The sequence below is a fragment of the Micromonospora chalcea genome, assembly GCF_028768405.1.
Classification (GTDB): Bacteria; Actinomycetota; Actinomycetes; order Mycobacteriales; family Micromonosporaceae; genus Micromonospora; species Micromonospora chalcea.
The window spans coordinates 3,659,544-3,774,886 of the sequence record NZ_CP118233.1 but is presented as its reverse complement, the minus strand read 5'-3'; the positions used below and the strand labels follow the sequence as shown (position 1 = coordinate 3,774,886).

98 protein-coding genes, 1 tRNA gene and 1 pseudogene (2 of these 100 cut by a window edge) are annotated in these 115,343 nt (G+C 73.0%); 62 read left to right on the top strand and 38 right to left on the bottom strand.

Annotation, left to right across the window (positions count from 1 at the left end; translation table 11 throughout):
* Positions 1 to 290, bottom strand: partial view of a superoxide dismutase, Ni gene (gene sodN / locus PVK74_RS16405; protein ID WP_043328527.1) — the 5' portion only. 115 nt of this gene lie to the left of the window's left edge; 290 of the gene's 405 nt are visible here — the first part of the coding sequence; the start codon lies at positions 288 to 290; its stop codon lies off the left edge, out of view.
* Between the two features lie 78 nt (positions 291 to 368).
* Between sodN and PVK74_RS16400 the strand changes: the two genes are divergently transcribed.
* The 3 genes from PVK74_RS16400 to PVK74_RS16390 all read left to right on the top strand — a co-directional run bounded on the left by PVK74_RS16400 (position 369) and on the right by PVK74_RS16390 (position 3,079).
* A complete protein-coding gene (locus tag PVK74_RS16400) occupies positions 369 to 707 on the top strand; it encodes a S24 family peptidase (protein WP_043328529.1) in 339 nt (112 codons plus the stop codon).
* A 157-nt stretch (positions 708 to 864) separates the two neighbouring features.
* Entirely contained in the window at positions 865 to 2,040 is a 1,176-nt protein-coding gene (locus PVK74_RS16395; protein WP_043328531.1) for an NAD(P)-dependent malic enzyme, read from the top strand.
* Between the two features lie 85 nt (positions 2,041 to 2,125).
* Positions 2,126 to 3,079, top strand: coding sequence for a zinc-binding dehydrogenase (locus PVK74_RS16390; protein ID WP_030503225.1), 954 nt, complete (start codon positions 2,126 to 2,128; stop codon positions 3,077 to 3,079).
* 106 nt (positions 3,080 to 3,185) lie between these two features.
* On the opposite strand, the gene PVK74_RS16385 is transcribed toward PVK74_RS16390, so the two are convergent.
* The 3 genes from PVK74_RS16385 to PVK74_RS16375 form a co-directional block, all read right to left on the bottom strand.
* On the bottom strand, positions 3,186 to 4,151 hold the full coding sequence (locus tag PVK74_RS16385; protein WP_064447876.1) for an alpha/beta hydrolase family protein: 966 nt from the start codon (positions 4,149 to 4,151) through the stop codon (positions 3,186 to 3,188).
* Between the two features lie 41 nt (positions 4,152 to 4,192).
* On the bottom strand, positions 4,193 to 4,726 hold the full coding sequence (locus PVK74_RS16380; RefSeq protein WP_064447875.1) for a nucleotidyltransferase domain-containing protein: 534 nt from the start codon (positions 4,724 to 4,726) through the stop codon (positions 4,193 to 4,195).
* 110 nt (positions 4,727 to 4,836) lie between these two features.
* Positions 4,837 to 5,910 carry an alpha/beta hydrolase family protein gene (locus tag PVK74_RS16375; RefSeq protein WP_064447874.1) on the bottom strand — a complete coding sequence of 358 codons (1,074 nt, stop codon included), beginning with the start codon at positions 5,908 to 5,910 and terminating at the stop codon, positions 4,837 to 4,839.
* 181 nt (positions 5,911 to 6,091) lie between these two features.
* On the opposite strand from PVK74_RS16375, the gene PVK74_RS16370 reads away from it, so the two are divergent.
* The gene (locus PVK74_RS16370; RefSeq protein WP_166457193.1) at positions 6,092 to 6,265 is read left to right on the top strand and encodes a hypothetical protein; all 174 of its coding nucleotides are present in this window, start codon (positions 6,092 to 6,094) and stop codon (positions 6,263 to 6,265) included.
* Between the two features lie 103 nt (positions 6,266 to 6,368).
* Here the strand turns inward: PVK74_RS16370 and PVK74_RS16365 are convergent, their stop codons facing one another.
* Together PVK74_RS16365 and pta are read right to left on the bottom strand one after the other, a co-directional pair.
* Positions 6,369 to 7,481: an acetate/propionate family kinase gene (locus PVK74_RS16365; protein WP_064447873.1), complete on the bottom strand. Its 1,113-nt coding sequence runs from the start codon at positions 7,479 to 7,481 to the stop codon at positions 6,369 to 6,371.
* Positions 7,478 to 9,553, bottom strand: coding sequence for a phosphate acetyltransferase (gene pta / locus PVK74_RS16360; RefSeq protein WP_140946433.1), 2,076 nt, complete (start codon positions 9,551 to 9,553; stop codon positions 7,478 to 7,480). Before pta ends, PVK74_RS16365 begins: the two co-directional genes overlap by 4 nt.
* A 94-nt stretch (positions 9,554 to 9,647) precedes the next feature.
* Between pta and PVK74_RS16355 the strand changes: the two genes are divergently transcribed.
* Both PVK74_RS16355 and PVK74_RS16350 read left to right on the top strand, forming a co-directional pair.
* Positions 9,648 to 10,166 carry a hypothetical protein gene (locus PVK74_RS16355; protein ID WP_205798135.1) on the top strand — a complete coding sequence of 173 codons (519 nt, stop codon included), beginning with the start codon at positions 9,648 to 9,650 and terminating at the stop codon, positions 10,164 to 10,166.
* Positions 10,159 to 12,495: a bifunctional polysaccharide deacetylase/glycosyltransferase family 2 protein gene (locus PVK74_RS16350; protein WP_274476732.1), complete on the top strand. Its 2,337-nt coding sequence runs from the start codon at positions 10,159 to 10,161 to the stop codon at positions 12,493 to 12,495. Before PVK74_RS16355 ends, PVK74_RS16350 begins: the two co-directional genes overlap by 8 nt.
* Positions 12,496 to 12,516: 21 nt before the next feature.
* Here PVK74_RS16350 and PVK74_RS16345 read toward each other — a convergent pair whose 3' ends face one another.
* From PVK74_RS16345 to PVK74_RS16325, 5 genes are all read right to left on the bottom strand, one after another.
* Positions 12,517 to 12,696: a DUF6104 family protein gene (locus tag PVK74_RS16345; RefSeq protein ID WP_030503218.1), complete on the bottom strand. Its 180-nt coding sequence runs from the start codon at positions 12,694 to 12,696 to the stop codon at positions 12,517 to 12,519.
* A gap of 63 nt (positions 12,697 to 12,759) precedes the next feature.
* Entirely contained in the window at positions 12,760 to 16,503 is a 3,744-nt protein-coding gene (locus PVK74_RS16340; RefSeq protein ID WP_043328543.1) for a multifunctional oxoglutarate decarboxylase/oxoglutarate dehydrogenase thiamine pyrophosphate-binding subunit/dihydrolipoyllysine-residue succinyltransferase subunit, read from the bottom strand.
* A 258-nt stretch (positions 16,504 to 16,761) separates the two neighbouring features.
* Entirely contained in the window at positions 16,762 to 17,589 is an 828-nt protein-coding gene (locus PVK74_RS16335; protein WP_043328545.1) for an ABC transporter permease, read from the bottom strand.
* Positions 17,586 to 18,527 (bottom strand): ABC transporter ATP-binding protein, encoded by a 942-nt coding sequence (locus PVK74_RS16330; protein ID WP_369799327.1) that lies wholly within the window; start codon positions 18,525 to 18,527, stop codon positions 17,586 to 17,588. The genes PVK74_RS16335 and PVK74_RS16330 overlap by 4 nt, the downstream gene beginning before the upstream one ends.
* A 138-nt stretch (positions 18,528 to 18,665) precedes the next feature.
* The gene (locus tag PVK74_RS16325) at positions 18,666 to 19,322 is read right to left on the bottom strand and encodes a hypothetical protein (RefSeq protein WP_069087399.1); all 657 of its coding nucleotides are present in this window, start codon (positions 19,320 to 19,322) and stop codon (positions 18,666 to 18,668) included.
* Between the two features lie 169 nt (positions 19,323 to 19,491).
* Between PVK74_RS16325 and PVK74_RS16320 the strand changes: the two genes are divergently transcribed.
* The 9 genes from PVK74_RS16320 to PVK74_RS16280 all read left to right on the top strand — a co-directional run bounded on the left by PVK74_RS16320 (position 19,492) and on the right by PVK74_RS16280 (position 28,761).
* A complete protein-coding gene (locus tag PVK74_RS16320) occupies positions 19,492 to 20,265 on the top strand; it encodes a GNAT family N-acetyltransferase (protein WP_064447868.1) in 774 nt (257 codons plus the stop codon).
* Between the two features lie 50 nt (positions 20,266 to 20,315).
* Positions 20,316 to 21,308, top strand: coding sequence for a lysophospholipid acyltransferase family protein (locus PVK74_RS16315; protein ID WP_274476731.1), 993 nt, complete (start codon positions 20,316 to 20,318; stop codon positions 21,306 to 21,308).
* 87 nt (positions 21,309 to 21,395) lie between these two features.
* Positions 21,396 to 22,235, top strand: coding sequence for a DUF4097 family beta strand repeat-containing protein (locus PVK74_RS16310; protein WP_043328551.1), 840 nt, complete (start codon positions 21,396 to 21,398; stop codon positions 22,233 to 22,235).
* A complete protein-coding gene (locus PVK74_RS16305) occupies positions 22,232 to 22,852 on the top strand; it encodes a PadR family transcriptional regulator (protein ID WP_030503210.1) in 621 nt (206 codons plus the stop codon). Before PVK74_RS16310 ends, PVK74_RS16305 begins: the two co-directional genes overlap by 4 nt.
* A gap of 64 nt (positions 22,853 to 22,916) precedes the next feature.
* On the top strand, positions 22,917 to 23,618 hold the full coding sequence (locus tag PVK74_RS16300; protein WP_043328553.1) for a response regulator transcription factor: 702 nt from the start codon (positions 22,917 to 22,919) through the stop codon (positions 23,616 to 23,618).
* Positions 23,615 to 25,162, top strand: coding sequence for a sensor histidine kinase (locus tag PVK74_RS16295; RefSeq protein WP_113974702.1), 1,548 nt, complete (start codon positions 23,615 to 23,617; stop codon positions 25,160 to 25,162). The genes PVK74_RS16300 and PVK74_RS16295 overlap by 4 nt, the downstream gene beginning before the upstream one ends.
* 62 nt (positions 25,163 to 25,224) lie before the next feature.
* Entirely contained in the window at positions 25,225 to 26,754 is a 1,530-nt protein-coding gene (locus PVK74_RS16290) for a S1C family serine protease (protein ID WP_274476730.1), read from the top strand.
* A 134-nt stretch (positions 26,755 to 26,888) separates the two neighbouring features.
* Positions 26,889 to 27,560 (top strand): BON domain-containing protein, encoded by a 672-nt coding sequence (locus tag PVK74_RS16285; protein ID WP_274476729.1) that lies wholly within the window; start codon positions 26,889 to 26,891, stop codon positions 27,558 to 27,560.
* A 139-nt stretch (positions 27,561 to 27,699) separates the two neighbouring features.
* Positions 27,700 to 28,761 (top strand): glycosyltransferase family 4 protein, encoded by a 1,062-nt coding sequence (locus PVK74_RS16280; protein WP_187694160.1) that lies wholly within the window; start codon positions 27,700 to 27,702, stop codon positions 28,759 to 28,761.
* 4 nt (positions 28,762 to 28,765) lie between these two features.
* Here the strand turns inward: PVK74_RS16280 and PVK74_RS16275 are convergent, their stop codons facing one another.
* Complete coding sequence (locus PVK74_RS16275) at positions 28,766 to 30,220, bottom strand: serine/threonine-protein kinase (protein ID WP_274476727.1); 1,455 nt, start codon at positions 30,218 to 30,220, stop codon at positions 28,766 to 28,768.
* Positions 30,221 to 30,398: 178 nt separating this feature from the next.
* On the opposite strand from PVK74_RS16275, the gene PVK74_RS16270 reads away from it, so the two are divergent.
* The 4 genes from PVK74_RS16270 to PVK74_RS16255 are packed head-to-tail and all read left to right on the top strand — an operon-like array spanning position 30,399 to position 36,082.
* Entirely contained in the window at positions 30,399 to 31,232 is an 834-nt protein-coding gene (locus tag PVK74_RS16270) for a patatin-like phospholipase family protein (protein ID WP_043328558.1), read from the top strand.
* On the top strand, positions 31,232 to 32,254 hold the full coding sequence (locus tag PVK74_RS16265; protein ID WP_064447864.1) for a 1-acyl-sn-glycerol-3-phosphate acyltransferase: 1,023 nt from the start codon (positions 31,232 to 31,234) through the stop codon (positions 32,252 to 32,254). The genes PVK74_RS16270 and PVK74_RS16265 overlap by 1 nt, the downstream gene beginning before the upstream one ends.
* Positions 32,255 to 32,309: 55 nt before the next feature.
* A complete protein-coding gene (gene cutA, locus PVK74_RS16260; RefSeq protein ID WP_030503202.1) occupies positions 32,310 to 32,630 on the top strand; it encodes a divalent-cation tolerance protein CutA in 321 nt (106 codons plus the stop codon).
* A 47-nt stretch (positions 32,631 to 32,677) separates the two neighbouring features.
* Positions 32,678 to 36,082 (top strand): SCO7613 C-terminal domain-containing membrane protein, encoded by a 3,405-nt coding sequence (locus tag PVK74_RS16255; RefSeq protein ID WP_069087370.1) that lies wholly within the window; start codon positions 32,678 to 32,680, stop codon positions 36,080 to 36,082.
* Between the two features lie 59 nt (positions 36,083 to 36,141).
* On the opposite strand, the gene PVK74_RS16250 is transcribed toward PVK74_RS16255, so the two are convergent.
* Positions 36,142 to 36,921: an SDR family NAD(P)-dependent oxidoreductase gene (locus PVK74_RS16250; RefSeq protein WP_082931086.1), complete on the bottom strand. Its 780-nt coding sequence runs from the start codon at positions 36,919 to 36,921 to the stop codon at positions 36,142 to 36,144.
* Between the two features lie 287 nt (positions 36,922 to 37,208).
* On the opposite strand from PVK74_RS16250, the gene PVK74_RS16245 reads away from it, so the two are divergent.
* Positions 37,209 to 38,261 carry a fatty acid desaturase family protein gene (locus PVK74_RS16245; protein ID WP_210873059.1) on the top strand — a complete coding sequence of 351 codons (1,053 nt, stop codon included), beginning with the start codon at positions 37,209 to 37,211 and terminating at the stop codon, positions 38,259 to 38,261.
* Positions 38,262 to 38,381: 120 nt separating this feature from the next.
* On the top strand, positions 38,382 to 39,530 hold the full coding sequence (locus tag PVK74_RS16240) for an FHA domain-containing protein (RefSeq protein WP_064447934.1): 1,149 nt from the start codon (positions 38,382 to 38,384) through the stop codon (positions 39,528 to 39,530).
* A 56-nt stretch (positions 39,531 to 39,586) separates the two neighbouring features.
* Here PVK74_RS16240 and rocD read toward each other — a convergent pair whose 3' ends face one another.
* From rocD to PVK74_RS16215, 5 genes are all read right to left on the bottom strand, one after another.
* Complete coding sequence (rocD, locus tag PVK74_RS16235; protein ID WP_176722746.1) at positions 39,587 to 40,801, bottom strand: ornithine--oxo-acid transaminase; 1,215 nt, start codon at positions 40,799 to 40,801, stop codon at positions 39,587 to 39,589.
* Positions 40,801 to 41,616, bottom strand: coding sequence for a dimethylargininase (gene ddaH / locus PVK74_RS16230; protein WP_181373781.1), 816 nt, complete (start codon positions 41,614 to 41,616; stop codon positions 40,801 to 40,803). The genes rocD and ddaH overlap by 1 nt, the downstream gene beginning before the upstream one ends.
* A gap of 289 nt (positions 41,617 to 41,905) precedes the next feature.
* On the bottom strand, positions 41,906 to 42,769 hold the full coding sequence (locus tag PVK74_RS16225) for a DMT family transporter (protein ID WP_210869522.1): 864 nt from the start codon (positions 42,767 to 42,769) through the stop codon (positions 41,906 to 41,908).
* Between the two features lie 113 nt (positions 42,770 to 42,882).
* The gene (locus PVK74_RS16220) at positions 42,883 to 44,322 is read right to left on the bottom strand and encodes an RICIN domain-containing protein (RefSeq protein ID WP_274476725.1); all 1,440 of its coding nucleotides are present in this window, start codon (positions 44,320 to 44,322) and stop codon (positions 42,883 to 42,885) included.
* 5 nt (positions 44,323 to 44,327) lie between these two features.
* Positions 44,328 to 45,077, bottom strand: a complete 750-nt coding sequence (locus PVK74_RS16215) for a cellulose binding domain-containing protein (protein WP_274476723.1) — start codon at positions 45,075 to 45,077, stop codon at positions 44,328 to 44,330.
* A gap of 277 nt (positions 45,078 to 45,354) precedes the next feature.
* On the opposite strand from PVK74_RS16215, the gene PVK74_RS16210 reads away from it, so the two are divergent.
* Positions 45,355 to 46,164, top strand: coding sequence for an Fpg/Nei family DNA glycosylase (locus PVK74_RS16210; RefSeq protein ID WP_166457180.1), 810 nt, complete (start codon positions 45,355 to 45,357; stop codon positions 46,162 to 46,164).
* Position 46,165: 1 nt separating this feature from the next.
* On the opposite strand, the gene PVK74_RS16205 is transcribed toward PVK74_RS16210, so the two are convergent.
* The 5 genes from PVK74_RS16205 to PVK74_RS16185 form a co-directional block, all read right to left on the bottom strand.
* Positions 46,166 to 47,038 (bottom strand): aminoglycoside phosphotransferase family protein, encoded by an 873-nt coding sequence (locus PVK74_RS16205; RefSeq protein WP_274476722.1) that lies wholly within the window; start codon positions 47,036 to 47,038, stop codon positions 46,166 to 46,168.
* A gap of 811 nt (positions 47,039 to 47,849) precedes the next feature.
* Entirely contained in the window at positions 47,850 to 49,142 is a 1,293-nt protein-coding gene (locus PVK74_RS16200; RefSeq protein WP_274476721.1) for a hypothetical protein, read from the bottom strand.
* Between the two features lie 155 nt (positions 49,143 to 49,297).
* On the bottom strand, positions 49,298 to 50,719 hold the full coding sequence (locus PVK74_RS16195; protein ID WP_274476720.1) for a WGR domain-containing protein: 1,422 nt from the start codon (positions 50,717 to 50,719) through the stop codon (positions 49,298 to 49,300).
* 131 nt (positions 50,720 to 50,850) lie between these two features.
* Entirely contained in the window at positions 50,851 to 52,230 is a 1,380-nt protein-coding gene (locus PVK74_RS16190) for an FAD-dependent oxidoreductase (RefSeq protein ID WP_274476718.1), read from the bottom strand.
* Positions 52,231 to 52,271: 41 nt separating this feature from the next.
* Positions 52,272 to 53,420, bottom strand: a complete 1,149-nt coding sequence (locus PVK74_RS16185; protein ID WP_209964428.1) for a carboxylate-amine ligase — start codon at positions 53,418 to 53,420, stop codon at positions 52,272 to 52,274.
* 185 nt (positions 53,421 to 53,605) lie between these two features.
* Between PVK74_RS16185 and PVK74_RS16180 the strand changes: the two genes are divergently transcribed.
* The 4 genes from PVK74_RS16180 (at position 53,606) to PVK74_RS16165 (ending at position 57,970) form a co-directional block, all read left to right on the top strand.
* Positions 53,606 to 53,881: a DUF6412 domain-containing protein gene (locus tag PVK74_RS16180; protein ID WP_043328576.1), complete on the top strand. Its 276-nt coding sequence runs from the start codon at positions 53,606 to 53,608 to the stop codon at positions 53,879 to 53,881.
* 131 nt (positions 53,882 to 54,012) lie between these two features.
* Complete coding sequence (locus PVK74_RS16175) at positions 54,013 to 54,759, top strand: YidC/Oxa1 family membrane protein insertase (protein ID WP_043328577.1); 747 nt, start codon at positions 54,013 to 54,015, stop codon at positions 54,757 to 54,759.
* 78 nt (positions 54,760 to 54,837) lie between these two features.
* On the top strand, positions 54,838 to 56,262 hold the full coding sequence (locus PVK74_RS16170; protein WP_069087378.1) for a carbohydrate-binding protein: 1,425 nt from the start codon (positions 54,838 to 54,840) through the stop codon (positions 56,260 to 56,262).
* Positions 56,263 to 56,404: 142 nt separating this feature from the next.
* The gene (locus tag PVK74_RS16165) at positions 56,405 to 57,970 is read left to right on the top strand and encodes a cellulose binding domain-containing protein (RefSeq protein ID WP_069087379.1); all 1,566 of its coding nucleotides are present in this window, start codon (positions 56,405 to 56,407) and stop codon (positions 57,968 to 57,970) included.
* Positions 57,971 to 57,983: 13 nt separating this feature from the next.
* Here PVK74_RS16165 and PVK74_RS16160 read toward each other — a convergent pair whose 3' ends face one another.
* Both PVK74_RS16160 and PVK74_RS16155 read right to left on the bottom strand, forming a co-directional pair.
* Positions 57,984 to 58,646: a DedA family protein gene (locus PVK74_RS16160; RefSeq protein WP_043328580.1), complete on the bottom strand. Its 663-nt coding sequence runs from the start codon at positions 58,644 to 58,646 to the stop codon at positions 57,984 to 57,986.
* A 70-nt stretch (positions 58,647 to 58,716) separates the two neighbouring features.
* Complete coding sequence (locus PVK74_RS16155; protein ID WP_274476716.1) at positions 58,717 to 59,307, bottom strand: DUF1349 domain-containing protein; 591 nt, start codon at positions 59,305 to 59,307, stop codon at positions 58,717 to 58,719.
* Positions 59,308 to 59,360: 53 nt separating this feature from the next.
* Between PVK74_RS16155 and PVK74_RS16150 the strand changes: the two genes are divergently transcribed.
* Together PVK74_RS16150 and fabG are read left to right on the top strand one after the other, a co-directional pair.
* Positions 59,361 to 61,013 (top strand): alpha-amylase family protein, encoded by a 1,653-nt coding sequence (locus PVK74_RS16150; RefSeq protein ID WP_043328583.1) that lies wholly within the window; start codon positions 59,361 to 59,363, stop codon positions 61,011 to 61,013.
* Positions 61,014 to 61,073: 60 nt separating this feature from the next.
* Positions 61,074 to 61,832, top strand: coding sequence for a 3-oxoacyl-ACP reductase FabG (fabG, locus tag PVK74_RS16145; protein ID WP_043328584.1), 759 nt, complete (start codon positions 61,074 to 61,076; stop codon positions 61,830 to 61,832).
* On the opposite strand, the pseudogene PVK74_RS16140 reads toward fabG, so the two are convergent.
* Together PVK74_RS16140 and PVK74_RS16135 are read right to left on the bottom strand one after the other, a co-directional pair.
* A pseudogene (locus PVK74_RS16140) lies at positions 61,805 to 62,282 on the bottom strand (hypothetical protein). The gene fabG and the pseudogene PVK74_RS16140 sit on opposite strands and share 28 nt — an antisense overlap.
* On the bottom strand, positions 62,275 to 62,688 hold the full coding sequence (locus PVK74_RS16135; RefSeq protein WP_082931094.1) for a hypothetical protein: 414 nt from the start codon (positions 62,686 to 62,688) through the stop codon (positions 62,275 to 62,277). The pseudogene PVK74_RS16140 and the gene PVK74_RS16135 overlap by 8 nt, the downstream one beginning before the upstream one ends.
* Before the next feature lie 131 nt (positions 62,689 to 62,819).
* On the opposite strand from PVK74_RS16135, the gene PVK74_RS16130 reads away from it, so the two are divergent.
* Positions 62,820 to 63,716, top strand: coding sequence for a Gfo/Idh/MocA family protein (locus tag PVK74_RS16130; RefSeq protein WP_043328587.1), 897 nt, complete (start codon positions 62,820 to 62,822; stop codon positions 63,714 to 63,716).
* Positions 63,717 to 63,775: 59 nt separating this feature from the next.
* Here the strand turns inward: PVK74_RS16130 and PVK74_RS16125 are convergent, their stop codons facing one another.
* Positions 63,776 to 63,973 carry a DUF2795 domain-containing protein gene (locus tag PVK74_RS16125; RefSeq protein WP_043328589.1) on the bottom strand — a complete coding sequence of 66 codons (198 nt, stop codon included), beginning with the start codon at positions 63,971 to 63,973 and terminating at the stop codon, positions 63,776 to 63,778.
* 160 nt (positions 63,974 to 64,133) lie between these two features.
* Here PVK74_RS16125 and PVK74_RS16120 point away from each other — a divergent pair, with 160 nt between their 5' ends.
* Positions 64,134 to 65,390, top strand: coding sequence for an erythromycin esterase family protein (locus PVK74_RS16120; RefSeq protein ID WP_064447850.1), 1,257 nt, complete (start codon positions 64,134 to 64,136; stop codon positions 65,388 to 65,390).
* A 35-nt stretch (positions 65,391 to 65,425) separates the two neighbouring features.
* Here PVK74_RS16120 and PVK74_RS16115 read toward each other — a convergent pair whose 3' ends face one another.
* From PVK74_RS16115 to PVK74_RS16105, 3 genes are all read right to left on the bottom strand, one after another.
* Positions 65,426 to 67,606, bottom strand: a complete 2,181-nt coding sequence (locus PVK74_RS16115; protein ID WP_069087382.1) for an MMPL family transporter — start codon at positions 67,604 to 67,606, stop codon at positions 65,426 to 65,428.
* A gap of 28 nt (positions 67,607 to 67,634) precedes the next feature.
* A complete protein-coding gene (locus tag PVK74_RS16110; protein ID WP_043328594.1) occupies positions 67,635 to 68,180 on the bottom strand; it encodes a TetR/AcrR family transcriptional regulator in 546 nt (181 codons plus the stop codon).
* Positions 68,181 to 68,272: 92 nt separating this feature from the next.
* Positions 68,273 to 68,674 carry a winged helix-turn-helix transcriptional regulator gene (locus PVK74_RS16105; RefSeq protein ID WP_043328596.1) on the bottom strand — a complete coding sequence of 134 codons (402 nt, stop codon included), beginning with the start codon at positions 68,672 to 68,674 and terminating at the stop codon, positions 68,273 to 68,275.
* A 91-nt stretch (positions 68,675 to 68,765) separates the two neighbouring features.
* On the opposite strand from PVK74_RS16105, the gene ligD reads away from it, so the two are divergent.
* Entirely contained in the window at positions 68,766 to 69,725 is a 960-nt protein-coding gene (ligD, locus tag PVK74_RS16100) for a non-homologous end-joining DNA ligase (protein WP_064447848.1), read from the top strand.
* A gap of 1,227 nt (positions 69,726 to 70,952) precedes the next feature.
* On the opposite strand, the gene PVK74_RS16095 is transcribed toward ligD, so the two are convergent.
* The 4 genes from PVK74_RS16095 to PVK74_RS16080 all read right to left on the bottom strand — a co-directional run bounded on the left by PVK74_RS16095 (position 70,953) and on the right by PVK74_RS16080 (position 74,180).
* Positions 70,953 to 71,027 (bottom strand) — tRNA-Arg (locus PVK74_RS16095).
* A 75-nt stretch (positions 71,028 to 71,102) separates the two neighbouring features.
* Complete coding sequence (locus tag PVK74_RS16090) at positions 71,103 to 71,798, bottom strand: winged helix-turn-helix domain-containing protein (RefSeq protein WP_064447847.1); 696 nt, start codon at positions 71,796 to 71,798, stop codon at positions 71,103 to 71,105.
* An 857-nt stretch (positions 71,799 to 72,655) separates the two neighbouring features.
* On the bottom strand, positions 72,656 to 73,330 hold the full coding sequence (locus tag PVK74_RS16085) for a DUF305 domain-containing protein (protein ID WP_043328618.1): 675 nt from the start codon (positions 73,328 to 73,330) through the stop codon (positions 72,656 to 72,658).
* Between the two features lie 13 nt (positions 73,331 to 73,343).
* Positions 73,344 to 74,180: a DUF3105 domain-containing protein gene (locus PVK74_RS16080; protein ID WP_043328620.1), complete on the bottom strand. Its 837-nt coding sequence runs from the start codon at positions 74,178 to 74,180 to the stop codon at positions 73,344 to 73,346.
* 99 nt (positions 74,181 to 74,279) lie between these two features.
* Here PVK74_RS16080 and argS point away from each other — a divergent pair, with 99 nt between their 5' ends.
* The 12 genes from argS to prfA all read left to right on the top strand — a co-directional run bounded on the left by argS (position 74,280) and on the right by prfA (position 94,209).
* Complete coding sequence (gene argS / locus PVK74_RS16075) at positions 74,280 to 75,947, top strand: arginine--tRNA ligase (protein WP_064447846.1); 1,668 nt, start codon at positions 74,280 to 74,282, stop codon at positions 75,945 to 75,947.
* A 2-nt stretch (positions 75,948 to 75,949) separates the two neighbouring features.
* Positions 75,950 to 77,335, top strand: coding sequence for a diaminopimelate decarboxylase (lysA, locus tag PVK74_RS16070; RefSeq protein WP_043328622.1), 1,386 nt, complete (start codon positions 75,950 to 75,952; stop codon positions 77,333 to 77,335).
* Entirely contained in the window at positions 77,332 to 78,636 is a 1,305-nt protein-coding gene (locus PVK74_RS16065) for a homoserine dehydrogenase (RefSeq protein ID WP_043328623.1), read from the top strand. The genes lysA and PVK74_RS16065 overlap by 4 nt, the downstream gene beginning before the upstream one ends.
* A gap of 112 nt (positions 78,637 to 78,748) precedes the next feature.
* Positions 78,749 to 79,798, top strand: a complete 1,050-nt coding sequence (gene thrC / locus PVK74_RS16060) for a threonine synthase (RefSeq protein ID WP_043328624.1) — start codon at positions 78,749 to 78,751, stop codon at positions 79,796 to 79,798.
* Between the two features lie 289 nt (positions 79,799 to 80,087).
* Positions 80,088 to 83,333 carry an efflux RND transporter permease subunit gene (locus PVK74_RS16055; protein WP_064447845.1) on the top strand — a complete coding sequence of 1,082 codons (3,246 nt, stop codon included), beginning with the start codon at positions 80,088 to 80,090 and terminating at the stop codon, positions 83,331 to 83,333.
* A gap of 115 nt (positions 83,334 to 83,448) precedes the next feature.
* Positions 83,449 to 84,267, top strand: a complete 819-nt coding sequence (locus tag PVK74_RS16050) for a polysaccharide deacetylase family protein (RefSeq protein ID WP_043328627.1) — start codon at positions 83,449 to 83,451, stop codon at positions 84,265 to 84,267.
* Between the two features lie 9 nt (positions 84,268 to 84,276).
* Positions 84,277 to 85,521 (top strand): MFS transporter, encoded by a 1,245-nt coding sequence (locus PVK74_RS16045; RefSeq protein WP_166457173.1) that lies wholly within the window; start codon positions 84,277 to 84,279, stop codon positions 85,519 to 85,521.
* Positions 85,522 to 85,585: 64 nt separating this feature from the next.
* Positions 85,586 to 86,488 carry a homoserine kinase gene (thrB, locus tag PVK74_RS16040; protein ID WP_043328630.1) on the top strand — a complete coding sequence of 301 codons (903 nt, stop codon included), beginning with the start codon at positions 85,586 to 85,588 and terminating at the stop codon, positions 86,486 to 86,488.
* Between the two features lie 338 nt (positions 86,489 to 86,826).
* The gene (gene rho / locus PVK74_RS16035; protein WP_274476714.1) at positions 86,827 to 88,863 is read left to right on the top strand and encodes a transcription termination factor Rho; all 2,037 of its coding nucleotides are present in this window, start codon (positions 86,827 to 86,829) and stop codon (positions 88,861 to 88,863) included.
* A 144-nt stretch (positions 88,864 to 89,007) separates the two neighbouring features.
* The gene (locus PVK74_RS16030) at positions 89,008 to 92,469 is read left to right on the top strand and encodes a phosphodiester glycosidase family protein (RefSeq protein ID WP_274476713.1); all 3,462 of its coding nucleotides are present in this window, start codon (positions 89,008 to 89,010) and stop codon (positions 92,467 to 92,469) included.
* Positions 92,470 to 92,806: 337 nt separating this feature from the next.
* Positions 92,807 to 93,031, top strand: coding sequence for a 50S ribosomal protein L31 (gene rpmE / locus PVK74_RS16025; protein ID WP_030504744.1), 225 nt, complete (start codon positions 92,807 to 92,809; stop codon positions 93,029 to 93,031).
* Between the two features lie 89 nt (positions 93,032 to 93,120).
* Positions 93,121 to 94,209 (top strand): peptide chain release factor 1, encoded by a 1,089-nt coding sequence (gene prfA, locus PVK74_RS16020; RefSeq protein WP_064447840.1) that lies wholly within the window; start codon positions 93,121 to 93,123, stop codon positions 94,207 to 94,209.
* Between the two features lie 66 nt (positions 94,210 to 94,275).
* On the opposite strand, the gene PVK74_RS16015 is transcribed toward prfA, so the two are convergent.
* On the bottom strand, positions 94,276 to 95,829 hold the full coding sequence (locus PVK74_RS16015; RefSeq protein WP_064447839.1) for a GGDEF domain-containing protein: 1,554 nt from the start codon (positions 95,827 to 95,829) through the stop codon (positions 94,276 to 94,278).
* A 130-nt stretch (positions 95,830 to 95,959) separates the two neighbouring features.
* Between PVK74_RS16015 and prmC the strand changes: the two genes are divergently transcribed.
* The 4 genes from prmC (at position 95,960) to PVK74_RS15995 (ending at position 100,327) form a co-directional block, all read left to right on the top strand.
* Positions 95,960 to 96,850: a peptide chain release factor N(5)-glutamine methyltransferase gene (gene prmC, locus PVK74_RS16010; protein WP_043328636.1), complete on the top strand. Its 891-nt coding sequence runs from the start codon at positions 95,960 to 95,962 to the stop codon at positions 96,848 to 96,850.
* Positions 96,850 to 97,494: an L-threonylcarbamoyladenylate synthase gene (locus PVK74_RS16005; protein ID WP_043330966.1), complete on the top strand. Its 645-nt coding sequence runs from the start codon at positions 96,850 to 96,852 to the stop codon at positions 97,492 to 97,494. The genes prmC and PVK74_RS16005 overlap by 1 nt, the downstream gene beginning before the upstream one ends.
* Positions 97,495 to 98,106: an arsenate reductase/protein-tyrosine-phosphatase family protein gene (locus tag PVK74_RS16000; RefSeq protein WP_043328639.1), complete on the top strand. Its 612-nt coding sequence runs from the start codon at positions 97,495 to 97,497 to the stop codon at positions 98,104 to 98,106. It begins immediately after the preceding gene.
* Positions 98,107 to 98,218: 112 nt separating this feature from the next.
* Positions 98,219 to 100,327: a transglycosylase domain-containing protein gene (locus PVK74_RS15995; protein ID WP_274476711.1), complete on the top strand. Its 2,109-nt coding sequence runs from the start codon at positions 98,219 to 98,221 to the stop codon at positions 100,325 to 100,327.
* A gap of 3 nt (positions 100,328 to 100,330) precedes the next feature.
* On the opposite strand, the gene PVK74_RS15990 is transcribed toward PVK74_RS15995, so the two are convergent.
* The gene (locus PVK74_RS15990; RefSeq protein WP_274476710.1) at positions 100,331 to 100,957 is read right to left on the bottom strand and encodes a TetR/AcrR family transcriptional regulator; all 627 of its coding nucleotides are present in this window, start codon (positions 100,955 to 100,957) and stop codon (positions 100,331 to 100,333) included.
* Between the two features lie 109 nt (positions 100,958 to 101,066).
* On the opposite strand from PVK74_RS15990, the gene PVK74_RS15985 reads away from it, so the two are divergent.
* On the top strand, positions 101,067 to 101,849 hold the full coding sequence (locus PVK74_RS15985; protein ID WP_210869096.1) for an SDR family NAD(P)-dependent oxidoreductase: 783 nt from the start codon (positions 101,067 to 101,069) through the stop codon (positions 101,847 to 101,849).
* Here the strand turns inward: PVK74_RS15985 and PVK74_RS15980 are convergent.
* Positions 101,846 to 103,312, bottom strand: coding sequence for an SDR family oxidoreductase (locus PVK74_RS15980; protein ID WP_274476709.1), 1,467 nt, complete (start codon positions 103,310 to 103,312; stop codon positions 101,846 to 101,848). The genes PVK74_RS15985 and PVK74_RS15980 overlap by 4 nt on opposite strands.
* Positions 103,313 to 103,347: 35 nt before the next feature.
* Here PVK74_RS15980 and PVK74_RS15975 point away from each other — a divergent pair, with 35 nt between their 5' ends.
* The 14 genes from PVK74_RS15975 to PVK74_RS15910 form a co-directional block, all read left to right on the top strand.
* Positions 103,348 to 104,634, top strand: a complete 1,287-nt coding sequence (locus tag PVK74_RS15975) for a serine hydroxymethyltransferase (protein WP_274476708.1) — start codon at positions 103,348 to 103,350, stop codon at positions 104,632 to 104,634.
* Positions 104,631 to 105,068 carry a Cg1360 family ATP-synthase-associated protein gene (locus tag PVK74_RS15970; RefSeq protein ID WP_064447834.1) on the top strand — a complete coding sequence of 146 codons (438 nt, stop codon included), beginning with the start codon at positions 104,631 to 104,633 and terminating at the stop codon, positions 105,066 to 105,068. The genes PVK74_RS15975 and PVK74_RS15970 overlap by 4 nt, the downstream gene beginning before the upstream one ends.
* Before the next feature lie 159 nt (positions 105,069 to 105,227).
* Positions 105,228 to 105,449 (top strand): hypothetical protein, encoded by a 222-nt coding sequence (locus PVK74_RS15965; protein ID WP_030504733.1) that lies wholly within the window; start codon positions 105,228 to 105,230, stop codon positions 105,447 to 105,449.
* Positions 105,450 to 105,491: 42 nt separating this feature from the next.
* Positions 105,492 to 106,271 (top strand): F0F1 ATP synthase subunit A, encoded by a 780-nt coding sequence (atpB, locus tag PVK74_RS15960; RefSeq protein ID WP_043328655.1) that lies wholly within the window; start codon positions 105,492 to 105,494, stop codon positions 106,269 to 106,271.
* 93 nt (positions 106,272 to 106,364) lie between these two features.
* Entirely contained in the window at positions 106,365 to 106,589 is a 225-nt protein-coding gene (gene atpE / locus PVK74_RS15955; protein WP_018789141.1) for an ATP synthase F0 subunit C, read from the top strand.
* 29 nt (positions 106,590 to 106,618) lie between these two features.
* On the top strand, positions 106,619 to 107,146 hold the full coding sequence (locus PVK74_RS15950; RefSeq protein ID WP_030504731.1) for a F0F1 ATP synthase subunit B: 528 nt from the start codon (positions 106,619 to 106,621) through the stop codon (positions 107,144 to 107,146).
* Positions 107,146 to 107,967, top strand: coding sequence for a F0F1 ATP synthase subunit delta (locus tag PVK74_RS15945; RefSeq protein WP_030504730.1), 822 nt, complete (start codon positions 107,146 to 107,148; stop codon positions 107,965 to 107,967). The genes PVK74_RS15950 and PVK74_RS15945 overlap by 1 nt, the downstream gene beginning before the upstream one ends.
* 72 nt (positions 107,968 to 108,039) lie before the next feature.
* Entirely contained in the window at positions 108,040 to 109,689 is a 1,650-nt protein-coding gene (gene atpA, locus PVK74_RS15940) for a F0F1 ATP synthase subunit alpha (protein ID WP_064447833.1), read from the top strand.
* 4 nt (positions 109,690 to 109,693) lie between these two features.
* The gene (locus PVK74_RS15935; protein ID WP_030504728.1) at positions 109,694 to 110,623 is read left to right on the top strand and encodes a F0F1 ATP synthase subunit gamma; all 930 of its coding nucleotides are present in this window, start codon (positions 109,694 to 109,696) and stop codon (positions 110,621 to 110,623) included.
* Entirely contained in the window at positions 110,623 to 112,068 is a 1,446-nt protein-coding gene (gene atpD, locus PVK74_RS15930; protein WP_043328657.1) for a F0F1 ATP synthase subunit beta, read from the top strand. The genes PVK74_RS15935 and atpD overlap by 1 nt, the downstream gene beginning before the upstream one ends.
* 216 nt (positions 112,069 to 112,284) lie before the next feature.
* On the top strand, positions 112,285 to 113,430 hold the full coding sequence (locus PVK74_RS15925) for an LCP family protein (protein ID WP_210869098.1): 1,146 nt from the start codon (positions 112,285 to 112,287) through the stop codon (positions 113,428 to 113,430).
* Between the two features lie 109 nt (positions 113,431 to 113,539).
* On the top strand, positions 113,540 to 113,818 hold the full coding sequence (locus PVK74_RS15920; RefSeq protein WP_043328661.1) for a F0F1 ATP synthase subunit epsilon: 279 nt from the start codon (positions 113,540 to 113,542) through the stop codon (positions 113,816 to 113,818).
* A gap of 12 nt (positions 113,819 to 113,830) precedes the next feature.
* Positions 113,831 to 114,286, top strand: coding sequence for a DUF2550 domain-containing protein (locus PVK74_RS15915; RefSeq protein ID WP_043328663.1), 456 nt, complete (start codon positions 113,831 to 113,833; stop codon positions 114,284 to 114,286).
* Between the two features lie 978 nt (positions 114,287 to 115,264).
* Positions 115,265 to 115,343: the beginning of a hypothetical protein gene (locus PVK74_RS15910; RefSeq protein WP_274476706.1), read on the top strand. Its footprint extends 497 nt past the window's final position; only the first 79 of its 576 coding nucleotides appear in the window; it begins with the start codon at positions 115,265 to 115,267; its stop codon lies beyond the right edge, outside the window.

Genomic DNA, 115,343 nt, shown 5'->3' with positions numbered 1-115,343 from the left:
GTGGCCTCGTTGAACAGCTGGTGCAGGTGCGGGTACTTCTCGAAGTGCGGCGGCTTGAAGTAGTCGGTCCAGAGCACCCACAGGTGGTGCTTGACCAGCTCCGCCCGCTGCTCCTTGATCAGGATGGCGCGGGTGCGGAACTCCGGGTCGGTGTTGGCCTGGTACTTCTCACAGATCATTTTGACCGACTCGGCCTCGATCCGGGCCTGGGCCGGGTCGTATACGCCGCAGGGCAGGTCGCAGTGAGCGCTGGCCGTCACCCGGGGCGTGAGGATGCGGGGAAGGCGCATCAGGGTCCTCCATGGGTTGTTTGCGATGATCCAAGACGACATTACTCCTGGAGACGCCCTCGGGGGCTGGGAGGTGACATGGCGCCCACCGGCGAACCTCCGGCGCTGCGCGGCCCGCTGACGCCGGTGCTGGTGACCGGCCCCTCCATGTCCCCCACGCTGCGGCACGGCGACGCGGTGCTGGTCCGCACCGGCGGCCGGGCGGTGCGCCCCGGTGACGTGGTCGTCGCGGTCTTCCGCAGCCGTCCCGACCTGCTCGTCGTCAAGCGGGCGGTGGAACCGCGCGACGGCGGCTGGTGGTTGCGCGGCGACAACGAGTTCGTCGCCGACGACTCCCGCGCGTACGGGGTGGCCGACGTCCGCGGCCGGGTGGTGGCCCGCTGGTGGCCGCGTCCGGGACTGGTCAGGGGCCGGTAACGACCGGAGCGGATATGACCCCGCTCACATACTGGCTGCCGAAGCGTGACTATGCTCGGAAAGTGCCCGGGTGACCCCCGCACCGCCGCGCCGCCGGTCGCTGACCACCGCTGACCACGCCGGCCGGTCCGTCTGCTCGACAGATCCTGGAGTCACCATGTCTTCGTCCACCCCGGACCCCGCCGATCCCGTCTTCCGCCTGCACGTCGGCGGCAAGATGGCAGTCGCCTCCACCGTCCCGCTGACCAGCCGCGAGGACCTCTCCCTCGCGTACACCCCGGGGGTTGCCCGGGTGTGCGAGGCGATCGCCGCCGACCCCGCGCTCGCCGACACCTACACCTGGGTGTCGCACACCGTCGCGGTCGTCACCGACGGCTCCGCCGTACTCGGTCTGGGCAACATCGGCCCGCGCGCCGCGCTGCCCGTGATGGAGGGCAAGGCGGTGCTGTTCAAGCAGTTCGCCGGCGTCGACGCGGTGCCGGTCTGCCTGGACACGCAGGACGTGGACGAGATCGTCGCGACGGTCAAGGCGCTCGCGCCCTCGTTCGGCGGGATCAACCTGGAGGACATCAGCGCGCCGCGCTGCTTCGAGGTGGAGCGGCGGCTCGACGAGGCGCTGGACATCCCGGTCTTCCACGACGACCAGCACGGCACCGCGATCGTGGTGCTCGCCGCGCTGCGCAACGCCGCCACGCTGCTCAACCGCAAGCTCGGCGACCTGCGGGTGGCCGTCAGCGGCGCGGGCGCGGCCGGTGTCGCGGTGACCAAGATGCTGATCGCCGGCGGCGTCGACCCGGCCGGGGTGGTGGTGTGCGACTCGCGCGGCATCATCGGCCGGCACCGCGAGCTGACCGGCACCAAGGCCGAGCTGGCCGAACTCACAAACGCCGAGGGGCGCCAGGGCGACATCACCGAGGCGCTGCGCGGCGCGGACGTGCTCATCGGCGTCTCCGGCGGCCAGATCCCCGAGGCGGCGGTGGCCGGCATGGCGCCCGGCGGCATCGTGTTCGCGCTGGCCAACCCCACCCCGGAGGTGCACCCCGAGGTGGCCGCCCGGCACGTGGCGGTGGTCGCCACCGGGCGCAGCGACTACCCGAACCAGATCAACAACGTGCTCGCGTTCCCCGGCGTGTTCCGGGGCGCGCTGGACGCCGGCGCCACCCGGATCACCGACTCGATGAAGGTGGCCGCCGCCGACGCCATCGCGAACGTGGTGGCCGAGTCGCTCACCGCCGACGCGATCGTGCCCTCGCCGCTGGACCCCCGGGTCGCGCCGGCGGTGGCCGAGGCGGTCGCCGAAGCCGCCCGCCGCGACGGCGTCGCCCGCCGCTGAGATGTAAGGAAGGGGCCCTTCTTAACGCCTCCGGTAGAGGAAGGGCCCCTTCTTAACTGCTGCTCAGCTTGTTACCGTGCCGATCATGCGTGCTGCCTTCGCCTCGGCCTTCGACACCGACAACCCGCTCGCCGCGCTCGCCGTCGGCGACCGTCCCGAGCCGACCCACCCGCAGGACGACTGGGTCACCGTGCGGGTCCGGGCCAGCTCGCTCAACCACCACGACCTCTGGTCGCTGCGTGGCGTGGGCCTGACCGCCGACCAGCTCCCGATGATCCTCGGCTGCGACGCGGTCGGCACCGACCCGGACGGCAACGAGGTCGTCATCTACCCGGTGGTGCCCACCCCGGGCGACCCGCGCGGGGTCTCCATCCTCTCCGAGCACTACCAGGGCACGTTCGCCGAGCTGGTCGCCGTACCCCGGATGAACCTCCTGCCGCTGCCCGACGGCCTGTCGGCCACCGACGCGGCGTGCCTGCCCACGGCCTGGCTCACCGCCTGGCGGATGCTGACCACCAAGGGCCGGGTCGCCGACGGCGAGTCGGTGCTGGTCCAGGGCGCCGGCGGTGGCGTGGCCACCGCGGCTGTCGCGCTCGGCGTCGCGCTCGGCAAGCGGGTGTACGCGACCAGCCGCGACGCCGCCAAGCGGGAGCGGATCGCCGAGCTGGGCGCGACCGCGCTGGAGCCCGGCGCGCGGCTGCCGGAACGGGTCGACGTGGTGATCGAGACGGTCGGCGCGGCCACGTTCGACCACTCGCTGAAGTCGGCCGCGCCGATGGCCCGGATCGTGGTCTCCGGCGCCACCTCCGGCCACGAGCCGAAGGTCAACCTGCGCCGGGTCTTCGCCATGCAGCTGGAGATCCTCGGCACCTCGATGGGCACCCCCGACGAGCTGACCGAGCTGCTCGCGTTCTGCGCCGAGCACGAGGTGCGGCCGGTGGTCGACCGGGTGGTGCCGTTCAGCGAGATCACCGAGGCGTTCGCCCGGCTGCAGTCCGGCGACGTCTTCGGCAAGGTGGTCGTCGACCACACCGCCTGAGGCGCGCGGCGCGGATGGTGCGCGGCGCTCGGCGCTGGCGGCGCGCGGCGCGGCGTGTTAAGAAGGGGCCCCTTCTCTACCGGAGGCGTTAATAAGGGGCCCTTCCTTACAGCCGGTCGTCGAGCGTGGCCACACCGCCGCGGGCCGCGGCGGCGGGGAGGCGCTCCTTCGCCGCCGGGTCGCCGTAGAGCGTCCAGCGGAGGAACTCGATCGTGGTGTCCGCGACCACGCCGAGCGCCTTGCCGTCGCCGAGCAGCGCCCGGCCGTGGTCGCCCTTCGGCAGGCTGAGCATCGCCTTCGGCCACGGCACCGCGTCGAAGACGGCCTTGCCTGCGGCGTACGACACCACCTCGTCGGCCTCACCGTGCACGTACAACTGCGGCGCGACGGTGCCGGCGAACGCGGTGCCCACGCCGAGCGCGGTGCCGGCGAAGACGATGCCCGCGTCCAGCCGCGCGTCCCGGCCCGCGGTGAACAGGCCGATAGTGGTCACGCCACCGGCGCTGTGCCCGGTCGCGGCCACCCGCTCCGGGTCCAGCCGGCCACGCAGCGGATCGCCCGCCTTCTCGCCGAGCGCGAGCACCCGGGTCAGCACGTACGACACGTCGGCCGGCTGGTTCAGCACGTCCAGCGCGTTGCCGTCGGTGCCCCGAGAGGTGTGCGGGAAACGTGGCGCGGCGACCACGAAACCGGCCGCCGCCCAGCGCGTGAGCAGCACCTGGTAGTCCTCCGGCCGGGCGGTCAGCCCGTGGCTGAACAGCACCACCGGGAACCGTCCGGCCGCCGCCGGGGCGGAGCGCTCGACCGCGCCACCGGCCGCGCCCGCCGCCGGGTACCAGAGCGTCACCGGCAACGGCCGGTTGCCGTCCCGGTTGAGCTTCACCTGGCGTACGCCGACCGCGAAGCTCTCCGTGGGCGCCTTGCCGGCGGGTACGCGCGGGGTCGGTGTGACGCTTGTCGGTGCGGTGTCCGGAGCGGGCCGCCCGGCCGGGGCGGCGGGCTGCTCCGAGCAGCCGGCGAGGGCGGCGCCGAGGACGGCGGCGGTGAGCAGGGCGACGGGACGACGGCGCATGAACTGAATTGTGCCTCGCGATCGCCTGTGACCCCGCCCGGTCAGCCGGTCGGGTGGTCGCACGCCGATGCCCGGAGCCGGGCCAGGTCGGCGGCGTCCTTGGCACGGCGGGGCCGCTCCGGCATCCAGACCGGGAACATCTCCTTGAACTCGATCTGCGTGGCGACGCTGATCACCGGGGCCGCGAGCGGACCGATCCGGCCGGGTGGGGCGCTCAGCATGCCCTCGGGCAGGACGGTGCCCGCCCACGGTCCGGCGCCCACGACGACCCGGCCCGCCGTGTCCCGGTCGAGGTACGCGAAGCTCAGCTCGACGTCGTCCCGGACCAGGTCGAGCTGGAGCGTTGCCGGCATTCGGGGGTCGGGCCGCCAGCTGAGCGCGCCGAGCCGGTCGGCCAGCAGGTCGGCGTCCCGCCGCCAGCAGTACCAGTCGACATCGACGTGGGGGCGGCTCACCGCTCCGAGGTGGAAGTCCATCGCCCAGCCGCCGCGCAGCCAGACGTCGATCCCGGCCGCTCCGGCCACCTCGACGACCTCACGGATGGCGCCCAGTTGCCGCCCTTCCAGCCCGTCCACGCCCGCACCCTACCCACCGCCGTGGGTCGCGTCGATCATGAGGTTGGCGGCATCTGCTGTCCGGTTTGTCGCCGTCAACCTCATGATCAACGGCGCTGGGCCGGGTGCGGTCACGTGGGGAGGGAGTGGGTCGTGAAAGTTGTGCCGGGGGCTGTCGCGTCGGCGGGGAGGCGACGCAGCGCCGCCCGGTCGGCGTAGAGCGTCCAGCGCAGGAAGTCGGTGGTGGTGGCGAGCACCTGGGGGAAACCGGCCCGGCCCGGCGTCAGATACTCGCCGTGGCCCTGACCGCGCAGGCTCAGGAAGGCGGCCGGTCCGAGGCAGCGGGCGTACGCGGCCCGGCCGATCGACTCCGGCACGATCCGGTCGGCGCTCCCGTGCACGAACAGCATCGGCGCGAGCGGACGGGAGAAGCCGGCGACCATCCGGCCACCGGCGATCACGATCCCGGCCCGTAGCGGGGTCGGTTGCCCGGAGGCGAACATTCCGAGGCTGGTGTGACCACCGGCCGAGTGCCCGGCGGCGGCGAACCGGTCCACGGCCAGGTGCGCGCCGAGCGGGTCACCGGGGCGGGTGCCCAGACGGACCAGGTGACGGACCAGCCGCCAGGCGTCGGCCGGCTGGTTGCGTACGTCGTCGCGGGTGTAGCTGCGGGCGCGCAGGCTCGTACGCGGGTAGGTGGGCGCTACCACCACGAACCCGGCGGCCGCCCAGCGGCTGGTCAGGGCGGCGTGCAGCGCGGGCAGGCTGCGCAGCCCGTGGCTGTAGAGGACCACCGGGAACCGGCCCGCAGCGAACGGCGCGCCCGGCCGCACCCGTGGCCCGTCCAGCGTGCCGGTGCCGGACGGCCCGGCGGCGGGGCCGGTCGAGGTGGCGGCGGGGCCCGGCGAGAGGGCGGCGTCACGTGCGGGGGCGGAGCCGGGTAGCGCGGTGGTGTGGGCCGGTGCGGCGGGACCTGCGGAAGTGGACGGGGTCGCCTGCGTGGGCAGGTCGGCCGGGTACCAGACGGTGACCGGCAGCGGCCGCGCGCCCTCCGGATCGAGCGTGAACTGGCGCATCCCCACCGCGTACTGGCGATCGGGCGCGGGCCGGACACCGGCCGGTACGGGATCGGTGGTGGCGACGGCCTGGCCGCAGCCGGCCAGCAGCGCCGTCATCAGCGCGGCCACCAGCCGCTGCCCCCTCACACCTGCACGGTAGGCAGCCGAGTGGTCGGTCCGCGCCCGCCGTCCGGATCGGCTGCCGTCACCACCCGGCCGGGCGACGCCTCCACCGGCCGGGCGGGTTTGCGCGGGCCGGGTGAGCCGGATGTCGAGCTCCGGCCTGGCGGGGCGGCCTGGTCCGGCCGGTTTCGCTAGGGTCACCCGCATGGCTGAGAACTACACCGACCCGAGTGGCAACACAGCGCAGTTCCGCGCGTTCGTCGATTCGCCCGAGCCGGCCGCGTCGGCGTCGGCGCCGTCCCGGGTGCCGCTGATCGCCGGTGTGGCTGTCGCCGTCGTCGTGGTGGTCGCGCTGGTCGCCTGGATCGCCCTGGGCTGACCCGGCCGCCGCGCGCCGGTCGCCGGCAGCGGCAGGGTCGGCACCTGAGACGCTGGGGTCACGCCGCCCCGCCGAGGTAGCGGCACCGTCGCCCCGAACGCGGTCAGACGCCCAGCACCTCGCGGGTCTCGCGGGCGATCTCCCGCTCCTCGTCGGTGCCGACCACGAGCACCGCAACCTCCGCGCCGTCCGGCGAGACGATCCGGTCGCCGTGGCCGTCGTTGCGCGCCGGGTCGACGGCGATGCCGAGCCGCTCCAGCCCGGCCAGCGATGCGGAACGCACCGGCGCGGCGTGCTCGCCCACCCCGGCGGTGAACGCGATCGCGTCGACCCGGCCGAGCAGCGCGTAGTACGCGCCGACGTAGCCGGTGATGCGCCGGCAGTAGACGTCGAAGGCCAGTGTCGCGTCCGGGTCACCGGCGGCACGCCGGGCCAGCACCTCACGCATGTCGTTGGCGCCGGTCAGCCCGAGCAGGCCGCTGCGGTGGTTGAGCAGGTCGTCGATGTCGTCGACGCCCATGCCGCCCTCGCGGCGCAGGTGGAAGATGACTGTCGGGTCGAGGTCGCCGCTGCGGGTGCCCATCACCAGGCCCTCCAGCGGTGACATGCCCATCGAGGTGGCCACGCTGCGGCCACCCTGGACGGCACACGCGCTCGCCCCGTTGCCCAGGTGCAGCGTGATGGTGTTGAGCTGGTCGTACGGGCGGTCGAGCAGGTCCGCCGTGCGCCGCGAGACGTACGCGTGCGAGGTGCCGTGGAAGCCGTAGCGGCGGACGCCGTACCGCTCGGCGGTGGCCTTGTCGATCGCGTACGTGGCGGCGGCCTCGGGCAGCGTGTGGTGGAACGCGGTGTCGAAGACGGCCACCTGCGGGACGTCCGGCAGCGCCTCCCGCGCGACGCGGATGCCGGCCAGGTTGGCCGGGTTGTGCAGCGGGGCGAGCGGCACCAGGTCCTCGATGGCGGCGACCACCGCGTCGTCGATGCGTACCGGCTCGCTGAACTTCCGCCCGCCGTGCACCACCCGGTGGCCGACGCCGGCCAGCCCGGTCAGGTCGAGCCGACCGATGATCTCCCGGACCGCGCTCTCGTGGTCGGCCGGCCCGCCGCCGGGTTCGCCGATCCGTTCGACGGTGCCCTTGTCCAGGACGTCGTCGCCGTCGTACAGCCGGTACTTGACCGACGAGGACCCGCTGTTGAGGACCAGGATGCGGCTCATTCCGACGCCTCCGCGGCGGCCTGGATGGCGGTGATCGCCACCGTGTTGACGATGTCGGGCACGGTGGCGCCGCGGGACAGGTCGTTTACCGGCCGCCGCAGGCCTTGCATGACCGGCCCGACCGCCACCGCCCCGGCCGACCGCTGCACCGCCTTGTACGTGTTGTTGCCGGTGTTCAGGTCCGGGAAGATGAACACCGTGGCGCGCCCGGCGACCGGGCTGTCCGGCAGCTTGGTGGCGGCCACCTGCGGGTCGATCGCCGCGTCGTACTGGATCGGGCCCTCGACCAGCAGGTCGGGCCGGCGTTCCCGGACCAGCTTGGTGGCCGCCGCGACCTTCTCCACGTCGGCGCCCGCGCCGGAGCTGCCGGTGGAGTAGGACAGCATCGCCACCCGCGGCTCGATGCCGAACCGGGCCGCGGTGTCGGCCGACGAGATGGCGATGTCGGCGAGCTGGTCGGCGTCCGGGTCGGGGTTGACGGCGCAGTCGCCGTAGACGAGCACCCGGTCGGCGAGCAGCATGAAGAAGACGCTGGAGGCGACCGAGACGCCCGGTACGGTCCGGATGATCTCGAACGCGGGCCGGATGGTGGCGGCTGTGGTGTGGGTGGCGCCGGACACCATGCCGTCGGCGTGGCCGGTCTGCACCATCATCGTGCCGAAGTAGTTGGGCTGCGCCACGATGTCGTGCGCCAGTTCCACGGTGACGCCGCGGTGGGCGCGCAACTGCGCGTACGCCTGCGCGAACTCGTCCCGCCACGGGCTGGTCGCCGGGTCGACCACCTGCGCGTCGCCGAGGTCCACGCCCAGCTCCCGGGTGCGGCGGGCGATCTCGTCCGGGCGGCCGAGCAGCGTGATCTCGGCAACGCTCCGGCGCAGCAGCACCTCGGTCGCGCGCAGGATCCGTTCGTCGGCGCCCTCGGGGAGCACGAGCCGGCGGCGCTGGGCGCGGGCCCGGTCGATCAGGTCGTTCTCGAACATCAGCGGGGTGACCCGCGCGGACCGGCTGACCCGCAGCCGGCGGGCCAGGTCGTCGGTGTCCACGCAGCGTTCGAACGCGCCGAGCGCTGCTTCGACCTTGCGCGGGTTGGCGGTGCTGGGGCGGCCCTCGATCCGGCTGGACGCGGACACCGTGTCGTAGCTGTCGCTGGGTACCGAGAGCACCGGGAGCCCGGTGTTCATCCGCTCGACCAGGCGCATGGCCCGCGGGTCGGGCTGTTCGCCGAGCGTGAGCACCAGCCCGGCCAGCGACACCTGCCCGGCGACGTGCGCGGCCCCGGCGGCCACCAGCAGGTCGGCGCGGTCGCCCGGGGTGATCACCAGCGCCCCGTCGGTGAGGTGGTCCAGCAGCGTCGGCACGTGCGCCGCGCCGACCACGTAGTCGAGCACGTCACGGTCGAGCGCGGTCTCGTCGCCGGTGAGCACGGTGCCGCGCAGCGCCGCGGCGACCTCCGCCACCGTCGGCGCCGACACGGTCGGCACCTCCGGGATCGCGTACGCGGGCACCGGCAGCTCGGGCAGCGTCATCGGCTCCGGCACTCGGTTGGCCAGCGCCGCGATCACCGTCGCGCCGAGGTCGACCAGATCGTGGTACGCGCCGCGCAGCGCCGCCGCGATCGTCTCGGGCGTCTGCCCGAAACCGTCGACCACCGGGACCACGACGCTGCTGAACTCGGTCGCGAGCCGGGCGTTGAAGGCCAGCTCACGCGGGCCGGTGCCGTCGCCGTAGGCGAAGTCGCTGCCGACCACCACTATCGCCGGGCAGCGGCGCTCGACCTCGCGGTAGCGGGTGACGATCCGGGAGATCAGCTCCTCCCGGCGGCCGTCCGCGACGAGCGCGCTCGCCTCGGCGTACGTGGCGCCGTACAGCTCGTCGACCGGCAGATCCATCCGGTAGCGCTCGGTGAGCAGGGCCAGGATCGGGTCGGTGCCGTCGCCGGTGACGAGCGGCCGGAACGCGCCGATTCGTTCCACCTGGCGGGACAACAGCTCGGCCAGCCCGAGCGCCACTGTCGATTTTCCCCCGCCCGAGCCAACGCCGGTCAGGTACACGCTGCGCGCCACGGCACCCAACCTACAAGATCGAGGTCGGTGCTGTCCGTTCTGCCTGGTCAGCACGGCTAGCCGGGGGAGAAGGCGGAAGTTTCTCGCATCTACACTTGGCCGTGTGGAAGGCCCGACAGCACTGATTCCCGTCGTACCGGAATCGCCCCCCGTCTTCGTCGACCCGAGCGGGCGGCGACGTCGGCGGCTGCGCCGTCTCGCCTACTGCGCCGGCGCGGCCGGCGTGATCTACACGGTCATGGTGGGGGTCAGCTTCGCCGGCGGGCCGATCACCCCGGACACCGTCATCCCGTTCGTCGAGCCGACCAGCGAGCAGCGGCTGCCCTCGCCGAAACCGTCGGACACCCCCGCGCCGACCCGTGCCACGCCGGACACGCCCACCGACATCCGCACCGCGCCGGTGCGGGTGCCGGCAACCTCCGTCGCCCCCGCCACCACGGTCCCGCCGAGCCCTCGGTATCCCCGGCCGACCCGCACCGCACCGACCGCGCCCCGGCCCGTCCAGACGCCGGCCACCACCGCGCCGCCCACCGCCCCCACCGCCGAGGTGCCGCCGCCCGTTGTCGACCCGCCGGCGGTTGTCGACCCGCCCGCCGCGCCGGTCGCGCCCGCCGATGAGTGACCAGGCGCCCGCCCGCCCGAACCCGCAGACAAGTGAGCAGCCCACAGTCACGCTGGACCCCCGCCGTGTGCGGGCCGCCCGCGGGCACCGGGCCGGGCGGCAGCCGGACGACGCGCCCACAGCCGTGCTGGACGTCCGGCAGATCCCCGGCGTGCGGCAGATCCCCGGCGCGCGCCGGTCCCGTGGGCGGCGTCTCCTGCCCCGGCCGAGCTGGGCCCTGGTCGCCATGGTCGTGGTCGTCCTGGGCGGTCTGCTGGTCGTCGAGGCGTACACGAACGCCGCGTTCGTACCGGACAACCGGGTGACGCCCGGCAGCCAGCGGGAGGTCCCCAGCTCGGTGGTCGGCGGCGGCCCGATCGTCAACGTCGGCGCGGAGGGCCGGACCCAGTCGCACCGCCTGCCGCCGCGGACCGTCGCGCTCACCTTCGACGACGGACCCGACCCGCGGTGGACGCCGGAGGTGCTGCGCGTCCTGGACAAGTACCAGGTCAAGGGCACCTTCTTCGTCATCGGTTCGCAGGTCGTCAGAAACCCGGAGGTGACCCGCCGGCTGGTGGCCGAGGGCCACGAGCTGGGCGTGCACACGTTCACCCATCCCGACCTCGCCGCGCTGCCGCAGTGGCGGCGCGAACTGGAGTACGCGCAGACGCAGCTCGCCATCGCCAGCACCACAGGTGTCCGGACGTCGCTGCTGCGCTTCCCGTACTCGTCCCGGGCGGACGCGTACACCGACCGGGACTGGCCGATGCTGCGGCAGGCGGGCGAGCTGAGCTACCTCACGGTCGTCAACGACGTGGACAGCCGGGACTGGGAGCTGCTCCCGGTCGAGGAGATGATCGCGAACGCCACGCCGGACGGGACGGCCGGCACCATCGCGCTGTGGCACGACTCGGGCGGCGACCGGGCCGGCACCGTGGCCGCGCTGGAGCGGTACATCCCGGCGATGCTGGAACGCGGCTACCGCTTCACCACCGTCAGCGAGGGACTCAACCAGACGTTCGCGGCCGCGGGTGTGTCCGGCCCGGTGGGCGGGCACACGGCGGCCCCGCTCGACGAGCGGTTGCGGGGCCACGTCCTGGTCGGCGCGGTACGCGTCGCCGACGGCATGTTCGGGGTGCTCGGCGTCTTCTTCGTTCTCGTCGGGGTGCTCACGATCGGCCGTACCCTGCTGCTGTTCGTCGTGGCCCCGCGGCACGCGCGCCGCCGCCGTCGCCGCGACTGGTCCTGGGGCCCGCCGGTCACCGAACCGGTCTCGGTGATCGTGCCCGCGTACAACGAGCGGGAGGGCATCGCCGCGGCGGTCCGCTCGCTGGCCCTGGGCGACCACCCCGGCGGCATCGAGGTGGTGGTGGTCGACGACGGCTCGACCGACGGCACCGCCGACATCGTCGCGGCGCTGCGCCTGCCGAACGTGCGGGTCGTGCGCAAGCCCAACGGCGGCAAGCCCAGCGCGCTGAACACCGGCGTCGCGCTGGCCCGGCACGACCTGATCGTCATGGTCGACGGCGACACGATCTTCGAGCCGGACTCGGTCCGCCGGCTGGTCCAGCCGTTCGCCGACCCCCGGGTCGGCGTGGTCGCCGGCAACGTCAAGGTCGGCAACCGCCGCGGCCTGATCGCCAAGTGGCAGCACATCGAGTACGTCATCGGCTTCAACCTCGACCGCCGCCTCTACGAGACGCTGCGCTGCATGCCCACCGTCCCCGGCGCGATCGGCGCGTTCCGGCGGCAGGCGCTGGAGCAGGTGGGCGGCCTGACCGACGACACGCTCGCCGAGGACACCGACGTCACCATCGCCGTCGGCCGCGCCGGCTGGCACATCGTGTACGAGGAGAGCGCCCGCGCCTGGACCGAGGCGCCGACCACCATCGGCCAGTTGTGGAAGCAGCGGTACCGGTGGAGCTACGGCACCATGCAGGCGATGTGGAAGCACCGGCGCTCGGTGATCGAGAGCGGTCCGTCGGGCCGGTTCGGCCGCCGGTGCCTGTCGTTCCTGACGCTGTTCGGCGTGCTGCTGCCGCTGGCCGCCCCGGTGATCGACCTGCTCGCCATCTACGGGCTGATCTTCCTGGACCGCAGCGACACGGTGGTGGCCTGGCTGGTGATGCTCGCGCTCCAGTTCCTCACCGCGGTGCTCGCCTTCCGGCTGGACCGGGAGAGGCTCGGCGTGCTCTGGGTGCTGCCGTTGCAGCAGTTCGTCTACCGGCAGGTCATGTACCTGGTACTGCTCCAGGCGGTCGGCACCGCGCTGACCGGCGGCCGGCTGGGCTGGCAGAAGCTGCGGCGTACCGGGGACCTGCGGGTCGCCGGGCGGGGCGCGGCCGGCTGAGGCCGCGCCCGGCCGCGCGCGTCAGTCGTCGTCCGGGTCGTCGAGGCGGGCCAGCCAGGTGGCGAACCGCTCGATCGGGGTCTCGAACTCCGGGTTCAGGTCGACGAAGTCACGCAGCCGCTCGCCCAGCCACTCCAGGCTGACCTGCTCGTCACCCCGGCGCTCGACCAGCTCCTCGATGCCACGGTCGGTGAAGTACACGGTGTTCCTCTCGTCGTACGGCAACGGCCCGCCCCGGGTCGGGACGGGCCGCTGCCGGTGGTGTCACGGGCGGGGGAGAGCCGCCTCGATCAGCGCGTTCTGCTCGACCTCGTGCATCTTCGCCGAGCCCACCGCCGGGGCGGCGGCGGCCGGCCGGGAGATGCGGCGCAGCCGGACCTCGGGCAGGTGCTCCAGCAGGTTGAGCGCGACGAACGACCAGGCGCCCTGGTTGGCCGGCTCCTCCTGGACCCAGGCGAAGTCCTCGGCGTTCGGGTACTGCGCGAGCGCGGCCCGGACCTCCTCGACGGGCAGCGGGTAGAGCTGCTCCATCCGGATGATCGCGGTGTCCGTCACGCCCCGCTCCTGCCGGGCCTGGAACAGGTCGTAGTAGACCTTGCCCGAGCAGAGCAGCACCCGCTTCACCTGCTCCGGCGCCGGAGCCGCGGTGTCGGCCAGCACGGGCTGGAACGTCCCGGTGGTGAAGTCCTCCACCGGCGACACGCAGAGCTTGTGCCGCAGCAGCGACTTCGGCGTGAACACCACCAGCGGCTTGCGCTTGGGCGACATGGCCTGGCGGCGCAGCAGGTGGAAGTAGTTCGCCGGGGTGGTCGGGATGGCCACCCGCATGTTGTCCTCGGCGCAGAGCTGGAGGAACCGCTCCGGGCGGCCGGACGTGTGGTCCGGGCCCTGGCCCTCGTGGCCGTGCGGCAGCAGCAGCGTCACCGCGGAGCGCTGACCCCACTTCACCTCGCCGGACGAGATGAACTCGTCGATCACCGACTGGGCGCCGTTGACGAAGTCACCGAACTGGGCCTCCCAGGCCACCAGCGCGTTGATGTTCTCCACCGAGTAGCCGTACTCGAAGCCCATGGCCGCGTACTCGGAGAGCAGCGAGTCGTGGACGAAGAAGCGCGACCGCTCGCCGTCGGCGGTGAGCGACATCAGCGGCAGGTAGTCCTCGCCGGTCTTGGCGTCGACCACCGAGGCGTGCCGCTGGACGAACGTGCCGCGGCGCGAGTCCTGCCCGGCGAGCCGGACGGTGACGCCGTCGTGCAGCAGCGTGCCGAACGCGATGATCTCGGCGAAGCCCCAGTCGATGCCGCCCTCGACGGACATCTTGCGGCGCCGCTCCAGCAGCTGCTGGATCCGCTTGTGCGGGGTGAAGCCCTCCGGCAGGTTGACGTGCGCCTCGCCGATCGCCTTGACCACCGCGGCGTCGGTGGCGGTGTCGACATGCGGCTCCGGCTCCTCCTCCCGCGGCGGGCGGCTGAGCTGACGCGGTGTGGTCGCGGCGTCCCGGGTGGCCTTGAAGACCCGTTCCAGCTGCCCCTGGTAGTCGCGCAGCAGCTCCTCCGCGTCCTCCACGGTGATGTCGCCGCGCCCGATCAGCTCCTCGGTGTAGAGCTTCCGGACCGACCGCTTGGAGTCGATGATCTTGTACATCTCCGGGTTGGACATCGACGGGTCGTCGCCCTCGTTGTGCCCGCGCCGGCGGTAGCAGACCATGTCGATCACGACGTCCTTGTTGAACGCCTGCCGGTACTCGAACGCGAGGCGGGCCACCCGGACCACTGCCTCCGGGTCGTCGCCGTTCACGTGGAAGATCGGCGCCTGGATCATCCGGGCCACGTCGGTGCTGTAGAGGCTGGACCGGCTGTACTCCGGGGCGGTGGTGAAGCCGACCTGGTTGTTGACGACCACGTGCACGGTGCCGCCGGTGCGGTAGCCGCGCAGCTGGGACAGGTTGAGCGTCTCGGCGACCACACCCTGGCCGGCGAAGGCGGCGTCACCGTGCACCGCCAGCGGCAGCACGGTGTAGCCCTCCAGCTTGAGATCGATCCGGTCCTGCTTGGCCCGGACTATCCCCTCCAGCACCGGGTCGACGGCCTCCAGGTGCGACGGGTTCGCCACCACCGACACCTTGACCGCGTGCTCGCCGTCCGGAGTGGTGAACTTGCCGTTCTGGCCGAGGTGGTACTTCACGTCGCCCGAGCCCTGGGTGGAGCGCGGGTCGAGGTGCCCCTCGAACTCGGAGAAGATCTTCTCGTACGGCTTGCCGACGATGTTCGCCAGCACGTTGAGCCGGCCGCGGTGGGCCATGCCGATGACGACCTCGTCCAGCCCGGCCTCGGCGGAGCACTCCAGCACCTCGCCGAGCAGCGGGATCAGCGACTCGCCGCCCTCCAGCGAGAAGCGCTTCTGGCCGACGTACTTGGTCTGCAGGAACGTCTCGAACGCCTCGGCGGCGTTGAGCCGGTTCAGCACGTGCTTCTGCTCGTCCTGGCTCGGCTTCTCGTACTTGCGCTCGACCCGCTCCTGGATCCAGCGCCGCTCCTCCGGGTCCTGGATGTGCATGTACTCGATGCCGACCCGGCGGCAGTACGAGTCGCGCAGCACGCCGAGGATCGAGCGCAGCTTCATCCGCTGCTGGCCGGCGAAGCCGTTGACCGGGAAGACGCGGTCGAGGTCCCAGAGCGTGAGCCCGTGCTGGAGGACGTCCAGGTCCGGGTGCTTCCGGATCTTGAACTCCAGCGGGTCGGTGTCGGCCATCAGGTGGCCGCGCACCCGGTACGCGTGGATCAGCTCGTGCACCCGCGCGGTCTTGTTGATCTGGCCTTCGCTGTCGACTGCGACGTCGCGCATCCAGCGCACCGGCTCGTACGGGATGCGCAGCGAGGTGAAGATGTCGTCGTAGAAGCCGCGCTCACCGAGCAGCAGCTCGTGCATGACCTTCAGGAACTCGCCGGACTGCGCGCCCTGGATGATCCGGTGGTCGTACGTGCTGGTCAGCGTGATGACCTTGCTGACCGCGAGCTGGGCCAGGGTGGCCTCGCTCATGCCCTGGTAGGGGGCCGGGTACTCCATCGCGCCGACGCCGATGATGGCGCTCTGCCCCTGCATCAGGCGCGGGATCGAGTGCACCGTGCCGATGCCGCCCGGGTTGGTCAGCGAGATCGTGGTGCCGGAGTAGTCCTCCATGGTCAGCTCGTTGCGGCGGGCGCGCCGGACCACGTCCTCGTACGCCTGCCAGAACTGCCGGAAGTCCATCTGCTCGCAGCCCTTGATGGACGGCACCACCAGGTTGCGCGAGCCGTCCGGCTTGACCAGGTCGATCGCGATGCCCAGGTTGACGTGCTCCGGGCGGACCATCGCCGGCTTGCCGTCGACCTCGGCGAAGGAGTTGTTCATCTCCGGGTGCTCGACGACCGCACGGACGAGCGCGTACCCGATCAGGTGGGTGAAGCTGACCTTGCCACCGCGACCCCGGGTCAGGTGGTTGTTGATCACGATGCGGTTGTCGACGAGCAGCTTGGCCGGGACGGCGCGCACGCTGGTGGCGGTCGGGACCGACAGCGACGCGTCCATGTTCTGCACGATCTTGGCGGCGACGCCGCGCAGCGTCGTGGTGCCGGCGGCGCTCGCGGTCGGTGCCTTGGCGGCCGGCTTGGCCGGGGCGGACTTCTTGGCCGGCTCAGGCGCCTTCGCCGCCGGCTTCGCCGCGGGCCTGGCCGGGGCGGCCGCCTTCGGCTCGGCCTTGGCGGGGGCCGCCTTGGCGGGCTGCTCCTTGACCGTGGTCACTGCTTCCTGCTGCTCGGCCGGCTCCGGCTTCGCGGCCGGCTTGGCCTGCCCCTCCGGGCGCGGCGTGGCGGCGCCCGGGGCCGGCCGGTAGTCGGCGAAGAAGTCGTGCCAGGCCGAATCGACGCTCGAGGGGTCGGCGAGGTAGCGCTGGTACATCTCCTCGACGATCCACTCGTTCGGGCCGAAACCCGCCAGTGGGTTCTCCTGCGAAGTCTGCTGGGTCGACACGGCCGCTAATCGCCTCTTTCACGCGGTTGTGAATGTCACGGTGGCCCCCGGTGACCCCCGGTTGCCGACGCTGGGTAAACCGATGCCAAGGCTACGCCGTGCGCTGAGCGCAGGCATTGTCGCCTCCGGCTGGTGGTCCGTTTCACAGAAGATGCCAGAAGTTCGGCAAACGCTGCGTGATCCGGCGACTCCTGCTAGACGGCGAAGGCCCCGGCCGGTGACGGGTGTCACCGGCCGGGGCCCGGCCTGAGCGCGAGGTCAGGAGATGTCGCGCTTGCGGATCGTGGCGACGCCGATCGCGCCGGCCACCACCGCGTACCCGATCAGCACCAGCGCGCCCGCCCACTGCGGCGGGTTGCCCGGGATGTTGGTGTCGCCGCCCACCATGAGCCCGGAGGCCAGCGACGGAACCAGCAGCTGGAGCTTGTTGATCCAGTCGCCGTACCGCGAGGCGAGCAGGCTCAGCACGATCGCCGCGCCGATCGCGCCACCCAGGTAGAACAGGATGCCGGTCACGGTGGCGCCGATCTGGCTGCGGATCAGCACGCCGAGCCCGACGCCGAGCACCGACCAGAGCACGTAGGCCAGGCCGTTGAGCGCGATCGCCCGCCAGATCGCCCCGCTGCCGAGCTGCGAGCCGACGTCCACCGAGCTGAGGATCAGCGGCGCGGTGATCAGGTTCAGCACCGTGGTGACGAGCCAGAACAGCAGCGCCAGCACGCCAGCCGCGGCCAGTTTGGCCAGCATCACCGCGGTGCGGTGCGGCGCGGTGAGGAACGTGGTGGTCACCGTCTGGTGGAAGAACTCGCTGGTCACCACCACGATGCCGAGCAGCAGCACGATGAGCAGGCCGAAGAACTGGCCGTTGGTGTAGAGGTTGGCCGCCAGGTTGTCGGCGGCCGAGATGGCCTGCAACTGGTCGGACTGCTCGGCCGGCACCTCGCCGAAGTCCCCGCCGGCCAGCGCCTCGGTCTGCAGCCAGTTGAAGAACAGCGTGAGCGCCCACAGCGCCAGGCTGATCAGCCCGAAGATCCACCACGTGCTGGTGGTACGGATCTTGAGCAGTTCGGATCGGACAAGCGTCATCGGATCTCCGCCTTTCCGGCCGTCAGCTCCAGGAAGACCCCTTCGAGGTCGGGCCGCTCGGTGGTCAGCTCGTGCAGCTCGACCTTGGCGGCCAGCGCGAGGCGGCCCACGGTCGGGGCGTCCACGCCGCTGACCAGCAGCGCGCCGTGCGGGTCGGCGTCGACGGTGGCGGACTGCTCGCGCAGCACCGTGGCCAGCTCGTCGGCCTGCGGGGTGCGCACCCGCACCCGGACGCCGTGCGTCATCGACGCCATCACCTGGTCGACCGGACCCTGCCGGACCAGCTTGCCGGCCGCGATGATCACCACGTCGTCGGCGAGCAGCTGCATCTCGGAGAGCAGGTGGCTGGAGACCAGCACCGTACGACCCTCGGCGGCGAGACCCTTGAGGAAACCGCGCATCCAGCGGATGCCCTCCGGGTCCAGGCCGTTGGCCGGCTCGTCCAGGATCAGCACCTGCGGGTTGCCGAGCATCGCGGCGGCGATGCCGAGGCGCTGCTTCATGCCCAGCGAGTAGCCCTTGAACTTGCGCTTCGCCGCGGGCGAGAGCCCCACCAGGGCGAGCGCCTCGTCGGCGCGCTCCTTCGGCAGCCCGGCCGCCGCGCAGATCACCCGCAGGTGGTTGATGCCGGTGCGGCCCTTGTGCGCGCTGGACGCCTCCAGCACCGCGCCCACCGTGCGCAGCGGGTCGGGCAGGTCGGCGTACCGGCTGCCGCCGATGGTCGCCGTGCCGGCACTCGGCGTCACCAGGTTCAGCAGCATGCGCAGCGTGGTCGTCTTACCGGCGCCGTTCGGGCCGAGGAAGCCGGTGACCCGGCCCGGCTCGACGGTGAACGACAGGTTGTCCACCGCGCGGACGGTCTTGTATTGCTTGGTCAGGCCGGACACGATGATCTGGCCGGTCCCGGCACTGGGGCGTGGCTGCCCGTCGGACATCATTCTCCTCTCCTGCCCCGGCGGGCATGACGCGCGCCGGTGGGGGCGCTGTTGCGGGGGCGCCCCGCAACAGCCTTCCAACCCGGCGCAAGGGGGTCAATCAGGCGGGACGTGTACGCGCCGTCCTCCTCAGGTAGGACATCAGGCGGTCGCCAGCGCCACCCAGGTGGCCCGGGCGCGGCCGAGCAATGCGCCGTCCGCACCGTACAGGCTGGTGTGCACCTCCGCCTTCCGCCCCTCGCCGCCCACCGCGAGGCCGGTCACCACGCACTCGTCGCCGGGTCGTGGCAGCGCCGTGACCTGCGCGGCGATCCGCCCCAGGACGTACGGGCGGCCGGGCGCGAGCACCGCCCAGCCACCGGGGCAGTCCAGCGCCGCCCACACCGTCGCGGGCGTCACCTCGGCCGGGGCGCGGAACGGCGCGGCGGTCCGCCCGTCCGGCAGCCGCCCCGGGAAGATCCGCAGGCCGTCCGGGTGCGCCGGGCCGCAGACGAAGCAGCGGGGAAACGGGTGGTCCAGCAGACCGGGGTACGCCCGCGCGGCGTCGGCCGCCGTCGCCCGGTCCACCGGCGGCACCACCGCCTCGACCGGCTCCACCCGGCGTACCTGGGCGATCAACTGGCCGTCCGGGTCGCGTACCTCGCCGTCGGCGGCGGTCAGCGGGGTCTCCAGCGGCGGCGGCCGGCGCAACGTGACCTCCACCGGCCCCCGGTCGTCGATCAGCGCGGCGAAGATCCCGGCGCTCCAGCCGCCGTTGCCCGAACCGTCCGGTCCCTGGAACCGGGCCTCGACCAGCATGCGCACCTCCGGGTTCACCTCCGCCGGCGCCCTCGCCGGCGTCCGGCAGCCTCGCACACCCCCGCGCCGCACCGGCCGTCCCGGTGCGCACGACGCCGCCGACCGGCGTTCACCGGATCGACACCCCTCACCCCGCCCGGTGGCAACCCACGGCACCTACACAGGAGCCATGGCCGTTCTGCACGCCGCTGGCGCACCGCTCACGACCAGCGGTTACACCCTGCTGATCGCCGACGACCCGACACTGGTCGCGGCCGCGCAACGCCTGCGCCACGAGGTGTTCGCCGGCGAACTCGGCGCCACAGTGCCGAGCGCCGTCACCGGGCTCGACTCCGACGAGTTCGACGCGCACTGCGACCACCTGGTGGTGCTGCGCGAGGGCACCGGCGAGGTCGTCGGCACGTACCGGCTGCTGCCACCCGGCCGCACCGCACGCCGGTACGCCGACGGCGAGTTCGACCTGCGCCCGCTCGCCCCGCTCCGCGACGACCTGGTCGAGGCGGGCCGCTCGTGCGTGCACCCGGACCACCGGACCGGCGCCGTGATCAACCTGATGTGGGCCGGGATCTGCCGCTACCTGCATCTGCGCGGCTCCCGCTGGCTCGGCGGCTGCGCCTCGGTGCCGGTCACCGACGGCGGGGTCGCCGCCGCTGCGGTGTGGGCCGAGGTCAGCGCCCGGCACCTGGCCCCGCCGGCGCTGCGGGTCACCCCGCGCCGACCCTGGTTCGCCGAGGCGCCCGCCGCCGACCCGGGCGCGCTCACCCCCGCCGGGGGCCGGGCGCTCGTGCCGCCGCTGCTGCGCGGCTACCTGCGGCTCGGCGCCTGGGTGGCCGGTGAGCCGGCGTACGACAGCGACTTCGGCTGCGCCGACTTCTACGTGCTGTTCTCGCTCGACCGGATGAACCCGCGCTACCTGCGGCACTTCCTCGGCGGCGGCTCGTGACCGCCGCTGCTCCTCCGCGTGGCAGGGCCGCGGCCGGTCCCGTCGGGGGCGTGGCCGGTCGTGCCGGGGGCGGGCCGGGGGAGGGCCTGTGGCGGCCCGCGTCGGGCTGCGGGCCGGACTGCCTGCCGCCGCCCACCACCCCGGACGTGTCGCGGCTGCGCCGGGCGGGACGGCTGCTCGGCGTACTCGGAATGATGCTGGCCGGGGCCGGCCTGGCCGCGCTCCTGCCGCTGCTGCCGGCGGCGCGGCGGCGGGCCGCGACGCGCGGCTGGGCGCGGTGGACGCTGCGTACCCTCGGGGTGCGGCTGGTGGCCCGGGGCCGGGCGCCGCGCGGCCGGGCGCTGCTGGTCGCCAACCACGTCTCCTGGCTGGACGTCCTGGCGGTGCTGGCGGTCTCGCCGGCCCGGATGCTGGCCAAACGCGAGGTGCGGCGCTGGCCGGTGGTGGGTGCGCTCGCCGCCGCGGCGGGCACCGTGTTCGTGGACCGGTCCCGCCCGCGCGACCTGCCCGCCACCGTCGCGCGCGTGGCCGAGTCGCTGCGCTCCGGGCGGCCGGTGGCGGTCTTCCCGGAGGGTACGACCTGGTGCGGCGCCGCCACCGACTGTCGCCCGGCCGGTGGCTTCCGCCCGGCGATGTTCCAGGCCGCCGTGGCCACCGGCACGCCGGTGGTGCCGCTGGACCTCGCCTACCGGTACGGCGGTGACCCGGGCACGCTCGCCGCCTTCCTCGGCGAGGAGACGCTGTGGGCCTCGATGCGCCGGGTGCTCGCCGCCCGGGACCTGACCGTGGTCGTGACGGTGCGGGCCGCGCTCTACCCGGCGCCGGGGGCGGATCGTAGGGCGCTGGCCCGGGCCGCCGAGGCCGCGATCCGCCCGGCCCCGCCCGTCCGCAGGGCTGACCGGCGCGCGCGTCGCGCTGGACCATCAGAGATCTTGGAAGCAAACGGCCGTCATGAGGACTGCCGTCATGAGGACCTTTTGCTTCCAAGATCTACCGGCTGCGGGCGGACGAGCGGCGTCGGAGACGCGACACAGTCGCGATAGGCGCTTGTTCAGTCGCGATGTATCGCGTTACGCTCCTCGTGTTACTCGACGTGCCGTCGGTCGGTACGTCGTCGAGGGGAGGACGCCATGACCAACTGGACGGTCGACAGCCCGCAGCGGATCACGGTGGACGAGCCGGTCACCCGGCTCGACGTCCGGCTGGTCAGCGGCCGGCTCAACGTGGTCGCCACGGACGGCCCGGCACGGGTCGACGTCACCCGGATCGGCCGGCGGCCACTCCTGGTCGAGATGCGCGACGGCCGGCTGACCGTCCAGCACGAGCGGCCGACCCGGTGGCCGGGCGTGCTCTGGTCCTTCGGCGGCTTCCACCGCCGGTATCGCGCCGAGGTGTCGGTCGCCGTACCGGCCGAGGTCCTTGCCGACCTGCACCTGGTGGACGGCACGCTCGTCGCCTCCGGCCTGCGCGGGGACACCAGGGTCGACGTCACGTCCGGCGAGGTCACGCTGCGGGGGTTGCGGGGACGCACCAGCGCCAAGGTCATCTCCGGCCCGGTCGAGGCGCTCGGCATCGGCGGCGACCTCGACCTGGAGACGGTCTCCGGTGAGCTGATCCTCGCCGACAGCGCGCCCGAGCGGGTACGCGCCCACGCCGTCTCCGGCTCGATCACCTGCGACCTGGACAACCCGCGGGGCAGCGAGATCCGGCTCAGCGCCATCTCCGGCAGCATCACCGTACGGGTTCGCGAGGACAGCGACCTCACGGTGCACCTGCACACCACCGCCGGCAAGATCACCAGCGGCTTTCCGCAGGTGGACGGCGGGCAGCGCGGCTTCGGTTCGATCAAGGACAGCCACGGAGTGCTCGGCGGCGGTACGGGTAGGCTCTGGGCCTCCGCGACCTCCGGCAGCATCGCGCTGCTCGCCCGCCCGGTCGCGACCGCCGAGGACGTGGAGGAGCTGCCGTGACCGCCGTGTTCAGCCACGGCCGGCTCCGGCTCTACCTGCTGAAGCTGCTCGACGACGGCCCGAAGCACGGATACGAGCTGATCCGCCTGCTGGAGGACCGCTTCCTCGGCCTGTACGCGCCCAGCGCCGGCACCATCTACCCCCGTCTGCAACGGATGGAGGCGGAGGGCCTGGTCACGCACACCGCCGTGGGCGGCCGCAAGGTCTACGAGATCACCGAGGCGGGCCGCGCCGAACTGCGGCAGCGCGCCGACGAGCTGTCGACCCTGGAGGCCGACATCGGCGCCGCGGTCGAGGACCTGTCCGCGCTGGCCGGTGAGATCCACAACGAGGTACGCGGCTCGGTCCGCGACCTGAAGCGCGAACTGCGCGAGGTGGCTCGGCAGACCCGGCAGGGCGCGTGGACGGCCTCCGCCACGGCCCGTCCGGCGGGCGACGGGGGATCGGCCCGTCCGGACGACTCGCCGCTGCTCGCCGAGTTCGACAAGCGGCTGGCCGCGTTCACGGTCGAGGTCGGCGCGCTGGTACGGGCGCGGCGGCTCAGTGACAACCAGCTCCGGACCGCGATCCGGATGCTCGACGGAGCGGCCGAAGGGCTGCGGCGACTGTTCCGCTGATCTCACAGGTTGTTTTCAGGGTCCACCCAGCGTGGCCGCAGCCGGAGCGCGGATGATGGGGCCCATGGCGGCTACCCAGACGGAGGCTCGACTGCTCGTGGTCGAGGACGATCCCAACATCCTCGAACTGCTCTCCGCGAGCCTGCGTTTCGCGGGCTTCGACGTGGCCACCGCGACCAGCGGCAGCGCCGCGCTGAACGCGGCCAAGGACCACCGGCCCGACCTGGTGGTGCTGGACGTGATGCTGCCCGACCTGGATGGCTTCGAGGTCATCCGGATGCTCCGCGAGGGCGGCACCCGTACCCCGGTGGTCTTCCTGACCGCGCGCGACGCCACCGACGACAAGATCCGCGGGCTCACCCTGGGCGGCGACGACTACGTCACCAAGCCGTTCAGCCTGGAGGAGCTGACCGCCCGGATCCGGGCCGTGCTGCGGCGCACCGCGACCGGCGACCAGACCCCGTCCCGGCTCACCTTCGCCGACCTGGAGCTGGACGAGGAGACGCACGAGGTGCACCGCGCCGGTCAGCGGGTGCAGCTCTCGCCGACCGAGTTCAAGCTGCTGCGCTACCTGATGCTCAACGCCAACCGGGTGCTCAGCAAGGCGCAGATCCTCGACCACGTCTGGAACTACGACTTCCGCGGTGACGACAACATCGTCGAGTCGTACATCTCGTATCTGCGCCGCAAGGTCGACAACACCCAGCCGCGGCTGATCCACACGCTCCGGGGAGTGGGTTACGTGCTACGCAAGCCGGCGGCGTGAACGTCGTCCACGACGCGAAGGGCAGGCTGCGCAGCGTCCCGCTCCGGCTGAAGCTCGTCGCCTCCGTCCTCGCGCTCGTGGCTGCGGCCCTGGTGGTGATCAGCGTGTCTACCGCCTATTTCCTGCGCAGCTATCTCGTCGGGCAGATCGATACCGAGCTGAGCGACTCGGTGAACCGGTTCGAGTCGATCCCGCCGACCGGTATCACGTTGCCCAGCGACTACCTCGTGGTGCTGACCAGCCGGGGCAGCGGAGAGGTCGACGGCGGAATCGCCTACGACACGGATCGGTTCCAGGAGCGGGACCTGCCGAGCTGGCCCACGGAGGTGAGCGGGTTCCGGAAACTGGAGGGAGATCCGTTCACCGTCCGGGCGCGCGACAGCTCGGTCCGCTGGCGGGTGCTCTACACCCAGTTGCCGAACGGGCAGATGGCGTTGATCGGGGAACATCTGACCGACGTCGACATGGCCGTTCGACAGCTCGTCTGGATCGACCTTCTGGTCGGGGGCGCGGTGCTGATCTCGCTGGCGTCCGTCGGCGCCGGAATCGTCCGTACCAGCCTGAAGCCGCTGGTGGAGATAGAGCGTACGGCGGCCGCCATCGCCGGCGGCGACCTGACCCGGCGCGTGCCCGACCCGGAGATGGGACGGCCGTGCCCGACGTCCGAGCTGGGTCGCCTGTCCCGGGCGCTGAACGCGATGCTGGCGCAGATCGAGGCCGCGTTCACCGCGCGGGCGGCCTCCGAGGCGGCGGCGCGCAGCGCCGAGATGGGCGCGCGGGACGCGGCCGCGTACGCGCAGGCGTCGGAGGCGCGGGCCCGCCGGTCCGAGGAGCGGATGCGGCAGTTCATCGCCGACGCCTCGCATGAGCTGCGGACGCCGTTGACCACGATCCGGGGCTTCGCCGAGCTGTACCGGCAGGGCGCGGCGCGCGCGCCGGAGCAGACCGCCGACCTGCTGCGCCGCATCGAGGACGAGGCGGCCCGGATGGGGCTGCTGGTGGAGGACCTGCTGCTGCTGGCGCGGATGGACCGGGAACGGCCGATCGCGCTGGCCCCGGTCGAGCTGCCGGTGCTGGCCTCGGACGCGGTGGAGGCGGCCCGGGTGGTCGCCCCGGACCGGCGGATCGAGCTGGAGCGGGACCCGGGCGCGGGCCCGCTGGTGGTGCTCGGCGACGACGCCCGGCTGCGCCAGGTGATCGGCAACCTGATGACGAACGCGCTCACCCACACCCCGCCGGACGCCTCGGTGACGCTGCGGCTGCGGGCGGAGGCGGGCAACCTCGCCGTGGTGGAGGTGGCGGACACCGGTCCCGGCCTCACGCCGGAGCAGGCCGAGCGGGTCTTCGAACGGTTCTACCGGGTGGACGCCGCCCGTACCCGGCGGGCCGGCGGGCCGATCAGCACCGGCCTCGGCCTGGCCATCGTGGCCGCGCTCGTGGCCGCGCACCACGGCACCGTCGAGGTGGACAAGACCCCCGGCGGCGGGGCGACGTTCCGGGTGAAGCTGCCGCTGCTGCCCGAGGCGCCCGAGCCGGGCGAGTGACGTTCAGAAAACTTCCAGGCGGATTCCAGGCTGATGACAGTGCCACAGGGAAAGCTGGGGGCATGACCGACCACGAGACCGATCCGCAGCGGTCGCCGGCCCCCGCCGACGCCGAGCCGTCGCACCACACCGCCGAGCTGCCCCGCGTCGAGGGCGGGACGTCGGACTCCTCGAACACCTCGAACACACCGGCCGCCGCGCCGGTTCCGGCCGACTCCCCGGCCGCCGGAACCACGGCGCAGGCCGGAACCACGAACCCGGCCGCTCCGCCGGCCGGCCCGTACCCGCCGCAGGGCGGGACGCCGTACCAGGCCGCGGCGCAGCAGCAGCACCCCTGGTACGGGCAGCAGCACCAGCAGCACGGCTGGGCCCAGCAGCAGAGCGGCTCGGGCTACCAGTCGGCGCCGCACAGCGGCGGGCCGGTCCCGTCGTACCAGGCGCAGCCGTACCAGGGACAGCACGGACAGCACGGACAGCACGGACAGCACGGCTACCAGCCGTACCAGGCCGGGCAGCCGACCCCGCCGTGGGGCACGCCGCAGCCGGCGCGGCCCAGCCGGGCCGGGAAGATCGTCGGCGTGGGCGCGCTGGCGCTGGCGCTGATGTTCGGCTCGGGCGTGGCCGGTGGCGCGCTGGCGCTCGCGCTCGACGGGGACGGCCCGACCCGCACCTACTCCGCCGCCCCGATCATCAACAGCGCCGACCTGCCCAAGATCGCGGCGTCCGTCCAGGACAGCATCGTCACGATCATGACGGGCAGCGGTGAGGGATCCGGGGTGATCCTCAGCGCCGACGGGTTCGTGCTGACGAACAACCACGTGGTGGCCGGCGCCGGTGGCGACACCGTCCGGGTGGTCTTCGCCAACGGCAAGAGCGCGACCGCCAAGATCGTCGGGACCGACCCGAAGACCGACCTCGCGGTGGTCCAGGCCAGCGGGGTCAGCGACCTGAAGGCGGCGAAGTTCGGCGACAGCGACGCCATGCAGGTCGGTGACCAGGTGCTCGCCCTGGGCAGCCCGCTCGGCCTGCAGGGCTCGGTCACCGCCGGCATCCTCAGCGCCCGCGACCGCACCATCCAGGCGGGCAGCGGCCAGCAGAACCCGCAGCAGGGCGCCAGCTCGATCTCCGGCCTGCTGCAGACCGACGCCCCGATCAACCCGGGCAACTCCGGCGGCGCGCTCGTCAACACCCGGGGCGAGGTGATCGGCATCAACACCGCCATCGCCACCGCCGGGCAGGGCAGCACCGGCAACATCGGCGTGGGCTTCGCCATCCCGAGCAACAAGGCCAAGGACGTGGCCGAGAAGCTCCAGCGCGGCGAGAAGATCAGCCACCCCTCGCTCGGGGTGAGCGTGAACGGCGCCGAGGACGGCGGCGCGCTCGTCGCCGCCGTCACTCCGGGCAGCCCCGCCGAGAAGGCCGGGCTCCAGCGCGGCGACGTGATCACCAAGTTCGGTGACAAGGTGATCAACGACTCGAACGATCTGGTCGGCGCGGTGCAGGCCGGCAAGGTCGGCGACCGGGTCGAGGTCGAGTACAAGCGAAACGGATCCGCTGAGACCGCAACCGTGACGCTCGCCGAGACGTCATAGTCCCCAAGACCTGCCTCCCTCCTGGGCGGCGGGTGACGGAGCCAAGGGGGTTGGCTCCGTCGCCCGCCGCCCGTCCTCTTTCTCACCCGGTGCGGGTGAGACCGGCTCACCCGCAACCGGGCCACGCTGGGGGCATGACCACCACGTCCACCGTGCGTACCGACCAGCAGATCCAGCGCGACGTCCTCGCCGAACTGGACTGGGACGCGCAGACCCGGGCCACCGACGTCGGCGTGACGGTCGCCGACGGCGTCGTCACGCTCACCGGGCGGGTGGACAGCTACGCGCGGCGGTGGGCCGTCGAGCGCTGCGCCCACCGGGTACGCGGGGTGCGCGCGGTCGCCAGCGACCTGGAGGTCGACCTGACCGCCACGGACCGGCGTACCGACGCCGACATCGCGATCGCGGCCGACCGGGCGCTGGAGTGGGACAGCTTCGTGCCGGCCGAACGGCTGGACGTGACGGTCGCCGACGGCTGGGTCATGCTCCGGGGCGAGGTCGAGTTCGGCTTCCAGCGCCGTACCGCCGAGCGTGAGCTGCGCCGGCTGCGCGGCGTACGCGGGGTGACGAACCTGATCGAGGTACGGCCCCCGGCCCCGCCCAGCGACGAGCAGCAGCGCCTCGACCTGCGCCGCCTGCTGCTGCGGCGGACCGGCACCGAGCGCATCGACGCCCGGGTCGACGGCGACACTGTGGTGCTCGACGGCGTCGTGGGCGCCTGGTGGCAGCGCGAGGAGGCGGAACGGGCCGCGTGGGCCCTGCCGGGCGTACGTGAGGTGCACGTCGGGATCGCGGTGTCCGGCTGAGCCGACGGCGTGTCGTTTACCGCGGGCCGGGCCGGGAACCCGCGACCCAGCGGGTACGCCGGGGACCGAGCGGGGAGGACTCGTGGCCGTGAACCAGCAGTCCTCGGAGCGCTGGCGGGCCGGGCCGCTGCGGATCGCGATGGTGGTGCCGCCCTGGCTGTCGGTGCCGCCGCCCGGCTACGGCGGGCTGGAGACGCTGGTCGCGGGACTGGTCGACGCGCTCGTCGAGCGGGGGCACGCGGTGACGCTGTTCGGGGCGGGGACCGGGCACGGCACCTCGGCCGACTTCGTCTCCACCTGCGACGAGCTGCAGTACGAGCGGATGGGCGAGTCGCTGCCCGAGCTGGCGCACCTGGCCCACGTCGACCGCCTGATCGGCCCGGCGGACTTCGATCTGGTGCACGACCACAGCACGATCGGCCCGCTGGTGGCCGGACGCCGCCGGGTGCCCACTGTCGCGACCGTGCACGGCAACCCGGTGGGCGAGTACGGCACCGTGCTCGGCAACACCGACCGGGGGGTGGGCCTGGTCGCGATCTCGCACGCGCAGCGCCGGGCGAATCCGGGGCTGCCCTGGGCCGGCACCGTGCACAACGCGATGCCGCTGCGGGACGTCCCGCGCAAGCGGGCGCCCGGGACGGGACCGGTGCTCTGGCTGGCCCGGTTCAGCCCGGACAAGGGCCCGGACGTGGCGATCGCGGCGTGCCGGGCGGCCGGGCTGCCGCTCACGCTGGCCGGCAAGTGCAACGAGCCGGCCGAGCGCCGCTACCTGGAACAGGTGGTACGGCCGCTGCTGGGCGACGACGTCACGCTCGTGCTGAACGCCGACCGCGAGGCCGCGTGGCGGCTGCTGCTGGAGGCCCGTTGCCTGATCATGCCGATCCAGTGGGCGGAGCCGTTCGGCATGGTGATGGTGGAGGCGATGGCGACCGGCACCCCGGTGGTGGCGCTGCGCCGGGGCGCGGTGCCGGAGCTGGTCCGCTCCGGGGTCACCGGGTTCGTCTGCGACGACGCCGACGAGCTGCCGGCGGCGTTGTCGGCGGCAGCCGGCCTGGATCCGGCGGATTGCGTCGCGCATGTCGCGGAGAACTTCTCGGTGGAGCGGATGGCCGCCGACTACGAGGCGGTCTACCGGGGCTTCCTGGCCGCGCGAGCGGGCACACGGGCACCCCGGGCGGTCGCGCCCGCGGTCGCGGGCTGACCGGTCAGGTCTGCCCGGCCACGAGTTCCGCGGCGGCCGCGTCGAGTCGCCGCGCGTACCCAGGGGTGATGCTGCCCTCGCGGCGGCGTTCGTCGATCTTGTCGCGGAGCCGGTCCACGGCGGCGGTCACCTCGCCCTCACCGCTCGCGGCGACCGCGTTGCGCAGCAGGTTGCGCAGGTCCACCCCGACGTCCTCGCGGATCTGACCCTCCGCCAGCCCGGCCTCGATCAGCCCGTCGACCCGTTCGGCGGCGTCGGGCTGGCCGGTCGCGGGCGGACGGTTGCCGCCGGTGGCGGGCGCGCTCGACGGTGTGGCCGGCGCCGTGACGACCGGCGGCTCCGGCGCGGGCGCGACGGTGGACGGCGGCTGGACCGGCCCGGCGGTCGGCAGCACCCGGGGGTCCTCCGGCCGGTCCGGTGTCAGCGTGGGCACGAGCAGCGCGGCGGCGGCGACCACCGCCACGCCGGCCGCCGCGAGCGCGAGGACGCGCCGCCGGCTCGGCGCGGCGGCCGGGTTGCCCGGCGGGACCGGGTCCGCGGCCGGCCCGGGCGGCGGGGGAGCAGACGACGGCGGCAGCGCGGGCAGCGTCATGGTGGGCGCCAGCATGGTGGCGGCCTGCGGGTCGGCGGGCAGCATCTGGTCGCGCAGCACGGCCGCCACCCGGTGCGCGGTGGGCCGCTGTCGCGGGTCGCGGGCCAGGCAGCGCAGGCAGATCTCCGCGACCGGTCCCGGCAGCCCCGGTACGCCGTCGAGGCTGGGCTCCGGGCTCTCCGCGAGCGCGGCGCTCAACTCCTCCCAGGTCTCCGCCGGGTACGGCGGGTGCCCGGTCAGCGTCTCGAACAGCAGCACGCCGAGCGAGTAGACGTCGGTGGCCGGCTGGGCCGCCGCCCCGTCCAGCCGTTCCGGCGCCACGTACGCCGGGGTGCCGAACGTGCCGCCGTCCTCGTCGTCGTCCGGCGTCCCGACCCGGGTGGCGATGCCGAAGTCGAGCACCTTCGCCCCGGTGCCGGTCATCATCACGTTGGCCGGGGTCACGTCCCGGTGCACGATGCCGAGCCGGTGCGCGGCGGCGAGCGCCTCGGCCACCTGCGCGCCCGTCTCCACCGCCTCCGGCCAGGGCAGCGGCCCCTCGGTGAGCCGGTGTTCCAGCTCCTCACCGGCGAGCAGCTCCATCACCACGAACGAGGTGATCGAGCCGTCCGGCGCCACCGTCTCGCCGTAGTCGTGCACGGCCGTGACATGTGGATGGTCGAGCTGGGCGGCCGAGCGGGCCTCCTCGCGCACCATGTCGCGGAACCGGGCGTCGGCGGCGAGCGAGGGCGCGAGCACCTTGACCGCCACCACCCGGTCGAGCACCTCGTCGCGGGCCCGCCAGATCACCGACATGCCACCGGCGCCGATCCGGTCGATGAGCCGGTACCGACGGGCCAGCAGGCGGCCGGCCTGGAGTGTCGCCATCAGCTCGCACCTGCCTGGGCTCGGGAGCGCTATCAGGTTGCGTGAATGTGTCTTACCTGTCAACAGTCCGCGCGGCGCCGATCGCGCGGCGCGCATCCGTGATGGCTCCCGGTCACCGCCGGGACCAGCGGGGACGGTCCGCCCGGCCGGCTGTGGGCCGCGTGCCAGGATGAACGTCATGGCAGCAGGTCCGGTGGCGTTCGTGCTCGGCGGCGGGGGAGTGCTCGGCGCGGTCGAGGTGGGGATGCTGCGCGCCCTGTTCCGCGCCCGGATCAAACCCGACCTGGTGCTGGGCACCTCGATCGGCGCGGTCAACGGCGCCCTGGTCGCCGCCGACCCGACCGAGGCGGTCACCGACCGGCTGGTCCGGCTCTGGGCGTCGCCCGAGGCCAGCGAGGTGTACGGCGACTCGGTCGCCCGCCAGCTGCGCCGGTTCGCCGCCCGTACCCACCTGCACTCGCCCCGGCCGCTGTACCGCCTGCTGGAGAGCACACTGGGCGAGGACACCACCTTCGCCGACCTGGCCGTGCCGTTCCGCTGCTGCGCCGCGAACATCGAGCGCGCCGCCGAGCACTGGTTCCACAGCGGGCCGCTGGTGCCGGCCGTGCTCGCCTCCGCCTCGGTGCCCGGGCTGCTGCCCCCGACCCAGATCGACGGCCAGCACTACATCGACGGCGGCGTGGTCAACTCGATCCCGGTCGGCGAGGCGGTGCTGCTCGGCGCGAAGCAGATCTTCGTGCTCCAGGTGGGCCGGATAGAGCGTGAGCTGAGCCCGCCGCGCCGCCCCTGGGAGATCGCCCAGGTGGCGTTCGAGATCGCCCGCCGGCACCGGTTCGCGCGGGAGATGGCGGCGCTGCCCGAGGACGTCGAGGTACACGTGCTGCCCACCGGCGGGCTGGAGCCGCGCGACGACAGCCCGTGGGCGTACCGGGACACCGCGGCGGTGGGCCGGCGGATCAGTCGCGCGTACACTGCCTCCCGCCGATACCTGGACACCGCGCTGGAGCGCTGATGCCGTTGCCGCCCCGCTGGCTCCGCCGGCTGGTGCTCGCGCCCGGAGTGGTGCTGCTCGCCTTCTTCGTGGTGACCACGCTGCCGGCCTGGGCGCTGCTCGCGCTCGCCGCGTCGCCGCTGGTGCCGGGACGGCTACGCCCGCTGCGGCTGCTCTGGTTCGGCACCGTCTACCTGGTCTGGGACGCCGCCGCGCTGCTCGCCCTCTTCCTGCTCTGGCTGGCCTCCGGCTTCGGCGTCTACAAGCGTGCGCCGGCCTTCCAGCGGGCCCACTACGTGCTCGCCGGATGGTTCCTGCGGGTGATGTTCTGGCAGGCCCGGTGGACGCTGCGGCTGAGCATCGACGTGGTCGGCACCGACCCGGACACCGCCCTGCCCGGCCGCCCCGAGCTGGTGGTCTGCCGGCACGCCGGGCCCGGTGACTCGTTCATCCTGATCCACGCGCTGGTGAACTGGTTCAACCGGGAACCCCGGATCGTGCTCAAGGAGACGCTCCAGTGGGATCCGGCCATCGACGTGCTGCTCAACCGGCTGCCCAACCGGTTCATCGCGGCCGGGCCGGACGGGCGCGACTCGGTGGTGCGGCAGATCGGGCACCTGGCCACCGGCCTGGACGACGACGACGCCTTCGTGATCTTCCCGGAGGGGGGCAACTTCACCCCGTCCCGGCGGCTTCGCGCGATCGACCGGCTCCGCGGGCTCGGGCTGGAGCGGATGGCGCGCCGCGCCGAGCGGATGCGGCACGTGCTCGCCCCGCAGCCCGGCGGGCTGCTCGCCGCGCTCGACGCCGCGCCGGACGCCGGAGTGATCTTCGTGGCGCACACCGGCCTGGACCAGATGCTCACCGTCGCCGACGTGTGGCGCGAACTGCCGATGGACAAGCGGATCGTGATGCGGTTCTGGTCGGTGCCGCCGGAGGAGATCCCGGCCGGCGAGCAGGAACGCATCGACTGGCTGTTCGACTGGTGGGCCCGCATCGACAGGTGGATCGCGGACAACCGCAACGGCACCGTCGACGCCTGATCCGATTCCCCGCGCCTGTTCGGCGCGCCGGCCGCGCGCCGCGTAAGGTGCGCTGGTGGAGCAGATCTGCGTGGTGACGACTGTGGTGGACGCCCGCGGGGTCGCGGACGTGCTGGCGGCCGCGGCGGTCGCCGGCCGGCTGGCGGCGTGCGCCCAGGTCGGCGGCCCGGTGGACAGCACCTACTGGTGGCAGTCGGCGATCCAGACCACCGCCGAGTGGCAGGTGCGGTTCAAGACCGCGCCGGACCGGGTGGACGCGCTGGTCGACCAGCTCCGCGCCAACCACCCGTACGAGGTGCCGGAGATCCTGGTCAGCCGGGAGGACAGCGGCAACCCCGGTTACACCGCCTGGGTGCGCGAGCAGACCCGGCCCTAGGTACTCCTACTCTGTCCGCCCGCCCCGCCGCCCGCGAAGCTGGCCGGGTGGAGAACACCGGCTACCCCTGCCCCGGTTGCGGCGCCCCGGCCGACCTCGTCGCCGGATGCCGCGGCTGCGGCCGTCCGCCCTACCCGCCCGCCGCCGAGGTGATCCGGCTGGACCGGGAGATCACCGAGCTGGCGCCGCGCGTCGAGGCGGCCCGGCTCGCGTACCACGATCTGTCCGGCCGCCTGTCCACGGCCCGGCAGCGGCGGTCGGCGCTGGCCGCCCGGATCCGTCAGGAGATCCCCGTGCCGGGCGCCGCCGGTCCCGCGCCGCTCCCGGCGCCGCCGCCGCGTCAAATCCCGCAGGCCCCCGCCCCGGTACGCCCCGGCGGCGCGGAAACCTCCGCCCGGGCGGTGCAGGGGCTGCTGTTCGTCCTGGGTGGACTGCTGCTCGGCACCGCCGCCGTGGTGTTCACCGCTGTCGCCTGGGCCACGTTCGGGGTGACCGGCCGGGCGCTGGTCCTGCTGGCGGTCACCGCGCTTGCTCTGGCCGCGCCGCTCGTCGCCCGGGCGCGCGGGCTGCGCGGCACCGCCGAGACGCTCGCCTCGGTGGCGTTGCTGCTGGTGGTCCTGGACGGGTACGCCGCCTGGTCGGTGGACCTGTTCGGGGTGACCGGCCTGCCCGGCAGCCGGTACGCGGCGCTGGTCGCTGCCGTCAGTACCGCGGTGGCGGCCGGATACGCGCTGGTCAGCCGGCTCACCGCACCCTGGTTCGCGGCGTGGCTGCTGGCGCAGCCGGTGCTGCCCCTGGCCGTGGCCGCGTTCCGGCCCACCGCCGCCGGCTGGGCGCTGGTGCTGACCGCCGTGGCGCTCGGCGACCTCGCGGTGGTGGTGGCGCTGCGCCGCCGTACCTCCGGCGACAGCGCCGCGTCGGCGGCCGGGCTGGTGCTGGGCTGGACCGGGCACGGCGTGGCGCTGGTCCTGGCGGCCGGCTGCGCGCTGGTGCCGCTGGCGGTCGGCCACGCGGCGGGCACGCCGCTGCTGGCCGGTGGCCCGCTGCTGCTGGTGGCGCTGGCAGCGGTCGCCGGCGCGGTCGCGGCCGCCGGCCGGTTCTGGCGCGCGACCACCACCGGACTGCTGGCGCCGGTGCTCGCGGGCGCGTTGATCCGGCCGGTCGCCGAGCTGCGTTCCGGGCTGCTGCTGATCGCCGCCGGCCTCGTGGTGGCGGCGCTCGCCGGTGCGGTCCGGGCGCTGCCCGCGCCGGTGCGGACCGGTCCGCTCGTGGGCGTGCTCGCGGTGGCCGCCGCGCTGGGCCAGGTCACTGTCGTGCTCACCGGCGTGGTCGGCGCGGCGACCGCGAGCGCCTCGTTCCCGGCCTGGCAGGGCGGGCGGGACGTGCCGGTCCCGTCCTGGGGCTGGCAACTCCCGGCGGCCCTGCTGCTGACCGCCGGCGCGGTCGCGCTGCTGACGCCCCGGGCCGGCCGGCCGCTGGTCGGTGTGATCGCCGCCGGGCTGGTCGCGCTCGCCGCGCCGGCCGTGACGGCCGTGCCGTGGCCGCTGGTGCTGGTGGTGGACCTCGGGGCGGCCGCCGCGCTGCTGCTGGCGGCGGTGGCCAGGCCGCGCCCGGGCCGGGTGGTCGTCCCGGTCGCCGCGTCGGCCGCCGCGGTGCTGTTCGGGCACGCGCTGCTGGTCGGCGTCGCCGCGCCCGGCGGGGCGGTGGCGGTGCTCGCCGTGACGGCGCTGCTCGGCGTGACGGTGGCCGGGCTGGGCCGGCGCGGGCTGGGCGCGCAGCCGGTCGTCGGCGGCGTCGCGCTCGCGGTGGCGCTGGTCGCCGTACCGGCGGCGGTGGCCGTCGCGCTGTTCGGCCTCGGCGCGCCGCCGTGGTGGCAACTGCGGGGTGCTGCCGCCGCCGTCGTGGTGCCGGTGGTCGTCGCCCTCGCCGTCCGTCGCCTGTGGACCGACCTGAGCGGGTACGCCTCGACCGGGCTCGCCGTGGCGCTCGCCGGGACCGGCCTGGTGCCGCTCGTCGCGCCGGGCGGGGAACCGGTGGCGCTCTACGCGGCGGCGGGGGTCCTGCTGGCGCTCGCCGCCGGGGGTGGCTCCCGGCCGGCGGCCGCCCCGCGCGCGGTCGGCGCCGCGCTGGCCGTGGTGGCGTTGCTGGCCACGGCGCGGACCGTGCTGCTGGTGCTCGCGAGCCTGCCGGTGCGGCCCGGGTCCGGGGTGCCCGCCGCCGCGGCGGCTTCCGCCGGGACCGCCCGCGCCGGGCTGGTGCTGCTGCTCCTGGGCGTCGCCGCCGGGGCGTACGCCGCGACGGGTCGCCGCGTCGCGTGGTGGGTCGCCGGGGCGCCGTTCGGCGCGGTGGCGCTGCCGGTGCTGGCCGAGGCGGCCGGCGCGCCCTGGCCGGTGGTGCCGGCGACGGCGTTCGGGATCGGGCTGGCCGCGTTGCTGACCGCCGCGCTGACCGGGGCGTACCGGGCGGTGCTCGTGCCGCTGGCCGTGGTGCTGGCCGTACCCGGGTTCGGTGGTCTGCTCGCCACCCGGGCCGGGACGCTCGCCGCGCTCGGTGTGCTGGTGGTGGCCGGGGCGGTGACCGGGGTGGCCGGACGGCCGGCGGTGGTCCGGATCGTGGGGTGGCTGGGCGCCGTCGCGGCGGCCACCGGGTTCGCCCTCGTCGCGTCGCTGACGGCCGGGCAGTCGCTGCGTACCGGGGCGTTCGCGGTCCTGGCCGTCGCGGCCGTGACGCTGCACGCGGCGCCGCTGCTGCGCGTGGTCCGGTCCGGCGGTCCGGGCGGCGTCGGGCGGGCCGGCACGTGGGCGCTGGAGGCGGCGGCGCAGGCGGTGGCGCTGCTCGCGCTGCTGCTCACCGGCGGCTCGTTGCGGCACGCGGCGGCGGTCTGCGTGCTGTGGGGCGTGGCCGTCGCGGTCCGGGTGCTGCGCCGGAGCGAGTCGCCGGGCGGGCGTCGCGTGCTGGCCGCGGTGGCCGCCGGCAGCGAACTGGTCGGTGGGTGGCTGGTGCTGGCCGCGCGCGGGGTGGTCGTGCTGGAGGCGTACACGCTGCCGGCGGCGGCGCTCGCCCTGGGCGCCGGGCTGCTGGCGCTGCGACGCCGGCCCGGGCTGACCAGCTGGCTGACGTTCGGTCCGGCGCTCGGCGCGGCGTTCCTGCCGAGCCTCGTGTCGGTGCTCGTCTCCGGTGAGCCGCAGCCGTGGCGGCGGCTCGCGCTCGGCGCGGCGGCGGTGGCGGTGGTGCTGGGCGGGGCGGCCCGGCGCTGGCAGGCGCCGGTGGTGCTGGGCGCGGCCACGCTGGTGCCGCTGGCGCTGCACGAGCTGGCCCGGGGCTGGGACCTGCTGCCCCGCTGGCTCTTCCTGGGCGTGGGCGGGCTGCTGCTGATCGGGCTGGCCGCCACCTACGAGCGGCGCCGGCGTGATCTGGTCCGGCTGCGCGAGGCCGTGGCCCGGCTCGGCTGACCCGAGCGGCGAGCCCTCTCACCGACTGTGGTGAGAGGGCTTCGCTGCGCCGGTGCGCCTCACCTGATCGGCGAGCCGCCGTCGACCGGGATGGTGTGGCCGTGGATGAACGACGCGTCGTCGCTGGCGAGGAAGCAGACCGCGCGGGCGATCTCGTGCGGTTCGCCGTACCGGCCGGCGGGCGCCTGCATGGTCAGGTCGTAGAACGGGAAGTCGCTGGTGATCTCCGCGCCCTCGAAGGCGGCGGTCTTGATCACGCCGGGGCCGATGCCCACAGCGCGGATGCCCTGGTGGCCGTAGTCGTAGGCGATCTGCTTGGTGAGCCCGATGACGCCGTGCTTGGCGGTGGTGTACTCCGCGCCGACCTCGCTGGCGACCAGGCCGGACGCCGACGACACGTTGATCACGACACCCTTGCCGCGCTCCAGCATGTGCGGCAACGTGGCCTTTGTGGCGAGGAAGACGCCCTTCAGGTCGACCTCCATGACGCGGTCCCACTGCTTGTTCTCGATCTCCAGCAGTGGCACGTACGCGCCGAACACGCCGGCGTTGTTCACCAGCACGTCGATGCGCCCGTACGCGTCGAGCGCGGCGCTCACCATGGCGCGTACCGAGTCTTCGTCGGTGACGTCGGCCGCCACCGCCACCGCGTCGCCGCCGGCTTCCTTGACGCGGGTGACAGTCGCCTCGGCGCGTTCCAGGGAGAGGTCGGAGACGACGACCTTCGCGCCTTCGGCGGCCAGCTCGACGCACATGGACATGCCGAGTCCGGAGCCGACCTGGTCGGGGCTGAAGCCGCCGCCCGTCACGAGCACCACCTTGTCTGTCAATCCACGCACCGTGATGTCTCCCGTCTGTCGATGACCGTGCGTCCGGCACGGCTGACCGTTCGGATGAACTGTACTCATCTTTACGTACAGATTAGCTGGTCAGAGGGGGTGCGCCCACCGATGCGTGGGCTTGCTGCGGTGTGACGAAGATCGTTTGCCCGGGTCCGGCCCGGCGGGGTAGGGACAGCACCACCTTCGAGCCGGGGGTCTGCGGGATTACCCACGGCGACGATCGTCGCCAGAATCGGTGACGGAGAGTCGCGTACGAGAGCGTGGCTCGCGCATCGGGGGGCGACATGACTTCTTCCACGTCGACGGAACCCGCGGCACGGCGGGGCAGCGACTACGCGCGGCTGTCCCGCCGCATCGCCGAGGCGGGACTGTTCGAGCGGCGGCCCGGCCGGTACGCGCTGCGGATCGCGCTCACGCTCGGCGCGTTCCTGGCCGGCTGGGCCGTGGTGGCGCTCGTCGGTGACTCGTGGTGGCAGGTGCCGCTGGCAGTGGTGATGGCGGTGGCCACCACGCAGGTGGCGTTCCTCGGCCACGACGCCGGGCACCGGCAGATGTTCCGGCGGCGCGGGCCCAGCGAGGCGGCCGGGCTGGTCGCCGGCAACCTCGCCGTCGGGCTCAGCTACGGCTGGTGGGTCGACAAGCACAACCGCCACCACGCCAACCCGAACCACACCGACGAGGACCCGGACGTCGGCGCGGGCGCGCTGGTGTGGACGTACGAGCAGGCGAGCGCCACGCGCGGCCTGGGCCGGTGGATGGCCCGCCACCAGGCGTGGCTGTTCTTCCCGCTGCTGCTGCTGGAAGGGCTGGCGCTGCACGTGGCGAGCGTGCGGGCGCTCGTCGACCGCGAACCGGACGGGCGGTGGCGGGTGCCGATGCGGCACCGCGCGGTGGAGGCGCTGCTGCTCGCCGCCCACGCCGCCGGCTACCTCGGTCTGCTGTTCGCGGTCATGTCCCCGGCCAAGGCGCTGGTGTTCGCGGCCGTGCACCAGGGGCTGTGGGGCCTCTACATGGGCTGCTCGTTCGCCCCGAACCACAAGGGCATGCCGATGCCCACCGACGAGGACGGCCTCGACTACCTGCGTAAGCAGGTGCTCACCTCGCGCAACGTACGCGGTGGCCGGCTCGTCGACCTGGCGCTGGGCGGGCTCAACTACCAGATCGAGCACCACCTGTTCCCGAACATGCCCCGCGCCAACCTGCGCCGGGCCCGGCCGCTGGTGATGGCGTACTGCGCGGAGCAGGGCGTCCCGTACGCGGAGACCGGGCTGATCGAGTCGTACCGGCAGGCGCTGGCGCACCTGCACGACGTGGGCCGCCCGCTGCGCGCGGGCTGACCCGGCCGGCTGCCGGTAGGGTCGTCGCTTGGTGGAGGGCGCGCCACGGTGGTGGCGCGCGGCACGGCGGGGCGTACCACCCCGGCCGCGTCACGGGACGACATCGTGCGGAGCTGCGGCATGAGATTCGAGATCAGCAAGGTGCTCGACGCCATCGAGGGACGGGTCTGCACCGATCCGTCGCTGGCCCGGGCCGTGGTCGACCTGGCCGAGGTCATCCGCTGGCAGAACCTGGACGGCGGTCGGCCGGCCAGCCTGCTGCGCCTTGGCATGGTCATCGACGCGCTGTCCCGGCAGATCGGTGAGGACAGCGTCCCGGTCTACGCGATCGTGCACCGGGCGCTGCTGTCCGACGCCGACCTGACCTCCAACGAGCGGATGGTGGTCCGCCGCTGGGCCGACGACGGCCTGGTGGAGGTGCTCGACCAGCCCGGTGACCGGATGCTGGAGGTGGCCGACCTGCTCGGCCTGCCGGTGCTCACCCGGGCCCGGCTGGACGGGCTGGTGGGCCGGTACCCGTGGCTCGGGCAGGCCGGGCGCGTGCTCGCCCCGGTGCCCGGCGCCGGTGGGCCGGTGTTCATCGCGCACGTCGGCGGCGGCCAGGACCCGGCCACCGGCAGCCGCTCACCGGCCGGCGTCAAGTTGCTCTCCCGGCAGTGGCGCTGCCCCGAACCGGGCTGCGCGCTGTTCGGCGGCGGCGGGGGCGGCGGCGCGTTCGCCGACCTGGCCGCCGTGGACCGGGCGCCGGCCGAGCAGCCGCCGCCCACGCTGCGCACCGGCGCCCCGACCTGCCCCCGGCACGGCGCGCGGCTCTCCGACGCCGGTCCGCGCCCGCGTACCGAGGTGCTCGCGGTGCGCATCGGCGGGCTGGTGCGCAAGCGGTTCGCGCTCACCGAGACCGAGCCGGTGCAGGTCGGCCGGGCGCCGGAGGGGCCGGGCGCGGTGACGCTGGGCCAGTGGCTCAACGACGAGGCCCGGCGCTGGATCAGCCGCAGCCACATCCGGCTGGAGCTGCGCGTGGGCGAGGTGGTGGTCACCGACACCAGCACCAACGGCTCCGGCGTACGCCCGGGTGGCTCGATGGCGGAGAACGAGCGGATCGCGCTGGCGCCGCAGCAGTCCCGGGTGCTCGCCGAGGGGGACCTGATCGAGCTGTACCCGGGCGTGCAGGTGGGCCGCGCCGCCAAGATGAGCAGCGACGCCACGTACACCCCGAACTCGGTGATGGCCGAGGCGCCGACGATGGCGATGCGGCTGCCACGTCAGTGACCCGCACGCGAAGGCGCCGGGACCGTCGCGGTCCCGGCGCCTTCTCGCGTACGGCCTCAGCCGGCCAGCACGGCGGCGAGCTGCGCCACCGCGTGGTCGATCTCCTCTTCGGTGATCACCAGCGGCGGGGCGAGCCGGATGGTCGAACCGTGCGTGTCCTTGGCGAGCACACCCCGCTCCATCAGCAGCTCGCACGCCTGCCGGCCGGTCATCAGCGCCGGGTCGATGTCCAGTCCGGCCCACAGGCCGCGACCGCGTACCGCCACCAGGCCCTTGCCGATCAGGCCGCGCAGGCCGGCGTGCAGCCGCTCGCCCAGCTCGGCCGAGCGGCGCTGGAACTCGCCGGTCGCCAGCAGCCGGACCACCTCGGTCGCGACCGCGCAGGCAAGCGGGTTGCCGCCGAACGTCGAGCCGTGCTGGCCCGGCTGGAGCACGCCCAGCACGTCGCGGTTCGCGGCCACCGCCGACACCGGCACGATGCCGCCGCCGAGCGCCTTGCCGAGCAGGTACATGTCCGGCTCGACGCCCTCGTGCTCGCAGGCGAACGTCGCGCCGGTACGCCCCAGGCCCGACTGGATCTCGTCGGCGACGAACAGCACGTTGCGCTCGGTGCAGACCCGGCGCACACCCGGCAGGTAACCCTCCGGCGGCACCACGACGCCCTGCTCACCCTGGATCGGCTCCAGCAGCACGGCCACCGTGTTCTCGTCGATCGCCTCGGTCAGCGCGGCCAGGTCGCCGTAGGGGACCACGGTGAAACCCGGGGTGTACGGCCCGAAGTCGGCGCGCGCGTCGGAGTCGGTGGAGAAGCTGACGATGGTGGTCGTACGGCCGTGGAAGTTGCCCTCCGCCACCACGATGTTGGCCTGGCCCGGCGTGACGCCCTTGACCTGGTAGCCCCACTTGCGGGCCACCTTGATGCCGGTCTCCACCGCCTCGGCGCCGGTGTTCATCGGCAGCACCAGGTCCTTGCCGCAGAGCGCGGCCAGCTCGCGGCAGAAGTCGGCGAACTGGTCGTGGATGAACGCGCGGCTGGTCAGCGTGAGCCGGTCGAGCTGCGCGTGCGCGGCCTCGATCAGCTTCGGGTGCCGGTGGCCGAAGTTCAGCGCCGAGTATCCCGCCAGGCAGTCCAGGTAGCGGCGGCCGTCCACGTCGGTCAGCCAGGCGCCCTCGGCCGACGAGATCACCACGGGCAGCGGGTGGTAGTTGTGCGCCGTGTGACGCTCCGCGTCCCGGACCGCGGACGGAGTCCGCAGCATGTCGTCGATGATCACTTGCTCGCCTTTCCCTGACGGAGTCGCAACGTGCAGCACTTCGGTCCGCCGCCGGCCTTGCGCAGCTCGGACAGGTCGATCCCGATGGTCTCGTAGCCCCGGTCGCGCAGCTTCGCGGCCAAGTCGGTGGCCTGCGCGGGCAGCACCACGTGCCGGCCGTCGCTCACCGCGTTCAGGCCCAGCACCTCGGCGTCGGCCATGGTGGCGTGGATCGCGTCCGGGAACAGCCGGCGCAGCACCGCCCGGCTGCCAGGGGAGAACGCCTCCGGCAGGTACGCCACGGTGCGCTCGTCGAGCACGGTGAGCGCGGTGTCCAGGTGGTAGAAGCGGGGATCCACCAGCTGCATGGTGACCACCGGGTAGCCGAAGACCTCCTGGAGCTGCGCGTGCGAGGCGTGCGCGGTGCGGAACCCGGTGCCGGCGAGCAGGTGGTCACCGGCCAGCAGGATGTCGCCCTCGCCCTCGTTGACGTGCTTCGGGTCGTACATCTCGAAGCCGGCGGCCTCGAACCAGGCCCGGTACGCGGGCGCCTCGTCCGCGCGCTGCGGGTCGCGGAATTGCACCGCCATGGCCTTGCCGTCGATCACGGTGCCGCCGTTCGCGGCGAAGACCATGTCCGGCAGGCCGGCGACCGGCTCGATCAGGTCGACCTCGTGGCCCAGGTCGAGGTACGTGCGCCGAAGCTGCTCCCACTGCCGGATCGCCAGGTCGGCGTCGACCGGGGCGGTCGGGTCCATCCACGGGTTGATCGCGTAGTCGACGGCGAAGTACGTCGGCCGGCACATCAGAAAGCGCTGGCGGATGGCGTCCATCGTCATGTCGTGCTCCCAGGGTCGGGCGCGCCCGGCCACCGTCGGCCCACGGGCTGGCGCCGTGGTCCAACGTTATGCGGCCCGGGTAGACGACATCCACCGCGAGAAGTTGCGTTGAGCAGCGAATCGTTGCGTTGAGCCACTGGGCGGCGAACGATCGTTGCGTCGACGCCGGACACACTTCGGGGGCGGCGAACCGCCGCCCCCGAAAGAGGTGTTGCCCGGCCGGTGAACCACCGGAGCTGATCAGGCTGCCGACGCCCTGCGTCGGCGATCGGGACAGTGCCCGTCAGAACCAGTTGGCAAACTGTGAGTCGAGCCACTCGCGGAAGCGGCCCGCCCAGTCGCCGTCGGTGGTCGGCCAGTCGAACTGGCCGGTCATCGCCACGATGCCGAGCACCACCGCGGCCAGGCCGACGGCGATGCCGATCAGCGCGTCGGTCTTGCCCGCCACGTGCCGGCGACGGGTGGCGATCAGGCCCAGCACGGCCAGCACCGCGCCGGCCGCGCCGACGCCGATGCCGTACCCGGCGAGCGTGCCGGAGAGCACGAACAGCGCCCCGACCACGGAGACGATCAGGCCGAGCGTGGCGAGCAGGCTGGCCCGGGGACGCTTCGTGGTGTACGGCTCCGGCCGGTCCACCCGACCGTCGCCGTCGGTGTCCGTACCGTCGGGGCGGCCGTCCCGGTCGAGGTCGGCGCGGCCGTCGCGGTCCAGGTCGGTGGTGCGCTCGGCGACGGGCGCCGCGCCGGCGGTCCGCGCGTCGGTCACCGGAACGGTCCGCGTGTCGGCGTCGACCCGGCGGCCGGTGACCGCACGCGCCGCCGCGCCCCGGTCCGCGGCCCGCCGCCGTGCCTCCGCCTCCCGCTCGTCGTCGGCCGCCACGGTCCGGCGGCCGATCGTCGTGGTCGCCGTCCGGCCGTCGGTGGTGGCGTCGAGGTCGCGTGCGTCCCGGTCGGTCGCCGCGTCCCGGGCGCGCTCGTCGTCGGTGGCGGTGGCGGCGCTGCGGTACGTGGTCCGCTCCTCGTCGCGGTCGGTGACCACCGGCCGGTCGGCCGGCTGCTCGGAGGTCCGGTCGCGTTCGTCGACGACACCGTCGCCGTTGGTATCGGTACTGGTCGCCGGAGCGTTCCGGCGGGACAGGATCTTCACTGTGGCACCTCCTGATCCAGGCGCGGAGGCCGCGCATGACATGCAGGAAGTACCCAGGGGTGCCGAAATCGACACCCCCGGGCTCGCTCCGCACGCTCAGGCGTGCCGTCCGGTCACGCCACCGTGCGTGACCACTGCTGGTTGGTGCCCGAACCGCAGGTGTACTGCTGGACGTCCGCGCCGTCGCCGGTGCCGGCGTTGACGACGTCCAGGCACTTGCCGCTGTGCCGGGCCCGCAACTGGAACCAGCCGTCGCGCGCGGCCCACTGCCACTGCTGGTTGGCGCCGCTGCCGCAGGTGTACTGGATGATGTTGGCGCCGTCGGCGGTGCTCGCGCTGGCGACGTCGAGACACTTGCCGCTCGCGGCGTTGACGAGGCGGAACCATCCGCCGCCGGCGTCCTGGAACTCCCACCTCTGGTTCCCGCCGCCGTTCCAGCTCCACTGCTTGACCTCGGCGTTGTTCGCCGTGGAGCCGTTGATCACGTCCAGCACCCGGCCGCTGTGCCGGGCGGTGACGCGGTAGTAGGCGGGCGAGTTGCCGGTGACGGTGCCCGCCGCCGCGTCGATGGTGACCGACGGGTACCAGGTCAGGCTCATGCTGGTGGCGGTCGGAAAGGCGATCGGCAGCCACACGTACTGGGAGTCGTTGGCCGGGCCGCCCCACGCTCCGGCCCACCTGTCACCCAGATAGAGGTAGCTGGTGCCGGACGTGCCCTGGATCGGCAGCACGAACGCCGGCTGCGAGTTGAACGTGGTGCCGTTGCCCACGTCGGTCCAGCCGCTCCACGGTCCCGAGATGCTCGACGCGGTGGCGTACCGGGCCTGGTTCGGGCTCCACCCCGTCGCCCCCGACGTCAGCAGGAAGTAGGTGCTGCCCCGCTTGAACATCGCCGGCGCCTCGCGGTGCGCGCCGTCCCAGAAGTTGCCCACCAGGGTGGCCACGTTGAGGTAGTCCGACGTGAGCCGGTAGATGTTCAGGTCGTAGTTGTCGTCGGCGGCCGAGATCATGTACGCGGTGCCGTTGTCGTTGTAGAGCGTGATGTCCCGGGACATGTGCTGCCCGAGCGGCCGGAAACTGCCGTGATAGGTGTAGTTGCCGTCCACAGTGGCCGAGGAGGCGACAGCCGCCCGGGCCTCGTTGTAGTCGGACCCGTTCTCCTTGTGCATCCACATCACGAACCGGCCGGTGGCGGCGTTGTAGATGACCTTCGGCCGTTCGATGTTGGCGACCCGCAGCTCGGCCGCCGACGACTGGGTGAGAACGTTGTTGCGGAACTCCCAGGTGCGCAGGTCCGTCGAGCGGTAGACGGAGACCGCCAGGAACGTGTTGTCCGGGTTGCGGTTCTCGCCGAACCAGTAGTAGTAGTCGCCGACCTTGAGCACGCCGCCGCCGTGGGCGTGCACCACGGCGCCGCTCGTGTCGGTGAACTGGGTGCCGTTGGTGACTGTCACCGGCGCCGCCAGCGCGCCCGCCGCCGGTCCCAGCACCGCCGCCGCGAGAGCCACCGCGAGCGCCACCACGACCGCGCCGTACCGTGTCGTCCCTCGCACGGCTGTCACCTGCCACACTTCGGCGTGATGGTGCCGGGCGTCGCGCCGGCCGCCACGAGCAGGCCGAACGTCGTCGAGCCACCCGGCGGCAGCGTCCCGTTCCAGGAGGCGTTGCGGACCGCGACGTCCTGGCCGGTGCCCTCCGCCACCCCACCCCAGACCGACTGGATGCGCTCGTCACCCGACCAGCGCCAGGAGACGAGCCAGTCCGGTGCCGGCTCGGCGCCGTCGTTGCGGACGGTGACCGTGGCGACGAAGCCACCGCCCCAGCCGGCGTCGATCGTGGCCGTCGCGGAGCAGGTTCCCGACGTCCGGGCCGGCCCGCCGATCACGTACGGGTCCCGTGTGCCGTGGGTGTCGCCGAACCGGAACCAGTAGTCGGTGTCGGGGGCCAGGCCGGTGACTGTCACCTTTCCCTGGCGCTCCGGCCCCGTGACGGCTTCGGCCACCGGGTTGCGCCACGCGGTGGCGTCCTCGCGGCTGGTGAAGAGGCTGACGAGGAGCGGCGGGTCGTAGCCGCAGGGCGGGCTGAGCACCATCCAGTAGGTGATGGTGACGCTGGTCGCGGTGGCCCCGGTCACCTGGCCGGTGACCGGCAGCGCCGGCGGGCAGGCGAAGGTGGGCGTGGGAGTGGGCGTCGCCGTGGCGGCGGCCGTCATCGCCGTGGTGGCGGAGGGACGGCCGGCGTCCGCCGAGGCGGTCAGGCCGGTCAGGGCGAGGGTGGCGGCCAGTGCCGCGCCGAGCGTACGGAGCATGTGTCTCTCCCGAGCTGGGGGCGCCGGGGGCGGTCGGCGCCGGAGTGGTGGTGGACCGCGATGTCGCCGCCGTAGCGGCACGGCGGAGCGCCGGAGACGACTGCCCGGCACCGGGGTGGCACATCACCCCGCGCTTGTCCCTCCGGCGAGATCGAGCGGCTCGCACTGGCTCCCGAGCGCTACCGCCGCCAGTCTTTCAGTCGACGAACATCGATTCAACGTCGTCTCAGGACCCGACGTCGCCGGCCATCCGATCCGCTGGCTACGCTTGGTCGTTGTGCCAGAGGGACACACCATCCACCGCCTCGCCGCCCGGCACGCCGAGCTGTTCGCGGGCGACAAGGTGCACGCAGACAGCCCGCAGGGCCGCTTCGCCGAGGGCGCGGCCCGCCTCAGCGGCACCGTCCTGGACGGCACCGAGGCGTACGGCAAGCACCTGCTGCACCACTACGCCGGCGAGCTGACGCTGCACGTACACCTGGGTCTGTACGGGAAGTTCGCCGACGGGCCCGGGGAACCGCCGTCCCCGGTCGGGCAGGTGCGGCTGCGCCTGCACAGCGACCGGAACTGGCTGGAGCTGCGCGGCCCGACCGCCTGCGAACTGCTGACCCCGCCCGAGGTGACGGCGCTGCGCGACCGGCTCGGGCCGGACCCGCTGCGCGCCGACGCCGACCCCGACCGGGCGTACGCGCGGATCCGCCGCAGCCCCACCCCGCTCGCCGCGCTGCTGCTGGACCAGTCGGTGGTGGCCGGCACCGGCCTGATCTTCGTGACCGAGGCGTTGTTCCGGGCCGGCCGGCCGCCGCTGCTGCCCGGCCGCGACCTGAGCGCGGCCGGCTGGGCCGAACTCTGGACGGACCTGGTGACGCTGATGACCCGCGCGGTCGAGCGGGGTCGAATCGACACGGTGCGCGACGCCGACCTGCCCGAGGTCACCGGCCGCGCGCCGCGCGTCGACCGGCACGGCGGCGAGGTGTACGTCTACCGCCGCCCCGGCGCGCCCTGCCACGTCTGCGGCACCGAGGTGAGCCGGGGCACGCTGGCCGGACGCAACCTGTACTGGTGCCCCACCTGCCAGGCGGGCTGACTCACATCTCGTCGAGCAGCCAGCGGGCCGCCTCGACATTGCCGGGGAAGACCTGGTCGCCGCCGATGCACCAGGCCACCGTCTGGCCGATCGCCCAGCCGCGTACCCGCTCCCGGTCCAGGCCCAGCTCGGCGCTGAGACGGTCGAGCCGGTGCCGGACCGCCGCGGGGGAGTGGCCCAGCTCGGCGCCGCGCACCAGCGGCACCACCGCGAACTCCCGCTCGCCGACCAGCGGCTTCGGGTCGATCACCAGCCACGGATCGCGTCCCGCCGCCAGGATGTTGCCGGCGTGCAGGTCCTGGTTGACCAGCACCTGCTCACCCTGGCTCGGCGCCAGGTCGGCGAGCAGCCCGAGCGCGGCGTCCAGCAGCCGCCGCTCGTACGGGCGGTTGGCCCGCTGCCAGTTGCCCGGCATCCGCTCCGCCCAGCCGGCCGCCTCCTCGGCGAGCGAAGTGAACGGCGGTCCGGCCGGCACCCCGAGGCGGGGCAGCAGCTCGACCGCCACGTCGAGCGCGGCGTCGGGCGGCAGGCCGTACAGCGGGGTGCCGGGGTCGCAGCGCTCGACGAGCAGCGCGCGCCGGCCCGGATCGTGGGCGAGCAGCCGGATCGCGCCCCGGCCGTCCCAGTGCGCCAACGCGGTGGCCTCGTGACGGCTGTCGTCGTCCGGGTACTGCAGCTTCAGCACCGCCCGCGTCCCGTCGGGCAGCGTCGCGGGCAGCGCCAGCGACGCGAACGCGTACCCGAACGGCGGCCCGACCGTCAGCTCCCACCGTGCGACGCACGTGGCGAGCCGGTCCGGCAGCTCCGCGAGCCAGGCCCGCCCGGCCTCCGTCCGCTCGACCCAGCGCAGGCTCTCAGGAATGTCACACCGCATCCGGTCATCCTGGCCGAGCGAGGCGACCGGCCGTGCACCGCGGCGTCCTCGACGCGCACGCCGACGAAGTGACGCTCATGGCCGTCCCGGCCCTCGCCGAGCGGCCTGACGAAGACGAGATGGATCAACCGGACGGTGCTCATCTGCCCGAGATCACCGCCGACGCCGGTCCCACCCTTGACGCAGCCACGCCTCCCACCAGCTCGCCGAGGTGGCGGCATCATCACCCTTGATCAACACCAGCTCGCCGAGGTGGTGGTGTCGCAGAGCCGTTGATGCCACCACCTCGGCGACCTGGTGTTGATCAAGCTGGGCCGCGGCTGTCGGCCTGCGGGCACCACTCGGTACCGGTGTTGACCAAGGAGTTCGCGTCACCGGAGCATCAGGAATCCGCCCCAAACTCCTTGATCAACTGGCAGGTGTGCAGGGTTCCGGTGCGGGGTTCCGGTGCGGGGTGCGGGGTGCGGGGTGCGGGGTGCGGCGTGCGGGCAGGGGTGGGGTGCTGGCCGTGCCGCGCTGGCTGAGTCGATGCCGAGATCCTTCGCTAGCTTGCGGACCGGCGGCGGTGGGACTCGGCGCCGGGGAGCCGGGCCGGGGAAGTCGTCATGCCCGGCCTTCCGCCTGTCCGGCCTACCGCCCGCCCGGGACGGTCGCATTCCCGGGCTTCCGCCTGTCCGGCTTACCGCCCGCCCGGGACGGTCGCATGCCCGGGCTTCCGCCTGTCCGGCCTTCCGCCCGCCGGGATGGGTCCTTTGTCCGGCCTTCCGCCCGTCCGGGACGGGTCGTTCTGCCCGGCCTACCGGCCGTTGGTCTACCGCCCGTCCGGGGTTGAGATCGGCCGGCGGCGGCGGGCCAGCAGCATCAGGCCGGCGCCGACGATCAGGAGAGCCCCGCCGCCAGCCACCAGCGGCGCGGTGGCGGGACCGGTGATCGGAAGCCCTCCGGTGCCTCCGCCTCCGACGGTGCCACCGCCTCCGCCGCCGCCCGGCGAGGGCTCGCCGCCGGGTGTCGACACGCGTACGGTGACCACCTCGGACACGCCGACCAGCGCCGGCTCCCCGTTCGGGACGACCACGCGGTAGCGAAACGTGCCGGGTGTCTTCGGCGCGATGGTGATGCGGTACGCGCCGCGGTCGCCGTTCGTCAGGTCGGCGGCCACCTTCCGCCACGTCCTGCCCTGGAGCTGCTGGAGTTCGATGTCCAAGCTGCCGTCGGGCTTGACCACGCCGGTGATGGTGACTGTGGTGCCGGGCCTGACGGTGGTGCGGTTCGCTTTCGCCGTGACTGTCGGCCTCACCCGGGGATGGTCAGCCGCGACGACGATGTAGCGCGGCGAGATCTCCGAGGGGGACGGACGGATGATGCCGACGCACTTGAGGTAGTTGTCGCCCTTCGGATAGGTCCGGGAGAACGTCCCGTCGGCCTTGGTGGTGCCGTTGGGCTCGCTCAGGTATTCGACGCAGACGTTGTCGCTGCCGAAGAAGATCGGCTGGTTGCCGATGCCCTCGCCGGTGTCCTCGTAGTAGAACCGTCCCGCCACGGTCAGCGGACCGTCACCGACCAGTGGGTCCGGGGTGAAACGCATGGTGACCGCGGGCCGGTGGGTGCCGGTGACCTTCAGCCTGGTGTTCGCCGAGGCGGACGGGTCGACGTCGAGCCGGTTCCAGGCGGCGTCCGTAGCCACCAGGTGGTTGACCTCCCAGGTGCCGTTCCAGGTCGACGGCACGTGGATCGTCGCGCTCCAGGTGCCGTCCTGCGGGGTGCCGGCGGTGAGCGACAACTCGGCACCGTCGGTGCGGTCCGTGCCGACGAGGCGCAGACCGACGTAAGGCAGGGAGCCGCCGTCCATCTCGGAGGCCTCGACGACGCCGGTGTCGTCGGTCAGGTGCGCGCTCACCGTCACCGGCACCAGGTCGAGGCCCGAGACGGAGACCGCGTCGGGTGAGACCGTGACGTCCACCAGCACCGGTGGCGTCCGATCCGCCGCAGCCGCCTGGGAAGGCGTGGCGGTGGCGGAAGGCGTGGCGGCTGCGGGAGGCCCGGCGACGAGGACGCCGCCGGGCAGCAGGAGGAGTGCCGTCGCAACCACGCGCCACACTCGCATGTCGGTGCCCCTTCCGAGGTCGACCGGTAACGGAGAGTTCTCCTGTCGGTACCGTACTCCGTCGATGTGTTGCTGGCTGCCCCGTCGGCCTGTCGATTCACCGGGACGGTCGGCCGAGGACCCCGGCCGACCCGCCCTCCGACCCGCCCGGCGGCTCAGCGCAGCCGGCGGATGTCCCCGTACGCCCGGTAGAAGCCGCCCCGGCCGGACTCGCGGACCTCGGTGACCAGGAAGCGCGCGCCCGGCTCGCGGATGCCCTTGGGGAACTGCACCGGCCAGTCCCGCCGGTAGCCGTCGGCCAGAACGTGGACGCGCAGCCGGCCGCCCTGCTCGACGCACTGCACCAGCACGCCGTCGCGGTCGTCGGTGGTCACCTCGACGGACGTCCAGGCGGCCGGCTCGGGCAGCCGGGCCGGCGCCTTCACGTCGACCACGTCCGGCACGCTGCCCGCCTCGGCCGCCCGGATCGCCGCCTCGCTCGCGTCGATGCAGGCCAGGTGGCCGCTCGTGGTGACCACGTAGAGCCGGTTGTCGTGGTACTGCATCGAGTACGCCGAGCCGCAGCCGGTGCCCAGCTTCCACAGCCGGTTGCCGGCCTGGTCGAAGCAGTAGATCGAGGACGTGCTGTCGCCCGCGAACACGTACCGGCCGCCCTCGGCGGTGGCGCAGGAGAAGACCGCGGCGTCACAGCGGTACGTCTGCTCGGCCCGCCCGTCCTTGCGCAGGCGGACCACCTCGCGGGTGCCGGTGCCGGCGAACACGGCGTCCCGTTCCTGCCAGCCGAACAGGACCGCCCCCGTGCCGGTGTGCCACAGTTCCCGCCCGGTACGCCAGTCGTAGCCGGTGACCCCCTGCGAGTGGCCGTGGTAGATCGCGTCGGCGTCGCAGCGCACCATCCACGCGGACCGGCCGCGCCCCGGCCGGCGCCAGAGGAACTCGTCCTCGTGGTCGATCGCCGAGATGCCGCCGTCGCGATCGGACACGCCCAGCACGCCGTCGTGGATGTCCAGCCAGTAGATGTCGATCTCGGGCGCGATCGCGTACGCCGCGCGCGGCACCTTGCCGGACAGGTCGTAGACGTTGCCGTCGTCGCAGCCGGCGTAGACCCAGGCGTCGTCGGCGACGATGCACTTCACCCCGTCGGGGAGCCGGACCTGGTTGACCAGCCGGGCGTCGTGGTCGAGCGTGGTGATCACGCCGTGCTCGTTGCCGACCATGCAGTGCCGGTCGTCGACGAAGATGCCGAAGGCGGGCGCGCCCGAGGCGTACCGCCAGAGGACCGGCGCGGTGCGGGCGGTGGAGCGGGTGCTGACGATCTGCCGGCGCGAGACCGTGCGCTTCTGGCGTACGCCGCGCACCGCCGGGGCGTACCCCTTGCGGACCTTCTCGCCGATCTTCTTCGCGGCGGCGGCGCGAGCGCGGGCGTTGTCCGGGAAGGTGCTCGTCTTCACCTGGCCCTGGTCGCCGATGCGCCCGTAGCGCACGGTCATCGCGGTGTCGTCGACCACCACCTCGTAGAACTTGTGCGCTCCACCGTCCACTTCGGACAGTTCGAGGTAGGTCGTCTCCTGTGACATGGGGGTTTACCTCCGAGGGGAAGTGCCGGACCGGCAACGCGCACACGCTAACGCCGGGCACCGACAAACCCGGGTCTCGGTGTTAAGAAGGGGCCCTTCCTCTACCGGAGGCGTTAATAGGGGGCCCTTCCTTACACAGCGGCGGCGAGGGCGTCGACGGCCTTGCGGGCGGCGATCAGCACCGGGTCCCACACCGGGGCGTACGGCGGCGCGTAACCCAGGTCGAGCGCTGTCATCTCGTCCACCGTCATGCCGTTCCACAGCGCCACGGCGAGCGCGTCGATCCGCTTGGCCGCCTCGGACCAGCCGACGATCTGCGCCCCGAGCAGCCGCCCGCTGGGCCGCTCGGCGATCAGCTTGACCGTCATCGGACGCGAGCCGGGGTAGTAGCCGGCCCGGTTCGTCGACTGGGCCAGCACCGTGACGAACTCGAAGCCGGCGTCCAGCGCGTCCCGCTCGCGCAGCCCGGTGCGGCCCACCTCCAGCTCGCAGACCTTGGTGACGGCGGTGCCGATCACGCCGGGGAAGGTGGCGTAGCCGCCGCCGATGTTGATGCCGGCGACGCGGCCCTGCTTGTTGGCGTGCGTGCCGAGCGGGATGTGTACCGGCATGCCGCTGACCCGGTGCAGCGACTCCACGCAGTCGCCCGCCGCCCAGACACCGGGCACGCCGGGCACCCGCATCCGGCGGTCGGTCCGCACCGCGCCGGAGGGACCGATCGGCAGGCCGGCGGCCTCGGCGAGCGCGGTGTTGGGGCGTACCCCGAGACCCAGGACCACGACGTCGGCCGGGACCGGTCCCTCGTCGGTGACCACGGCGGAGATCCGGCCGTCCCGCTCCTCCAGCCCGGTGACGGTGAGGCCGGTGCGGACGCCGATGCCGGTGGCGCGCATCGCGTCGGCCACCAGCTCGCCCATGTCCGGGTCGACGGTCGACATGGGTTGGTCGGCCTGCTCCACCAGTTGGACGGAGAGCCCGCGCTGCACGAGCGCCTCGGCCATCTCCACGCCGACGTAGCCGCCGCCGACCACCACCGCGCGCCGGGGCCGGGGCTCGCGTTCCAGCCAGTCGATCAGCGCCGCGCCGTCGCCCAGCGTCTGCACGCCGAACACGCCCGACACGTCGTCGCGCGCCCAGTCCGGCTGCACCGGGGACGCGCCGGTGGCGTACACCAGGGTGTCGAAACCGGCGCGGACCTCGCCGCCGCCGTCCAGGTCCCGCGCGATCACCTCGCGGCGGTCCAGGTCGACAGCGGTGACCTCGTGCCGGGTGCGGACGTCGATGCCGAAGTCGTCGCGGAAGGTCTGCGGATCGCGGCTGATCAGCTCGTCCCGCTCCTCGACCAGGCCGCTCACCCAGTAGGGGATGCCGCAGGCCGAGTAGGAGGTGAAGTGCCCCCGCTCGAACGCGACGATCTCCAGGTCGGACCGGTCGCGGCGGCGGCGACGCGCCTGCGACGCCGCCGACATGCCGGCGGCGTCGCCGCCGATGACGATCATGCGCTCCGCCACGCCGCCCATCCTGTCACGCCGGGACACGGCCGTGCGGCCGCTCAGCCACGGGTCTGGCGTGCCACGTCCGTGACCACGTCGACGAGCCGTCCGGTACGCGCGAACACCGCCCGCTGCCGGGCCGCTCCGCTGCCGTGCCGGCGCAGCCCGCCCAGCAGATCGGTCACCCGGTCCAGGTCGCCGTGCCGCTCCAGTTCCGGGCGCAGCCGGTCGACGAGCCGGTCCAGCAGCTCCCAGGCCGGTCGCAGCTCACCGTCGGTCAGGTCGACGCCCTCGCCCTCCAGCCCGTCGTGGGCGGCCCGCCAGTGCGCCGCGACGAGCAGGTGGTGGTCGGTGTTGACGGCGGGACGGCCGGCGGCGATGTCGGTGAGCGCGGTCGCCACGAGCGCGCGGACCAGCGCGGCGACGAGCACCGCGTCGTCCACGGTCGGGCAGACGTCGCCGATCCTGATCTCCACGGTGGGGTACTTGGCGGAGAGCCGGGCGTACCAGTAGAGCATTCCCTCGTCCAGCATCACGCCGCTGGCGATGAGCTGCCGGATGAGCCGCTCGTAGTGCTCGTGCGACTCCAGGTACGGGGTGGGCGCGACCGACGGCCAGCGTTCCCACTCCACCGAGCGCCAGCTCGCGTACCCGGTGTCCTCGCTGCGGGAGAACGGGGAGTTCGCGGTGACCGCCTGCAGGATCGGCAGCCACGGCCGGACGTGGTTGAGCACCTGCACGCCGGTGTCCGGGTCGGGGATGCCGACGTGCACGTGCATGCCGTTGTTGCCGGGACCGGGTACCAGCAGCCGGAACCGCTCGATCATCCGGTCGAAGCGGGGCTTGTCCACCACCGGCGGCACCGGCCCGTCGACCGGTCCGGTGCCGATCGCGAGCAGCCGTACGCCGGCCCGCTCGGCCGCGTCGGCCAGTTCGGCGCGCAGCATCGACAGCGAGTGCCGGATCGAGGACAGGTCCAGCCCGGGCGGGCTGCCGATCTCGATCTGGCTGGTCTGGAACTCGCGCTCCACCTGACCGCGCAGCTCGGCCGGCACCTGCTCCATGACCAGGTCGACGGCGGGTACGGCGGTCCCGGTGTGCGGGTCGGCGAGCAGGAACTCCTCCTCGACGCCGACTGTCAGCAGGTCGGTTCCGCCCGACGCGGCGCTCCGCTCCCGCTCCGCCACTGAGCCGCTCATCGCCACCACCGTCTCCTCCGGACCACTCGCGGCACGGTGCCGCGTGGCCGAGGACCTGTTACCCACCGTGTCCGTTCCGGAAAACGTGCCGGTGGGCGTGTCGGCGCCGGTTCGCCCGTTCGGGTCGGTCGAGTGCGTTCGCGCACGGGGCAGCAGGGCGTGACACGGCGGGATACCGTTGTCGCGTGGCGGGGATGCTGGCGGTGCTGACGGGGGCGTGGGCGTACGCGCTCGCCCTGTTCGCCGACCGGCCGGCCGGGCTGCTCGCCGGCGCGGCGGTGGTCGCCGCGCTGCTGCTCGCCACCCTGCTCGCGCTGCGGGTCCGCGCGCTGCCCACGCCGCCCGGCACCCGGTTCGCCGCCGCGTTGCGGGCCCGCGCCCGCCGTCGCGGCGTTCCCCGCCAGGTCGACCCGAACGCGCCGGGGCGTCCGCGCCCCCGCGCACCCGGCCTGCGCCCCTCGGCCGCGTAGCCACCCTCCGGCCCGCGCCGGCGGGCCGCCGTTTCCTTCCCGGCTTTCGCGGCCGATTCCGTCGTCATCCGTCCCGCCGTGCGGCACGTCGCCGCCCGGGACACCCGGAATCGCCACCGAGGGGTCCACCCATGCTCGCCTTCGCACCGTTGCACTCCGCGGCGTCGGCCGCGGCCACCGTCGTCACCTGGCTCGCCGACGTGCTCGCCCCGCTCACCGGCGGCGCCGCCACGGCGGCCGCCATCGTCCTGTTCACCGCCGCGGTCCGGCTGCTGATCTCGCCGCTGACAGTGGCCCAGGTCCGCGGGGAGCGGCGCCGGACCGCACTCGCCCCCGAGGTACGGGAACTCCAGCGCCGGTACGCCGACGACCCGGCCCGCCTCCAGACCGAGTTGTTCGCGCTCTACCGCAACGCCGGGGCCAGTCCGGTCGCGGGCTGCCTGCCGGCGCTGTTGCAGGCGCCGTTCTTCCTGGTCATGTACCGCCTGTTCGCCACCGGTGACGGCGCGCCGCAGCTGCTGGGGGAGCGGCTGGCCGGCGTACCGCTGGGGTGGCACCTCGGCGACGGCCTGGCCGGCCCGGTGCCGCTGGTGTTCGGCGTGCTGCTGGCCGCGTTGCTCGCGCTGGCCTGGTGGTCGTCGCGGCGGATGCGCCGGGCGGCAGCCGCCACCGGCACGGTGGCCGGGACGCCGACCGAGGGTCCGGGCGCGGCGGTGCTCGGCCGGCTGCTGCCGCTGCTGCCGTACGGCACGGTGCTCGTCGCGCTGGTGGTGCCGCTGGCGGCGGTGCTCTATCTGGTGACCACCACGGCGTGGACGGCGCTGGAGCAGGTGGTGCTGCGTCGCCCGCAGCCGGCGGCAGCCATCGACAAGCGTTGACAAGTGCGGGGGCGGGCGCGTAGAAATCGCTCTCAGAGAGCGCTCTCCCGGACCCGTCCCCGCAGAGAGGCACCCCGAATGAACCCGATCCCGGCGGCTCCGGCCGCCTCCGCCACCGTGCCCCGATCGCGCCGCCGCCTCGCCCTGGCCGCGGGTGTGCTCGCGCTCACCACAGCGCTCGCGGGCGTCTCGATGACCGCCCAGGCCGCGGTGCCCCCGACTCCCTCCGGCTGGAGCCTGGTGTGGAGCGACGACTTCACCGGCTCGGCCGGCACGCTGCCCTCGTCCGCCAACTGGATCATCGATACCGGCACCAGCTACCCGGGCGGCCCGGCCAACTGGGGCACCGGCGAGATCCAGACCTACACCTCCAGCACCGCCAACCTGGCCCACGACGGCTCGGGCAACCTGCGCATCACGCCGCTGCGGGACTCGGCCGGCCGCTGGACCTCGGCCCGGATCGAGACGGTACGGGCGAACTTCAAGCCGCCGTCGGGCGGCGTGCTGGCCCTGGAGGGCCGGATCCAGATGCCGAACGTGACCGGCGCGGCGGCATCCGGGTACTGGCCGGCGTTCTGGGCGCTCGGCTCGCCGTACCGGGGCAACTACCAGAACTGGCCTGGTATCGGCGAGTTCGACGTGATGGAGAACGTCAACGGGATCAACTCGGTCTGGGGCGTGCTGCACTGCGGCGTCGCGCCGGGCGGCCCTTGCGGTGAGTTCAACGGCATCGGCGCGTCCCGGGCCTGCCCGGGCAGCACCTGCCAGTCGGCGTTCCACACCTACCGGTTCGAGTGGGACGCCTCGATCAGCCCGCAGCAGCTGCGCTGGTACGTCGACGGCCAGCTCTTCCACACCGTCGGGCAGAACCAGATCGGTGAGCCGTACTGGAGTCAGATGACCAACCACGCCGGCTACTTCCTGCTGCTCAACGTGGCGATGGGCGGCGGCTTCCCGGACGGCGTGGCCGGCTCGGCGACGCCGACCGCGTCGACGGTGTCCGGCCGGTCGATGCTCGTCGACTACGTGGCCGTCTACACCCGGGGTGGCGGGAGCAACCCGTCGCCGACCCCGACCACGCCGCCGCCGGGCGGGGTGCGTGACGCCTACTCGACGATCCAGGCAGAGTCGTTCAACGCGCAGAACGGCGTGCAGGTGGAGACGTGCTCCGAGGGCGGCCAGGACATCGGCTGGCTCGCCAACGGCGACTGGGCCCGCTACGACAACGTCGACTTCGGCTCCACGCCGCCGCGCGACTTCGTGGCCCGGGTGGCCTCCGGCGCGGCGTCCGGGGTGAGCGGGCTGGTGGAGGTCCGGGTGGACAGCCCGACCGCGCCGCCGATCGGCAGTTTCGCGATCGGCAACACCGGCGGCTGGCAGACCTGGCGCTCGGTGCCGGGCAACGTCGGCGCGGTGACCGGGCGGCGCACGGTCTACCTGACGTTCAGCAGCGGGCAGCCGTCCGACTTCGTCAACGTCAACTGGTTCACCTTCCGCCGCTGAGGCCGATGGGGGCGCGACCCGGACCCGGTCCGGGTCGCGTCGAACCGGTGCTGGACAGAAACAGTTAACACTCCTAATAATAGGCGCACGTCGACGGTTGTGAATCCCTCTCCACCCCCCCGCCCGTCCCCTGGAGGACGCCGTGAGACTCCGCCCCCGCCTGGCGACGCTCGCCGCCGCGCTGACCACCGCCGTGGTCGCCGGCGCGCTGCTCGCCGCCCCGCCCGCCTCCGCCGCCACCGCGGCCTTCGTCCGCACCTCCAGCTGGAGCAGCGGGTACGAGGCCCGGTTCACCGTCACAAACGACAGCTCCGCCGCCATCTCCTCGTGGAACGTCCAGTTCGACCTGCCGTCCGGCAGCACGCTCGGCTCGTTCTGGGACGCCCGCCTCACCACCTCCGGCCAGCACGTCACCGCCGTGAACCAGTCCTGGAACGGCGCGCTCGCCCCGGGCGCCAGCACCAGCTTCGGCTTCGTCGTCAGCGGCACCGGCGACCCGGTGAACTGCACCGTCAATGGCGCCTCCTGCGCCGGCGGCGGCAACCCCGGCAACCCGGGCGCGCCCGCCACCCCCGGCGGCCTGCGGGTCACCGGCACCACCGCGTCGTCGGTCTCGCTCGCCTGGAACGCGGTCTCCGGCACCGTCACCGGCTACCGGGTCTACGAGGGCAGCACGGTCAAGGCCACCGTCACCGGCACCTCGGCCACCGTCTCCGGGCTGGCCGCGTGCAGCGGGCACAGCTACACGGTGACCGCGTACAACGGCAGCGGCGAGTCGGCGAAGTCGGCGGCGGTCGCGGCCACCACCAGCGGCTGCACCGGTGGCGGCGGGGGCGCGATGGCCGCCGCTCCCTACCTCTACCCGGGCTGGGGCGACCCGCCCGCGCCGTCCACCGTGATGGGCGCGACCGGGATCAAGTGGTTCACCATCGCGTTCGTGCTCTCCGGCGGCGGCTGCACCCCGGCCTGGGACGGCAGCGGTCCGCTGACCGGCGGCACGCACGCCGCCACCATCGCCGCGATCAAGGCGGCCGGCGGCGACGTCATCCCGTCCTTCGGCGGGTGGAGCGGCAACAAGCTCGGCCCGAACTGCTCGTCCGCCGCCGCGCTGGCCGGCGCGTACCAGCAGGTCATCAACGCGTACGGGCTGAAGGCCATCGACATCGACATCGAGAACAGCGACGAGTTCGAGAACGAGGTGGTGCAGGACCGCATCCTGGACGCCCTGAAGATCGTCAAGCAGAACAACCCGGGGATCAAGACCATCATCACGTTCGGCACCTCGACCACCGGGCCGTCGTACTACGGCACCCGGCTGATCAACCAGGCCGCGGCCAAGGGCGCCGGGATCGACGTGTTCACGATCATGCCGTTCGACTTCGGCGGCGGCGCGAACATGTACCAGAGCACCGTCAACGCGGCCGAGGGCCTGAAGACCGCGCTCAAGAACGCGTTCGGCTGGTCCGACGCCACCGCGTACGCCCACATGGGCCTGTCCGGGATGAACGGCCTCTCCGACCAGCAGGAGCTGACCTCGCCGGCCACCTGGACGCAGATCCGCGACTGGGCCAAGGCGCGCGGCCTGGCCCGGTTCACGTTCTGGTCGGTCAACCGGGACCGGCCCTGCCCCGGCGGCGGCGTGGTCGCCAACTGCTCCGGCATCGCGCAGAACACCTGGGAGTTCACCGGCATCACCGCGGGCTTCTGAGCCCGCGACGCGGTCAGCGCCCGGCGGTCACCGACTGCCGGGCGCGCCGCCGGCGCACCTTCTTCACCGCCCAGCTCACGATCATGAAACCGAAGACGGCGAAGATCGCGTAGTTGAACCACGAGCTGTACCTGTCGACGTCCTCCCACCGCGACCCGAGGGTGAACCCGGCGCCGACGATCAGCGCGTTCCACACCCCGCTGCCGAGCGTGGTGAGCAGGATGAACTCACCGAGCGGCATCCGGTTCGCGCCGGCCGGGACGGAGACCAGGCTGCGGACCACCGGCACCACCCGGCCGATCAGCACCGCCCACCGCCCGTGCCGTTCGAACCAGCGGTCGGCCTTCTCCAGATCCTGCAGGTCGACCAGCGGGATGTGGTCCAGCCAGCGCTTGAGCCGCTCCTCGCCGAGCGCCGCGCCGAGCCAGTAGAGCACCAGCGCGCCGAGCAGCGAGCCGACCGTCGCGGCGAGCACGATGAACACCACGTTGAACCGGCCCTCGGCGGACAGGTAACCGGCCATCGCCAGCACGATCTCGCTCGGGATCGGCGGGATGATGCTCTCCAGCGCCACCAGCAACGCCACGCCGACCGCGCCGAGCGAGTCGATCACGCTCGCCACCCAGCCGGTCAGCCCGGTGAACTGGTTCGGGTCGACGTCCTGGGCCAGGGCCATGTCGGTCCTTCCACGCGAGAGCCGGAGATCCGAAAGTGTTACCCGGACCGGCCGGTGTCACACCTGTGACTCAGCCCTCCGGGTGCAGCGCCGCGTCCGCCGGACCCCGTCGCCAGCCGGTGAAGCGGACTCGCAGCCCGCCCCGGCTGGGCGAGCAGCAGTACGGCCCGGCCGACGCCTGGGCCGCCGGGTCGAGCGGGGCGACGCGGACCAGCCGCCACGGCTCGTCGTCGCACCGGGCCCGGACGGTCAGCGCGTCCCCGGCCCGGCTCACCCGGACCGTCACCTCCCGGCCCGACCACTGCGGCACCGGCGCCACCGACCAGTCCGAGAACTCGTCGGTGACCACGGCGCCGACCTGCGGCGCGCCGTCGCTCACCTCGACCCCGGCCTTGGTCCACCGCCGCTCGTCCACCCGGACCAGCACACCGGCCTGATCGAACTGCTCCGAGTAGTCGAGGAGGAAAGACACCTCCACGGCGCTGCCCGCGCCGAACGGCGCGAGCAGTGCCGAGCCGTCGTCGTGCACGAAGCCGTAGCTGGTGCGCCGCCAGAAGTCGCTGCCGCCGTGCGGCTCGACGAGCAGGCCGCCGTCGACCGGCTCGGCCCGCTCGGGCGGGTTCAGCCAGTAGCCGGCGGACCAGTCGTACGCCTCGTTCATCCCGGCACCGTACCGGGTTTGACGGCGCGCACGTTCGGAGAAGTAGTCCTCGCATGGGTGACAGGTGGTATCAGGAGGCGGTCGTCTACTGCCTCGACGTCGACACGTACGCGGACTCCGACGGCGACGGAGTGGGTGACTTCCAGGGGCTGATCGGCCGGCTGGACTACCTGGCCCGGCTCGGCGTGACCTGCCTGTGGCTGAACCCGATCCATCCCTCGCCCAACGAGGACGACGGGTACGACGCGACCGACTTCTACAACGTCGACCCGCGACTGGGCACGCTCGGCGACTTCGCCGAACTGCTGCACCAGGCGAGCAACAGGGGCATCCGGGTGATCATCGACCTGGTGGTCAACCACACCTCGGACCAGCACCCGTGGTTCCAGTCCGCCCGGTCCTCGCCGGACTCGCCGTACCGGGACTGGTACGTCTGGGCCGACCACGAGCCGGCCGACCGACACCAGGGCATGGTCTTCCCGGGCGAGCAGCACGAGACGTGGACCTACGACCGGACCGCGAAGGCGTGGTACTACCACCGCTTCTACAAGTTCCAGCCGGACCTGAACATCGAGAACCCCAAGGTCCGCGCGGAGATCAAGAAGATCACCTCGTTCTGGCTCCAGCTCGGCGTCTCCGGCTTCCGGATGGACGCCGTGCCGTTCATCATCGAGCGCACCGAGCCGGGTAACCCGAACTCGCCGAAGGACTTCGACTTCCTCACCGACCTGCGCCAGCACGTGCAGTGGCGACGTGGCGACGCGGTCCTGCTGGCCGAGGCGAACGTGGAGCCGGACGAGCTGCCCGTCTACTTCGGTGACGGCAGCGGCTCGGGCAACCGGATCCACATGCTGTTCGACTTCATGCTCAACGGCCGGCTGATGCTCGCCCTGGCCCGGGAGGACCCGGAGGTGATCATCGAGGCGTTGCGGGACACCCCGAAGCTGCCCACCGGCGGCCAGTGGGCCACGTTCCTGCGCAACCACGACGAGATCGACCTGTCCCGGCTCACCGCCGACCAGCGCAACGACGTGCTGGCGAAGTTCGGCCCGGACGAGAACATGCAGCTCTACGGCCGGGGTATCCGCCGTCGTCTCGCGCCCATGCTCGGCAACGACCGTCGGCACATGGAGCTGGCGTACTCGCTGCAGTTCTCGCTGCGCGGCACGCCGGTGCTGCGCTACGGCGAGGAGATCGGCATGGGGGAGGACCTGTCGCTGGACGGGCGCGACGCGATCCGCACCCCGATGCAGTGGTCCTACGCGGACAACGCCGGCTTCTCCACCGCCGAGCCGGAGAAGCTGGTCCGCCCGGTGATCGACAAGGGCGAGTACGGCTACCAGAACGTCAACGTCACCGCCCAGCGCAAGGACCCGCGGTCGCTGCTCGGCTGGTTCGAGCGGATGATCCGGACGCTGCGGGAGGCGCCGGAGACCGGCTCGGGCAGCACCACCCACATCGACGTGCCGATGCCGCCGGGCGTGCTCGCGCACCGCGCCGACGGGCGTACCGGGACGATGGTCTTCCTGCACAACCTCGGCACCGAGGACGTCGAGGTGGACCTGAGCACGCTGGCCCCGGAGGCGGACCTGCCGATCGACGTGCTGAGCGACCGCAACTACGAGGACGTGGGCAAGCTCGACCGGCTCAAGCTCGGCGGGTACGGCTACCGGTGGATCCGGCTCTGCCGGGGCCACGGGCGGTAGGCGCGGCGTACCGGCGGGTTAAGCTCCTTCGATCGAGCCACAAGTTACCGGGAGGTAAGCATGTCGGAGGAGCCCCGCATCGCCGTCGTCACCGGAGCCGCGCGCGGCATCGGGGCGGCGACCGCCCGCCGGCTGGCGGCCGACGGCATGGCCGTCGCCGTGGTCGACATCGACGAGTCCGCCACCAAGGAGACGGTGGACGCCATCGGCTCGGCCGGCGGCCGGGCGCTCGGCGTCGGCGCCGACGTGTCCGACCGGGCCCAGGTCGAGGCAGCCGTGGAGCGGATCGCCGCCGAGCTGGGCGCACCGACAGTGCTCGTCAACAACGCGGGTGTGCTGCGCGACAACCTGCTGTTCAAGATGACCGAGGGCGACTGGGACACGGTCATGGGCGTGCACCTGCGCGGCGCGTTCCTGTTCAGCCAGGCCGCGCAGAAGCACATGGTCGAGGCGAAGTGGGGCCGGATCGTCAACCTGTCCAGCACGTCCGCGCTCGGCAACCGGGGCCAGGCGAACTACTCGGCCGCGAAGGCCGGCCTCCAGGGCTTCACCAAGACGCTGGCGATCGAGCTGGGCCCGTTCGGGGTGACTGTCAACGCGGTCGCGCCGGGCTTCATCGTCACCGACATGACCGCCGCCACCGCGGCCCGGATGAAGGTCGACTTCGACGCGCTCCAGAAGCACGCCGCCGCCGAGATCCCGGTACGCCGCCCCGGCCGCCCGGAGGACGTCGCGCACACCATCTCGTTCCTCGCCAGCGAGGGCGCGTCGTTCGTCTCCGGCCAGGTCATCTACGTCGCCGGCGGTCCGAAGGACTGACCGGCCCCCGACCCGGCGCGGGCCCGCTCAGGCGGGGTCGCGCCGGGTGCGCCAGAGCCAGAACAGACCGAGCACCGGCAGCACCAGCGGCACGTAGCCATAGCCGCTGCCGAAGCCGGACCAGACCGTCTCGTCCGGGAACAGCTCCTTGTCGGCGATGCTCAGCACACCGACGCCGAGCACCCCGACCAGTTCGACGGCGCAGCAGGCCAGCGCGACCCGGCGGCCGGCGTGCCCGGCCCGGGCCAGCCCGACCGCCGCCACGATGTAGATCAGCGCCGCCACCGCGGACAGCAGATACGCCACCGGCGCCTCGTCGAACTTCGTGGCGATCTGCAGGCCGGCCCGCGAGGTCGCGGCGATGGCGAAGACGATGTAGACGGCGATCAGCAGCCGGCCCGGGCCGCGGTTGGTGGCGCGATGCTCGTGCGCGGTCGTGGTGTCAGCCACCGAGCGCCTCCCAGGTCTGCTGGAGCCGGACCGCCACGACCGGCGTGACCAGGCAGATCGCGCAGACGATGCCCGAGCCCCACCGGGTCGGCTCCATCCGCGCCAGCACCCAGGCCAGCGGCGGCAGGCAGACGAGCGTCGCCAGGTAGCCGAAGAACGCGCCCGGCTCGCCCGGTCGCTCGCCGCCGCCGAGCGCGACGAGCGCCACCACGGTCAGCGCGAGCAGCGCCACCTCCAGCACGGCCAGGCCGACGAACTGGATCCGGTCCGGCGGCCGGTGGCGTACCGCCGCCACCAGGGCCCAGAGCGCGACCGCCAGCGAGATCACGATCGCGACCGTGGCGAGCGGCCCGTCCACCGGCGATCCGGCGGCCGCCGCGACGGTCGTCGACACAGTGTCGTTCACCGGCACAGCCTACTAACCGGTGTAGTAGCGGCCCGCCCGCCGGGTCGAGGCGCGCCGGACCGGCCGGAGGACTAGCGTGGATCACGGTCCCGGCGTACGCCGGTGGCGGACGTCGACGGCAGGGGGTCCGGGTGCGGTTCGGGTTGTTCGGCACGGGTTACTGGGCGGCGCAGACGCACGCCGCGGCCATCGAGGCGCACCCGCGGGCACGCCTCGCCGGCGTGTGGGGGCGCAACCCCGCCAAGGCGGAGGAGCTGGCCACCCGGCACGGCGTACCGGCCTTCACCGACGTCGACGCGCTGATCGACGCGTGCGACGCGATCGCCGTGGCGCTCCCGCCGGACGTGCAGGCCGACATCGCCGTCCGCGCCGCCACCGCCGGGCGGCACCTGCTGCTGGACAAGCCGTTGGCGCTCGACCTCGCCGGCGCCGACCGGGTGGTCGACGCGGCCCAGGCGTCCGGTGTGGCCTCGGTGGTCTTCTTCACCCAGCGCTTCCACCCGAACGTCACCGGGTTCCTCGCCTCGACCGCCGCGGCCGGCGGCTGGCAGCACGCCCGGGCCACCATGTTCGCGTCGATCTTCCAGCCGGGGAACCCGTACGGCGACTCGACCTGGCGGCGGGAGCGCGGCGCGCTCTGGGACATCGGCCCGCACGCGCTGTCGCTGATCCTGCCGGTGCTCGGCCGGGTCACCCGGGTCGCCGCGATGGACGGCCCGAGCGGTCTGGTGCACCTGCTGCTCACCCACGACGGCGGCGCCACCAGCTCGCTCTCGCTCACCCTGGACGCGCCGTCCGAGGCGGTCACCCGGGACTTCGTCTTCTTCGGCGAGAACGGCACCGAGACCGTCCCGCCCGGCGACGGCAGCGCGCTCCAGGCGTTCTCCACCGCGCTCGACCAGCTGCTGGAAGAGGTCGACGCGGGCACCCGCGACCACCGCTGCGACGTGCGGTTCGGCCGCGAGGTGGTGGCGGTGCTGGACGCCGCCGAGACCGCAAGGTCGCAGGGCCGCACCGTCGAGCTGTAAGGAAGGGCCCCTTATTAACGCCTCCGGTAGAGGAAGGGGCCCCTCTTAACACCCGCAGGTCAGGCGCCGGCCAGCGTGACGATCGCCTCGCCCAGTTCGGTGGGGGACTGGAACTCCTCGGCCGGCAGGGACCGCAGCGCCTGCAGCGCCTCGGTGCTGGCACCGTTCTCCTGGCCCCAGCGGACCAGGTCCTCCCGGGAGACCGGGTAGTCCAGCCCGGCCAGGAACTCCTGCAACTGCGCGCCGGTGACGGTCATGCCGCCCGGCTACCCAATGAGCCCGGCGCCATGCCCCCCGCCGGGCCCGCGTCCGCCGCTACGCCCGCCCCGCCGGACCCGGGCCGCAGCCGCCGCCGTACGCCCGCCGCCCGACTCGACGGCGGCGGTTTGCCCCGGCGGGCCCCGGGTAGCCGCGGACATGCTGGTTCAGCGGCTCGGCGCGCCGAGCGACTTCGACCCGCTGCTGGAGCGCGTCCGGGACGCCCGCGTGGTGATGATCGGCGAGGCGACGCACGGCAGCTACGACTACTACCGGCTGCGGGAGCAGCTGACCCGGCGCCTCATCGCCGAGCAGGGGTTCGACTTCGTGGCGGTGGAGGGGGACTGGCCGGACTGCGACCGGGTGCACCGGTCGGTGGTCGGCGCGCCGGACGGGCTCGCCGATCCGCTGGTCGCGCTGGAACGGTTCGAACGCTGGCCCACCTGGATGTGGGCGAACGCCGAGGTGGCCCGCTTCTGCCGCTGGCTGCGGGCGTGGAACCTGGAACGCCCGGAGGGGGAACGGGCCGGCTTCCACGGGCTGGACGTGTATTCCCTCTGGGAGTCGATGCAGGCCATCTTCGACTACCTGGGCGAGGAGGACCCGGCCTCGCTGGAGGCGGCGCAGGAGGCGTACCGCTGCTTCGAGCCGTACGGCAAGCGGCCCGAGGAGTACGCGATGGCCAGCCGGTTCGTCTCCGCCCGGTGCGAGGAGGAGGTGGTCCGGCTGCTGGCGCGTACCCGGGAACAGGCCGCCGCGGACGGCCCGGACCGCTTCTCGGCCTGGCAGAACGCGGAGGTGGTGGCCGGCGCGGAGCGGTACTACCGGGCCATGGTCGGCGGCGGCCCCGAGTCGTGGAACGTGCGCGACATCCACATGGCCGACACGCTCGACCGGCTGCTCGACCGGTACGGGCCGGGCTCGCGGGGAATCGTGTGGGCGCACAACACGCACGTCGGCGACGCCCGGGCCACCGACATGGCGGCGGACGGGATGGTCAACATCGGGCAGCTGGGCCGGGAACGGCACGGCCGGGACACGGTGGCGCTGATCGGCTTCGGGAGCTGGCGCGGCAGCGTGATAGCCGCTCCGCGCTGGGGTTCCCCGGCCGAGGCGATGGTGGTGCCGCCGGCCCGGAAGGGCTCGGTGGAGCACCGGCTGCACGAGCTGATGCCGGACCGGGCGGTGCTGGTCTTCGGCGGCGACGACCAGCCGGAGTGGGTGACCGGCGAGGCGGACCACCGGGCCATCGGGGTGGTGTACGACCCGAGCTTCGAGTCCTGGGGCAACTACGTGCCGACCCGGCTGGGCGAGCGCTACGACGCGTTCATCTGGTGCGACGAGACCACGGCGCTGCACCCGCTGCCGGCGCACGTCACGCCCGGCGAGATGGAGACGTACCCGGCGGGGGTGTGACCGGGTGGGGCCCGTCGGACCCCACCCGGTACGGCTCACACCTGGGCGTGCTGCTTCTCGGCGAGGTGGGCGCGCAGGCCCTCACCTTCGACGTCCACGTTGGGCAGGATCTTGTTCAGCCAGCGCGGCAGCCACCAGGCGGCGTTGTTCAGCAGCGACATGACCGCCGGCACGATGGTCATCCGGACCACGAACGCGTCGATGGCAACACCGATCGCGAGCGCGAAGCCCATCGACTTGATGATCGGGTCCTCCAGGAAGACGAAGCCGCCGAACACCGAGATCATGATGAGCGCCGCGGCGGTGACCACCCGGGCGCCGTGCCCCATGCCGTTGATGGTGGCCTGCTGCGCGGTGTCGCCGTGCACGAAGTCCTCGCGCATCCGGGAGACCAGGAAGACCTCGTAGTCCATGGCCAGGCCGAACAGGATGCCGATGAGCAGGATGGGCAGGAAGCTGACCAGCGGGGCCGGGGTGTCCAGGCCGACCAGGTCGGCCAGGTGGCCCTGCTGGAACACCGCCACGGTGATGCCGAACGTGGCCGCCACGGTGAGCAGGAAGCCCAGCGCCGCCTTGACCGGCACCAGGATCGACCGGAACACCAGCATCAGCAGCAGGATCGACAGGCCCACCACCAGCAGCAGGTAGACCGGCAGCGCGTCGGAGAGCTTCTCGGACACGTCGATGCCGACCGCGGTGACGCCGGTGAGCAGCACGTCGGCGTTCTGGATGCCGGCGACCTGCTTGCGGATGTCCTGCACCACCGTCTCGGTGGCCTCGTCGGTCGGCCCGCTCTCCGGGATCACGCCGAGCAGCGCGGTACGCCCCGACGGGTCGACCTGCGGCGGGGCCACCGCGAGCACCCCGTCGGTCTTCTGGATCAGCGCGGTGACCTGCGGGATGGCGGCCTGGGTCGCCTGCGGCGAGTCGGCGGTCACCACGACCGCGAGCCGGCCGGTGAAGCCGGGGCCGAAGCCCTCCCGGATCAGGTCGCTGCTGACCCGGGCCGGGGTGCCCTCGGCGGCGGCGGAGGCGTCCGGCAGCGCCAGGCGCATGTCCTGGGCCGGGATCGCGAGCAGGCCGAGGCCGAGCAGCCCGACCAGGATCACCGGGATGCGCAGCTTGGTCACCCACCGCGCCCAGCGGAAGCCGAAGCCGGAACGGTCCTCCGAGCCGGTGGCCGGGTCCTCGACCGCCTTGCGGTCACGCAGCTTGCGCGGCAGCACCTTGTAACCGGCGAAGCCGAGCAGCGCCGGGGCCAGCGTGATCGCCACCAGCACGGCGATCGTGACGGTGCCGGCCGCGGCCAGGCCCATCACGGTGAGGAACGGGATGCCCACCACGGCCAGGCCGGCGAGCGCCACTACCACCGTGGCGCCGGCGAAGACCACAGCCGAGCCGGCGGTGCCGACCGCGCGGCCGACCGCCTCCTCCGGGGAGAGCCCGTCGAGGAGGTTCTGCCGGTGCCGGGAGGTGATGAACAGCGAGTAGTCGATGCCGACCGCGAGGCCGAGCATCAGCGCCAGGATCGGCGCGGTGCTGGTCAGCTCGACCGCGCCGCTGAGCGCGAACAGACCGGCCATGCCGACGCCGACGCCGATCAGCGCGTTCAGCATGGTCATCCCGGCCGCCACGAGCGAGCCGAACGTGATCACTAGGACGATCGCCGCGACGAGCACGCCGATGGCCTCGGTCGAGCCGACCTCCGGCTCGGCGTTCAGCACCTCGCCGCCGGGGGCGATCTGCCAGCCCTGCGCCTCGGCCTGCTCGCCGACCTTCTCGTACGCGTCGCGCTGCTCGTCGGTGATCTCGTCGACCCCGCCGGCGAACTGCACCTGGATCAGCGCGTAGCGGCCGTCCGGGGTGAGCGCCTGCGCCTGGTACGGGTCGACCGCGCCGACCACGCCGGGCAGCGTGGCCGCCTCCTGCGTGACCTGCTTGACCAACCCCTGGCCGGCGGGCGTGGTGAGCGCGCCGTCCTGTGGCGCCTTGATCGCGATCGTGCCGGTGGCGCCGCTGGCCGCCGGGAAGCGGTCGGCGAGCAGGTCGATCGCCTTCTGCGACTCGGTGCCGGGCATGGTGAAGTTGCTCGCCGTCGGGCCCCGCAGCGTGGCCGCGGCCAGGCCGAGGCCGACGAGTACGACGAGCCAGATGACGGCGACGAGTCGCCGTCGGCGCAGAGATGCCCGGCCGAGCCGGTACAGCAGGGTCGCCATGGACCTTCCTTGTCCTCGCAGGTTCGGATCAGATGGAGACTTCGAGCGCGCGGTACGCGACGGCGAGCAGCGCGGGTCGCAGCTGTTCGTCGGGGATGTCCAGGAACTCGCCGCAGGTCTCGGCGATGCCGGCGAGCACGACGAGCGCCGCGACCCGGGCCTCGGGCCGGTCGGAGAAGCCGGCGAACGCCGCGACCAGCCGTTCGGAGATCTGCTGGATGTGCATGAACGTGGGCTGCTGGAGCAGGTCGGAGAACTCGCCGCGGAGCAGCGCGATCTCGCGGCGGAAGCGGACCGCCAGGTCGACGAAGCCCTCCGCCGCGACGCGCTGGGCGTCCGCGCCGGTGTGCTCGGCGATCCGGGTGTCGAGTTCCTCCAGCACCGCGATGGCCGGCGCCATCAGCTCGCCGAGCAGCGCGTCCTTGCTGGCGAAGTGGTAGAGCACTGTGGCTTTGGAGCAGCCGACCTCACGGGCGATGTCCTGGAGTGAGGTGCCCTTGTAGCCGGTGACGGCGAACCGCCGAGCCGCCGCGGTGAGCAACTCGTCGTGGGTGGCCGGGGTGGGGCGCGCCATGACATCAAGCATGCCTGACCGATCGGTCAGGTGCTGACCGATCGGTCAGATGGAGCGCGTGGTGTTCGCCACATAAGGGCGATTTCAGTTGTTCAGGCCGGTGGGTGGCCGTGCCTACGGTCGTACTCGGCCCGGGCCGCGCTGATCGCCTCGCGGTGCCGTTCGGCCCAGCTGGTCAGCGCCACCAGCGAGTCGTACAGCTCGCGGGCCATCGGGGTGGCCGTGTACTCGACCTTCGGCGGCACGCAGGGGTGAACGTGCCGGTCCAGCAGCCCGTCCCGCTCCAGGTTGCGCAGCGTCAGCGTGAGCATCCGGCGGCTGATCCCCTCCACCCGGCGCTCCAGCTCGGTGAAGCGGACCGGGCCGGCCGAGGCGGCGATCAGGATGCCGATGGCCCACTTCCCGCCCACCCGGTCCAGCGCCTCCCGCACGGTGCAGGCGCTCGCCTGCTCCGCCGCGCCCGATCCGCACCGGTCCGCCTCTGCCTCGCCCACGCCCCGATCGTCGCAGGTGCCGGCCGGTGAGGCGCGCGCCGGGCACCGTGTCGGGGTTGCCGAGCCGGGCCCGGCCCGGGATGGTGGTCCGATGGGCGCCGCCGACGAGACCCGGGCCGGAGTGTCGCTGACCAACCTCGACCAGCCGCTGTTCGACAGCGCCGGGGCGACCAAACGCGACCTGGTCGACTACCTCGACGCGATGGCTGACCGGATCCTGCCGGAACTGCGGGACCGGCCGCTGTCGGTGCTGCGGGTGCGGCCCGGCCAGGAGCCGTTCATGCAGAAGAACCTGCCGAAGTACACGCCCGACTGGGTGCGCCGTACCGAGGTGTGGGCCGAGGCGTCGCGCCGGCGCATCTCGTACGCCCTCTGCGACGACCGGCGGACGCTGCTCTGGTTCGCCAACCAGCGGGCCGTCGAATACCACCCGACGCTCGGCCGGGCCGCGCAGCCCGAGCACCCGACCCACCTGGTGCTCGACCTCGACCCGCCGGAGGGCGACTCGTTCCCGGCCGCCGTGCGGGTCGCGCTGCTGGTCCGGCAGGCGCTCGCCGACGCCGGGCTGGCCGGCGCGGTGAAGACGAGCGGCGCGAAAGGGCTGCACGTGATCGTGCCGGTCGACCCGGCCACCACGGCGGAGGAGGCCGCCGCCGCGACCCGGGCGCTCGCCGTCCGTACCGAACGGCTCGACCCGGCGGCCGCGACCACCGCGTTCATCGTCGCCGACCGCCGCGGCCGCGTCTTCGTCGACTCCACCCGGGCGTACGGGGCGACTGTGGTGGCCGCCTACAGTCCCCGGATCCGGCCCGGCGCCCCCGTGTCGTACCCGGTGGGCTGGACCGACCTGGAGAGCGCGAGCCCAGCCGACTTCACCGTGCGGACCGTGCCCGCGCTACTGGGCGACCGGGATCCCTGGGCGGAGGCGCTGCCCGCGCCGCAGCGGCTGCCGGCGGACCTGGTCGAGCAGGGACGGACCATCCCGGTGGCCCGGGTGCAGGCGATGCACGAGGGCAAGCGGCGCGCCAAGGCCCGCCGCGAGGCCGGGTGAGCCCGGTCCGCGTCAGCGCCGCCCGGTCCTCGCCGCCGGCGGGTGCTTGCCCCAGGTGAACGCGATCAGCACCACGGCCAGGGCCCAGGTGACGATCATCGTCCAGATCGGGCGGGTCTCGGTGGCCGGGCGGCGGGCTCGCCCGCGTCCACCTCCCGCAGGATCCGCGCGGCGCGGGGCAGGTCGCCGCAGGCGGTTGCGCGGGCCGCGTTCGCCAGGCCAGCCGGATGGCGCCGCCGGGGGAGGGGCTGCGCTCGTGCGCCCGCTGGGCCGCCGCCACCAGCTCGGCGGCGTCGGGGTGCCCGAACCGGGCCGCCAGCGACGCCAGCATGGTGAGCGTCCAGCTCCGCCCCGCGACGTCCAGCTCCTGGTTCAGCGCCCGCCCGAGGTACGTCAGGGACAGCGAGGGACGCTGGGTCGCGTAGTAGGCGCCGAGCCGCCCGAGCAGCATCGCCCGCTGACGTGGCCCGTACCGGTCGGCGGTGACCTCCCGGTGCAGCATCCGCAGCGTCTCGTCCACCCGGCCCGCCAGGTAGAGGTTGTCGGCGACGTCGACCAGCCAGGCCAGGCGCGCCTCCGCCGCCCCGGGCGCGGGGGCGGCCAGCAGCAGATCAGCGGCCAGGCTGGGACCGACCGCCGGGTCGACCGCCAGCCGCGCGGCCAGCGCCGAGGCGGACCGGCTCACCGCCGGCAGGACCCGCAGCAGCTGCCGGGCCGCCTGGGCCGGGCGCCCGGCGTCGGCGAGCACCTCGGCCGCCGCCTCGCGCAGCGCCTGCCGCACCGAGGGCGGGGTGTCCCGCAGTACGTCGTCGCGCAACGCGATGGAAGACAGCCGCAGCCCGGCGGCGGTGTCGACGAGGAACCCGCGCGCGATCAGCTCCTCCACCGTCGCGTCGATCCGCTCGTCCGACGTGGTGCCGGTGTGCGCGGCCACCGCTTCGAGGAACCACAGCCCGCAAGGGGCGTCCGCGACGGCGACGGCGCGCATCACCGATCGGTGCGCGGTGGTCAGCGAGGCGGGTACTCCCGCGTGCATCTTGGGGCGGTTGGTCAACGGAGTCTCGGGCAACTGGCTCACCTTCGCAGGTGCTGGGGTTCGACCCGTTCACCGCGAGGTTAGCCAGCCCGTGACCTGTACATTCCCGAATTCGGGGACACTGCCGCGCACGCCGGGGACACGACGAAGGCCCCTGACCGGGCTGGTCAAGGGCCTTGCGATGACTGCTCTGGTGCCCCCGGCAGGATTCGAACCTGCGCTCCCGCCTCCGGAGGGCGGTGCTCTATCCCCTGAGCTACGGGGGCTCAGCGACCCGAGAAGAGTAGCAAACCCCCTCCCGGATCACCGAATCGGTACCCCGCGAGTCGATCTTCGTCGGATCAGGCGGCGGCGACGGCTCGACCACAGCTCGGCAGCGGATGCAGCACGACGCGCCGGGGCAGCCGACGGGGCCATTCGTTGCGCGGCCACGAGCCGTCCACGATCAGGTGCACCGTGCGCTCCTCGGCGCCGCTGAGCCGCAGCACGAAGTCCCGGGGCAGCGGAGGATCCACCGACGGCGTGGTGACCATGAACCGCACCCGTCCCCGCGACGAGACCGCCGAGACCACGTCGGCGGCGGGCATGGTGCCGCGCAGGCGTACCCGGCCGATCCAGTAGACCTCGGCGGCGTGCTCCTGGGCCGCCCGCGTGATCGTCGGGTACTCGCTGCGTACCCACCGCTCGACCGCGCTGACGCACAGGCCGCAGGCCCGCTCGCGCGGCTCGCGCGGCCCCAGACCCCAGGCCCGCAGGTACGCCCCGACGGTGCCGGCGTCCATCGCCAGCCCGAACCGGCGCTCGATGAGGGCGGTCAGGCTCTGCCGTGTCCAGAGCTCCTCGTCGAGGCCGAACTCGTCGGGGTGGACCCCCCGGAGCACGTCGATGAGTTCGAGTTCCTGTTCGCGGCTGAGCGTTCCCGGCTCGCCCTGCCGCAGTCCGCGACGGACGGCTGCCACCGCTCCGTCACCGCCGATGGTGTGGCGTCGGCACCAGCTGGTCACCGACCGCCCTGCGTCTCTGAGTGCAACCCCCACGTCTTGGGCAACGAGCCCGAATCGCAACTGGTCACGATATGTGGGTAGAAAACTCTCCAACCCCCACAATGACCCGTTAACCCCAAACCGTTACAAACCCACAAACCGGGACATCTCACCCCCGGCCCCAACCTTCGACGTGGCCTCTCCGTCCCACCTCGACCGGCCCGCCTGCCCCGAACACATCACCCCGGGTCACGAGCCCACCCTTGATCGACTCCATCTCGCCGAAGTGGCTGCATCACACCCACCCTGACCCCGCCACCTCCCCGAACTGGTGTCGATCAAGAGCGGGGATGCCGCCACTTCCCCGAGCTGGTGTCGATCAAGCTCCGAACCGGAAGCGCGGGTACGCGAGGCGGGTGGGATGCCCCTGTCGGGCCGGCCCTCGGCCACCAGCCGACCCTCGGCACGGCCACCCCGTCCCACCCCGTCCTACCTCGACCGGCCAGCCTGCCCGAGCACATCACCCTGCTCTTGATCCACTCCACCTCGCCGAAGTGGTTGCATCCCACCCACCTTGACCCCGCCACCTCCCCGAACTGGTGTCGATCAAGGGCGGGGATAACGCCACCTCCCCGAGATGGTGTCGATCAAGCTCCGAACCGGAAGCGCGGACGCGCGAGGGGCGGGCGAGGATGCCCTGTCGGGCCGACCCGGGCCGTCCTCGCCCATCCTCCCGCGATCTTGCACTTGCGGCCCTCCCGTAACGGGGCGAATCAGACATGGCCGGGGCAGTAACTGCAAGATCGCCGGGGCGGGCGGGCGGGCGGGCGGGTGAGGGCGGGACGGGGGAGGCCCGGTGCCCCTGGGAAGGGGGACCGGGCCTCGGGGGTCTTGCGGGGTGGCGGGTGGTGTTACGGGGTGCCGCCCAGGCGCTTCAGCGCCGCGCTCAGGTTGGTCAGGTCGTTCTGCTGCGTGTTCTTCATGACCTGCGCGACCGCCAGCACGTCGTCGTCACGCCCCTGCTCGAGGATGCCGTCGATCATGTGCACGCCGCCGATGTGGTGGCGGATCATCATCTGCAGGAAGAGCACGTCGAACTCGCGGCCGCTCGCGGCGCGCAGCTTCGCCATCTCCTCCGGCGTGGCCATGCCCGGCATCAGGCCGTCCTTGATCAGCCCGCCGCCGTCCTTCATCCACGCCATCGGCGCCTGCCCGCCGGTCGGGTCCAGCTTCCAGGACCGCAGCCAGGTCTGCATGGTGCCGATCTCGCCCTGCTGGCCGGTGGCGATGTCCACGCCGACCTGGCGTACCTCAGGGTCCTGCCCCTGGTTGAACGCGAGCAGCCCCATGGCCACGGCCTGGTTGTGGTGGGCGGTCATGTCCCGGGCGAACCCGGCCTCCGCCGAGTTCTCACCCGGCCGGGTGAGCGTGGGGGTGAGCAGACCGCCGGCGTACCCGAGGAGCAGCCCGACCACGAGGGCGGCGACCACCGCCGGCAGGCCGTAACGGCGCATCGCGCCCCGGCCGCCCTGGTCGGCGGCCGGAGCCTCGTCCAGTTCGCTGTCGGTGGTCACCGGAGCGGTCATCGCGGCGTCGTCCTTACTGGGTGGGCTGCTGGGGCATGGTGTTCTGCAGGTTGTCGCGCGGAGCGGTGCCGGTGGCCGTGACGCCCTGGTCGCAGAGCGCGTTCGGGCCCTCGATGGAGGCGTTCACCCGCAGCGTCTTGATGAAGTCGTCGATGCGGCCGTCGTCGGCGTTGTCGACCTTGAGCTGGTAGCCCCAGGCCTGCAGCGAGATCGGCTTGTCCAGCCCCTCGAACGGGCTGAGCATCAGCTTCTCCTTGCCCTGCACCTTGCTCTTGAGCTTCTCCACCTGGTCGGCGGGCAGGTCCGGGCGGTAGGTGATCCACACCGTGCCGTGCTCCAGGCTGTGCACCGCGTGCTCGTTGGCGATCGGGGCGTCGTAGACGTCACCCATGCAGTTCTGCCAGGCCTGGTTGTGCGGGCCGCCGACCGGCGGGAGGACGTCGTACTTGATCGCGCCGGGCTGGTGGTTGCCGCCCTTGACCAGGTCCTTGTCCTTCTCGCGGTAGTCGACGATGCCGTTGATCGCCTGGGCCCGCTTCTCCCACGGCTGGCCGCCCTGGTAGACCGCCCAGGCGCCGACGCCGATGATGCCCACGGCCAGCACGCCGACCGCGACGAACAGGGCGATCGGGCCCCACGAGCGACCCTGGCTCACCTTCACCGGGGCGATCGGCTTGCGGCCCTTGCCGCCGGCACCGGGCCGTGGCGTGCCCTTGCCGCCCCCGGCCTTGCCCGCGCCGGCCTTCGCGGCTGGCTTGTCGGCAGCCGCGGGCCGGCCGGCGGCCGGCTTCTTGCCGGTGCTGACCACGGTGGGACGGCGCTCCGGGCCGCCCGGGGTGCTGATGCTCATCGTGCCTCGTCAGGTCGGTCGGTCAGGGGGACCGCGGGGCCGGTTCACATGCTGGGTCGCCGCCGCGGTGCCCGAGTCTACCCCCGATAACATGGATCAGTGACTCCCGCAGAACTCGCCGAGGTCGTCCTCGCCGCAGCCCACGCCGTCTTCGACGAGCGCGGGCTGGACCGCGCCGCGCTGCCCGCGCAGACCACCGTCGAGCGACCCCGTAACCCGGATCACGGCGACTACGCCTCGACGCTGGCGCTCCAGCTCAGCAAGAAGGTGGGCGTACCCCCGCGGGAACTGGCGACCGCGCTGGCCGACGAGCTGGCCAAGGCGCCGGGGGTCAAGTCGGTGGAGATCGCCGGGCCGGGCTTCCTGAACGTCCGCCTCGACGCGGCCGCCGCCGGTCAGCTCGCCAAGCTCATCGTCGAGGCCGGCCCGGCGTACGGGAGCAGCGACACCCTCGCCGGGCAGCGGATCAACCTGGAGTTCGTCTCGGCGAACCCGACCGGCCCGGTGCACATCGGCGGGGTCCGCTGGGCGGCCGTCGGTGACGCGCTCAGCCGACTGCTGCGCGCCACCGGCGCCGAGGTCGGCACGGAGTACTACTTCAACGACGCCGGCTCCCAGATCGACCGGTTCGCCCGCTCGCTGCTGGCCGCCGCGCAGGGCCAGCCCGCGCCGGAGGACGGCTACGGCGGCGCGTACATCGCGGAGATCGCCGCCGAGGTGGTCCGCCGCCGGCCGGACGTGCTCGACCTCACCCCGGACGCCGCCGAGGAGGTCTTCCGGACCGAGGGCGTCCAGCTCATGTTCGCCGAGATCAAGTCCTCGCTGCGCGACTTCGGTGTGGAGTTCGACACCTACTTCAACGAGAAGGACCTGCACGACCAGGGCGCGCTGGACGCGGCGCTGGCCCGGCTGCGGGAGCAGGGGCACGTCTTCGAGTCCGAGGGCGCGACCTGGCTGCGCACCACCGAGTTCGGCGACGACAAGGACCGGGTGCTGCGCAAGTCCAACGGCGAGTGGACGTACTTCGCCGCCGACTGCGCCTACTACCTGAACAAGCGGGAGCGCGGCTTCGACCGGGTCGTGATCATGCTGGGCGCCGACCACCACGGCTACATCGGCCGGATGAAGGCGATGTCGGCCTGCTTCGGCGACGACCCGGCGCGCAACCTGGAGATCCTCATCGGCCAGCTGGTCAACCTGGTCCGCGACGGCGCCCCGGTGCGGATGAGCAAGCGGGCCGGCACCGTGGTCACGCTGGAGGACCTGGTCGACGCGATCGGCGTGGACGCGGCCCGGTACGCGCTGGCCCGCTACTCGGCCGACTCGCCCATCGACATCGACGTGGAGCTGTGGACCCGGGCGAAGAACGACAACCCGGTCTACTACGTCCAGTACGTCGCGGCGCGTACCGCCGGGGTGGCCCGCAACGCGGCCGAGATCGGGCTGACCCGGGGTGACGCCGCCGCGTTCCAGCCCGAGCTGCTCGGCCACGACAAGGAGAACGAGCTGCTCAAGGCGCTCGCCGAGTTCCCCGCGGTGGTGGCCACCGCCGCCGAGCTGCGGGAGCCGCACCGGGTGGCGCGCTACCTGGAGGAGAGCGTCGCGCAGGCGTACCACCGGTTCTACGACAACTGCCGGATCGCCCCGCAGGGCGACGAGAAGATCACCGACACCCACCGGGCGCGGCTCTGGCTCAACGACGCGACCCGGGTGGTCATCGCCAACGGCCTGCGCCTGCTCGGGGTGTCCGCGCCGGAGCGGATGTAGTCATGCGGGCGCATGAGGCAGGAGCGCTGCACGGCGAGATCGGCAGCCGGGGGCCGGCCTGGCTGCGTACCCCGGTCGACGTCAACGCCCTGGTGCCGCAGCTGTGGCCGCGCAACGTGGTGCGCGGCCCGGCCGGCGCGCTGACCGTCGCGGGCCTGGACGTCCGCGACCTGGCCGCCGAGTACGGCACCCCGGCGTACGTGCTGGACGAGGACGACCTGCGCGAGCGCTGCCGCGAGTTCCGCGCGGCCTTCCCGGACGCGGACGTCTACTATGCCGGCAAGGCCTTCCTGTGCCGCGCGGTGGTCCGGATGATCGCCGAGGAGGGCCTGTTCCTCGACGTCTGCACCGGCGGTGAGCTGGCCACCGCGCTGTCGGCCGGGATGCCGGCGGAGCGGATCGGCTTCCACGGCAACAACAAGTCGGTCGCCGAGCTGACCCGGGCGGTCGACGCCGGGGTGGGGCGGATCATCGTCGACTCGTTCACCGAGATCGACCGGCTCTCCGAGCTGGCCCGCGAGCGCGGGGTACGCCCGAAGGTGCTGGTCCGGGTCACCGTCGGCGTGGAGGCGCACACCCACGAGTTCATCGCCACCGCGCACGAGGACCAGAAGTTCGGCTTCTCGCTCGCCGGCGGCGCCGCCGCGGCGGCCGCGTTCAAGATCCTCGACGAGGACGTGCTGGAGCTGCGCGGCCTGCACTCGCACATCGGCTCGCAGATCTTCGACGCCAGCGGCTTCGAGGTGTCCGCCCGCCGGGTGCTCGCGCTCCAGTCGCAGATCCGCGACGCCCGCGGCGTGGAGCTGCCCGAGCTGGACCTGGGTGGCGGCTTCGGCATCGCGTACACCACCCAGGACGACCCGGCGTCGCCGCACGACCTGGCGAAGCGCCTGCGCAAGATCGTCGACGGGGAGTGCGCGGCGGAGAACCTCGCCGTGCCGCACCTGTCGGTCGAGCCGGGCCGCGCGATCGTCGGCCCGGCCGTGTTCACGCTCTACCAGGCCGGGACCGTGAAGGACGTGGACGGCCTGCGCACCTACGTGAGCGTGGACGGGGGGATGAGCGACAACATCCGTACCGCGCTCTACGACGCCTCGTACTCGGCCACGATGGCGAACCGCACGTCGACGGCGCAGCCGATGCTCGCCCGCGTGGTGGGAAAGCATTGTGAGTCCGGGGACATCGTGGTGAAGGATGAATTTCTGCCCGCCGACGTGCAGCCCGGAGATCTTGTTGCGGTGCCCGGCACCGGGGCGTACTGCCGGAGCATGGCCAGCAACTACAACCATGTCCCGCGGCCCCCGGTCGTCGCCGTCCGTGACGGTCGGGCGCGGCTGATCGTCCGCCGGGAGACCGAAGACGACCTGCTGGCATTGGATGTGGGATGACCTCACCGGTTCGCTTGGCGCTGCTCGGCTGTGGCACGGTCGGTAGCGACGTGGTCCGACTGCTGCACGAGCAGTCGGCCGACCTCGCCGCCCGGATCGGCGCCCCGCTGGAGATCGCCGGGATCGCCGTACGCCGGCTCGGCCGTGACCGCGGCGACCTGCCGGTCGACCCGGCGCTGTTCACCACCGACGCGCTCGGGCTGATCAAACGCGACGACGTGGACGTGGTGGTCGAGGTGGTCGGCGGCATCGAGCCGGCCCGCGGCTGGCTCGTCGAGGCGCTGCGCGCGGGCAAGAGCGTGGTCACCGCCAACAAGGCGCTGCTCGCCGAGGACGGCGCGACGCTGCACGACGCCGCCGCCGAGGGCGGCGCCGACCTCTACTACGAGGCGAGCGTCGCCGGGGCGATCCCGCTGCTGCGCCCGCTGCGCGAGTCGCTGCACGGTGACCGGATCACCCGGGTCACCGGCATCGTGAACGGCACTACCAACTTCATCCTCTCCGCCATGGACGCCACCGGCGCCGGCTTCGCCGAGGCGCTGGAGGAGGCCACCGAGCTGGGGTACGCCGAGGCGGACCCGACGGCCGACGTGGAGGGCTTCGACGCCGCCGCCAAGGCCGCCATCCTCGCCTCGCTGGCGTTCCACACCCGGGTGACCGCCGCCGACGTGCACCGCGAGGGCATCACCGAGGTGACCGCCGCCGACGTGGCCAGCGCCAAGGCCATGGGCTGCACGATCAAGCTGCTCTGTATCGCCGCCCGGGGCGTCGACCCGGAGGGCCGGGAGACGGTGAACGTCCGGGTGCACCCGGCGATGATCCCGCTGACCCACCCGCTCGCGAGCGTCGGCGACGCGTTCAACGCGGTGTTCGTCGAGGCCGACGCGGCCGGGCAGCTCATGTTCTACGGCCGGGGCGCCGGTGGCGCGCCCACCGCCAGCGCGGTGCTCGGCGACGTGGTGGCGGTGGCCCGCAACCGTCTCGCCGGGGTACGCGCGGCGAGCGAGTCGGCGTACGCCGACCTGTCGGTGCGGCCGATGGGCGAGGCGCTCACCCGCTACCACATCAGCCTCGACGTGGCCGACCGCCCGGGTGTGCTGGCCGGGGTGGCGGGGGTCTTCGCCCGGCACGAGGTGTCCATCGCCACGGTGCGGCAGGGCCCGGCCGGCGGCGACGCGGAACTGGTTATCGTCACCCACGTCGCGCCCGACGCCGCGCTCGCGGCCACCGTCCGTGAGCTGCGCGGACTGGACATCGTCCGCTCGGTGACGAGCGTGCTGCGGGTGGAGGGCGGCGCGTAACCGGCGCGTCCCGCCTGATGGTTAAGGCAGGGTGTGCCGGTGGCCGGCCGGGCAGGCTGGTCCACGCTGTTGGCAGGCCCCGGAGCGGGGCGACGGAGGCGAGGAGCGCGACATGTGGCGGGGACTGATCGAGGCGTACCGGGACCGGCTGCCGGTCACCGACGCGACTCCCGTCGTCACCCTGCACGAGGGCAACACGCCGCTGCTGCCGGCGCCGGTGCTCTCCGCCCGGGTCGGCGCGGACGTCTGGCTCAAGGTCGAAGGGGCCAACCCGACCGGCTCGTTCAAGGACCGGGGCATGACGGTCGCCGTCTCCAAGGCCGTCGAGGCCGGTGACAAGGCGATCATCTGCGCGTCCACCGGCAACACCAGCGCCTCCGCCGCCGCGTACGCGGCCCGCGCCGGGATCACCTGCGCGGTGCTGGTGCCGCAGGGCAAGATCGCGCTGGGCAAGCTGGCCCAGGCGCTCGTGCACGGCGCGAAGCTGCTCCAGGTGCAGGGCAACTTCGACGACTGCCTCGGGCTGGCCGGCAAGCTCGCCCAGGACTACCCGGTCGCGCTGGTCAACTCCGTCAACATCGACCGGCTGCACGGCCAGAAGACCGCCGCCTTCGAGATCGTCGAGGCGCTCGGCGACGCGCCCGACATCCACTGCCTGCCGGTCGGTAACGCCGGCAACATCACCGCGTACTGGATGGGCTACTCCGAGGACCTGCGCGACGGCAACGCCACGAAGGCCCCCCGGATGTACGGCTTCCAGGCCGCCGGCGCGGCCCCCATCGTCACCGGCCAGGTGGTGCCGGAGCCGTCCACGATCGCCACCGCCATCCGGATCGGCAACCCGGCGAGCTGGACCAAGGCCCTCGACGCGCGGGACGCCTCCGGCGGCCTGATCTCCGCCGTCACCGACCGGGAGATCCTGTCGGCGTACCGGCTGCTGGCCCGCGAGGTGGGCGTCTTCGTGGAGCTGGGCAGCGCGGCCAGCGTCGCCGGTCTGCTCCAGCAGGCCGCCGCCGGCAAGGTGCCGGCCGGGTCGCGGGTGGTCTGCACGGTCACCGGGCACGGTCTGAAGGACCCGGAGTGGGCCATCTCGACCGCGCCCGCGCCGGTGACGATCGCCAACGACGCGCTGGCCGCCGCGCGCTCCCTCGACCTGGTCTGATCCCTCCGTCTCCCGCGGTGTTCCCGGACCGGCCGGCGCCCTCCGCGCTCGACCCATGCCAGTTCGGGGAGGTGGCGGTATCCCCGCTCTTGATCGACCCCAGTTCGGGGAGATGGCGGGGTCAGGGTGGGTGTGATGCAACCACCTCGGCGAAGTGGAGTCGATCAAGGCGGGCGCGGGCGACCCTCAAGCACGGCGATGTCATCGGCTGGGGCGGATGCCGGGAGTGTCGGGCCGTGCGGCAGACTCAGGGCCCCGCAAACCCCCTCTTCAGGAGTGAGTAACGCCGATGTCGCTGCTCGCCAGATTCAGTCTCGCCAACCGGGGCCTGATCGCCCTCGTCGCGTTGGTGACGACGGCGTTCGGGCTGTTCGCCGTGCCGTCGCTGAAGCAGCAGCTCCTGCCGTCGCTGGAGTTTCCCGCCGCGTTCATCGTGGCGACGTACCCGGGTGCCGCGCCGGAGATCGTCGAAGCCCAGGTCGCCGAGCCGATCGAGAACAGCCTCAAGGGCATCCCGGGCCTGGACACGGTCACCTCGACCTCGCGCGAGGGCTCGGCCACGGTCCAGGTGCAGTACGAGTTCGGCACCGACCTGGACGACGTGGTCAACAAGATGGAGACCGCGCTCAACCGGATCGACGCCCAGTTGCCCGAGGGCGTCGACCCGCAGGTGATCGCCGGCAGCACCGACGACCTGCCCGCCGTGGTGGTCGCCGCGACCGGTGACGGCGACGAGCGGGCGCTGGCCGAGAAGCTGCGTACCGCCGTCGTGCCGGAGCTGGAGGCGCTGGACGGCGTCCGGTCGGTGGACGTCACCGGCGCCCGGGACCAGATCGTGACGATCACGCCGGACCCGGCGAAGCTCGCCGCCGCCCGGGTGGCGCCGACCGCCATCGCGTCGGCGCTCAAGAGCAACGGTGTGGCGGTGCCGGCGGGCGCGCTCGCCGACGGCGACCGATCGCTGCCGGTGCAGGTGGGAACGCCGATCCGGACGCTCGACGACCTGCGCGGCATCGTGCTCACCACGGCGCCCGCCGCCCCGGTACGCCTCGGCGACGTCGCAGCGGTGGAGCAGCAGCTCGCCCCGGCGACCTCGTTGACCCGTACCAACGGCAAGCCCAGCCTGGGCATCGCGGTGACGGCCGCTCCGGACGGCAACGCGGTGGAGATCTCGCACGAGATCCGGGACCGGCTGGACGAGCTGGGTGACGCCGCGGGCGCCGAGCTGACAGTGGTCTTCGACCAGGCCCCGTTCGTCGAGAAGTCCATCGAGAGCCTGACCACCGAGGGCCTGCTGGGCCTGGTCATGGCGGTCGTGGTGATCCTGGTGTTCCTGCTGTCGGTGCGTTCCACGGTGGTCACCGCGGTGTCCATCCCGCTGTCGGTGCTGGTCGCGCTGATCGTGCTCTGGTCCGGCGACTACTCGCTCAACCTGCTCACCCTGGGCGCGCTGACCATCGCGGTGGGCCGGGTGGTGGACGACTCCATCGTGGTGCTGGAGAACATCAAACGGCACCTGGAGTACGGCGAGCCGAAGCGGGACGCGATTCTCACCGCGGTCCGCGAGGTGGCCGGCGCGGTGACCGCGTCCACGCTCACCACTGTCGCCGTGTTCGCGCCGATCGCCCTGGTGGGCGGCTTCGTCGGGCAGCTCTTCGCCCCGTTCGCGATCACCGTGACGGTGGCGCTGCTCGCCTCGCTGCTGGTGTCGCTCACTGTCATCCCGGTGCTGGCGTACTGGTTCCTGCGGCCGCGCGGCGGCGCCGACGACGCCGCGGCCCGGCGGGAGGCCGAGGAGAAGGAGCTGCGCAACCCGCTGCAGCGGGCGTACCTGCCGGTGATCGACTTCGCCACCCGCTCCCGGAAGACCCGGTGGGCGACCGTCGGCCTGGGCCTGCTGGTGCTCCTGGGCACGTTCGGGCTGGCACAGAAGCTGGAGACGAACTTCCTGGACGACTCGGGCCAGGACACGCTCGCCATCCGGCAGGAGATGCCGGCCGGCACCTCGCTCGCCGGCACCGACCGGGCCGCCGCGCGGATCGAGGAGGTGCTGCGGCGTACCCCCGGGGTGGAGACCTACCAGGTCAGCGCCGGTGGTGGCGACAACCCGTTCGCCGGCGGCGGCAGCGACCGGGCCACCTGGTCGCTGTCGCTCTCCGACGACACCGACGCCGCGACGGTACGCCAGGGCCTGCGCAAGGAGTTCGACGCGCTCGGCCCGGAGGTGGGCGAGCTGACGTTCGGCGGCGGGCAGAACGCCTCGGCCAACCAGGTCGAGGTGGTGGTGCAGGCCGCCGACCAGGAGACGCTGACCCGTGCGGCCGAGGCGGTACGTGCCGCGATGGCCGACACGCCGGGCGTGGAGGACGTCACCAGCAGCCTGGCCACGCGGGTGCCCCGCGTCGAGGTGACTGTGGACCGGGTCGCCGCGGCCCGCGCCGGGCTCACCGAGGCGGCCGTCGGGCAGCTCGTCGCGCAGGTGTACCGGGGTGCGCCGCTGGGCCAGGTCACGCTCGACGGCACGGCCCAGACCGTGGTCCTGAGCAGCGGCGCCCGGCCGCCGCTGACCGTGGCGGAGCTGCGGGCGCTGCCGGTCGGCGCGGTGCCGCTGGACGCGATCGCGGACGTCAACCAGGTCGAGGGCCCGCAGCAGGTGACCCGGATCGACGGCGAGCGCAGCGTCTCGGTCACCGGCACGGCGACCGGCTCAAACCTCGGCGCCACCACGCAGGAGCTGCAGAAGCGGCTGGACGCGCTGGACGTGCCGGGCGCCACGTACGAGATCGGCGGCGTCAGCGCCGACCAGGCGGACGCGTTCGCGGACCTCGGGCTCGCGGTGCTGGCCGCCATCGCGATCGTCTTCCTGATCATGGTGGCCACGTTCCGCAGCCTCACCCAGGCGCTGATCCTGCTGATCTCGGTGCCGTTCGCGGCGACCGGGGCGATCGGGCTGCTGCTGGTCACCGGGACGCCGCTGGGCGTGCCGGCGCTGATCGGCGTGCTCATGCTCGTCGGCATCGTGGTGACGAACGCGATCGTGCTGCTGGATCTGATCAACCAGTACCGGGCGCAGGGCATGGACGTGACCGAGGCCGTGGTGGAGGGCGGCCGGCGCCGGCTGCGGCCGATCCTGATGACAGCCGTCGCGACGATCTTCGCGTTGCTGCCGATGGCGCTCGGCCTGACCGGTGAGGGCGGCTTCATCTCCAAGCCGCTGGCGATCGTGGTGATCGGCGGCCTGCTCAGCTCGACGTTGTTGACGCTGGTGCTGGTGCCGACGCTCTACACGATGGTGGAGCACACCAAGGGCTCGTTCCGGGCCCGGCGCCGGGGCGCGGCGGCGCCGGTCGAGCCGGAGCCGGCGGCCGATCCGGTGCCGGTGCCGGTCGGCGGCGGCGAGGAGCGCGTCGAGGAGCGGGCTCAGGTCGCGCCGCCACCGGCCCGCCCGTCGGGCGCGCTGATCGACGGTACGGACCAGTTCGAGGTGCTCCGCCTGCCCAAGAGCCGCCGTTCCCCGCTTCCCCCCACCGAGTGACGGGTCGGGAGGGGCCCGCGCGGCCCCTCCCGACACCTCGACGCACGGGACACACCAGAAGCGCATCCGGCGGTACGCTCGGTGAGCTGATGCCTACTTTCGGTGCGGGGGCGCGATGGGGGTCGCGGGCCGGTGGAATCGACGTACCGTGCTGCGCCGGTCCGCGCTGCTGTTGGGCGGCGCCGCGCTCGGCTCCGCCGCCACCGTGGAGAGCACCTGGGTGGCCGACCGCCGCCTCCCGCTGGCGGGCGGCCCGGCCAGCGCCACGCTCGGCAACCGCCACCAGGACGTCGGTCGCGGCGGGGTCCAGGTCGTCTGGGGCGTACGCACCGACGAACCCCTGGTGGCGCTCACCTTCGACGACGGCCCCCGCCCACAGTGGACCCCGATGGTGCTGGACACGCTGGCCGAACACCGGGTGCCGGCCACCTTCTTCCTGGTCGGTGAGCGGGCGCGCCGGCACGCCCCGCTGGTCCGGGACCGGATGGACGGCCACGAGGTCGGCAACCACAGCTGGGCGCACCGCGACCTGGCCCGGATGGACGCCGCGACGGTCTACGACGACCTGCGCCGCAGCCACGACGCGATCACCGCGGCCACCGGATCGTCCCCGCGACTGCTCCGCCCGCCCTGGGGACATCTGGGCGGCGCGGTGCTGTACGCCTCGGCCCGGCTGGACTACCGGCTGGTGCTGTGGACGCTGCAGATGGTCGAGAGCGAGTTCCCGCACGACCCGGCCGGGCACGCCCGGCGGATCGTGGCCGACGTGCGCCCCGGCACGATCGTGCTCGGGCACGACGTGGGCGACGACCGGCGGCTGGTCGCGCTCCGCGGCCTGCCCGACATGATCGACGGGTTGCGGGCCCGGGGATACACCTTCGTCACGGTCTCCGACCTGCTGCGCCGAGCTGCCGGTGGGGGAGCGGCCCGATAGGGTGCCCGCGTGTCGCCCACCCTCTCCGTCCTCGTCCGCAACCGCGACTTCCGCCATCTGTTCATCGCCGAGCTGGTCGTGTTCGGCGCGGACTGGTTCGTCATGGTGCCGCTGCTGGTGCTGCTGCCGGAGCTGACCGGCAGCGGGGTGTGGGGCGCGCTGGTGCTGGCCGTGGACACCGGCACCACCGCGTTGCTGCTGCCGTACGCCGGGACCGTGGCCGACCGGTTCGACCGCCGCAAGGTGATGATGGCGGCGAACATCGCGGCCCTGGCCGGTGTCCTGCTGCTGCTCGGTGTGCGCGGCGCCGGCACGGCCTGGCTGGCGCTGGCGGCGATCGCGCTGGTGGCGGTGGCGAAGGCGTTCTACTCGCCGGCCGCCCAGGCCGCGCTGCCCAACGTGGTCGACCCGGCGGACCTGGCGGCGGCGAACGCGGTCGCCGGCTCGGCCTGGGGCACCATGACAGTGGTCGGCGCTTCACTGGGCGGCATCCTGAGCGCCGCGTACGGCCCGTACGCCAGCTTCTGGGTGGCCGCCGCGGGCCTGCTCGCCGCGTTCGGCCTGGCCGCGCTGATCCGCCGGCCCCTGCAGGCGCCGCGCGACCCGGCGGCGGCCGTGCCGCGCACGTGGGCGGCGATCCGGGAGGCGCTGCGCTACATCGCCCAGCGCCCGCGCGTGCTCGCGCTGGTCACCGTGAAGTCGGCAGTCGGCCTGGGCAACGGCGTGCTGACCGTCTTCCCGCTGCTCGCCGGCGTGTACGGCGTTGGCCCGGTCGGCGCGGGCCTGCTCTTCGCGGCCCGGGGCGCCGGGGCCCTGGTCGGTCCGATCCTGATGCGCCGGGTGCTCAGCAACCGGGCCTGGCTGCTGACCGGTCTGGCGCTGTCCATGTCGCTGTACGGCCTGGCCTATCTGGGCGCGTCGGTGGTGTCCTGGTTCCCGCTGGTGCTGGTCCTGGTCTTCCTGGCACACCTGGGCGGCGGCAGCAACTGGGTGCTGTCCAACTACGCGTTGCAGGGCGAGGTGCCGGACCGGCTGCGCGGCCGGGTCTTCGCCACCGACATGATGCTGGCCACGCTCGCCATCGCGGTGAGCCAGCTGGTCGTGGCGCTCGTGGTGGACCGGGTGGACGAGCGCACCGTGCTGGTCGGTTGCGGCCTGGTCACCGTCGTCTACGCGCTCGGCTGGCGGTTCGCCACCCGGCGGCTCTCGCTCACCGACCCGGTCGACGCGCCCACCCCGGAGCGCACCGGCTGACACGCCGGTCCCACGCTCCGGGCGGTCCGGCCGGGCTGTCGGGGTGACGTCCTAGCATGAGCCGGTGCCGACGACCTTCCTCCCCGGCCCGGTCCGGGTCCGGGTGCCCGCGACCAGCGCCAACCTGGGCCCCGGCTTCGACGCGCTCGGCCTGGCGCTGGGCCGCCACGACGACGTCACGGCCGAGGTGACCGGCGGCGGCGTGCGGGTGGCGGTGACCGGCGAGGGTGCCGGTGAGCTGCCGGCGGACGAGCGGCACCTGATCGTGACCGCCATGCGGGCCACCTTCGACGTGCTCGGCGCGCAGCCGGCCGGCCTGGCGCTGGAGTGCGAGAACCGCATTCCCCAGGCGCGTGGGCTCGGCTCGTCCTCGGCCGCGATCGTGGCCGGGGTGCTGGCGGCCCGCGCCCTGGTTGCAGACGGCGAGCAGCGGATGGACGACGACGCCGCGCTGCGGTTGGCCGCCGAGCTGGAGGGGCATCCGGACAATGTCGCGCCCTGCCTGCTCGGGGGCTTCACGATCGCCTGGACGGAGCCGGGCGGCGCGCGGGCGGTGTCGCTGCCGGTGGCGCCGGCCGTGCGCCCGACCGTCTTCGTACCCGCCGAGCGGGGCCTGACCTCGGTGGCCCGGGCCGCCCTGCCGGCCACCGTGCCGCACGCCGACGCGGCGCTCAACGCGGGCCGGGCGGCCCTGCTGGTGCACGCGCTGACCACCGATCCGGCGCTGCTGCTGCCGGCCACCGTCGACCGGCTGCACCAGGAGCAGCGGGCGCCCGGGATGCCCGCCACCGCGGCGCTCGTCGGCGCGTTGCGTGCGGCTGGTGTGGCGGCTGTGGTCAGTGGGGCGGGGCCGACGGTGCTGGCGCTTTCCCAGGTCCCGGTGGGATTTGAGCCGGGAACAGATTGGCGCCGGTGGGAGTTGCCGATAGATGTCAGCGGTGCCCGGGTCATCCGGGGTAGACTTTGACACGCCGAGCGGGGCCCTGTTGCCGCAGGTCGGAAGAGTTGATTACGCTCTAGACCTAGCACAGCCGCGAAGCATGCGATCTTCCTGCGGTTCGGCGCACCCCCGAAGCTCTCGGCGGTCAGCCCGTCACCCCTGCCCAAGGCCCACGCCGCACCGCAGTTTCCACAGGTCGCCGCAGGCGGCGAGACCTGCTCACCGATGGTGGTGAGTCGGGAAACCACCGGCTGCTGTGTCACAGACTCCCGCGACGCGTCCATGCGAGGCGGGTGCACCGAGGCCGCCCGGCCACCTGGCTCCACGACTCCGGGCAGCTCCGGCCTATCGAGGGAAGGAATCCATTGAGCGACACCACCGACGTGACGTCGGATGTTTCCAACGTCGCTGGCGATGCCACCACCGCCGCCCCCACGCGCCGCCGCCGGAGCGGCACCGGCCTGTCGGCCATGCTGCTGCCGGAGCTCCAGAGCCTGGCCGCGTCGCTCGGCATCTCTGGTACGGCCCGCATGCGCAAGGGCGAGCTGATCAGTGCCATCACCGAGCGGCAGCAGGGCGGCGCCGCCGCCGGAACCCCTCGACCGCGCGCCGAGGTAGCGGCCGCGGCTGCTGCTCCCGCCCGTGAGGAGGTGCACGCGGAGGTCCGTGAGGAGCGGGCCGAGGCGCGCCCCGCCGAGCAGGCGCCCGCCGCCGAGGCGACCGAGGGCCGTACCCGTGGTCGCCGCAGCCGGACTGCGGCCGCGACCACCGAGGCCCGCCCGGCCGAGACGCCGGCGACCGAGGCGCGGCCGGCCGAGACGCCGCGCGCCGAGGAGGCGCCCGCCGAGACCGGCGAGCGGACCGACCGTGCCGAGCGCGGTGAGCGCAACGAGGGCCGGGGCCGTGAGCGCGGCGGCGAGCGTGCCGAGCGTGGCGGCGACCGGGCCGAGCGTGGCGACCGGGCCGAGCGCGGCGACCGCAACGACCGGGGTGACCGGGCCGAGCGGGGCGACCGTAACGAGCGTGCCGACCGGGGCGAGCGCGCCGAGCGCAACGACCGGGGCGACCGGAACGACCGGGGCGACCGGAACGACCGGGGCGACCGCAACGACCGTGGTCAGCGCGCCGAGCGGGACAACGACGGCGACGACGACGGCGAGGGCGGCGGCCGGCGGGGCCGGCGCAGCCGGTTCCGGGACCGTCGTCGCGGCCGCGGCGAGCGGGGCGAGGGCGACAGCGGTGGCGGCCGCGAGCCGCAGGTCGGCGAGGACGACGTGCTCGTCCCGGTCGCCGGCATCATCGACGTGCTCGACAACTACGCCTTCGTCCGGACCACCGGCTACCTGGCCGGCCCGAACGACGTGTACGTCTCGATGTCCCAGATCAAGAAGTACGGCCTGCGCCGCGGTGACGCGATCACCGGCGCCGTGCGGGCCGCGCGGGACGGCGAGCAGCGGCGCGACAAGTACAACCCGCTGGTCCGGCTGGACACCATCAACGGGATGGAGCCGGACGAGGCGAAGCGCCGGCCGGAGTTCTACAAGCTCACCCCGCTCTACCCGCAGGAGCGCCTGCGGCTGGAGACCGAGCCGCACATCCTCACCACCCGGGTGATCGACCTGGTCATGCCGATCGGCAAGGGCCAGCGGGCGCTCATCGTGTCGCCGCCGAAGGCCGGCAAGACGATGGTGCTGCAGGCGATCGCGAACGCGATCACCCGCAACAACCCGGAGTGCCACCTGATGGTGGTGCTGGTCGACGAGCGGCCCGAAGAGGTCACCGACATGCAGCGCTCGGTGAAGGGCGAGGTCATCGCGGCCACGTTCGACCGTCCGCCGCAGGACCACACCACGGTGGCGGAGCTGGCGATCGAGCGGGCGAAGCGCCTGGTCGAGCTGGGGCACGACGTGGTCGTGCTGCTCGACTCGGTGACCCGGCTCGGCCGGTCGTACAACCTGGCGGCGCCGGCCAGCGGCCGGATCATGTCGGGTGGTATCGACTCCACCGCGCTCTACCCGCCCAAGCGCTTCCTCGGCGCGGCGCGCAACATCGAGAACGGTGGCTCGCTGACCATTCTCGCCACCGCGCTGGTGGAGACCGGGTCCATGGCGGACACGGTCATCTTCGAGGAGTTCAAGGGCACGGGTAACGCCGAGCTGAAGCTGGACCGGAAGATCGCCGACAAGCGTGTCTTCCCGGCGATCGACATCAACCCCTCCGGCACCCGCAAGGAGGAGGTCCTGCTCGCGCCGGAGGAGCTGGCGATCATCCACAAGCTCCGCAAGGTGCTGCACTCGCTGGACTCGCAGGCGGCGCTCGACCTCCTGCTGGACCGGCTCAAGCAGTCCCGCACCAACATCGAGTTCCTGATGCAGATCGCGAAGTCCACTCCGGGCGAGTGAGCTGACGGATCCGACGACCGAGGGGCACGGCCGAACGCGGCCGTGCCCCTCGTCGCGTACCGGGCACCGCCGATGGTGAAGTTTTCCTACGGTTAAGTCGCTAGGTATTGAAACTTCTGTTCATCGTCGGGTTGACTGTCGTCCATGCGAACCCGCAGTCGACCCGCCCGCCTCGCCGGCGTCCTGCTGCTGACGCCGTTGCTGACCATCACCGCGCCGACGCCGTCCGCCGCGACGGCCGCCGGGCCGTCGCCCGTCGCGCCGCCGGCCGCCACCGCCGCCACCGCCGCCGAGGACGCGCCACGCGCCTCGTCCCGCCCCGACCCCGCCGTCGCGCTCGCCGGTGTGGAGCCGGCCGGCGGCCTGGAGACCGCCAAGAGCACCCGGCCGGTCGCGCCCGGCCTGAGCCTGACCTCCTTCGACAGGTACGACGCGGCCGGCTGGCTGCGCGCCGACGCGCTCACCGCCGACCTGGGCGGCGGGCTGACGGTGGACTACGTGAACTCCGGCGAGGTGACCAAGGACGAGCCGCTGCGCGCCGCGGTGGACCGGTCCCGCGCGGTCGCGGCGGTCAACGGAGACTTCTTCGACATCAACAACTCCGGCGCCGCCCAGGGCGTCGGCATCCGCTCCGGCGAGCTGGTGCAGTCGCCGATCGCCGGGCACCCCAACGCCGTCGGGATCAGCGCCCAGGGCATCGGCCGGGTGGTCGAGGTCGGCTTCGAGGGCGCCGCGACGCTGCCCACCGGGCCGGTGCCGCTGACCCAGTTCAACAACATGGTGCAGCGCGACGGCGTGGGCGTGTTCACGCCGCTCTGGGGCTCGTACACCCGCAAGCGGGCCGTGGAGGGCGCGGCCCGGACGGTCGAGGTGACGCTGACCGGCGGCCGGGTGGCGAGCGTGGCCACCACGGCGGGCGAGGGGCCGATCCCGGCCGGCAGCACCGTGCTGCTGGGCCGCGAGGCCGGCGCCGACGCGCTCGCCGCGCTGCGGCCCGGCGACGCGGTGGACGTGACCTGGCGGCCGCGGGCCTCCGACGGCGGTGACCTGCGCGCCGCCGTGGGCGGCGGCAACGTGCTGGTCCGCGACGGCGTGGTGCAGACCATCGCCGACGCGTCGCTGGCCCCGCGCACCGCTGTCGGTTTCTCCGCCGACGGACGCAAGATGATCATGATGACGGTGGACGGCCGGCAGGTGGACAGCCGTGGCGTCACGCAGACCGAGATGGGCCGCATGATGGCCGAGCTGGGCGCCGCGAACGCGCTCAACCTCGACGGCGGCGGCTCCTCCACGCTGCTCGCCCGGGAGCCGGGCGCGGCCACGGTCCAGGTCGAGAACAGCCCGTCCGACGGCAGCGAGCGGCCGGTACCGAACGGGCTCGCCGTCTACGCGCCGAAGGGCAGCGGCCGGCTCACCGGCTACTGGCTGGAGACCGCCAGCGACCCGACCGCCGCACCCGGTGTCGCACCGGTGCGCGGCGGCCGGCCGGACCGGGTCTTCCCCGGCCTCACCCGCCGGCTCACCGCCGCCGGATACGACGAGACGTACGGCCCGGCCGCCGGCGAGCCGCGCTGGCACGCCACCCACGGACGGGTCGACGGCGACGGCGTGTTCCGGGCCGCCGTCCCCGGCCGCAGCACCGTCACCGCCGCCCGCGGCCGGGCCCGCGGCACCATCGAGCTGACGGTGCTCGGCCCGCTGCAGCGGATCGACGGCACCGTCGACCGGGTCGGCCTGGACCGCGCCGGTGACAGCGGCCTGTTCGGCGTGGTCGGCTACGACGCCGAGGGCAACACCGCGCCGATCGAGCCGGCCGACCTGAAGCTGGAGTACGACAGGGACCTGCTCTCCGTCACCCCCACCGCCGACGGCAACCTGTCCGTCAAAGCGCTCGCCGCGACCGGCTCGGCGCTGGTCACCGCACGGGTGGGCAACCACAGCACGGTCCTGCCGGTGACCGTCGGGCTCACCGACGTGCCGGTGGCCGGGTTCGACGACGCGGCGTCCTGGAAGTTCAGCCAGGCCCGCGCCTCCGGGTCGGTCGCACCGGCCGAGGGGCACACCGGGGGCGGGCTGCGGATGTCGTACGACTTCAGCCAGTCCACCGGCACCCGGGCCGCGTACGCCGACCCGCCCGCGTGGATCGACGTACCGGGCCAGCCGCAGGCGTTCGGCATGTGGATCAAGGCCAACGGCACCGGCGAGTGGCCCAGCCTGCACCTGCACGACGCGCAGGACACCCAGTTCGTGCTGCGCGGCCCGTACCTGGACTGGACCGGTTGGAAGTACGTCGAGTTCGCCGTACCGCCGGGCGTGCAGTACCCGGTGCGGGTGCGCCGGTTCTACGTGGCCGAGACCGACCCGGCCAAGCAGTACCGCAGCGAGGTCGTGATCGACGACCTGGTGGCCCGGGTGCCGCCGGACGTGCAGGCGCCGCCGGAGCCGAACCGCACCGACCGGGTGGTGCTGCGCGACGGCACAGTGGACGGGGCGCCCTGGCGCTTCGCGGTGCTCTCCGACGCCCAGTTCGTCGCCGCGAACCCGGACAGCGACCTGGTCGCCCAGGCCCGCCGTACGCTGCGCGAGGTCCGCGCCGCCCGGCCGGACTTCCTGATCATCAACGGCGACTTCGTGGACACCGCCTACCCGGCCGACTTCGCGCTGGCCAAGCGCGTCCTGGACGAGGAGCTGGGCGGCGAGGTGCCGTATCACTACGTGCCCGGCAACCACGAGATCATGGGCGCGCCGATCGACAACTTCCGCAGCGTCTTCGGGGACACCTCGCGCGTCTTCGACCACCGGGGCACCCGGTTCCTCACGCTCAGCACGGCCACCGGCTCGCTGCGCGGCGGCGGGTTCGACCAGGTGGAGCTGCTGCGCCGGACGCTCGACCAGGCCGCCGACGACCGCTCGGTGGGCTCGGTGGCGGTGCTGTTCCACCACCCGCCGCGCGACCCGAGCCCGGCCAAGGCCAGCCAGCTCGGCGACCGGAAGGAGGCGGCGCTGGTCGAGCAGTGGCTGGCCGACTTCCAGCACCGCACCGGCAAGGGCGCGCTGATGGTCAACGGGCACGTCGGCACGTTCCACGCCGACCGGGTGGACGGCGTGCCGTACGTGATCAACGGCAACTCGGGCAAGGACCCGTCGACCCCGGCCGCGCTCGGCGGGTTCACCGGCTGGACCGAGTTCGGGGTGGACCCGGTGACGCCGGGGGAGGCCGAGCGGGCCCGCCGTGACCCGCTCGCCGAGGGCCCGACGTGGGTGAGCGCGGAGATGCACGCGCACGTCGACCGGCTCGCGCTGACCGCGCCCGCGCAGGTGCGCCAGGGTTCGCCGGTGGACGTCACGGCCACGCTCACCCAGCCCAGCGGCCGGCAGGTGCCGGTGGCGGCGCCGGTCAGCGCCGACTGGTCCGGTTCGCCGAACCTGCACATCGGCGGCGCGACGGGCGTACGGCCGTGGCACGTGGCCCGGTTCGACCCGGCCACCGGCCGGCTGACCGCGCTGCGCCCGGGGGCGCAGGTGCTGCTGGCGGTGACCGTCAACGGCGTGAAGGCCGAGACGACTGTCACCACGGCCGCAGCGGTCCGCGCCCCCGCCGCCTGACCCGGAGGCCGGGGCTCCTCATCCTGGGGGAGGAGCCCCGCCCCCCGCCCCCGCCCCCGCCTCGCTCCGCCGCTCGCTCCGTTGATCATGAAGTTGACCTGGACAAAAGCGACAGGAATTGCCGCCAAGTTCATGATCAGCAGGGTGGGGGGCGTGGGGGTGGGAATGCGGGAGTGTGGGCGGGCGTTGCGGGTGGCGGACCTCCTGTGCCGGGTGGAAGACGCCCGTGGCAGACTGGTCAATCGGCCACCGGTTCCGGTTCACGCCCGAGCCCGTCGCGGACGACGGGGAGCATCGACGGCGACCCGGCGACCACCGACGAAAGGACCGAGGCGACATGAAGCCCAACATCCACCCGGAGTACGTGACCACCGAGGTCCGCTGCTCCTGCGGCAACACCTTCACGACCCGCAGCACCGCCAAGGGCGGCGCCATCAGCGTCGAGACCTGCAGCGCCTGCCACCCGTTCTACACCGGTAAGCAGCGCGTGCTGGACACCGCCGGTCGGGTCGCGAAGTTCCAGCAGAAGTACGCCAAGGTTCAGGGCAAGAAGGCCAAGTAGCTCCGTCGACGACGCCCGTGTCCGGCTCCTGCCGGGCACGGGCGTTCGTCCGTTTGCGCCGGTTTTCACACCCAAGGAGCATCCGCAGCATGAGCAGTGAGCGCCTGGCCGCCCTCCTCGACGAGTACGCCGAGCTGGAGCGGCGGCTGGCCGACCCGGCCATCCACGCCGACCAGGGCACCGCCCGGCGGGTCGGCCGCCGGTACGCCGAACTGGTCCCGCTGCACAAGGCGGCCGGCGAGCTGGAGCAGGCCCGCGCCGACCTGGCCGCCGCGCGCGAGCTGGCCGCCGAGGACCCGACGTTCGCCACCGAGGCGGAGGCCATCGCCGCCTCCCTGCCGGCGCTCGAGGAACGGCTCGCGGAACTGCTCATCCCGCGCGACCCGCACGACGCCAAGGACGTGATCGTCGAGATCAAGGCCGGCGAGGGCGGCGAGGAGTCGGCGCTGTTCGCCGGGGACCTGCTGCGGATGTACACCAGGTACGCCGAGCGGCACGGCTGGGTCACCGAGGTGATCGACGCCCAGGACTCCGACCTCGGCGGCGTCAAGGACGTGTCGCTGGCGATCAAGAGCAAGGGCGTGCCGGAGGGCGGCAACGGGGTCTGGTCCCGGCTCAAGTGGGAGGGCGGCGTGCACCGGGTGCAGCGCGTCCCGGTCACCGAGTCGCAGGGCCGGATCCACACCAGCGCCGCCGGCGTGCTGGTGCTGCCCGAGGCGGAGGACGTCGACGTCACCATCGACCCGAACGAGCTGCGCATCGACGTGTTCCGCTCGTCCGGCCCCGGCGGGCAGTCGGTGAACACCACCGACTCGGCGGTACGGATCACCCACGTGCCGACCGGCATCGTGGTGTCCTGCCAGAACGAGAAGTCGCAGCTGCAGAACCGCGAGCAGGCCATGCGCATCCTGCGGGCCCGGCTGCTCGCCGCGGCCCAGGAGCAGGCCGACGCGGCGGCGTCGGACGCCCGCAAGGCGCAGGTCCGCACCGTGGACCGGTCCGAGCGGATCCGCACCTACAACTTCCCGCAGAACCGGATCACCGACCACCGCATCGGCTACACCGCGTACAACCTGGACCTGGCGCTGGCCGGCGAGCTGGACGGGGTGCTCGACGCGTTGGCCGAGGCGGACCGCGCGGCCCGCCTGGCCGGCGAGACGGAGCTGTCCCGCCGCTGACCGCTGGGTGTTAACAGGGGGCCCTTCCTCTACCGGAGGCGTTAACAGGGGGCCCTTCCTTACCGCTCAGCTCGCGCGTGGTCGCGCCTTGGCGCGCAGCATCTCCCGGTCGGCCAGCTCGAACGCGGTGCCGAGCGCCTCCCGGACGCTGACAGTGGTGCTGCCGTCGACCTCGGCGAAACCGATCGTCACCCCGACCGGGGTGCCCGGGACCAGGGACTCCCAGTCCTCGGTGCGGACGGCGGCCTCGATCCGCCGGGCCACCTCGACCGCCTCCGGCATGACGGTGTCGGGCAGCACCACGACGAACTCGTCGCCGCCGTAGCGGGCCACGAAGTCGCCCCGCCGCATCACCCGGTTGATCACCCCGGCGACCCGTTGCAGCACCAGGTCGCCGGAGTGGTGGCCGTGGCGGGTGTTCACCGCCTTGAACCCGTCGAGGTCGCAGACGCCGATCACCACGCGCTCGCCCCGGGACACCACGGCGCCCAGGTAGCGCTCCAGCCGGCGCCGGTTGGGCAGGCCGGTGAGCGGGTCGGTGAGCGCCTCGCCCTCGTACCGGGCCGCCTCGCGGCGCATCTCCTCGTGGTCGATCCGGGCGGCGATGCCGTCGATGTAGACGTCGCGCAGCCGGTCGCTGCGCCGCGCGGCCAGCCGGAACGCGTGCCGGTCGGCCCGGTGCGCGCCCGCGTGGTCGCCGGCCCGGGCCAGCGCGACGCTGCGCAGCCGGGGTGCCTCGGCCGCGCCGAGCGTCTCGTCGGAGACCTGGAGCGCGTCCAGCCGGGTGACCGCCTCGATCGGGCGGTTGGCGGCGACGGCCAGGCAGACCTGGCCGAGCTGGCGCAGGTCGCGGGCGCGGGCGCTGTCGCCGCCGTGGCCGAGCAGCCGTTTCGGGTCGGCGTCCCCGGCGGACTCCACCCGGTCGCCGAGCGCGGCCCGCCGGGCGGCCGCGTAGCCGTACGCGGCGAGGCTGCTGGGGCGCAGGTTGCCGGCCCGCCCGCCGCGCAGGAAGCGGGCCAGGTCACCGGCGACGTCGCGCAGCACCCGCAGGCAGCCGTCGCTGTCGCCGTTGTGGTCCAGCGCCACCGCGTTGCGCAGCCGGATCCCCGGCGCGGCGAACGTCTCCTCCGGGATGCCGGCGCTGAGCCCCACCTCGCGGGCCCGCTCGATCGCGCCCAGCGCGTGGCCGTGGAAGCTCAGGTACGAGTACGCCATCGCGAGGTCGTGCCAGCCCCACGCGGTGTCCCGGTCCGGCGTGTCGTCGGCGCCCAGCGCGCGGGCGGCCCGGACCAGGTGCATCACGCACCGGTCCAGCGCGCCCTGGTGGTGGGCGGCGAGCGCGGCGAGCGCGTTGAGGTGCCCGTGCAGGTAGGGCTCGGCGAGGTCGCGTACCGCGGCGGAGGCGTCCTCGACGGCCCGGGTGAACTCGGCGGTCCGGCCGAGGTTGATCAGCGCGGACAGGCGCTGCACGAGCGCGTCGGCGCGGGCGTACGGGTCGCCGGTGGTGCGGATGACGCGGTCGAGCAGGACGCACGCCTCCGCGGACCGGCTGGCCTCCTGCAGTGACCGTGCGCGTCGGAGAGCGTCAACCTGGTCCTCGACCTGGTCGAGCCAGCCCACTCGCGACCTCCCTGCGGTGTGCGCCCGGACGCACCCGCTCGTGAGGTGAGCCGCGACGCCTCATGATTATTGCGTGACCGCACTCCCGCAACACCCGTCCGAAGGGACAGAACGCGAACGCGCCTCGCTGGTGATCAACCGGGTGGCGCGCGCGCTCGCCGCGGCGGGCGTCGAGGCGCCCCGCGCCGAGGCCGAGCAGCTGGCCGCGTACGTCCTGGACGTGCCACGCGGCCGGCTGGCGCTGGCCGACGGCTTCACCCCGGCGCAGCGTGACCGCCTGGACGCCCTCGTCGGGCGGCGGGTGACCCGGGAGCCGTTGCAGCACCTGCTCGGCTCGGCCGGTTTCCGGCACCTGGAGCTGGCGGTCGGGCCGGGCGTGTTCGTGCCCCGGCCGGAGACCGAGCTGCTGGCCGGGTGGGGGATCGAGCGGGCCCGGGAGCACGCCGCGCCGCTCGTGGTCGACCTGTGCAGCGGCTCCGGCGCGATCGCCCTGGCGGTGGCGCAGGAGGTGCCCGCGGCCCGGGTGGTGGCTGTGGAACGGTCCCCGGCCGCGCTGGCCTGGCTGCGGCGCAACGCGGCCGACCGGGCTGCCGCCGGGGACCGGCCGGTCGAGGTGGTTGCCGCCGACGTGACCGGTCCGGAGCTGCTGGCCGGCCTGGCCGGGCGGGTCGACGTGCTGCTGTGCAACCCCCCGTACGTGCCGAGGTCGGTGGCGGTGCCGCCGGAGGTGGCCGGGCACGACCCGGACGAGGCGGTGTTCGGCGGCGCGGACGGGCTGGACGTGATCCGCCCGGTGGTGCGCCGGGCCGCCGAGCTGCTGCGCCCGGGCGGCGCGATCGGGATCGAGCACGACGACACGCACGCGGCGGCGGTGCCCGCGCTGCTGCGCGGCGACGGCCGCTACGACCGCGTCGAGGAGCACCGGGACCTGGCCGGGCGGCCCCGTTGGGCGAGCGCGTCCCGGCGGGCGGACGGCACCCACGCCGAGACCGCCCGGGCGTGGCAGACTGACTCCTCGTGATGCTCTACGACTGTCGGTCGCCCGCCGACCGGGACCGCGGCATCGCCGCTGCCATCGAGGCGGTCAAGAACGGGGAACTCGTCGTCCTGCCGACCGACACGGTCTACGGCATCGGGGCGGACGCGTTCACGCCGTACGCGGTGAAGGCCCTGGCGGACACCAAGGGCGGCGCCCGGCAGGCGCCCCCGGTGCTCATCGGCTCCCGGCACACGCTCGACGGCCTGGTGTTCTCGCTGCCCGGCGCGGCCCGCGACCTGGTCGAGGCGTTCTGGCCGGGCGCGCTGACCATCGTCGTGGAGCACTCGCCGAGCCTGGCCTGGGACCTGGGCGACACCAGCGGGACGGTGGCGGTGCGGATGCCGCTGCACCCGGTGGCGCTGGAGGTGCTGCGGGAGACCGGGCCGATGGCCGTCGCGTCGGCCAACAAGGTCGGCCAGCCGGCCGCGCTCACCGCCGAGGAGGCGCGCGACCAGCTCGGCTACGGCGTGCGGGCCTACCTGGAGGCCGGGCCGGCGGTGGACCCGGTGCCGAGCACGATCGTCGACCTGACCGGCGAGGTGCCGCGGGTGCTGCGTGAGGGCGCGGTGACGCTGGCGAAGCTGCGGGAGGTCGTGCCGGGCATCCTCGACGAGCGGGGGATCTGAGTGCCGCCCTTCACCGTCCTGCACGTCTGCATGGGCAACATCTGCCGGTCGCCGATGGCCGAGCGGCTGCTGCTGCTCGCGGTCCGGGAGCGGCTGGCCCGCCTCGGCGTCGACCCGGCCGGGTCGGACGCGCTCGTGCACAGCCACAGCGCCGGCACCGGCGGCTGGCACGCGGGCGAGGAGATGAACCCGCCCGCCGCCCGCCAGGTGCTCTCGCGCGGCGGCGACACCGAGGGGTTCGCCGCCCGGCGGCTGCGCTCGGACCTGATCGACGCCGCCGACCTGGTGCTCACCGCCACCGCCGACCAGCAGGAGTACGTGGTGGCGCTGCGGCCGGACGCCGCCGCGCGCACGTTCGTGCTGGGTGAGTTCGGCCGTCTGCTCGGCGGGCTGGACCGCGCCGCGCTGCCGCCGGCCGAGCCCACGCCGGACGCCGTGTACGCGCGCGGCGTCGCGCTCGTGGCGGCTGTCGACGCGGCCCGGCAGAACGCCTCCGCGCTGCCCACCGACGATCTGGACGATCCGTGGGGCCGGGGCGACCAGTGCTTCAGCCGGGTCGCGGACGAGATCGAGGAGACGGTGCAGCCGCTGGCTGCCGCGTTGTTGCCCTGAGATTCATCCTTCCTCGCGAACTTTCTGCGCCTTTCTCGGAAGGTGTCGGCTAAAGCGAACATTCGGGTCATTCTGAACTGGTCCGTACGGCCGGCTCCTGCGGGGAGAGCTGATGAACCGGGCCTATCTCGACAAACTGTTCACCGTTGTGCTCGCCGGCGTGCTCGCCGGGCTGGTCCTGGCCGTCGCGGCGCTGCCGGCCGCGCTGGTCTTCGGGCTGGGCCTGAAGAACCTGATGCCGTACACCGCGCTGCCGGAAGCGCTCAAGACGCCGCAGCCGGCACAGCGGTCCAACCTGTACGCCAACGACGGGCGGACGCTCATCACCTCGTTCTACGTCGAGGACCGGGTGGACGTGCCGGTCGCCGAGGTGGCGCCGGTGATGCGCGACGCCATCGTGGCCGCCGAGGACGTGCGCTTCTACGAGCACCACGGCGTCGACGTGCGCGGCGTCGCGCGGGCGTTCACCGCCAACCGCCGCGAGGGCACCCGCCAGGGCGCCTCCACGCTGACCATGCAGTACGTGCGCAACGCGCTGGCCGGGGACCCACGGCTGACCGAGGAGCAGCGCGCCGCCGCCACCGAGATCACCGTCGGGCGCAAGATCCGCGAGATGCGGTACGCGCTGACGCTGGAACGGCAGATCGGCAAGGACGAGATCCTCGGGCGCTACCTGAACATCGCGTACTTCGGCGCCGGGGCGTACGGCATCGCCGCCGCCAGCAAGCGCTACTTCTCCACCACACCGGACCGGCTCACGCTGGCCCAGGCCGCGCTGCTCGCCGGGCTGGTCCGGTCCCCGGCGGACGACCCGATCAATGGCGACGCCGACTCCGCCCGGCAACGGCGGGCGTACGTGCTGGACCGGATGGTGGAGACCGGCCGGGCGAGCGCGGCCGACGCCGAGGCGGCGAAGGCGGCGGAGCTGGCGCTGGCGCCCAACACCACCCCGAACGACTGCGCCGCGGTGCCCGCCGACCACAACGACTGGGGCTTCTTCTGCGACTGGTTCACCCAGTGGTGGAACGCCCAGCCGGCGTTCGGCGAGACGGTGGACGAGCGGCAGCGCACGCTGCGCCGCGGTGGCTGGTCGATCGTGTCCTCGCTCGACCTGGACGTGCAGGCCAAGGCGAGCGAGCAGGTGCGGGAGATCTACCCGGAGACGATCGCGCGCGCCGCGCCGACCGCCGTGGTGCAACCGGGCACCGGGCGGGTGCTGGCGATGGCGGTGAACCGCACGTACGGCGTGGCCGCGAACCCGGACGGTCAGCAGAACTACCCGAACACGGTCAACCAGCTGGTGGCCGGCGGTGGCGGCATCACCGGCTACCAGGCGGGCTCGACGTTCAAGCTGTTCGCCCTGCTGGCCGCGTTGGAGTCCGGGCTGCCGCTGGACACGGTGTTCGACGCGCCGCGCGTCTACGTCACGCAGTACCCGGTCGGCGCCGGCCCGGCGAGCTGCGGCGGCCGGTGGTGCCCGGCGAACGCCAACACCTACTGGATGGACGGCGACCGGGACATGTGGGACGCGTTCGGCCGGTCGGTGAACACGTACTTCGCCTGGCTCACCGAGCGGGTCGGCGCGGACCGGGTGGTCGAGATGGCCCAGCGGCTGGGCATCGTGTTCCGCGCTCCGGCCGACGCGAAGATGGCCCACGACGGCGCGAAGAGCTGGGGCCCGTTCACGCTCGGCGTCTCCGCCACCACGCCGCTCGACCTGGCCGGCGCGTACGCCGCGGTGGCCGCCGAGGGCACCTGGTGCCGGCCCACGCCGGTCACCTCGATCGCCGACCCGTCCGGCCGGAAGATCCCCGCCGGGAACACCGACTGCCGGCAGGTGCTCGACACCGAGGTCGCCCGCGCGGCGGCCGACGCCAGCCGCTGCCCGGTCGGCGACCAGTCGATGTACCGGCGTTGCGACGGCGGCACGGCCGAGGAGCTGGCTCCGGGCCTGCGCCGTCCGGTGGCCGGCAAGACCGGCAGCTCGGAGCGGAACGCCACGGAGACGGTCGTCGCGTTCACGCCGCAGCTCTCGGTGGCGACGATCGCGGCGAACCCGGACGACCCCCGGGACGCGGTCGGCGGCGGCGTGCAGAAGCGGCAGATCGCCGCGGTGGGCCGCATCCTCGCGTGGGCGTTGCGCGACGAGCCGGTACGCGACTTCGTCCCGCCGGGCCAGGCGGTCGCCTTCCAGCACACCAGCCCGCGCACCGGCAACTGAGGGTCAGCTCGCCGGCCTGCCGTATCGCGCGACCATGGTTCGGACGGCTTCGTCGACGACCGCTGTCGTGCGGTCCGGGGTGACCGTCCAGTCCGGGAGGACCAGGCGCGGCCAGAGCAGGTAATTGGAGATCATCCCGAGGAAGTGCGTGGCGGCCATCTCCGGGTCGGCGACGTCCGCGGCTCCCGCGTCGTGCTCGGCCGAGAGGTAGATCCGGACGGACTCGAAGTACGGCAGTTTGCCCTGCGCGAAATGTGCTCTGGCCAGCTCGGGAAAGCGTGGCAGCTCGGCGATCACGATGCGGAACAGGTCGGTCATCTCCGGCCGGCTCAACAGCGTCGCGTAGTGCCGTCCGAGGACCGTCAATCCGGCCGTCAGGTCACCGGCAGATGGCACGTCGGCGACCTCGTTGCGGGCCCAGGAGTCGATGACGATGGCGTCGAACAGAGCCGCCTTCGTCGGAAACTGCTTGAACAGCGTCGCCTTCGACACGCCGGCACTGGCGGCCACACGCGCCAGTGAGGCCCGGTCGTAGCCCAACTCCAGGAAGAGCTCGGTGGCGGCCTGCACGATCAGCGCGCGCTTCTCCTCCGCCACACGCTGGTGATAGGCCGACGGCGCTGGGGTCATGCGGCCATCATAGCGAGGCGAGTGGGTTGACTCACCATTCGCCCAGGGCGTAGCGTCGGCATGGTGAGTCGCCCGACTCGCCATCCGTCTCGCGTCACCGGAGGATCCGATGTCCCGCTTCGCCAATCAGACAGTTCTCGTCACCGGCGGCACCGGTGGGCAGGGGGCCAGCCACGTTCGCGCCCTGCACGCCGAGGGCGCCAACGTCGTCATCGGCGCCATCGACGCCCAGCGGGGCGCCGGCCTCGCCGCCGAGCTGGGACACCGGGCGCGGTTCGTCCGCCTGGACGTCTCCCGGGAGGAGTCGTGGGTCGCCGCCGTCGCGGAGACCGAGAAGGCATTCGGCGCGCTCACGATCCTGGTCAACAACGCCGGGGTGCAGAACCCGCCGGCCCTCATCGAGTCCACCGACCGGGCCACCTGGGCTCGTATCCTCGACGTCAACCTCACCGGCACTTTCCTCGGCATCAAGGCGGCCGCCCCGGCGCTGCGTCGCGCGGGGGGAGGAGCGATCGTCAACATCGGCTCCACCATGGGGATGGGTGGTACCGCCCTCTACGCGCCCTACGTCGCCGGTAAGTGGGCGGTGCGTGGGCTCACCCGGACCGCCGCCCTGGAGCTGGGCCGCGACAACATCCGCGTCAACGCGATCCACCCCGGCGTGATCGAGACTCCGTTCATCACCGAGCCGGCGGCCGGCAGCGACGCCCCGATCGCCGACTTCTACTCGCCGGAGCCGTTCGCCGTCCCGCGACTCGGGCAGCCCGCCGACATCACCGCGCTGCTGTTGTTCCTCACGTCGCCGGACGCGGCCTTCATCACCGGCGCCGAGTACGTCATCGACGGGGGACTGCTCCTCGGCCCCGCACTGCGGGGCGACTCTCCCGCCTAACCGGCCGGGTGTTCGGCGCCCTTGGCGATGTTGCGGGCCATGCCGCCGAACACGACGGCGTGGAACGGCGCCACCGAGGCCCAGTAGAGATGGCCGGGCAGCCCGCGCGGGAGGAACACGGCACGCTGCACGTACCTGCTGCCGCCGTTACCGTCCGGTTCGGCGCGCATCTCCAGCCACGCCCGGCCGGGCAGCCGCATCTCGGCGCGCAGCCGCAGCAGCTCGCCCGGGACGATCTCCTCGACCCGCCAGAAGTCCAGCGCCTCACCGACCTGGAGGCGATGCGGGTCGCGCCGCCCCCGGCGCAGCCCGACGCCGCCGACCAGCCGGTCCATCCAGCCGCGGACCGACCAGGCCAGCGGGAACGAGTACCAGCCGTGCTCGCCGCCGACGCCCTCGATGACCCGCCACAGCGCCTCCGGTGGCGCGTCCACCGCCCGTTCCCGCATGTCGGTGTACGCGGTGCCGCCGGACCAGCGCGGGTCCGACGGCAGCGGCTCGGCCGGCGCGTCCGGCCCGCTCGCGTTCGACCAGCGCGTCTCCACCTGCGCGTCGCGCACCTTGGACAGCGCCAGCGCCACCGCCTGGTCGAAGCCGGTCAGCCCCTCGGGCGGGTCCGGCACGTACTCGGCGATGTCGTGCTCGTGCGCCACCGCCTCATGCACCAGGCTCTCCACCAGCGGCCGGGCGATCGCGTTCGGCACCGGCGTGATCAGGCCGACCCAGTGCGAGGACAGCGACGGGGTGAGCGGGCGCACCGGCAGGATGACCCGGGGCCGCAGCCCGGCCACCCGGGCGTAGCGCTGCATCATCTCGGTGAAGGTCAGCACGTCCGGGCCGCCGATGTCGAAGGCCCGGTTCACCTCGGCCGGCAGGCGCGCGCAGCCGACCAGGTAGCGCAGCACGTCCCGGACCGCGATCGGCTGGATCCGGTTGCGCACCCAGCGCGGGGTGACCATCGCCGGCAGCCGCTCGGTCAGGTACCGCAGCATCTCGAACGAGGCCGAGCCGGATCCGATGATCACCGCGGCGCGCAGCACCGCCGTCGGCGCGCCGCTGTCCAGCAGGATCCGCGCGACCTCCGCCCGGGAGCGCAGGTGCGCCGAGGGCAGGCCGTCACGCTCCGCCGGCTCCGGGCCGCCGAGGTACACGATCCGGCGTACGCCGGCGGCGCGCGCCGCCTCGGCGAAGTTGGTCGCCGCCTCCCGGTCGGCCGCCTCGAAGCCGCGCTGGCCGAGCGAGTGGACCAGGTAGTACGCGACCTCCACGCCCTCGAACGCGGACGGCAGCGTCTCCGGGCGGCGCAGGTCGCCCTCGACGATCTCCGCGTCGGCCGCCCAGGGCACGTCCCGCAGCCGCCCGGCCGTGCGGGCCAGGCAGCGTACGGTGTGTCCCTCGGCCAGCAGCCGGGGCGCCAGGCGCCCGCCGATGTAGCCGGTCGCGCCGGTGACGAGGCATCTCACGGCCTCCAGTCTGCGGCTCCGTAGACTCCTTCGCTGTGGAGAACGCGAGGGACACCTTCTGGGGGCCGGACTTCCAGCAGCTCAGTACCGTCGACCCGGAGATCGCCGAGGTGGTGCTGGGGGAGCTGGACCGGCTGCGCGGCGGTCTGCAACTGATCGCCAGCGAGAACCTCACCTCGCCCGCGGTGCTGGCCGCGCTCGGTTCCACGCTCACCAACAAGTACGCCGAGGGCTACCCGGGCCGGCGCTACTACGGCGGCTGCGCCGAGGTGGACCGGGCCGAGGAGCTGGGCATCGCCCGGGCGAAGGACCTGTTCGGCGCCGAGCACGCCAACCTCCAGCCGCACTCCGGGGCGAGCGCCAACCTGGCCGCGTACGCCGCCCTGGTGCAGCCCGGTGACACGGTGCTGGCCATGGACCTGCCGCACGGCGGGCACCTGACCCACGGCAGCCGGGTGAACTTCTCCGGCAAGTGGTTCCACCCGGTCGGCTACACCGTCCGGCCGGACACCGAGACGATCGACTACGACGAGGTACGCGACCTGGCCCGGGCGCACCGGCCGAAGCTGATCATCTGTGGCGCGACCGCGTACCCCCGGCTCATCGACTTCGCTCGCTTCCGCGAGATCGCCGACGAGGTCGGCGCGTACCTGATGGTGGACGCCGCCCACTTCGTCGGCCTGGTGGCCGGCGGCGCGATCCCGTCCCCGGTGCCGCACGCCGACGTGGTCACCGCGACCACGCACAAGGTGCTGCGCGGTCCGCGCGGCGGCATGATCCTCTGCCGGGAGCCGCTGGCCGCGCGGATCGACAAGGCGGTCTTCCCGTTCACCCAGGGCGGCCCGCTGATGCACGCGGTGGCGGCCAAGGCGGTCGCGCTGCGCGAGGCCGCGCAGCCGGAGTTCCGCACGTACGCCGCCCAGGTGGTGACGAACGCGCGGGCGCTCGCCGACGGCCTGGCCGCCGACGGCCTGCGGCCGGTCTCCGGCGGCACCGACACCCACCTGGCGCTGCTCGACCTGCGCGAGACGGGCGTGACCGGCGCCGAGGCCGAGGCCCGCTGCGATGCCGCCGGCATCACGCTGAACAAGAACGCGATCCCGTACGACCCGCAGCCGCCGATGGTCGCCTCCGGCATCCGGGTGGGTACGCCGAGCGTCACCACCCAGGGCATGCGCGAGGGGGAGATGGGCCGGATCGCCGGGCTGATCGCGCGCGCGGTACGCACCGATCCCGGCGCCCCCGGTGGCGCCGACGCGCTGGCCGGGGTGGCCCGCGAGGTCGCCGAGCTGGTCGCCGCCTTCCCGGCGTACCCCCGATGACGGCGCCACGGGCGGGTGAGCCCGGCGCGATCCGGTCCCGGCTGAACCACCTGCGGCTACCGTTGCTGGCGTGCGCGGCCCTCGCGGTGGTGGGGGTGCCGGCGGCGGCGTTGCTGCGCGGCCCGACCGGGGCGGCCGGCTTCGCGGCCGGGGTGGCGCTGGTGATCGTCAGCTACCTGATCTCCAGCCTCTCGGTGGCCTGGGCGGACGCCATCCACCCTCGGATGATCATGTCGGTCGGGTTGGTCACCTATGCCACCAAGATCGTGATCCTGGGCGTGGTGATGGCCGCCGTGGCGGCCACCGGCTGGCCCGGCCTGCCGGACATGGGCGTGGCGATCATCGCGGCCGTGGTGGCGTGGACCGGTGCCCACCTGACCTGGGCGATGAGATCACCGCTGCCCACATTCGAGCGTCGCGACGACAGCGAGTGACTTTGCTGAATCGTGTCCGGTACGGCGGGTGCCCTGACGGGCGCGACAGGAGTAACGTGGCGCCAGGTTGACGCGCCCGCAGTACGGCCCGCACGCTGTCCGCAGTGTGGGGGGTGCCGCACATCCCCGCGCGCCCCTGCTGATATTGTTCGCCACGTCATGGCCGATGACCCCCACTCCCACAAGTCCGACGAGCACTCGTCGGAGGGTGTGGCAGGCGCCGTCGTGGGTTACCTGCTCGCCGGCATTCTGGTGTGGGGTGGCCTCGGCTGGTTGGCGGAACGGTTCCTCGGTCTGCCAGCCGGCATCGGGGTCGCCGTCGGCATGATGCTCGGCGCGGCCGGGGCGATCTACCTGATCATGAAGAGGCTCAGTGCCTGAGTTCCGGCACACGCGGGTCTGTTGAGTGCGGAGGATGACACGGTGAGCGGACAGCTGGTCGTCGCCCAGGACCTTCCCTGGCCCCCCAGCGTCGGGGATTTCTACCCGCCGGACGTGGCCGGCCCCTGGGTCACCAAGTTCAGCATCATGATCTGGATCGCCGTCGCGCTGCTGATCATCTTCTTCGTGGCCGCGTACCGGAAGCCGAAGCTGGTGCCGGGCAAGGGCCAGTGGGCCGCCGAGGCCGTCTACGGGCTGGTCCGGGACAACATCGCCCGTGAGCAGATGGGCAACGCGGGCATCCGCTTCGCGCCCTACCTCACCGTGCTGTTCAGCTTCATCCTGCTGACAAACATCTTCAGCATCGTGCCCGGCCTGCAGATCTCGCCGAACTCGCACATCGCGTTCCCGATCGTGCTCGCCGCCATCTCGTACGTCATGTACAACTACGTCGGCGTCCGCAAGCACGGCCTCGGCAAGTACCTCAAGCAGAGCCTCATCCTGCCCGGCGTGCCGTGGCCGATGCACTTCCTGCTGATTCCGATCGAGTTCCTGCAGAACTTCGTCGTCCGGCCGGTCACCCTGGCACTGCGACTCTTCGCCAACATGTTCGCCGGCCACCTGCTCCTGCTGGTCTTCACCGTCGGCGGCTTCGTGATGCTCGGGTCGAGCAGCGTCTTCGTGCAGGCGACCTCGGTCTTCTCCTTCGCGATGGCGATCGTGATGGCCTTCTTCGAGGCGCTGGTGGCGGTGCTGCAGGCATACGTCTTCGTCACGCTGAGCGCCAACTACATCGGCACGTCGCTGGCCGACGAGCACTGAGATCCGGCTCGGCGGGCACCCGGCCCGGCCAAGCATCTGGTACCGACCGCGTACACGTGAGCCCTCACGTGTGAACTAGGAGGAATACCCGCAATGAACGTTCTTGCCGAGATCGGTGGCAACGTCAACACCATCGGCTACGGCCTCGCCGCCATCGGCCCCGGTATCGGTGTGGCCCTGGTCTTCGCGGCCTACATCCAGTCGAGCGCCCGCCAGCCCGAGTCGGCCGGCTACAACCGCACCTGGCTGGTGCTGGGCTTCGCCCTGGTCGAGGCGCTGGCGCTGTTCGGCCTGGTGCTCGCCTTCGCCGTTAGCTGACGCGAGCTCTCCCGATCCGGAGGTCTGACATGTATCTCGCCGCCGAAGGCGCGCACAATCCGATCTTGCCGATCTGGCAGGAGATGGTCGTCGGAACGATCTCCTTCGCCCTGCTCGTCTTCGTCCTGCTGAAGTTCGTCATGCCCCGCATGGAGGCGATGTACCAGGCGCGGGTCGACGCGATCGAGGGTGGCATCAAGCGCGCCGAGGCGGCCCAGGCCGAGGCGAACAAGCTGCTCGAGCAGTACCGGGCCCAGCTCGCGGAGGCGCGTACCGACGCCGCCAAGATCCGCGACGACGCACGGGCCGACGCCGACGGGATCCGCCAGGACATCCTCGCCAAGGCGCGTGAGGAGTCCGACCGGATCATCGCCGCCGGCAAGGAGCAGCTCGCCGCCGAGCGGGCCACCATCGTGCGCGAGCTGCGTACCGAGGTGGGCACCATCGCGGTGGACCTGGCCAGCAAGATCGTCGGTGAGTCGCTCGCCGACGAGGCGCGTCGCAAGGGCACCGTCGACCGGTTCCTGAGCGGTCTCGAGAGCACGGGGGCCCGCTGATGCAGGCCGCCAGCCGGGAGTCGTACCGGGCCGGGGCCGAGCGCCTCGACGCGTACGTCCGCGGCGCGGAGCCGTCGGCGGTGGCTGCCACCGCCGACGACATCCTCTCCGTCGCCGCCCTGCTGCGGCGTGAGCCGCGGCTGCGCCGGGCGCTCTCCGACCCGGCCCGGGCCGGCGCCGACCGCTCCGGCCTGCTCGGCGACATGCTGCGCGGCCGGGTCGGCGCGGAAGCGCTCGACCTGCTCGCGTCGATGGTGTCCGGCCGCTGGTCGGCCCCGTCCGAGCTGCTCGACGGTGTCGAGCGCCTCGGCGTGGAGGCGCTGCTGGCCAGCGCCGACCTGTCCGGCGACCTGGGCGAGGTCGAGGACGAGCTGTTCCGCTTCGGGCAGGTCGTCTCCGGTTCCGCCGAGCTGTCCAACACGCTCTCCGACCCGATGGCGTCGGTCGAGCGGCGGGCCGAACTGGCCCGGCAGCTGCTCGCCGGCAAGGCCCAGCCGGTCACCGTCAGCCTCGTCGAGGCCGCGCTCGCTGGTTTCGGTGGACGCTCCTTCACCGGTGCGCTCACCCGGCTGGTCGAGCTCGCCGCCGACCGGCGGGACCGTCAGGTCGCGTACGTGACCGTGGCGGCTCCGCTGACCGAGGAGGAGGAGCGACGCCTCGGTGCCCGCCTCTCGGAGATGTACGGTCGGGAGGTCTCCGTCAAGCAGACGGTCGACCCCGACGTGCTCGGCGGGGCGCGCGTACAGGTCGGCTCCGACCTGTACGACGGCACCGTCCTGCGCCGCCTCAACGAGACCCGCAACGCGCTCGCCAAGCGCTGAGCCCTGATTCGTCGCCACCGGACCGGTCGGTACCAGGTATCCCGGGCCCTGAGATACTTAAGGAAGCAGAGGATGGCCGAGCTGACCATCTCGACGGAGGAGATCCGCGGCGCCCTGGAGCGCTACGTCTCCTCCTACACGGCCGACGTCTCCCGCGAGGAGGTCGGCACCGTCGCCGACGCCGGCGACGGCATCGCCCACGTCGAGGGCCTCCCCTCGACCATGACCAACGAGCTCCTGGAGTTCGAGGACGGCACGCTCGGTGTGGCGCTGAACCTCGACGTCCGGGAGATCGGTGTCGTCGTCCTCGGTGACTTCGGCGGGATCGAAGAGGGCCAGCGCGTCAAGCGCACCGGCCGGGTGCTCTCCGTGCCGATCGGTGACGCGTTCCTCGGCCGCGTGGTCAACGCGCTCGGCGAGCCCATCGACGGCCTCGGCGACATCGCCAACGAGGGCTACCGCGAGCTGGAGCTCCAGGCCCCGAACGTGATGTCCCGCAAGTCGGTCGACGAGCCGCTGCAGACCGGCATCAAGGCCATCGACGCGATGACCCCGATCGGCCGCGGTCAGCGTCAGCTGATCATCGGTGACCGGAAGACCGGCAAGACCACCGTCGCGCTGGACACCATCCTCAACCAGCGCGAGAACTGGCGCTCCGGCGACCCGAAGAAGCAGGTCCGCTGCATCTACGTCGCGATCGGCCAGAAGGCCTCCACCATCGCCTCCATCAAGGGGACGCTGGAGGAGGCGGGCGCGATGGAGTACACCACCATCGTCGCCTCCCCGGCCTCCGACCCGGCCGGCTTCAAGTACCTCGCCCCGTACACCGGCTCGTCCATCGGGCAGCACTGGATGTACGGCGGCAAGCACGTCCTGATCGTCTTCGACGACCTGAGCAAGCAGGCCGAGGCGTACCGGGCCGTGTCGCTGCTGCTGCGCCGCCCGCCGGGCCGTGAGGCCTACCCGGGTGACGTCTTCTACCTGCACTCGCGTCTGCTGGAGCGCTGCGCCAAGCTCTCCGACGAGCTGGGTGGCGGCTCGATGACCGGCCTGCCGATCATCGAGACCAAGGCGAACGACATCTCGGCGTTCATCCCGACCAACGTCATCTCCATCACCGACGGCCAGATCTTCCTCGAGACCGACCTGTTCAACCAGGGCGTCCGGCCGGCCATCAACGTCGGCACCTCGGTCTCCCGGGTCGGTGGCGCCGCGCAGGTGAAGCCGATGAAGAAGGTCGCCGGCTCGCTGCGGCTGAACCTGGCCCAGTACCGCGAGCTGGAGGCGTTCGCCGCCTTCGCCTCCGACCTGGACCGGGCCTCCCGCGCCCAGCTGGACCGCGGTTCCCGCCTGGTCGAGCTGCTCAAGCAGCCGAACTACTCGCCGTACCCGGTGCAGGAGCAGGTCGTCTCCGTCTGGGCCGGCACCGAGGGCAAGCTGGACGACGTTCCGGTCGGCGAGGTCCGCCGCTTCGAGTCGGAGTTCCTGCAGTACCTGCGGCACAAGCACGAGGGCGTCCTGGCCTCGATCGCGGACCACAAGTGGGACGACGACATCATCGCCTCGCTCGACTCGGCGATCACCGAGTTCAAGCAGCTCTTCCTGGGCAAGGAGGAGGAGGTCCGGATCAACGAGGCGCCGGCCAAGCCGCTGGAGGGTGAGCAGTCCCGCGAGACGGTGACCCGCCTGCGCGACGGCGCCGACCGCCCGGCCGAGAGCTGATCCGATGGCCGCCCAGGTACGCGTTCTCCGGCAGCGGATCCGTTCCGCCAAGGGGATGAAGAAGATCACCAAGGCGATGGAGCTCGTCGCGACGAGCCGCATCGCCAAGGCCCAGGCCAAGGTGGCGGCCTCGCTGCCGTACGCCGAGGCGATCACCGGCGTGCTGACGGCGCTGGCCTCGAACGCGCGGATCGACCACCCGCTGCTCACCCCGCGCGAGCGGGTGCGGCGGGCGGGCGTCCTGCTGGTGACGGCCGACCGGGGTCTGGCCGGCGGCTACAGCTCGAACGCGATCCGGACCGCCGAGTCGCTGATCGCCCGGCTGCGCGCCGACGGCAAGGAGCCGGTGCTCTACGTCATCGGCCGCAAGGGCGTGGCGTACTACCGGTTCCGCAGCCGGCAGATCGCCGGAAGCTGGACCGGCTTCTCGGAGCAGCCGACGTTCGCCGACGCCCGTGAGGTCGGTGACACGCTGATCAAGGCGTTCACCGCCGGCGCGGACGACGTGGACGGGGATGCCGGCGCCGACGGGATCCTCGGCGTGGACGAGCTGCACATCGTCTACACCGAGTTCAAGTCCCTGATGACGCAGAACCCGGTGACCCGGATCATCGGCCCGATGCAGGTCGAGGACCGGCCTCGGACCGAGGGCGCGCTGCCGGCGTACGAGTTCGAGCCGGAGCCGGAGTCGCTGCTCGACGCCCTGCTGCCGAAGTACATCAACACGCGGATCTTCGCGGCGTTGCTGGAGTCGGCGGCGAGCGAGTCGGCCGCCCGCCGGCGGGCGATGAAGAGCGCCACCGACAACGCCGAAGAGATGATCGAGAAGTACACGCGCGAGATGAACTCGGCCCGTCAGGCCGGGATCACCCAGGAGATCAGTGAGATCGTCGGCGGCGCGAACGCGCTGGCCGCGTCGGGAAGTGAAGTGTGATGACTGTATCCGCAGTTGAGACCAAGACGGCCACGGGTCGCGTGGTCCGGGTCATCGGCCCGGTCGTCGACGCCGAGTTCCCGCGCGACGCCATGCCGGAGCTGTTCAACGCTCTGCACGTCGACGTGACCCTCTCGGGTGGTGAGAAGACGCTGACCCTGGAGGTCGCCCAGCACCTGGGTGACAACCTGGTCCGTGCCATCTCGATGCAGCCGACCGACGGTCTGGTCCGCGGCGCCGACGTGCGTGACACCGGGGCGCCGATCAGCGTGCCGGTGGGTGACGCGGTCAAGGGCCACGTGTTCAACGCGATCGGCGAGTGCCTCAACCTCACCGAGGGCGAGACGATCGAGGCCGACGACCGGTGGGGCATCCACCGCAAGGCCCCGGCCTTCGCGGACCTGGAGCCGAAGACCGAGATGCTGGAGACCGGCATCAAGGTCATCGACCTGCTCGCCCCGTACGTCAAGGGCGGCAAGATCGGCCTGTTCGGCGGCGCCGGCGTGGGCAAGACGGTGCTCATCCAGGAGATGATCACCCGGGTGGCCCGGAACTTCGGTGGTACCTCGGTCTTCGCCGGCGTGGGTGAGCGCACCCGCGAGGGCAACGACCTCATCGCCGAGATGACCGAGTCGGGCGTCATCGACAAGACCGCGCTCGTGTACGGCCAGATGGACGAGCCGCCGGGCACCCGTCTGCGGGTCGCGCTCTCCGCGCTCACCATGGCGGAGTACTTCCGCGACGTGAAGAAGCAGGAGGTGCTGCTCTTCATCGACAACATCTTCCGCTTCACCCAGGCCGGTTCCGAGGTGTCCACGCTGCTCGGCCGTATGCCGAGCGCCGTGGGTTACCAGCCGACCCTGGCCGACGAGATGGGCGAGCTCCAGGAGCGGATCACCTCCGTCCGGGGCCAGGCCATCACCTCGATGCAGGCGATCTACGTGCCCGCCGACGACTACACCGACCCGGCGCCGGCCACCACGTTCGCCCACCTCGACGCGACCACCAACCTGGAGCGGTCGATCTCCGACAAGGGCATCTACCCGGCCGTGGACCCGCTGGCGTCCTCGTCCCGGATTCTCGCCCCGGAGTTCGTCGGCGAGGAGCACTTCGCCGTCGCCACCGAGGTGAAGCGGATCCTGCAGCGCTACAAGGACCTGCAGGACATCATCGCCATCCTCGGTATCGAGGAGCTCTCCGAGGAGGACAAGCTCACCGTCGGCCGTGCCCGCCGGATCGAGCGGTTCCTCTCGCAGAACACGTACGCGGCGGAGCAGTTCACCGGCGTCCCCGGCTCGACGGTCCCGATCGCCGAGACCATCGACGCCTTCCGCCGGATCAGCGAGGGGGAGTTCGACCACTTCCCGGAGCAGGCGTTCTTCATGTGCGGCGGCCTGGAGGACCTCAAGGCCAAGGCCAAGGAACTGATGGGTGAGGAGGGCTGAGAGCCCGCTCACACAGGGGAGGGCCGTCCCGGCGAAAGCCGGGGCGGCCCTCGCCGTTTCCGACCGTTGCATTACCAGATGCCCGGATCTCCGGCAAGCAGTTCGCCGAATCGCGCGGTACCGTTCCTGACACGACTTTCACATCCCGGCCGTTGATCTCTGCAACCAAACGGACCCCCGCGCCCGTCTTCCTACCCGTGGGCGTGACGATTGGAGATGCTCGTGGGCGGTAAGGGCGGCACGGACCGCGGCAAGCGGTCCATGTGGCGAGGCGTGCCCCGGTGGGCCCGCGTGTGCACGATCCTGGGCATCGTCATGGTGGTGCTCAGCGGCTCCGTGCTGCTCGGCTCCCGCGCCCTCGTCGCCCGCTACGAGGGCTCGGTCGGCAAGGCCGACCTCTTCGGTGACCAGGCCGCCGGCGCCAACGAGAAGAAGAGCGACATCAAGGGTCCGCTCAACATCCTGCTCGTCGGCGTCGACCCGCGTACGTCGACCGCCCGGCCGCTCGCCGACTCGATCATGGTGCTGCACGTGCCCGCCAGCATGGACCGGGGTTACCTCTTCTCGCTCCCGCGCGACCTGCGGGTGGACATCCCGGCCTTCGCCAAGGCCGACTACTCCGGCGGCAACGACCGGCTCAACGCCGCCATGTCGCACGGCAGCAACGTACCGGGGCAGAATCCCAGCACCGCGCAGGGCTTCGAACTGCTCGCCAAGACCGTGCAGGACGTCACCGGCATCAAGCGCTTCGACGCCGGCGCGATCATCAACTTCAGCGGCTTCAAGAAGATCGTCGACGCCATGGGCGGCGTGGACATGTACATCGAGCGGGAGGTCCGGTCCGAACACCTCCAGCCGGACGGTACGCCCCGCCAGCTCCGGCCCGGTGGCGGCGGCTACCTCGGACCGCAGGCGGTGTACAAGAAGGGCAACGCCCACCTCGAAGGCTGGCAGGCGCTGGACTACGTCCGGCAGCGCTACCCGAAGAACGGCGTGCCGGACGGCGACTACGGCCGGCAGCGGCACCAGCAGCAGTTCGTCAAGGCCATGGTGAGCCAGGCGGTCAGTGCCGACGTGGTGACCAACCCGGTCAAGCTCGACCGGGTGCTGCGGGCCGCCGGCAAGTCGCTCGTCTTCAACGGGCGCGGCAACAGCGTGGTGGACTTCGGGCTGGCGCTGAAGGACATCCGTCCGAACGCGATCGAGACGATCAAGCTGCCCGGCGGGGCGATCGGCGCCGGCAGCGCGTACCGGGGTGAGCGGCTGCTCGAACCGGCGGAGGACTTCTTCACCGCCCTGCGCACCGAACAGCTCGATGCCTTCTTGCTGGAGCACCCCGATTTCATTCAGAAAACCAAGTAGCCTGGGCGGGTGCGGGGCCGTGGTGGTCCGGCTCTCACCACCCGCGTTGGGTGGGCCGCGGGGGCGCGACTAGACTTTCGGCAATCCGCCGCCGCAGCAAGGAGACAGCGTGGCACAGCAGCTTCACGTCGAGCTCGTAGCCGTCGAGGAGAAGGTCTGGACCGGCGAGGCCGAAATGGTCGTCGCGCGGACGACCGAGGGTGAGCTCGGTGTGTTGCCGGGGCACGCGCCGCTGCTCGGCCAGCTCGCGGAGCCCAGCCAGGTACGCATCAAGCAGGCCGGTGGCCAGCAGGTCGTCTTCGACGTGCCCGGCGGCTTCCTGTCGGTGACCAGCGAGGGCGTCACGGTGCTCGCCGAGAGCGCGACCCCCGCCACCCCGGCCCGCTGAGCAGACCCGCCGATGGAGATCGTCGAAGGGTTCGGAATCGGCGTAGCGGTAGTCGTCGTCGCCATTCTGATCCTCTTCATCCGGCGGGCCCTGTTCACACGTAGCGGTGGCACCATCCGGCTGAGCGTGCGGGTCTCCACGATCCTCGACGGTCGCGGCTGGTCACCCGGGTTCGGTCGCTTCGTCGGCGACGAACTCCGCTGGTACCGCATGTTCAGCTTCGCGCTGCGCCCCAAGCGGGTGCTCTCCCGCGAGGGGCTGGCGGTCGAGCGACGCCGGCTGCCCGAGGGCCAGGAGCGCATGTCGATGCCGGCCGAGTGGGTGATCCTGCGCTGTACCAGCCACCACGCGCCGATCGAGATCGCCATGGCGCGTTCCACGGTTACCGGATTCCTGTCCTGGCTCGAGGCCGCCCCACCCGGGGCGGTCTCGCCGCGTCTGGCCTCCCAGGACTGGCCCGCCGCCTGACCTCAGCCGCTTGATCGACTCCACTTCCCCGAAGTGGCGGCACCCCCGCACACCTTGGCCGGGCTGAATCCGGCACCCGGTTCGCCCAGTCCGGCTGCCCCCGCACGACAGCCCTCACCTCGCCATCGATCTTGGAGTTGTGGCGCCCACGATGCCCGTTTGACGAGGTATGCGAGGCACCACAACTCCAAGATCGCCGAAGCTCCCAGGAGTTCGGGACAGTTGCCGCCCCCCTAGCTCCTGATGCCCCGCGCGATCTTGCACTTAGGTGCCCCATAAATCCGGCGAATCGGGTTTTCCGAGGGCTCAAAGTGCAAGATCGCGCGTGCGGCCCGCGGACCTGCGGCGGGGCGGCCGCCTCGGGTCAGCCTCGCTCCGAGAGCGTCGATCATGAACTTGGCGGCACTTGGTGTCCGTTATGTCGCCGCTAACCTCATGATCAACTTCGTGGTGGGTGCCCGGGGAGGCTTCTTCGAAGGGTGATCAAGGGGTTTGTGTCCTTGTGGGTGCCGGAATGTGCCGCAAACTCCTTGATCGCCGGGGTGCAGAGCGAGGTGCCCGGGCTGGGCTCGGTGAGGTTTGGCGTGTGTGGGGTGGAAGTCCCGGTTCGGGGGTGGTGGGCGGCACTCTCGTGGCGGAATCGCTGGCGGGTGCGGGGCGTTGTAACCAGGTGAACGATCGAGCAACCCGGCTCGCCCCCGAGCGAGGCAGCATCCCCAAGCCGGGAATCACCTGGCCGGCCGGTCGTTGAGCCTGGTTCCGACGACGTGAGCCCCGCGCCGCCCCCCCGGCGGCGTGAGCTGGCCCGGGAATGATGCCGGGTCGACGGTCGTTGGACATGCTTCCGGCGCCGCGTAGAGGCCCCCAGCCCCGCGAGCAGCCGAGATCCCCCTTTGAGACTTTCTTGAGCGCCTGACGGTGCCCACGCACCCCCGGTCCCCCCGGGGGGTGTGTCGACCCCCGAATGGAGCCCCCATCATGAACACGATTCTGCGTAAGAGCGTTCTGGGTATTGCTGGTCTGGCTTTCACCGGTGGCGTGTTCGCCGGCCCGGTCG

Coding starts and splice junctions, on each gene's coding strand:
- PVK74_RS16400 (WP_043328529.1), top strand. CDS start 369: ATGGCGCCCACCGGCGAACCTCCGGCGCTGCGCGGCCCGCTGACGCCG.
- PVK74_RS16395 (WP_043328531.1), top strand. CDS start 865: ATGTCTTCGTCCACCCCGGACCCCGCCGATCCCGTCTTCCGCCTGCAC.
- PVK74_RS16390 (WP_030503225.1), top strand. CDS start 2,126: ATGCGTGCTGCCTTCGCCTCGGCCTTCGACACCGACAACCCGCTCGCC.
- PVK74_RS16385 (WP_064447876.1), bottom strand. CDS start 4,151: ATGCGCCGTCGTCCCGTCGCCCTGCTCACCGCCGCCGTCCTCGGCGCC.
- PVK74_RS16370 (WP_166457193.1), top strand. CDS start 6,092: ATGGCTGAGAACTACACCGACCCGAGTGGCAACACAGCGCAGTTCCGC.
- PVK74_RS16365 (WP_064447873.1), bottom strand. CDS start 7,481: ATGAGCCGCATCCTGGTCCTCAACAGCGGGTCCTCGTCGGTCAAGTAC.
- PVK74_RS16350 (WP_274476732.1), top strand. CDS start 10,159: ATGAGTGACCAGGCGCCCGCCCGCCCGAACCCGCAGACAAGTGAGCAG.
- PVK74_RS16335 (WP_043328545.1), bottom strand. CDS start 17,589: ATGACGCTTGTCCGATCCGAACTGCTCAAGATCCGTACCACCAGCACG.
- PVK74_RS16330 (WP_369799327.1), bottom strand. CDS start 18,527: ATGATGTCCGACGGGCAGCCACGCCCCAGTGCCGGGACCGGCCAGATC.
- PVK74_RS16325 (WP_069087399.1), bottom strand. CDS start 19,322: ATGCTGGTCGAGGCCCGGTTCCAGGGACCGGACGGTTCGGGCAACGGC.
- PVK74_RS16320 (WP_064447868.1), top strand. CDS start 19,492: ATGGCCGTTCTGCACGCCGCTGGCGCACCGCTCACGACCAGCGGTTAC.
- PVK74_RS16310 (WP_043328551.1), top strand. CDS start 21,396: ATGACCAACTGGACGGTCGACAGCCCGCAGCGGATCACGGTGGACGAG.
- PVK74_RS16300 (WP_043328553.1), top strand. CDS start 22,917: ATGGCGGCTACCCAGACGGAGGCTCGACTGCTCGTGGTCGAGGACGAT.
- PVK74_RS16290 (WP_274476730.1), top strand. CDS start 25,225: ATGACCGACCACGAGACCGATCCGCAGCGGTCGCCGGCCCCCGCCGAC.
- PVK74_RS16285 (WP_274476729.1), top strand. CDS start 26,889: ATGACCACCACGTCCACCGTGCGTACCGACCAGCAGATCCAGCGCGAC.
- PVK74_RS16280 (WP_187694160.1), top strand. CDS start 27,700: ATGGTGGTGCCGCCCTGGCTGTCGGTGCCGCCGCCCGGCTACGGCGGG.
- PVK74_RS16275 (WP_274476727.1), bottom strand. CDS start 30,220: ATGGCGACACTCCAGGCCGGCCGCCTGCTGGCCCGTCGGTACCGGCTC.
- PVK74_RS16270 (WP_043328558.1), top strand. CDS start 30,399: ATGGCAGCAGGTCCGGTGGCGTTCGTGCTCGGCGGCGGGGGAGTGCTC.
- PVK74_RS16265 (WP_064447864.1), top strand. CDS start 31,232: ATGCCGTTGCCGCCCCGCTGGCTCCGCCGGCTGGTGCTCGCGCCCGGA.
- PVK74_RS16245 (WP_210873059.1), top strand. CDS start 37,209: ATGACTTCTTCCACGTCGACGGAACCCGCGGCACGGCGGGGCAGCGAC.
- PVK74_RS16240 (WP_064447934.1), top strand. CDS start 38,382: ATGAGATTCGAGATCAGCAAGGTGCTCGACGCCATCGAGGGACGGGTC.
- ddaH (WP_181373781.1), bottom strand. CDS start 41,616: ATGGACGCCATCCGCCAGCGCTTTCTGATGTGCCGGCCGACGTACTTC.
- PVK74_RS16215 (WP_274476723.1), bottom strand. CDS start 45,077: ATGCTCCGTACGCTCGGCGCGGCACTGGCCGCCACCCTCGCCCTGACC.
- PVK74_RS16205 (WP_274476722.1), bottom strand. CDS start 47,038: ATGCGGTGTGACATTCCTGAGAGCCTGCGCTGGGTCGAGCGGACGGAG.
- PVK74_RS16200 (WP_274476721.1), bottom strand. CDS start 49,142: ATGCGAGTGTGGCGCGTGGTTGCGACGGCACTCCTCCTGCTGCCCGGC.
- PVK74_RS16195 (WP_274476720.1), bottom strand. CDS start 50,719: ATGTCACAGGAGACGACCTACCTCGAACTGTCCGAAGTGGACGGTGGA.
- PVK74_RS16180 (WP_043328576.1), top strand. CDS start 53,606: ATGCTGGCGGTGCTGACGGGGGCGTGGGCGTACGCGCTCGCCCTGTTC.
- PVK74_RS16175 (WP_043328577.1), top strand. CDS start 54,013: ATGCTCGCCTTCGCACCGTTGCACTCCGCGGCGTCGGCCGCGGCCACC.
- PVK74_RS16170 (WP_069087378.1), top strand. CDS start 54,838: ATGAACCCGATCCCGGCGGCTCCGGCCGCCTCCGCCACCGTGCCCCGA.
- PVK74_RS16160 (WP_043328580.1), bottom strand. CDS start 58,646: ATGGCCCTGGCCCAGGACGTCGACCCGAACCAGTTCACCGGGCTGACC.
- PVK74_RS16155 (WP_274476716.1), bottom strand. CDS start 59,307: ATGAACGAGGCGTACGACTGGTCCGCCGGCTACTGGCTGAACCCGCCC.
- PVK74_RS16150 (WP_043328583.1), top strand. CDS start 59,361: ATGGGTGACAGGTGGTATCAGGAGGCGGTCGTCTACTGCCTCGACGTC.
- fabG (WP_043328584.1), top strand. CDS start 61,074: ATGTCGGAGGAGCCCCGCATCGCCGTCGTCACCGGAGCCGCGCGCGGC.
- PVK74_RS16125 (WP_043328589.1), bottom strand. CDS start 63,973: ATGACCGTCACCGGCGCGCAGTTGCAGGAGTTCCTGGCCGGGCTGGAC.
- PVK74_RS16120 (WP_064447850.1), top strand. CDS start 64,134: ATGCTGGTTCAGCGGCTCGGCGCGCCGAGCGACTTCGACCCGCTGCTG.
- PVK74_RS16115 (WP_069087382.1), bottom strand. CDS start 67,606: ATGGCGACCCTGCTGTACCGGCTCGGCCGGGCATCTCTGCGCCGACGG.
- PVK74_RS16110 (WP_043328594.1), bottom strand. CDS start 68,180: ATGGCGCGCCCCACCCCGGCCACCCACGACGAGTTGCTCACCGCGGCG.
- ligD (WP_064447848.1), top strand. CDS start 68,766: ATGGGCGCCGCCGACGAGACCCGGGCCGGAGTGTCGCTGACCAACCTC.
- PVK74_RS16085 (WP_043328618.1), bottom strand. CDS start 73,330: ATGACCGCTCCGGTGACCACCGACAGCGAACTGGACGAGGCTCCGGCC.
- PVK74_RS16080 (WP_043328620.1), bottom strand. CDS start 74,180: ATGAGCATCAGCACCCCGGGCGGCCCGGAGCGCCGTCCCACCGTGGTC.
- lysA (WP_043328622.1), top strand. CDS start 75,950: ATGCGGGCGCATGAGGCAGGAGCGCTGCACGGCGAGATCGGCAGCCGG.
- PVK74_RS16065 (WP_043328623.1), top strand. CDS start 77,332: ATGACCTCACCGGTTCGCTTGGCGCTGCTCGGCTGTGGCACGGTCGGT.
- thrC (WP_043328624.1), top strand. CDS start 78,749: ATGTGGCGGGGACTGATCGAGGCGTACCGGGACCGGCTGCCGGTCACC.
- PVK74_RS16055 (WP_064447845.1), top strand. CDS start 80,088: ATGTCGCTGCTCGCCAGATTCAGTCTCGCCAACCGGGGCCTGATCGCC.
- PVK74_RS16050 (WP_043328627.1), top strand. CDS start 83,449: ATGGGGGTCGCGGGCCGGTGGAATCGACGTACCGTGCTGCGCCGGTCC.
- PVK74_RS16030 (WP_274476713.1), top strand. CDS start 89,008: ATGCGAACCCGCAGTCGACCCGCCCGCCTCGCCGGCGTCCTGCTGCTG.
- rpmE (WP_030504744.1), top strand. CDS start 92,807: ATGAAGCCCAACATCCACCCGGAGTACGTGACCACCGAGGTCCGCTGC.
- prfA (WP_064447840.1), top strand. CDS start 93,121: ATGAGCAGTGAGCGCCTGGCCGCCCTCCTCGACGAGTACGCCGAGCTG.
- PVK74_RS16005 (WP_043330966.1), top strand. CDS start 96,850: ATGCTCTACGACTGTCGGTCGCCCGCCGACCGGGACCGCGGCATCGCC.
- PVK74_RS15995 (WP_274476711.1), top strand. CDS start 98,219: ATGAACCGGGCCTATCTCGACAAACTGTTCACCGTTGTGCTCGCCGGC.
- PVK74_RS15990 (WP_274476710.1), bottom strand. CDS start 100,957: ATGACCCCAGCGCCGTCGGCCTATCACCAGCGTGTGGCGGAGGAGAAG.
- PVK74_RS15985 (WP_210869096.1), top strand. CDS start 101,067: ATGTCCCGCTTCGCCAATCAGACAGTTCTCGTCACCGGCGGCACCGGT.
- PVK74_RS15970 (WP_064447834.1), top strand. CDS start 104,631: ATGACGGCGCCACGGGCGGGTGAGCCCGGCGCGATCCGGTCCCGGCTG.
- PVK74_RS15965 (WP_030504733.1), top strand. CDS start 105,228: ATGGCCGATGACCCCCACTCCCACAAGTCCGACGAGCACTCGTCGGAG.
- atpE (WP_018789141.1), top strand. CDS start 106,365: ATGAACGTTCTTGCCGAGATCGGTGGCAACGTCAACACCATCGGCTAC.
- PVK74_RS15950 (WP_030504731.1), top strand. CDS start 106,619: ATGTATCTCGCCGCCGAAGGCGCGCACAATCCGATCTTGCCGATCTGG.
- PVK74_RS15945 (WP_030504730.1), top strand. CDS start 107,146: ATGCAGGCCGCCAGCCGGGAGTCGTACCGGGCCGGGGCCGAGCGCCTC.
- atpA (WP_064447833.1), top strand. CDS start 108,040: ATGGCCGAGCTGACCATCTCGACGGAGGAGATCCGCGGCGCCCTGGAG.
- PVK74_RS15935 (WP_030504728.1), top strand. CDS start 109,694: ATGGCCGCCCAGGTACGCGTTCTCCGGCAGCGGATCCGTTCCGCCAAG.
- atpD (WP_043328657.1), top strand. CDS start 110,623: ATGACTGTATCCGCAGTTGAGACCAAGACGGCCACGGGTCGCGTGGTC.
- PVK74_RS15925 (WP_210869098.1), top strand. CDS start 112,285: ATGCTCGTGGGCGGTAAGGGCGGCACGGACCGCGGCAAGCGGTCCATG.
- PVK74_RS15915 (WP_043328663.1), top strand. CDS start 113,831: ATGGAGATCGTCGAAGGGTTCGGAATCGGCGTAGCGGTAGTCGTCGTC.